The organism is uncultured Bacteroides sp., from assembly GCF_902491285.1.
Taxonomy (GTDB): Bacteria; Bacteroidota; Bacteroidia; order Bacteroidales; family Bacteroidaceae; genus Bacteroides.
Window position 1 is genome coordinate 1 of record NZ_CABUHK010000002.1, and the last position, 115,343, is coordinate 115,343.

Annotated in this window: 74 protein-coding genes, 1 tRNA gene and 2 pseudogenes (1 of these 77 running past the window's edge); 24 read left to right on the forward strand and 53 right to left on the reverse strand. The window is 43.5% G+C overall.

The window, feature by feature from the left end; translation table 11 throughout:
• Window positions 1-195: 195 nt before the first annotated feature.
• Window positions 196-741 carry an RNA polymerase sigma-70 factor gene (locus RDN93_RS00585; protein ID WP_005844272.1) on the forward strand — a complete coding sequence of 182 codons (546 nt, stop codon included), beginning with the start codon at window positions 196-198 and terminating at the stop codon, window positions 739-741.
• Here the strand turns inward: RDN93_RS00585 and purN are convergent.
• Window positions 713-1,291, reverse strand: coding sequence for a phosphoribosylglycinamide formyltransferase (purN, locus tag RDN93_RS00590; RefSeq protein WP_032938941.1), 579 nt, complete (start codon window positions 1,289-1,291; stop codon window positions 713-715). The genes RDN93_RS00585 and purN overlap by 29 nt on opposite strands.
• A gap of 152 nt (window positions 1,292-1,443) precedes the next feature.
• Between purN and RDN93_RS00595 the strand changes: the two genes are divergently transcribed.
• Genes RDN93_RS00595 through rnc form a run of 3 tightly spaced genes read left to right on the forward strand, consistent with a single transcriptional unit; the run spans window position 1,444 to window position 3,893 of the window.
• Entirely contained in the window at window positions 1,444-1,680 is a 237-nt protein-coding gene (locus RDN93_RS00595; RefSeq protein ID WP_005844276.1) for an acyl carrier protein, read from the forward strand.
• A gap of 18 nt (window positions 1,681-1,698) precedes the next feature.
• Window positions 1,699-2,964: a beta-ketoacyl-ACP synthase II gene (gene fabF / locus RDN93_RS00600; protein ID WP_005844278.1), complete on the forward strand. Its 1,266-nt coding sequence runs from the start codon at window positions 1,699-1,701 to the stop codon at window positions 2,962-2,964.
• Between the two features lie 2 nt (window positions 2,965-2,966).
• Window positions 2,967-3,893, forward strand: coding sequence for a ribonuclease III (gene rnc, locus RDN93_RS00605; RefSeq protein WP_005850138.1), 927 nt, complete (start codon window positions 2,967-2,969; stop codon window positions 3,891-3,893).
• A 144-nt stretch (window positions 3,894-4,037) separates the two neighbouring features.
• Here the strand turns inward: rnc and RDN93_RS00610 are convergent, their stop codons facing one another.
• From RDN93_RS00610 to RDN93_RS00635, 6 genes are all read right to left on the reverse strand, one after another.
• Window positions 4,038-5,591, reverse strand: a complete 1,554-nt coding sequence (locus RDN93_RS00610) for a sulfatase (protein WP_057098704.1) — start codon at window positions 5,589-5,591, stop codon at window positions 4,038-4,040.
• 18 nt (window positions 5,592-5,609) lie between these two features.
• The gene (locus tag RDN93_RS00615) at window positions 5,610-7,685 is read right to left on the reverse strand and encodes a Sip1-related alpha-galactosidase (protein WP_117814738.1); all 2,076 of its coding nucleotides are present in this window, start codon (window positions 7,683-7,685) and stop codon (window positions 5,610-5,612) included.
• A gap of 6 nt (window positions 7,686-7,691) precedes the next feature.
• A complete protein-coding gene (locus RDN93_RS00620; protein ID WP_022508150.1) occupies window positions 7,692-9,077 on the reverse strand; it encodes an alpha-L-fucosidase in 1,386 nt (461 codons plus the stop codon).
• Between the two features lie 3 nt (window positions 9,078-9,080).
• The gene (locus RDN93_RS00625) at window positions 9,081-10,517 is read right to left on the reverse strand and encodes a sulfatase-like hydrolase/transferase (protein WP_100262957.1); all 1,437 of its coding nucleotides are present in this window, start codon (window positions 10,515-10,517) and stop codon (window positions 9,081-9,083) included.
• 101 nt (window positions 10,518-10,618) lie between these two features.
• On the reverse strand, window positions 10,619-12,532 hold the full coding sequence (locus tag RDN93_RS00630) for a RagB/SusD family nutrient uptake outer membrane protein (RefSeq protein ID WP_005844290.1): 1,914 nt from the start codon (window positions 12,530-12,532) through the stop codon (window positions 10,619-10,621).
• A 20-nt stretch (window positions 12,533-12,552) separates the two neighbouring features.
• Entirely contained in the window at window positions 12,553-15,807 is a 3,255-nt protein-coding gene (locus tag RDN93_RS00635) for a TonB-dependent receptor (RefSeq protein ID WP_057280591.1), read from the reverse strand.
• 184 nt (window positions 15,808-15,991) lie between these two features.
• On the opposite strand from RDN93_RS00635, the gene RDN93_RS00640 reads away from it, so the two are divergent.
• Window positions 15,992-20,065 (forward strand): hybrid sensor histidine kinase/response regulator transcription factor, encoded by a 4,074-nt coding sequence (locus RDN93_RS00640; RefSeq protein WP_005844294.1) that lies wholly within the window; start codon window positions 15,992-15,994, stop codon window positions 20,063-20,065.
• Between the two features lie 9 nt (window positions 20,066-20,074).
• On the opposite strand, the gene RDN93_RS00645 is transcribed toward RDN93_RS00640, so the two are convergent.
• Entirely contained in the window at window positions 20,075-21,085 is a 1,011-nt protein-coding gene (locus RDN93_RS00645) for an ATP-dependent 6-phosphofructokinase (protein ID WP_005844296.1), read from the reverse strand.
• A gap of 147 nt (window positions 21,086-21,232) precedes the next feature.
• On the opposite strand from RDN93_RS00645, the gene RDN93_RS00650 reads away from it, so the two are divergent.
• The 3 genes from RDN93_RS00650 to RDN93_RS00660 are packed head-to-tail and all read left to right on the forward strand — an operon-like array spanning window position 21,233 to window position 25,471.
• Complete coding sequence (locus RDN93_RS00650) at window positions 21,233-22,738, forward strand: GH3 auxin-responsive promoter family protein (protein WP_008781347.1); 1,506 nt, start codon at window positions 21,233-21,235, stop codon at window positions 22,736-22,738.
• A 4-nt stretch (window positions 22,739-22,742) separates the two neighbouring features.
• Window positions 22,743-24,665 (forward strand): Ig-like domain-containing domain, encoded by a 1,923-nt coding sequence (locus RDN93_RS00655; protein ID WP_032952966.1) that lies wholly within the window; start codon window positions 22,743-22,745, stop codon window positions 24,663-24,665.
• Window positions 24,662-25,471 carry a DUF3108 domain-containing protein gene (locus tag RDN93_RS00660; RefSeq protein WP_005844302.1) on the forward strand — a complete coding sequence of 270 codons (810 nt, stop codon included), beginning with the start codon at window positions 24,662-24,664 and terminating at the stop codon, window positions 25,469-25,471. Before RDN93_RS00655 ends, RDN93_RS00660 begins: the two co-directional genes overlap by 4 nt.
• Before the next feature lie 88 nt (window positions 25,472-25,559).
• On the opposite strand, the gene RDN93_RS00665 is transcribed toward RDN93_RS00660, so the two are convergent.
• Window positions 25,560-26,381, reverse strand: coding sequence for a hypothetical protein (locus RDN93_RS00665; protein WP_008666620.1), 822 nt, complete (start codon window positions 26,379-26,381; stop codon window positions 25,560-25,562).
• A 198-nt stretch (window positions 26,382-26,579) separates the two neighbouring features.
• Here RDN93_RS00665 and RDN93_RS00670 point away from each other — a divergent pair, with 198 nt between their 5' ends.
• Window positions 26,580-29,003 carry an ATP-binding protein gene (locus RDN93_RS00670; RefSeq protein ID WP_005844306.1) on the forward strand — a complete coding sequence of 808 codons (2,424 nt, stop codon included), beginning with the start codon at window positions 26,580-26,582 and terminating at the stop codon, window positions 29,001-29,003.
• A gap of 117 nt (window positions 29,004-29,120) precedes the next feature.
• On the opposite strand, the gene RDN93_RS00675 is transcribed toward RDN93_RS00670, so the two are convergent.
• The 32 genes and pseudogenes from RDN93_RS00675 to RDN93_RS00835 all read right to left on the reverse strand — a co-directional run bounded on the left by RDN93_RS00675 (window position 29,121) and on the right by RDN93_RS00835 (window position 73,267).
• On the reverse strand, window positions 29,121-29,696 hold the full coding sequence (locus RDN93_RS00675) for a hypothetical protein (protein WP_005844307.1): 576 nt from the start codon (window positions 29,694-29,696) through the stop codon (window positions 29,121-29,123).
• Between the two features lie 50 nt (window positions 29,697-29,746).
• Window positions 29,747-31,042: a phenylacetate--CoA ligase family protein gene (locus RDN93_RS00680; RefSeq protein WP_005844309.1), complete on the reverse strand. Its 1,296-nt coding sequence runs from the start codon at window positions 31,040-31,042 to the stop codon at window positions 29,747-29,749.
• Window position 31,043: 1 nt separating this feature from the next.
• Window positions 31,044-32,708, reverse strand: a complete 1,665-nt coding sequence (locus tag RDN93_RS00685) for a C45 family peptidase (RefSeq protein WP_005844311.1) — start codon at window positions 32,706-32,708, stop codon at window positions 31,044-31,046.
• Window positions 32,701-34,191 carry an NAD(P)/FAD-dependent oxidoreductase gene (locus RDN93_RS00690; RefSeq protein WP_005844313.1) on the reverse strand — a complete coding sequence of 497 codons (1,491 nt, stop codon included), beginning with the start codon at window positions 34,189-34,191 and terminating at the stop codon, window positions 32,701-32,703. The genes RDN93_RS00685 and RDN93_RS00690 overlap by 8 nt, the downstream gene beginning before the upstream one ends.
• Window positions 34,184-38,038: a trifunctional MMPL family transporter/lysophospholipid acyltransferase/class I SAM-dependent methyltransferase gene (locus tag RDN93_RS00695; RefSeq protein WP_016271730.1), complete on the reverse strand. Its 3,855-nt coding sequence runs from the start codon at window positions 38,036-38,038 to the stop codon at window positions 34,184-34,186. Before RDN93_RS00695 ends, RDN93_RS00690 begins: the two co-directional genes overlap by 8 nt.
• Window positions 38,031-39,224 carry a DUF2062 domain-containing protein gene (locus RDN93_RS00700; RefSeq protein ID WP_005844317.1) on the reverse strand — a complete coding sequence of 398 codons (1,194 nt, stop codon included), beginning with the start codon at window positions 39,222-39,224 and terminating at the stop codon, window positions 38,031-38,033. The genes RDN93_RS00695 and RDN93_RS00700 overlap by 8 nt, the downstream gene beginning before the upstream one ends.
• A gap of 121 nt (window positions 39,225-39,345) precedes the next feature.
• Window positions 39,346-40,531, reverse strand: a pseudogene (locus RDN93_RS22050) (DUF4221 domain-containing protein).
• Window positions 40,532-40,603: 72 nt separating this feature from the next.
• Complete coding sequence (locus RDN93_RS00715) at window positions 40,604-40,888, reverse strand: hypothetical protein (protein WP_011965012.1); 285 nt, start codon at window positions 40,886-40,888, stop codon at window positions 40,604-40,606.
• Between the two features lie 108 nt (window positions 40,889-40,996).
• Complete coding sequence (locus RDN93_RS00720; RefSeq protein ID WP_005844323.1) at window positions 40,997-41,377, reverse strand: hydroxymyristoyl-ACP dehydratase; 381 nt, start codon at window positions 41,375-41,377, stop codon at window positions 40,997-40,999.
• Window position 41,378: 1 nt separating this feature from the next.
• Entirely contained in the window at window positions 41,379-41,921 is a 543-nt protein-coding gene (locus RDN93_RS00725; RefSeq protein ID WP_005844325.1) for a hypothetical protein, read from the reverse strand.
• On the reverse strand, window positions 41,896-42,531 hold the full coding sequence (locus tag RDN93_RS00730; protein ID WP_008781356.1) for an outer membrane lipoprotein carrier protein LolA: 636 nt from the start codon (window positions 42,529-42,531) through the stop codon (window positions 41,896-41,898). The genes RDN93_RS00725 and RDN93_RS00730 overlap by 26 nt, the downstream gene beginning before the upstream one ends.
• 743 nt (window positions 42,532-43,274) lie before the next feature.
• Window positions 43,275-43,967, reverse strand: a complete 693-nt coding sequence (locus RDN93_RS00735) for a polysaccharide deacetylase family protein (RefSeq protein ID WP_008781357.1) — start codon at window positions 43,965-43,967, stop codon at window positions 43,275-43,277.
• A 50-nt stretch (window positions 43,968-44,017) separates the two neighbouring features.
• The gene (locus RDN93_RS00740) at window positions 44,018-44,872 is read right to left on the reverse strand and encodes a KilA-N domain-containing protein (protein WP_005850183.1); all 855 of its coding nucleotides are present in this window, start codon (window positions 44,870-44,872) and stop codon (window positions 44,018-44,020) included.
• Window positions 44,873-44,985: 113 nt separating this feature from the next.
• Window positions 44,986-45,939, reverse strand: a complete 954-nt coding sequence (locus tag RDN93_RS00745) for a beta-ketoacyl synthase chain length factor (protein ID WP_008781358.1) — start codon at window positions 45,937-45,939, stop codon at window positions 44,986-44,988.
• A gap of 3 nt (window positions 45,940-45,942) precedes the next feature.
• Window positions 45,943-47,133: a beta-ketoacyl synthase gene (locus RDN93_RS00750; protein WP_005844334.1), complete on the reverse strand. Its 1,191-nt coding sequence runs from the start codon at window positions 47,131-47,133 to the stop codon at window positions 45,943-45,945.
• Complete coding sequence (locus tag RDN93_RS00755; RefSeq protein WP_005844336.1) at window positions 47,130-47,387, reverse strand: phosphopantetheine-binding protein; 258 nt, start codon at window positions 47,385-47,387, stop codon at window positions 47,130-47,132. Before RDN93_RS00755 ends, RDN93_RS00750 begins: the two co-directional genes overlap by 4 nt.
• Before the next feature lie 5 nt (window positions 47,388-47,392).
• Window positions 47,393-49,123 carry a beta-ketoacyl synthase N-terminal-like domain-containing protein gene (locus tag RDN93_RS00760; RefSeq protein ID WP_005844339.1) on the reverse strand — a complete coding sequence of 577 codons (1,731 nt, stop codon included), beginning with the start codon at window positions 49,121-49,123 and terminating at the stop codon, window positions 47,393-47,395.
• Complete coding sequence (locus RDN93_RS00765; protein WP_005850194.1) at window positions 49,108-49,551, reverse strand: thioesterase family protein; 444 nt, start codon at window positions 49,549-49,551, stop codon at window positions 49,108-49,110. The genes RDN93_RS00760 and RDN93_RS00765 overlap by 16 nt, the downstream gene beginning before the upstream one ends.
• Complete coding sequence (locus tag RDN93_RS00770) at window positions 49,548-49,985, reverse strand: hydroxymyristoyl-ACP dehydratase (RefSeq protein ID WP_005844343.1); 438 nt, start codon at window positions 49,983-49,985, stop codon at window positions 49,548-49,550. Before RDN93_RS00770 ends, RDN93_RS00765 begins: the two co-directional genes overlap by 4 nt.
• Window positions 49,982-51,052 carry a methyltransferase gene (locus RDN93_RS00775; RefSeq protein ID WP_005844345.1) on the reverse strand — a complete coding sequence of 357 codons (1,071 nt, stop codon included), beginning with the start codon at window positions 51,050-51,052 and terminating at the stop codon, window positions 49,982-49,984. The genes RDN93_RS00770 and RDN93_RS00775 overlap by 4 nt, the downstream gene beginning before the upstream one ends.
• Window positions 51,053-51,065: 13 nt before the next feature.
• Window positions 51,066-51,950 carry an acyltransferase gene (locus RDN93_RS00780; RefSeq protein WP_005844347.1) on the reverse strand — a complete coding sequence of 295 codons (885 nt, stop codon included), beginning with the start codon at window positions 51,948-51,950 and terminating at the stop codon, window positions 51,066-51,068.
• Window positions 51,950-52,201, reverse strand: a complete 252-nt coding sequence (locus RDN93_RS00785) for an acyl carrier protein (protein WP_005844349.1) — start codon at window positions 52,199-52,201, stop codon at window positions 51,950-51,952. Before RDN93_RS00785 ends, RDN93_RS00780 begins: the two co-directional genes overlap by 1 nt.
• Before the next feature lie 21 nt (window positions 52,202-52,222).
• Entirely contained in the window at window positions 52,223-53,452 is a 1,230-nt protein-coding gene (locus RDN93_RS00790) for a beta-ketoacyl synthase (RefSeq protein WP_005844351.1), read from the reverse strand.
• 7 nt (window positions 53,453-53,459) lie between these two features.
• Entirely contained in the window at window positions 53,460-54,188 is a 729-nt protein-coding gene (gene fabG, locus RDN93_RS00795) for a 3-oxoacyl-ACP reductase FabG (RefSeq protein WP_005844353.1), read from the reverse strand.
• A complete protein-coding gene (gene hutH, locus RDN93_RS00800) occupies window positions 54,185-55,717 on the reverse strand; it encodes a histidine ammonia-lyase (protein ID WP_008781360.1) in 1,533 nt (510 codons plus the stop codon). The genes fabG and hutH overlap by 4 nt, the downstream gene beginning before the upstream one ends.
• Window positions 55,718-55,943: 226 nt before the next feature.
• Window positions 55,944-57,425 carry a cysteine--tRNA ligase gene (cysS, locus tag RDN93_RS00805; RefSeq protein ID WP_005844357.1) on the reverse strand — a complete coding sequence of 494 codons (1,482 nt, stop codon included), beginning with the start codon at window positions 57,423-57,425 and terminating at the stop codon, window positions 55,944-55,946.
• A gap of 374 nt (window positions 57,426-57,799) precedes the next feature.
• Window positions 57,800-59,683 (reverse strand): arabinan endo-1,5-alpha-L-arabinosidase, encoded by a 1,884-nt coding sequence (locus RDN93_RS00810; protein WP_117814737.1) that lies wholly within the window; start codon window positions 59,681-59,683, stop codon window positions 57,800-57,802.
• Between the two features lie 73 nt (window positions 59,684-59,756).
• Window positions 59,757-61,535 carry a bacterial Ig-like domain-containing protein gene (locus RDN93_RS00815; RefSeq protein ID WP_005850209.1) on the reverse strand — a complete coding sequence of 593 codons (1,779 nt, stop codon included), beginning with the start codon at window positions 61,533-61,535 and terminating at the stop codon, window positions 59,757-59,759.
• 24 nt (window positions 61,536-61,559) lie between these two features.
• Window positions 61,560-63,311 carry a RagB/SusD family nutrient uptake outer membrane protein gene (locus RDN93_RS00820; RefSeq protein ID WP_005844363.1) on the reverse strand — a complete coding sequence of 584 codons (1,752 nt, stop codon included), beginning with the start codon at window positions 63,309-63,311 and terminating at the stop codon, window positions 61,560-61,562.
• A 19-nt stretch (window positions 63,312-63,330) separates the two neighbouring features.
• Window positions 63,331-66,540 carry a TonB-dependent receptor gene (locus tag RDN93_RS00825; protein ID WP_005850211.1) on the reverse strand — a complete coding sequence of 1,070 codons (3,210 nt, stop codon included), beginning with the start codon at window positions 66,538-66,540 and terminating at the stop codon, window positions 63,331-63,333.
• 439 nt (window positions 66,541-66,979) lie between these two features.
• On the reverse strand, window positions 66,980-68,908 hold the full coding sequence (locus RDN93_RS00830) for a glycoside hydrolase family 97 protein (protein WP_008666662.1): 1,929 nt from the start codon (window positions 68,906-68,908) through the stop codon (window positions 66,980-66,982).
• Window positions 68,909-69,040: 132 nt separating this feature from the next.
• Entirely contained in the window at window positions 69,041-73,267 is a 4,227-nt protein-coding gene (locus RDN93_RS00835; RefSeq protein ID WP_057279303.1) for a two-component regulator propeller domain-containing protein, read from the reverse strand.
• 287 nt (window positions 73,268-73,554) lie between these two features.
• Here RDN93_RS00835 and RDN93_RS00840 point away from each other — a divergent pair, with 287 nt between their 5' ends.
• Together RDN93_RS00840 and RDN93_RS00845 are read left to right on the forward strand one after the other, a co-directional pair.
• On the forward strand, window positions 73,555-75,090 hold the full coding sequence (locus tag RDN93_RS00840; protein WP_117695878.1) for an arabinan endo-1,5-alpha-L-arabinosidase: 1,536 nt from the start codon (window positions 73,555-73,557) through the stop codon (window positions 75,088-75,090).
• A gap of 23 nt (window positions 75,091-75,113) precedes the next feature.
• Entirely contained in the window at window positions 75,114-77,093 is a 1,980-nt protein-coding gene (locus RDN93_RS00845; RefSeq protein ID WP_005844374.1) for an alpha-L-arabinofuranosidase C-terminal domain-containing protein, read from the forward strand.
• An 801-nt stretch (window positions 77,094-77,894) separates the two neighbouring features.
• Here RDN93_RS00845 and RDN93_RS00850 read toward each other — a convergent pair.
• The 5 genes and pseudogenes from RDN93_RS00850 to RDN93_RS00870 all read right to left on the reverse strand — a co-directional run bounded on the left by RDN93_RS00850 (window position 77,895) and on the right by RDN93_RS00870 (window position 84,999).
• A complete protein-coding gene (locus RDN93_RS00850; RefSeq protein WP_117814736.1) occupies window positions 77,895-79,457 on the reverse strand; it encodes an arylsulfatase in 1,563 nt (520 codons plus the stop codon).
• Window positions 79,458-79,604: 147 nt separating this feature from the next.
• A complete protein-coding gene (gene mnmA / locus RDN93_RS00855; protein ID WP_008781368.1) occupies window positions 79,605-80,660 on the reverse strand; it encodes a tRNA 2-thiouridine(34) synthase MnmA in 1,056 nt (351 codons plus the stop codon).
• Between the two features lie 2 nt (window positions 80,661-80,662).
• On the reverse strand, window positions 80,663-81,133 hold the full coding sequence (locus tag RDN93_RS00860; protein ID WP_008666667.1) for a virulence RhuM family protein: 471 nt from the start codon (window positions 81,131-81,133) through the stop codon (window positions 80,663-80,665).
• Between the two features lie 171 nt (window positions 81,134-81,304).
• Window positions 81,305-84,553: pseudogene (locus RDN93_RS00865) on the reverse strand (glycoside hydrolase family 2 TIM barrel-domain containing protein); the annotation flags it as partial.
• A 173-nt stretch (window positions 84,554-84,726) separates the two neighbouring features.
• The gene (locus tag RDN93_RS00870) at window positions 84,727-84,999 is read right to left on the reverse strand and encodes an HU family DNA-binding protein (RefSeq protein WP_005844385.1); all 273 of its coding nucleotides are present in this window, start codon (window positions 84,997-84,999) and stop codon (window positions 84,727-84,729) included.
• Between the two features lie 210 nt (window positions 85,000-85,209).
• Here RDN93_RS00870 and RDN93_RS00875 point away from each other — a divergent pair, with 210 nt between their 5' ends.
• From RDN93_RS00875 to secDF, 5 genes are all read left to right on the forward strand, one after another.
• A complete protein-coding gene (locus tag RDN93_RS00875) occupies window positions 85,210-85,887 on the forward strand; it encodes a rhomboid family intramembrane serine protease (RefSeq protein ID WP_005850228.1) in 678 nt (225 codons plus the stop codon).
• Entirely contained in the window at window positions 85,868-86,761 is an 894-nt protein-coding gene (locus tag RDN93_RS00880) for a rhomboid family intramembrane serine protease (RefSeq protein WP_007833752.1), read from the forward strand. Before RDN93_RS00875 ends, RDN93_RS00880 begins: the two co-directional genes overlap by 20 nt.
• 3 nt (window positions 86,762-86,764) lie before the next feature.
• Window positions 86,765-87,844 carry an endonuclease/exonuclease/phosphatase family protein gene (locus RDN93_RS00885; protein WP_008666671.1) on the forward strand — a complete coding sequence of 360 codons (1,080 nt, stop codon included), beginning with the start codon at window positions 86,765-86,767 and terminating at the stop codon, window positions 87,842-87,844.
• Between the two features lie 26 nt (window positions 87,845-87,870).
• Window positions 87,871-89,958: a M3 family metallopeptidase gene (locus RDN93_RS00890; protein ID WP_008666673.1), complete on the forward strand. Its 2,088-nt coding sequence runs from the start codon at window positions 87,871-87,873 to the stop codon at window positions 89,956-89,958.
• Window positions 89,959-90,136: 178 nt separating this feature from the next.
• Window positions 90,137-93,124, forward strand: coding sequence for a protein translocase subunit SecDF (gene secDF / locus RDN93_RS00895; protein ID WP_005844398.1), 2,988 nt, complete (start codon window positions 90,137-90,139; stop codon window positions 93,122-93,124).
• A 265-nt stretch (window positions 93,125-93,389) separates the two neighbouring features.
• Here the strand turns inward: secDF and RDN93_RS00900 are convergent, their stop codons facing one another.
• Window positions 93,390-94,454, reverse strand: a complete 1,065-nt coding sequence (locus RDN93_RS00900; RefSeq protein WP_117814735.1) for a sugar kinase — start codon at window positions 94,452-94,454, stop codon at window positions 93,390-93,392.
• Window positions 94,455-94,601: 147 nt separating this feature from the next.
• On the reverse strand, window positions 94,602-95,555 hold the full coding sequence (locus RDN93_RS00905) for an NAD-dependent epimerase/dehydratase family protein (RefSeq protein WP_117814734.1): 954 nt from the start codon (window positions 95,553-95,555) through the stop codon (window positions 94,602-94,604).
• Window positions 95,556-95,725: 170 nt separating this feature from the next.
• On the opposite strand from RDN93_RS00905, the gene kbl reads away from it, so the two are divergent.
• Window positions 95,726-96,916 (forward strand): glycine C-acetyltransferase, encoded by a 1,191-nt coding sequence (kbl, locus tag RDN93_RS00910; RefSeq protein WP_005844404.1) that lies wholly within the window; start codon window positions 95,726-95,728, stop codon window positions 96,914-96,916.
• Window positions 96,917-96,986: 70 nt separating this feature from the next.
• Here kbl and RDN93_RS00915 read toward each other — a convergent pair.
• Window positions 96,987-97,058: transfer RNA gene (locus RDN93_RS00915), tRNA-Arg, on the reverse strand.
• Between the two features lie 410 nt (window positions 97,059-97,468).
• Between RDN93_RS00915 and RDN93_RS00920 the strand changes: the two genes are divergently transcribed.
• Both RDN93_RS00920 and RDN93_RS00925 read left to right on the forward strand, forming a co-directional pair.
• On the forward strand, window positions 97,469-99,316 hold the full coding sequence (locus RDN93_RS00920) for a 2-oxoacid:acceptor oxidoreductase subunit alpha (protein WP_005844406.1): 1,848 nt from the start codon (window positions 97,469-97,471) through the stop codon (window positions 99,314-99,316).
• A 23-nt stretch (window positions 99,317-99,339) separates the two neighbouring features.
• Window positions 99,340-100,344 (forward strand): 2-oxoacid:ferredoxin oxidoreductase subunit beta, encoded by a 1,005-nt coding sequence (locus tag RDN93_RS00925; RefSeq protein ID WP_117814733.1) that lies wholly within the window; start codon window positions 99,340-99,342, stop codon window positions 100,342-100,344.
• A gap of 157 nt (window positions 100,345-100,501) precedes the next feature.
• On the opposite strand, the gene upp is transcribed toward RDN93_RS00925, so the two are convergent.
• Window positions 100,502-101,161 carry a uracil phosphoribosyltransferase gene (gene upp / locus RDN93_RS00930; RefSeq protein ID WP_005850404.1) on the reverse strand — a complete coding sequence of 220 codons (660 nt, stop codon included), beginning with the start codon at window positions 101,159-101,161 and terminating at the stop codon, window positions 100,502-100,504.
• Between the two features lie 260 nt (window positions 101,162-101,421).
• Here upp and pckA point away from each other — a divergent pair, with 260 nt between their 5' ends.
• Both pckA and RDN93_RS00940 read left to right on the forward strand, forming a co-directional pair.
• Window positions 101,422-103,029, forward strand: coding sequence for a phosphoenolpyruvate carboxykinase (ATP) (gene pckA, locus RDN93_RS00935; protein ID WP_308743852.1), 1,608 nt, complete (start codon window positions 101,422-101,424; stop codon window positions 103,027-103,029).
• Window positions 103,030-103,134: 105 nt separating this feature from the next.
• Window positions 103,135-103,785, forward strand: a complete 651-nt coding sequence (locus RDN93_RS00940; RefSeq protein WP_032934986.1) for a nitroreductase family protein — start codon at window positions 103,135-103,137, stop codon at window positions 103,783-103,785.
• Window positions 103,786-103,845: 60 nt separating this feature from the next.
• Here RDN93_RS00940 and typA read toward each other — a convergent pair whose 3' ends face one another.
• The 3 genes from typA to RDN93_RS00955 form a co-directional block, all read right to left on the reverse strand.
• Complete coding sequence (typA, locus tag RDN93_RS00945) at window positions 103,846-105,648, reverse strand: translational GTPase TypA (RefSeq protein ID WP_005844415.1); 1,803 nt, start codon at window positions 105,646-105,648, stop codon at window positions 103,846-103,848.
• 66 nt (window positions 105,649-105,714) lie between these two features.
• Window positions 105,715-109,836 (reverse strand): two-component regulator propeller domain-containing protein, encoded by a 4,122-nt coding sequence (locus tag RDN93_RS00950; protein WP_117814744.1) that lies wholly within the window; start codon window positions 109,834-109,836, stop codon window positions 105,715-105,717.
• 352 nt (window positions 109,837-110,188) lie between these two features.
• Window positions 110,189-110,794: a DUF5033 domain-containing protein gene (locus tag RDN93_RS00955; RefSeq protein ID WP_117814743.1), complete on the reverse strand. Its 606-nt coding sequence runs from the start codon at window positions 110,792-110,794 to the stop codon at window positions 110,189-110,191.
• Window positions 110,795-111,232: 438 nt separating this feature from the next.
• On the opposite strand from RDN93_RS00955, the gene RDN93_RS00960 reads away from it, so the two are divergent.
• From RDN93_RS00960 to RDN93_RS00970, 3 genes are all read left to right on the forward strand, one after another.
• Window positions 111,233-111,802, forward strand: a complete 570-nt coding sequence (locus RDN93_RS00960; protein ID WP_005844422.1) for a DUF3575 domain-containing protein — start codon at window positions 111,233-111,235, stop codon at window positions 111,800-111,802.
• A 12-nt stretch (window positions 111,803-111,814) separates the two neighbouring features.
• Window positions 111,815-113,275, forward strand: a complete 1,461-nt coding sequence (locus tag RDN93_RS00965) for a DUF3868 domain-containing protein (protein WP_005844424.1) — start codon at window positions 111,815-111,817, stop codon at window positions 113,273-113,275.
• 823 nt (window positions 113,276-114,098) lie between these two features.
• Window positions 114,099-115,343, forward strand: partial view of an Mfa1 family fimbria major subunit gene (locus tag RDN93_RS00970; RefSeq protein ID WP_117814731.1) — the 5' portion only. The gene runs 453 nt beyond the window's last position; only the first 1,245 of its 1,698 coding nucleotides appear in the window; its start codon is at window positions 114,099-114,101; the stop codon falls past the right edge of the window.

The following is a 115,343-nucleotide window of genomic DNA, read 5'->3' on the forward strand; positions in this document are numbered from 1 at the left end:
TGAAAATCGAACGCTTCGTTTCGGATTCTGCGGAAATTTGGATTTGCGGATTATAAGTCGGTCAACATTATTAATACAAATATCATAACTGGGTTACTAAACAAAAACTTATATTTTTTGTATTTTATCTCATTCTTGTTTTCTTATTTTGAAATAAATACTTATGTTTGTGTAACCTTAAATTAAAAATGACCTATGAACCTTAATGATAACCGCTTAATTATTAAAACCTTGAAGTCGGGAGATCAAAAAGTATTTTCCCTGGTTTATGCTTCTTATTACAAGCCGCTATGTTTGTTTTGTTCCTCGTATGTTTCTCTTGAAGAGGCTGAAGAGATAGTGCAGGATTTGATGATGTATGTGTGGGAAAAACGTGAGTTGCTGGTAGAGGACTTGTCGCTGAAATCTTTCTTATTTACCAGTGTCAGGAACAGGGCTTTGAATTCAATCACCCGTTCCCATATTACCCGTCAGGTATATGAAGAATATCAGAGCCAACAGTTGAAATCTCTGCCGGCATTGGATTCTTGTTATGGCACGGAGTTGTTTAATACCTATATGGAAGCCCTTCATTCTCTTCCTAAAGAACTGCAAAGAGTATATGTTATGAGTCGGTATAAACAACTGACCCATAAAGAAATTGCTGACAAGCTGGAGGTGTCGGTGCAGACTGTCAATTATCGGATAGGCAAAGCTCTTCAGTTTTTTCGTATTAGATTGAAAGATTTTTGCCTAGAATAGTCGCTTCAATCACCCGAGGGAAATATTCGTATTCCAACTGGTGCACCCGTATTGCCAATGTATCTGGCGTGTCAGTGGGCAATACCGGACAGGTGGCTTGGAAAATGGTATTTCCTTCATCATATTGTTCATTTATATAATGGATGGTGATGCCGCTTTCCTTTTCATGGGAAGCTATGACAGCTTGGTGCACGCGGGAACCGTACATACCTTTACCACCGAACTTGGGAAGGAGGGCCGGATGAATATTTACTATTTTATTCGGATAATCATGCAAAATGGCATCAGGTACTTTCAAGAGGAAGCCTGCCAGTACAATAAAGTCAATATGATATTGGTGCAGTATTTCCAGTGCTTTCCCGTCGGCAAAGTCTTGGGCTGTGAGGATAAGTGACGGAACACTCAGTCTTTCAGCTCGCTTGAGTACACCGGCCTGTGCTTTGTTGACGATAACCAATGCTACTTCAGCTGTTCTTTTCTCTAAAAAATACCGAATAATTCTTTCAGCATTCGTGCCTTCTCCTGAAGCTAAAATTGCGATTTTCTTCATGATGTTCTCTATTTTGGTGCACATAAAACAAAAAAATGTGCAAAATTCTGCATTTATTTGCCTGAATATTTGCTCAGCCCAAGAAATATTTATTCCTTTGCAACCGCAAAGAAAATAAAATAATTCAATTTATTAACTAAAAAATTAAAGTTATGTCTGAAATTGCATCAAGAGTAAAAGCTATTATCGTTGATAAATTAGGTGTAGAAGAATCAGAAGTTACAACAGAAGCAAGCTTCACTAACGATCTGGGCGCAGATTCACTGGATACTGTAGAGCTGATTATGGAATTCGAAAAAGAATTCGGTATTTCTATTCCTGATGATCAGGCTGAGAAAATTGGTACAGTAGGTGACGCCGTTTCTTATATCGAAGCTAACGCTAAGTAATTATCCTTATTTTATAATATGGAATTAAAAAGAGTAGTAGTAACAGGTCTTGGTGCTCTTACTCCTGTAGGTAACAATGTTGCAGAAACATGGGACAACCTGGTGAAGGGGGTAAGCGGGGCAGGACCTATTACTCATTTCGATGCGTCTAAATTCAAGACTCATTTTGCATGCGAAGTGAAAAATTTCAATGGAACTGATTACATTGACCGTAAAGAACTTCGCAAAATGGATCTGTATACACAGTATGCCATTGCAGCTGCTAAAGAAGCGGTGGAGGATTCTGGAATGGACCTCGAAAAAGAAGATTTGAATAGAATAGGTGTAATTTACGGTGTAGGTATCGGAGGTATTCATACTTTTGAAGAGGAAGTAGCTAATTATACACTGAATAAAGATACTGTCGGACCGAAATTCAACCCATTCTTCATCCCCAAAATGATAGCTGATATTGCATCGGGACAGATCTCTATCATGTATGGTTTCCACGGTCCTAACTTCACAACAACTTCTGCCTGTGCATCTTCATCAAATGCTATTGCCGATGCATTTAACTATATCCGTTTGGGTAAAGCAAATGTAATTGTGGCAGGTGGTGCGGAAGCTGCTATTTTTGAAGCCGGTTTGGGCGGTTTTAACGCTATGCATGCTTTGTCTACCCGTAATGATGATCCGGAACGTGCATCCCGCCCGTTTAGTGCAAGCCGTGATGGCTTTGTGATGGGTGAAGGCGCAGGCTGTCTGATTTTGGAAGAATTGGAACATGCAAAAGCACGTGGTGCCAAGATTTATGCGGAACTTGCCGGTGTAGGCGCTTCTGCCGACGCTTATCACTTGACAGCTTCTCATCCGGAAGGATTAGGCGCTAAACTGGTGATGTTGAACGCATTGGAAGATGCGGAATTGAAACCGGAAGATATTGATTATATCAATGTACATGGAACTTCAACTCCTGTAGGTGATGTTTCAGAAGTGAAAGCTATCAAGGATGTATTTGGAGATCACGCTTATAAACTGAATATCAGCTCTACTAAGTCTATGACAGGACACTTGTTGGGTGCTGCCGGTGCGGTAGAAGCTATTGCCAGCGTATTGGCTGTGAAGAATGACATTGTTCCGCCCACTATCAACCATGAGGAAGGTGATAATGATGAAAACATTGATTATAACTTGAACTTCACGTTCAACGAAGCTCAGAAACGTACAGTAAACGCTGCATTGAGCAATACCTTCGGTTTTGGTGGACATAATGCATGTGTAATCGTAAAAAAATATGCTGAATAATCGTGTTTAGCAATATAAAGGATAGGATAAGACTTCTTTTTCGTAAGGATAGGGAGTCTTATCTTCGTTTTTATAAGATGCTTGGATTCTATCCCAAAGACATTAGCATCTACGAACAGGCTTTGCTTCACAAATCTTTATCAGTGAAGTCTGAAAAGGGGCGTTTGCTTAATAATGAGCGTTTGGAATTCTTGGGGGATGCTATTCTGGATGCTGTGGTGGCAGATATTGTTTACAAAAGGTTTGAAGGAAAGCGTGAGGGTTTTCTCACGAATACCCGCTCTAAAATAGTGCAGCGTGAAACATTGAATCGTTTGGCTATAGAGATTGGTTTGGATAAGCTGATCAAGTATACGGCCCGCCAGTCTTCTCATAACAGCTATATGTGCGGCAATGCATTCGAAGCATTGGTAGGTGCTATTTATCTAGACAGGGGATATCGTGCCTGTAAATATTTCATGGAGCATCGTATTATTGGGCCTTATATAAATTTGGAGAAGATTTCCCGTAAGGAGGTAAACTTTAAATCCAAGTTGATAGAATGGAGCCAGAAAAATCGTTTTGAGGTTACCTTTGAGCTGATAACCCAATCACACGATCAGGGATATAATCCGACTTTCGAGAGTGAAGTTCTGGTGGAAGGTATTTCGGGAGGAAAAGGAACCGGTTATTCTAAAAAAGAGTCTCAGCAAATGGCTGCGCGTGTGGCTTTGGGAAAAATAAAGAATGATTCCGGCTTTATTGAATGTATTTTTGCGGCTAAGACTGCCCGTGAGTTGCCTCAGGAGGAGGTAACGGTTTCTGATAGTAAGCCTTCAGACAGTGGGGCCGTTACTCCGGATCTTTCTTTGGAGGAGATTAAGAAAACGGATGTGGTCGAGCAGATAATCAGTGAAGCGGAAGAAAAGGCTTTTAAGGAAAACGCTTAGCGGATTTTATCGATATTGTTTATAATTTATTAATTGGCTATTCCGGTGGTTTTGGGTATGTCCGGCAGGAATACATAATACATTGAAATATGCCCGATTACATCAAGAAAATGTAGTCGGGCATATTTCATATACTGACGGGAATTAGATTTCATCAGGCCATGGGCAGGGTTTTCCTGTGGCTTTGAATGTGGGACGTTGTCCTCCTGTTGCTCGCAAATAGTTCCCTAATTCCTTGGAGAGCCGTTTTACGATGCCGGGATGTTGCTTTGCTACATCATTTTTTTCACTGATATCATTTGGTATGTTGAAAAGTTCTTTTTTACCGGTTTCATAATAATAGACCAGTTTCCATTCGTCTTTGCGGATAGAGCAGTCCAGATTGATGCCTGGTCCGTCATTACCCCAGATATTAGGGAAATTCCATACCAGTGCGCGTCCTTTGGACGGGTCTCCTGTACCTTTCAGCAGGGGCATAAAGCTGATACCGTCTATAGGGTTGACTGTCTTATAGTTTGTGATACCCGCCATTTCAAGTATGGTAGGATAAAAATCTTCAATTATAAGATATTTGTCACAACGAGTATTCGGGGTGACTACTCCGGGCCAGCTTACAATCATTGGTTCGCGTATTCCTCCTTCATATAAGGAGCCTTTGCCACTATTGAGAGGAGCGTTTTGAGTGTGAATTTGTCCGTCGCGCCATCCGGGTTCGGCAGCTAGCCCTCCGTTGTCACTCATAAAAATAATAACAGTATTATCTGCTTCATCATTTTTTTCCAACCAGTTCATCAAATCCCCCAGACTTTTATCCATTCCTTCAATTAAGGATGCATATGCGGCTTCTTTGTCACTAAGTCCTTTTTTAATATACTTGGGGAAGAAGCGCATATCTTTGTCAACAGGAATGTGGATGGCATAATGTGCCATATATAGATAAAAAGGTTGATTGTACTTTTTTGCTTTGTCCAATGCTTTGATGGCTTCTTGTGTCAGGGCTTCTGTTGCAAATATACCTGTTCCCCAATAATCTTCCAAGCCGGGGATGGCCATTAGTGAATAGGGCTTTCCATCGCGGGTGTGCCCGTAGTTCTGTTCGCTCAGATAAGTAGCCAGACCACCGGCGGCATGTCCGGCTATATTTACTTCAAACCCCCAATGGGTAGGGTTCTCTCCCGGTGTGTCAATAGAACCGAAATGAGCTTTTCCGCAGTGGATGGTATGATAACCGTTCTGTCTGAGTAACTCAACGAAAGAAGTGCCGACAAAGGTATTGGGCGTTCCTGTTACTTGGCTGACTCCGTTGTAGTTCCAGTCTGGCAATTCTATTGTATTGCTTGGTCTGTCGGTAGCTTTGTTTTTTTCAAGTGTCCAGTTTGTTACACGATGTCGGGTGTTGTTAGCACCCGTTATCAGACTGCAACGGGTAGCGGAACTGATATTGCAGGCGTATGCTTGTGTGAACATCATCCCTTTCTTAGCCAGACGTTCCATATTGGGAGTTTCGTAGGCTTCATTATAATGTGTTTTCTGTGTCCAGAAAGGTAAGGATGTATCTTGCCAACCCATGTCGTCCACCATAAATAAGATGATATTGGGACGTTGTTGGGTTGTTTCTGAAGACATTTTTTCTTTTGCTTGCGTCGAGATTCCTGTTAAGGAAGCGAGAGCGAAAGATACAAGTAGTTTTTTATTCATATCGGCTAGTTTTATAAGTTATTTTTCGATTACAATTTTTTTGGGGGTATCTATGGAAATACTTCTCAGTTCTTGCTTGCCGGAATTTTCTATCCATACTTTTAGTGTACCTGTACATAGTACGTTCAGCACCAAGCGGTTCTCTGTTAAAGAGATAGTTTGGACGGTGGCCGGGGACAGATATTTTTCCTGTATGCCAATGACTGCCCATCCTTTCCGTATGGGGCAGAGATGAAACAGTTTGTCTGTAAATCCGATGAGTTCGAATGTACTGCTGTCTGATAGTTCTTCTGCCTTTTGTGATTTCCAATTATAAAGCAGCACGCGTTCTTCGGGGGTGGCAGACATTTTCTCAAAACTGTTCCGAAGAGAATAATCTTCTTTTTTTATAGTGGCCTGGACTTGCTGATGCCGGGGGGAAACATTCAGGTTGTAACAGATTAATGTCATAGCTCCGTTGCCTGAGGGAGCTGCTACTCGATATGCTTTTCCACTCCATAATGGATTGGTCAGTATAGATTCCGGCATAGGTACGGCAGGAGCTTCGGGGCGGAACAGTTTGCCTTGTTTGTCAATTAAAGGAAAGATGTTTTCCTTGATAAAGTCCCCGGGGGCGTCCGACAGGTAGACCGGACCTCCGGAAATGGCCTTGGAACGTGCCATCAAAGTGCCGCAAACGGTATCGCAGGAATGAAACATATCATGGTCGGGCCATACGGTTTGTCCTAGTAGCAGGGTATTGGTATAAGACTGGAATAGATGTGATTTTGCCATATCCTCATCATATTTCTTATAGTCTATGCTGACACGGGTGCTGTTGCTGTATGACGTATGGTCGGTATTGATGACGTTCTGTGCCATACAGTTCATTAGTCCCATATTTTGCCGGTGGATCTCGGCTTCCAGGCTTCGGTTACAGTCGGTTGCCTGGCGGATACTTTCATGCCCTCCCATGTAGAGTGGCAGCGTAAAAGCTTGGTTATCTACTTTCAGAAAATCGAATCCTTGTTCTTTTAAGGTGCTGACGTAGTAGCGATAGAAGGAACGGATGCGGGTGCTGTCCGTTCCTGGCAGAAGGCTGCCGGCGTGTGGGTATAGGGCTTGTCGGACGACTTGTGGAAATCCGTTTTCGGGGGATAATCCCATCCAGTATCCCGAAAGGCTGTACCACAGTCCGATCCATTTGATTTTATTTTCTTTTTTGTATGACATGATTTTTTTCCATCCCGACGGGAAACGTTGTTTATCTGGTATGAAACCGGTCAGTTGCCTGTTCTTGTGGGCGAGATGACCGTCGTCAATCAGTACATACCGGATAGGAATGCCGGATGCCTCTATCGTTTTCATATCGTTTATTATCTTGGATTCGTTTATATCATCATGATAATGTTCCCATGTACACCAACCGAGATAGCGGAAAGCTTCGAAATATTCCTTGGCTGTGCGGCTTTTTAAGTCGGCGGCTTCTGTATTTTTCATCAGCGCTTGATAGGCTTGCCGAATGGTTGAATAAATATCTTTTCCTTGTCGGATGAGTAGAAGAGGGACTTCCGGTTTCAGATAGTCTTTTCCTAAGGTGGATACATATAGGGTGACAGAGCCGTTATCGTTTACTTGCAGCCAGCTTAAACTGTTACGGCCGGCAACAGCTTTGGCAAACAAGTATTCTCCGTTTGTCAGTTCCAGCAGTAATGCATCTCCCAACGTAGATGGGGTTGCATTGGAAGGTATTCCCGGATAGCGGGTGTCGGTTAATTCTTTTAAATCGTTGAACACCCAAGGTAGGAGCCGGTTGGTATTGTTGGGCCATTCAAAATCTCCCGGACGGGAGTCTCGGCTGAAGAAAATACCTCGGACGTACCCGGGTAACCGTACCGGACAGGCAATAGTTTGGGTTTGTCCGGGTATGGATTTCTTATAGGGTATGGGAGAAGAAATGGAAGTTAAATCAATCGTATCTGTCATTGACAAAGCGTTTGTGTTCTTGAAAGACTTTCCTTTTTCATATGTGTAATCTGTTTGCCCGAAGGATTTCGGACAAACAAATACATTGCAAATCAGGATACAAATGAATATTGCTTTATATTCTCTCATGATTTTTTATTTGAGAGTTACGTTATAGGCACTGAAATGTCTGATTTCGGGTACGGCAACGGATTGGGTTACGGTGAGGCGCAAGGCGGTGGTTTCTACCGGTTCGAAGTGTGCAATGCGTTTGTGTCCCACAGACTCGCCGGAGCACACTGTCTGCCATTTTCCGTTGACTTTCGCTTCTATCTTGTATTGGCGTATTCTTTCGCCTTTGGCAATGTCTTCTTGGATGATGCAGTAGTTGACCGGTTGTTTTTCATTCAGATTCAGCGTAAGCCGTTGCCTCCGGCCTTGGGTTTCCGCCAATGGTGTACCAAAGCGCCGGTTTATTTCTTCTCCCCATTCTTTTAAACGCTGTTCGTCACCTGCCGGCAATAGCCCATCGGGATCGGGGGTCAGCCCGATGATTAACGTAGCGTTGCGGCCCACTGATTTTTCGTACATATCCATCAACGTTGTCAATGGATAGATATTATTCTCGTCATCGGGTTCCCAAAACCATTCGTGGCGGCCGTTGGCACCACGCAGGGGGCTGTCTGCCATAGCTGGTACCCAGTATTTGCCTTCGGGATCACCTTGTTTTAATAAGGCTATTTGGTCTTTTTGGCTTTCAATACGTTTATGATGTGAACAGGGGGCCGGAAAAGTGGACCAGCAGGGGTATCCCACTGTGCCGGTTTCTGAACCTCCCCAGCGGAAATCAGCACGGTCTATGTTGTGGTAGAACAGGCAGTTGGGTTGGTATTTATTGACGATGGGTTCCACATCAGGACCGTCACCTCGTGGGTCATCGGCTCCGCCATCAAACCAAATCATATATAAATCTCCATAGCGGGTACAAAGTTCTTCCACCATTTTCTCGCAGAAGCGTTTATACCACGCCTGTCGGTTGGCGGCAAATTCTCCGTCACCGGCTACCTTGAAATTATGGATACCCAGAAGTGAATTCCACCGGATGCCTACATAGATGCCCGGCTGGATACCATACTTACGGCAGGAGTTGACAAAGTCGCGGACAATGTCTCCTTTGCCATCACGCCATTTTACAGCTTTCAGGCAGTATGGGTTTACGTCACTTTGCCACAATCCGAAGCCGGTTTCATGCGTGGCTGTGAGTACGGCGAATTTGCAGCCTGCGGCTTTAGCTGCCTGAATCCATTGGTCAGTATCCAGTTGGGTAGGATTAAATATATTATAATCTTCAATGGGGCTGATACGGTTATTGCCTTGTCCGTAGCGGATGCCGTCGAATACGTGGAGGTCATAATGAAATACGGCTCCCATTTCCGCTTCATGCCATTTCAATTGATGCGGTTTGGGTACAATGATTTCCGGTTGTGCAACACTCAGTACACAGTTCATAAGGAAGAGAAGGGATGTATATAGTATCTTCATAGGTTATAAATAATTAAAAAATGGATCTTCTGTTTTTTGCAGCCATGTTTTTAATTGGCTTTTCAATCGGTTTACCAGTTTGGGATGCTGCATAGCTATATTATTCATTTGGTAAGGGTCTGATCTCCTGTCGAATAGAATAATCTTATCTACCTTACCATCGGTTGCATGGATAGTAAACGTATGTGTAGCGGTGCGTAATCCCCGGTAGCCTGTTGCCGGATTGGATGACTGTATGTAATAATAGGGTTGGACAATGCGGTTGTTTTCTTTTCCGTAGAGGAGAACGGAAGCAAGGTCGAATGTTTGTACTTCTTCCGGTATTTGTTGCTGAAAGCCCATGATGGAAAGCAGGGTCGGATACAAGTCGGCAAAAGCTATCATGGTTGTTCGGTCGGTTTTCGGCTTTATTTTTTCCGGCCATGAGATAAGGACTGGAATTCGCATGGATTCCTCATAAAAGATATCTTTTCCGGCTTGTTCATGAGCCCCCATGCAGATGCCGTGGTCAGAAGTGAATACTACAATAGTATTTTTAAATAAACCCAAACGTTTCAATTCGTTGATTATCCGACCTATATTTTCATCGACTCCGGTCATGCAGGCATAGTAATTGCGGATATTGTTGCGGAAATAGTCGCCCATTTCAGTGCCTTTGGCGGGAATGTCGGGACGGTTGGCACATAATGCCTCTACATTCAGGTTTTTATACATCTCCTTGTATCGGTCGGGCACCAACTCGTAACCGGTGTGTGGAGGGTTCATGGATACGACTAAGGCAAATGGCTGCGTTTTATCTATATGCCCGTTGAGGTACTCAATCGCTTTGTCGGCTTCATACTCCGGTCCCCATTGATTGACATAATAAAAACTGTCCCGGGGAGCGTCAGTGTCCCAGTACATGGGTTTTAAATGGTAGTCGTAAGTGCCATAAGCGGTCCAATAGTCAAAACCGTGCCGGCGTTCTTTTGGACACCATTCGTTCCAAGCAACTGCACCATGGTTGTTGTAAGTATCTATGTATGGTTCATGAGGAGCATCCAGATGCCATTTGCCGATATATCCTGTTTGGTATCCATTGGCTTTAAGTATATCACTCCAGCAGCGTGCATCTTGTGGAAGTTCTACTCCATAAGGAGCGTTGGCAGAATTGCAATTGCCTGTTACTTTGTTCTTATGCGGATACATGCCTGTCATCAACATGCCTCGTGCCGGTGAAGATACGGGATAGCTGCTGACAGCATTGGTGAAATTCACACCTTCACGGGCCAGTTGGTCCAGGCAAGGTGTTTTGACAGGTTCTTTTCCGAGACAACCTAAAGCATCTCCTCTCCATTGATCTGCCATGATGAAGACCAGGTTAGGTTTTTCTTGAGCTTGTAAATAGATAGAAGTCAAGAACGGAAAGATGAAAAATGTTTTTTTAGAGAAAAATTTCATATTAATTCGGTATGATATTGGTAAAGGGTGTGTTCAAAGGTACAATAAGAATACATTGTAACGAATTAAACTACACCCTTTTTGAGTTATTTTATCTAAACCTATTGCAGAGCATATTGATTGGCACCGACAGGCCAGCCTGGATTTTGATAAACAACGGAAGTGGAAATATCGCCTCCTTTCTCAGGGGTTGAAAGACGGAATACGTCATAAGAGATAGGGGTCAGGTAATTCGCTTCTTCAAAGTTGTAGCCATTGTTGGTAATGATCAGTTCGTTGGCAAAATGCGGACGTAAATATTTAGAATTACTAACCACTAAGCCGGCAGCCAATTGTTTCACATAGTAAGGCTCTTTTTGATACTCTTGCCAATTGAATCCTTCTGTTTGATAGTTTTTCATTTTATCTAGTGAACGCCAGCGTAAAAGATCATCTTTACGCATGCCTTCTGCTATAAATTCGCAACGTCGTTCACGGCGGATATTATATAAAGTTTTGTCTATCATCTGACTTCCGGACCAAACAGCCAGATCGTTTTCTTTACTTAGATCTGTTGCATCGATAGTTTTTTGGAAGTTTTCTGATACGCCGGCACGCTTTCTCAAAGCTCTCCAGTATTTTTTGCTATAATCATCTAGATTTTTGTTTTTCATATAGTCAGCTTCCATATAGTTGAGATATGCTTCGCTGGCGCGGAATATCATATAAGCCAAAGGTGAATTATCCGCTGGAGCTACATTGCTGTCTCTCCATCCTTTACGAACTAAATATCCTGTAGCTGTTCTGCTTAAGTTTTGATAAGCTTGTAGTAGATTTGCATAGACCATTCTTCCGTCTTGGTCCATATTACCACCTCTCCAAACCATATCACCCGGTTTGAAAGTTGATTCTACAAGGCGTAAATCACGATTCTCCATTACATCGGGGATACTTTTGTCGCCTTTGTATTCTGTATTTTCTGGTGCATAAATAGGCAGGCCATTGGTAGTTAGGAAAGTTTCAACCATGGATCGTGTATAACCTCCACCTTGTCCCACACAGCCTTCACCGTTTTCATTGTATATGCTATGATAATTGCCTTCTACTAAGCTATTCACTTTGGCATCCGCACTATACATACGCCATAATAATACCTCTTTGTTGGAAGAAAGATCATATTGATTGAACATATTCATATAATCTTCTATTTTATCAGAGATTTGTATTGCTTCTGCCACTTCTTTGGCAGATGCCATCGCTTCAGTCAGGAAGAAATCTATTTCAGTATTAAGGTTGCCATTGAAAGTACCGCCCGGCCAGCCCGGACCACCTGGTACTCGTGCGGTTCCTTGATGGTAGGTTTCCCAACTTGCTTCATACAGGGCTACACGTGATTTAAATAGATAGGCACACTCTCTGTTCAGACGGTGATTGGTCAGATTATTACTGCGCGGTAATAATCGGGCAATGGCTTCGTTCAGGTCTTCTAGAATAAATCGGGCCACTTCATTACGTGGCTTACGTTTGTTTGCTTCCACATTGGCGGCATAATCATCTGCGCTAAGTTCTGATTTGATAATGGGAAAATCTCCGAATTTCCTCAAATATTCGAAATAGATGTAAGCTCTGAAGAAGTAAATCTCACCGATATATTGCTGAGTTTCGCGGGTATCTTCCAGTTCCCCTTTTTGGATATTTTCCAAAGCGTAATATAACAATCGGTTACAGTCGCGCAAATGTCCTTGCCGATTATAACTTCCTGTGGCGGCAACTTTGATACGTTGCGGTAGAAAGAAATCTACAGGATCTGTTCCTGCTTGGTTATCACTGGTTTGATCGTTGGTAAAAAGATTGGTGTCTTTGAAATCGGGCAATAGTTCGTATTTCTTGTTACAATAAGCCTGCAATTGGCTTGGTTCTGTGAAAAAACCTTCATTCACATTGTCTGTCAATGGTTCTCTATCTAGAAAATCGTTACATGAGCTTATAGCGAATGAAGTTGCTATTATAGGGAGTATGATGTATTTTAATTTCATGATTATGATTTATTTAAAGTTTATAATGTAATATTAATTCCACATGATAGAGTATAGCTTAACGGATAACTCATACCGTTTTGGTAAATTAGTTCTGGATCAAAATTTTTACTCATCTTGGTACCAGTCCATAAATTATCTCCGGAGAAGAATAGTCGTACTTTCTCCAGGTTAGCTTTTTGTATCCATGCTTTAGGCAACGTGTAACCTATTTGTATGTTTTTCAAGCGGATGTAAGCTGCATTCTGCAAGTAACGACTTTGTACCTGCTGGTTTTGTTTACTTCCAATAATGGGGCGCGGATAATAAGCATTGAGATTTGCTCCCATTTCATCTCCTTCAGGACGGAAGTAATCCATGTGTTCTTCGTATCCGGTGGAATCCCATTGCCCCCCGTTGATACCCCAGAAAATCATACCTTTAGAATAAGCGGTTCTGTCGTCGCCTCCTACCCAAACGTCACGTTTGGCTACGCCCTGGAACATTAGATTGATATCAAATCCTTTATAGTCAGCTCCTAATGAGAAGCCAAAACGAAAGCGGGGTGTGTAATTTCCAATAATGGTTAAATCTTTCGGATCAGTGGCAGACGTACCTTTTTCTATGGCAGGATTGTCATCCAGGTTAGCGTACATGATATCACCGGCTTTCCAAATATTGTTTCCTACATTGGGTAATTTGCTTTGGTCATGTTGGGCTATCCATGATTGCATTTCTTCATCGGTTTTTGCTATGCCTACTGTTTTGAATCCCCATATTTCGCCTAATTTTTTCCCTTTCCAATAATTTTCAATGGTGTTTCCGTCTTCATCTTTGGTGTAAAATGTTTTATCAGGATTGGGATATTCTGTTACTTCTGTTTGAGCATCAGATAGATTGAAAGAAGCATGATACCCTACTTTACCAATTCTGTCCTGCCAAGTTAGTTGTAATTCCCAGCCTTTGGTTCGTAAAGAGGTATTATTCATTTTGGGAGCTGATGCTCCTACTAATGGAGTTATTTCTTCGGCAGGTCCTACCATGTCTTTGGTATCACGAATGTAGTATTCAACGTATCCGTTCAGACGATTGTTAAATGCACCAAAGTCAAGTCCTGCATTATAGCTGGTGACACGTTCCCATGTGAGCAAGGAACTGACGAGACCGGGGGAAGATGCTATATTGGACTTGTTGGCTAAGTCAAGCAGCCAGCGTCCGCCGGCATCTACGCTACCTACAGTTATATTTTGAATAGAATAAGTAGGATAATAATTATCTGTATTCTGATTGCCTAGGCTACCGTAAGAAAAACGTAGTTTTAACAGGTTGACATATGCTTCTGCCGGACTCCAGAATGCTTCGCGGGCGATGTTCCAACCTATAGAAACAGAGGGAAATGTGCCCCATCGTTGGTTACCGCGGAAGCGTGAAGTCCCATCGCGACGAATGTTTCCTTCTAATAGGTATCGTCCTTCGTAGTCATAATTTAAACGGGCAAAATATCCCATTGTAGCCCATTCTTTTGAGGAGCCTTTCAAATCACTTGTACCAGTGGCCGTATTGATACTGGGGACATTTTCGTTGATGACATCATAGCGTTTGCCGATTAATTCGTTGATGTAATAATATTCGGTATTCATACCTGCTGTAACTTTGAAATTGTGCTTGTTCCAGGAATATTCATAATCTGCATATAGTGAAGTTGTCATCATGGAAGTTTGCTGTGTTTGACTTTGCACAAATGTCTTTCCTGCTGCTAAATCGGGGTCTCCTCCTAACCATGCTTCTTCCACGGGTTGGTTGTCACGGGTATAGAGATAGACTTTATTTACATTATATTGGTGGCGGTAGCTTTCTGTCCGTAGAGTCGCCTGTCCGTGAATACCTAATCCTTTTAATGGAGTCAGATGGAAACCTCCGGAAGTGAAGTAGGTGTCTTTACTGCTGTTTGAACGCCCTCCAGAAGTTAATTGCATTAATTTAGGATTACGTGTATAGTGTCCGTTGTTGTCATAGAGAGGCATCATGGGATATAATTTGGTCGTTTCTGCAAAGAAACGATCGCCATAGAGTTTCACAAAAGTTGGCATTTCTATATCTGAACGTATAAAACGAGCGTTAAAATCTAAACTTAGCCATTTGGTGACTTGTCCTGTTACCTTTCCACTGATGTTATAACGTTTTTTGTTTTCGTCAGAGTAATTCATCTGTCCGTTTTGAGAAAGGAAAGCTCCCGATAGATAGTATTTAACTTTCTCACCTCCTCCGGAGATACTTAGATTATGTTCTTGTCCGAAAGATGTTTTGTCAATGAAGTTTCTTGGCCAGTTTTGATTATCATTGGAAGCGACGTTGAAAGGGAAAAAATTGTTTCCTTGTGAACCATTGGGGTCTGAGGTGTATGGGTATTCACTCGCCATGTATTTCTGAATGCGGTCTATCGTATCATCAGTGAAAATAAAAGTGGTGCCGCTTCCTGAATTTTTTTGTGCTGCATTGAAATACTTGGCAAAGCGGTAGGAGTCGAGCATGTCAGGAATGTTGGTGGGGCGTGACCATCTGAAATTGTTTGAATACTGAATGGTGGCTTTTCCTGCTTCTCCTGATTTGGTTGTAACCAAGATTACGCCAAATGGAGCGCGTGAACCGTAAATGGCAGATGCGGCAGCATCTTTTAACACGGAAATGTTAGCGATATCCTGCGGATTTAACGAGTTTATGTCTCCTTCGGCTCCATCAATTAAAACTAAAGGTGAGGCACTGGATCCGGTATTCAAATTTCCTGTTCCACGAATATTCATGGTGGGATTATAGTCTAATCGTCCACCTTTGTCATTCATGTCAATGTTCAATCCTGGCATCACTCCTTGAAGAGCTTGTGAAACTGAAGTGACAGGACGTGATTCCAGTGTTTTTTTATCCACGGTAGCAACTGCTCCTGTTAAGTTCACTTTCTTTTGCGTACCAAAGCCTACTACCACAACTTCGTCCAGCGTTTGCGTATCTTCCGCTAAAGAGATTTGATAAAAAGTTTGGTTGCCATTGATTGTAAATTCTTGGGGGGTATACCCGATAAAGGAAACAATTAGCACACTGCTTTTTGAGGCTTGGATTGTGAATTTTCCATCCAGATCAGTAACCGTTCCGTTGGTAGTACCTTTGACAACTACACTAGCACCGATAATGGGCTCATTGAGCTTTTTATCCGTGACTACACCGGTGATGCTGAATTGCTGGGCGTACAGGAATGTACAGTTGCAAAGCAATATCAAAAATAGAATTGAGATTTTTTTCATGCTTCTCTGTTTTTTAATTAGACATTAGGTTAATACATTGCAAATGTATGTTAATCAGTGATGTGGCTTAATACACGTTCATTTCATTCAGCATGCATGTTTAATGCATCTCTATATTTTTTGGTGAATCTTTGTTGTTATCTCTTTTTTATTTTATTCCTTTGCTACAGGTAATGAATTAAATATGAACCTTAAAATCTTATCACTGGTTATAATTGGAGTATGTATATTGCTGCCGGATGTGTGCTATGCTTTTTTAAGCAAAGATGTGCATCTGCTCAATATGCAAAACGGATTGGCCGACAATACCGTATCTGCTGTTTATAAGGATAAAGAAGGCTTCATTTGGTTTGGAACCCGAAACGGGTTGAGCCGTTATGACGGTAGGCGGATTACAAATTTTGAAAGGAGTAGGAGTTATCCTAGTATTTCAAACTTAAAGGAGGTTTTTGACGGGGTGCTGGCATTTGTGGATAATGGTGTCTTTTCTGCATTTGATTTGAAAAAAGAACGGTTTTTGTCTGTGGTTTCTTCTTCGGGACAGGGTATTCCATCTCGAGGGATGTTGCAGAGGAATGATTCGTTGGTTTGGGTGATTTCCGGGAGTGAGCTGCATTTAATGAAGCGGTGCGCATCAAAAGAGGGTGAGCTTCGGCTCCGGGTTCAAGAAAAATATACAGGCTGGAATAACCAGGATAATCTTTTGGTTGCCATCACTTATTCTTCGGATAAAAAAAGTATCTGTCTGATTGATGAAAAAGGTAGAATTATCTTGCTGGATGCGACAAACCTGAATTCCTTTCGGGTGATTGACCTGGGGCGTACCGGTAGTCTGTCTGTAAATTCTGTTTTGTATGATGATGGTCGGATATGGATTTCTACAATTGCTCATGGGGTTATTTATTACAATGAACGAACCGGGAAAATCAAGCAGTTGACTTATCATGTGGCTCCGGTATCCGACAGACTTTCTCATACAGATGTTTTCGGTGTTATCAGATTAAATGAGAATAAATATCTGGCCGTAACGTGGAATGGATATACGGTGATGACAATAGATAAAAATAATCAGGACGAGATATTGACAGAAGTTTATAGTAACACTTCTTCTTTGATGTACCGCAATCTTGAAACGAGGATGATTGCGGCTTATTACGATTCACATGGTATTCTGTGGATTGGTACGGATGGTGGAGGAGTTATCTGGTCGGATTTGCGTATGCAGTTTTATAATTGTTTTTATCAGGACAGGCATAATGAGATTTGTTCTATTGTAGCGGATGACGATCATTATCTTTGGTTGGCAACATACCATAAAGGAATTATGCGGAGCCGGACAGCGTTTGGTACTTCGGAAAAAACAGACTTCTTTCAAGTAGGAGATCAAGATGTGAAAAAACAACAGACAGTGTTGTGCAGTCTGAAAGATGAGAAAGGGAATTTATGGTTTGGGAATTCAGATGGTTCATTGACCTGTTATTATAAAAAAGAACGCTCATTCAAGATATTGCGATTGATCACGGAAGATGGTGACCTTAACAAATCATCTGTCTGGGCCTTATTTCTTGATAGCAAAGGCCGTTTTTGGATTGGTACACATAAAGGACTTTGGTTATTCGACCGTGAAACGAACAGGGGTAAGAAGATACATTTCAAAGTATCCGGATTACAGAACTTGTCTCCTCTTTATATTCGTGCTATGGCTGAAACCGACGATCATACGCTTTGGCTGGGCACTGCGAATTATGGTATATGTAAAGTGATAAATGAAAAAGAACTGCAGACCGGCTATGAAAAGAAGTATGGTATGGCTGAGAATTCCGTTCGTTCATTATTAGCTTCGTCTGATGGTAATCTGTATGTCGGATACATGGCCGGTCTGGCAGTTTTCTCTCCCGGACAGGATGCGATAACTCATGTATATACTACCCGGGATGGATTGTGCAGTAACTTTATTGGTTGCATGACTGAGGATGCGGACGGGCAAATCTGGTTGGGCTCTAATTCAGGTATTTCCCGTTATAGCCGTCATCAGCATTTGTTTTATAATTATTACATTGCAGGCAGTAACCGTTCTGTCCTGCATTGGGAGGATGTCCTGTTTTGGGGAAATAATAAAAATCTTACTTATTTTAACCCCGATGACATTAAAGCGTTTACCACTTCCGAATCTGTCGTGATTACCGGATTGGAGGTAAATAATAAACCTGTAGAGATAGGAAGAGAGGTCAATGGGCAGACCATTCTTTCACAAAGTATTTTCTATACGCCTTTTGTCCGGTTGAATCATGCGAATCGTGACTTTGCGCTGACGTTCAATAACCTTTCTTATTCTGAAAGCCAGCAGAAGTATAGTTACAGGCTTCGTCCTTATCAGCCTGGTTGGCTTGTGGCCAACGGAGGGGAAAAAGTTTCGTATGCTAACCTTCCTGCCGGGGAATATGTTTTTGAGGTGAAAAATATTTATCCGGATGAAAGAGACAGTAAAATAACCTCGTTGAGAGTAGAGATTTTGCCTCATTGGAGTGAAACTTTCTTTTTCCGCTTCTGTATGATGGTGCTGGGAGGGATAATAGTTTATATGGTTATGCAGCGTATTAAATTACGGCAAAAGAGGTTGGAGCACGAGTTGCGCTTGGAACATGAGATATTTGCTGCTACTGTAGAGCGTGACAAGGAGAAGCAGATTCGGATGGAACGCGAGAATTTCTTTACGAATGCAGCTCACGAGTTGCGTACACCTTTAACTTTAATCTTATCTCCCCTGCAGGAATTGTTAGGAACCGTCCGCCCTTCAGACACCGTCTATACTAAACTGGCTGCCATGTATCGCAATGGAACCTCTTTGCAGACATTGGTCGATCATTTGCTTTATGTGCAGAAGATTGAAGCAGGTATGATTAAACTCCGGATTTCGAAAGTCGATATAGTGGTATTGGCAAAGCAGATAACCGATCCTTTTCATGAACTGGCAGAAACAGAAGGGATTAACTTTACGGTTGAATCGCTGAATGAGCCACTTTTGCTATGGATAGACGTGGAAAAAATAAGTTCGGCTATCCGTAATTTATTATCTAATGCGTTTAAGTATACATCTCCGAATGGAAAGGTGATTTTTAAGATGAACCGTATCGAGATAGATGGATATTCATTTTGCAGTATAATCATATCGGATACAGGTAAAGGAATACCGGAAGAGTTACGGGGGAGGATTTTTGAATCATTTATTACCGGAGAAAATACACCTTTGTTTTCTAATAAGGTAGGTATAGGCTTGCGTATTGTTAAAAATACGATGGATCTTCATCATGGCACGGTGAATTTGGACAGTACTCTCGGAAAGGGTAGCACTTTCACATTATTGATTCCTGAGGGAAATGCACATTTTGCAGAGGACCGGTATGAGATTGTTGGTGCTCCGGAGATGGAGGAATATGCTCTTCCGTTACCGGTAATGCAGGCGGAAGGGCAGGAAGACAAGCCTTCGAATAAAAAAACATCTCTTCTTGTTATTGAGGACAATGAGGAAATCCGGCATTATGTCTGTTCTTTATTCTGTAAAGATTATGCCGTATATGAGGCGGCAAACGGTGAAGAGGGGGTTGATGTGGCAATGAGTAAAATTCCGGATTTGATTATTTCTGATATAATGATGCCTGTAAAAGATGGGTTTACCTGTTGCCGGGAATTGCGTGAGCAGCCTCGGACAGCACATATCCCTATTTTGATGCTGACGGCAAAGGCTGAGGATGCGGATGTGTTGCAGGCTTCAAAAATAGGTGTGGATGATTATATGATGAAACCCTTCAATCCGGAGGTATTGAAGGCAAAAGTCCGGAACCTGATACTCCAGCGGGAACGCCTGAAGAGGATATATACAAAGACGTTGATGTTGAAGCAGCAGGAAAGTGAACCGGAAGCGGATGGGAATAATGCTCCGGATGATTTTATACAGCAAATTATTCATGTCATAGAAGCTAATCTGGCGAATGAGAACTTTAATGTAAAAATGTTGGCGGAGCAATTGAATATGAGTCAGCCTACTCTTTATAGAAAAATAAAGCAACGTAGCGAACTGGCTGCTATTGATATGATTCGGAGTGTACGGATGAGCAAGGCTGCCTCCCTTATTATGGAGAACAGGTATTCCATTCAGGAAATAGCCGAAATGGTAGGATATAGTGATACACGTACGCTCCGAAAGCATTTTACCGAGCAATTCGGAGTGTCTCCATCCAAGTATATGGAAAAGGATTGAATCTGCTTCTTATCCGAAGCAGATTCCCATCCGTTTGCCTTGTACAATCAGGTCATGGTTCTCATTGACAAGTTTTAATTTACCAGCCACTTCATTCAGAGGGATGGAGCCAATTTCCGCACCTTGCAGAGAGACCATTCGTCCGAATTGTCCGGAAGCAATCAGTTCTGTGGCATGTCCACCCATACGAGTGGCCAGATTACGGTCGTAGGGAGTAGGAGAGCCGCCACGCTGGATATATCCCAGTACAGTTTCACGGGTCTCGAATCCGGTTTCATATTCTATTTCTTGGGCTATATATTCGGCGGCTTTTTTGCCGTCCATGGTTTTGATGCCTTCTGCGACAACAACAATGGAATAGGGCTTCCCTTTTTTCAAGCGTTCAATGATGGTATTGCCTATATTATGAATATCATAAGACAGTTCCGGAATAAGAATCACGTCACCGCCTCCCGCCATTCCGGAATAAAGTGCAATCCAGCCAGCTTTATGTCCCATCACTTCAATAACCATGACACGTTGGTGTGAACTGGCTGTAGAATGCAGCCGGTCAATGGCATCGGTAGCAATGGTCACGGCAGAATCGAATCCGAATGAAACGTCTGTTCCCCAAACATCGTTATCTATTGTTTTAGGTACAGAAACAACGTTCACACCTGCTTGGGCCAGTTTGGCTGCGGTCTTTTGGGTTCCGTTTCCGCCGATACATACGATACAGTCCAGACCTAGATCATGGATATTCTTTAACATCAAAGCCGGTTTGTCCTCCGAGGCTGCCGACAGGCGTTTCTTGAATGGCTTTTCTCTGGAAGTGCCTAGTATTGTCCCTCCCAGATTTAACAAGCCCGATAATGATTTTTCTGTCAATGGTTCTACGTCATTGTCCAGCAATCCCCGGAATCCGCTATGAATTCCATAAACTTCCATACCGTAATGATTTATCGCTGTTTTGCAAACTCCTCTAATTGTGGCGTTTATTCCTGGACAGTCTCCTCCTGATGTCAATATTCCTATCTTCATAGCCTTTGATGTTAAGTTGTAAGCGACCGTAAAGATAACAAAAAATAAAAGTAATGTAGAAAACTATAAAAAAAATAATGTTATCAGCCATTATAATATAGAAATAAGCTATTTTTGCAAGATATAACGAATCGTATACTAAGACAAATGAATTCTACCAGATTAATTAGTACGCTATTCAAGCCCAGACAAAAAGCGACAGCCTTGTATGCAACTCAGGCTGAGGCGCTCCAACATAAAGTGTTTTGCCGGCTGATGAAGGATGCGGCCCATACGGAGTGGGGATTGAAATATGGCTATAAAGACATAAAGAGATATCAAGACTTTCAACGTGTACCTATACAGACTTACGAAGAAATCAAGCCATACGTGGAACGGATGCGTCATGGAGAGAAAGATGTCCTGTGGCGTGGAGAAGTGCAGTGGTTTGCCAAATCTTCAGGAACAACTAATGACAAAAGTAAGTTTATTCCTGTCAGCAGGGAGGGACTTCATGATATTCATTATGCGGGTGGTATGGATGCAGTGGCGCTGTATCTCCAACAAAATCCTGAGAGTCGTTTTTTCTCTGGAAAAGGTCTGATTCTTGGAGGAAGCCATGCACCAAACTATAATGTGAAACGAAGTCTTGTAGGAGACCTTTCTGCCATATTGATTGAAAATGTGAATCCGTTGGTCAATCTGATTCGGGTGCCCGATAAAAAGATTGCGTTGCTGAGTGATTTCGAGGAAAAAGTAGAAAGGATTACTCGTGCCACAATGAATCAGAATGTGACCAATCTTTCAGGAGTGCCGTCATGGATGATGGCTGTACTGAAACATATTCTGGAAGTGAAGGGAACGGATAATTTGGCGGAAGTATGGCCTGATTTGGAAGTTTTTTTTCATGGAGGGGTTGCTTTTACTCCTTATCGCGAACAATATAAACAGCTTATTCGTAGCGACAAGATGCATTATATGGAAACATACAATGCCAGTGAAGGTTTTTTCGGATTACAAAATGATTTCAGTGATCCTTCCATGTTACTGATGATTGACTATGGGGTATTTTATGAATTTATTCCGATGGAAGATGTCGGTACTGAAAATCCTCATATTGTTCCGTTAACAGATGTGGAGTTGAATAAAAATTATGCGATGGTCATCAGTACTTCCTGCGGATTGTGGCGTTATATGATTGGTGATACCGTGAAGTTCACCAACAAACACCCCTATAAATTTGTTATAACAGGGCGTACCAAGCACTTTATTAATGCATTTGGTGAGGAGTTGATGGTGGATAATGCGGAACAAGGGTTGGCAAAAGCCTGCGAGGCGACCGGTGCACAGATTATTGATTATTCTGCTGCTCCTGTTTTCATGGATGCACATGCCAAGTGCCGTCATCAGTGGCTGATAGAATTTGCCGTTATGCCGGATTCTTTAGAGAATTTTAGTCGGGTTCTTGACACTTCTTTACAACAAATTAACTCCGATTACGAAGCTAAACGCCATAAAAACATTACCTTGCAGCCGTTGGAAATAATCGTGGCGAGACCTAATCTGTTCCACGATTGGCTGAAAGAAAAAGGCAAATTAGGCGGACAGCACAAAGTGCCGAGATTGAGCAATACGCGTGATTATATAGAAGAAATGCTAAGCTTGAACCAATAAGAACATGAATTGGAAAAAACATAAATTACCTGCTTTGTTGATGCTGATGATCGTGGTGTATTCCTGCGCAAGCATGGGAACACCGGATGGAGGTCCGTATGATGAGGAGCCGCCCAAGTTTATCAGAAGCTCTCCCAAGCCGTATGCAACAAACAATAAGAATAAGAAGATTGCCATTGAATTTGATGAGTTCATCAAATTAGAGAAAACATCGGAGAAGGTGGTAGTGTCTCCTCCTCAATTGGAACAACCTGATATTAAGGCAAGCGGCAGAAGAGTATTGGTTAACCTCATGGACTCATTGAAGCCCAATACCACTTATACCATTGATTTTTCGGATGCCATTGTGGATAACAATGAGGGTAATCCGCTAGGTAATTATGCTTTTTCTTTTTCTACGGGAGAAGCCATTGATACACTGGAAGTTTCCGGAAATGTATTGGCTGCTGCTGATTTGGAACCTGTCAAAGGTATGATGGTGGGATTGCATGCAGATCTGAGCGATAGCGCTTTTGTCAAGAAACCGTTTGACCGTGTATCCCGTACTGATAGCCGAGGGCGTTTTACCATCCGCGGTATCGCACCTGGTAAATATCATATCTTTGGTTTGATGGATGGTAACCAGAATTATTTGTATGACTCCAAGACCGAGATGATTGCTTTTTGTGATTCTATTATTATTCCTTCCATGGAGGCTGCTGTGCGTCAGGATACGTTGTGGAAGGATACAGCGACTATCGATACGATTAAAACAGTGGGGTATACCCGTTTTCTGCCGGATAATATTGTTCTAAGAGCATTTAAGGGAATAAATAACCGCCAGTATCTGTCCAAGAGCGAGCGTGATAAAGAGAATCATTTTATATTATCTTTCAGTGCGCCGGCCGATACGTTGCCTGTTTTGAAAGGATTGAACTTTGATGAGAAGGATGCGTTTATTATAGAAACGACTCCACGAAACGACTCAATTTGTTATTGGATCAAGGATTCGTTGGTTTATCAGATGGATACGCTGGAGGTTCAGTTGGATTATTTATATACGGATACACTAAACCGGTTGGTTCCCAAAACCGATACCATTTATCTGGCTAATAAACTGACAAGAGAGCAACGGGAAAAATTGCAGAAAAAAGCGAATGAGGAAAAGGAGAAGGAACGTAAAAAAAGGGAGAAAAAAGGAGATACCATCAGGGTGGAACCAACTAAATTCCTGACTATGAACGTCGATGCTCCGTCAGCATTCGATATATACAGGAATATCTATCTATCTTTTGAAGAACCTGTGGCAAGCATAGACACGGCGGCCATTCATATGGAAGTAAAGGTGGATAGTGTGTGGCAACCGGCTCCTTTCTTCTTTATGGCAGACTCGTTGATGCCACGTCAATATCAGATATTGGCAGATTGGCAACCGGAGCAGGAATATCAGTTGACTATTGATTCTTTGGCGTTTATTGGTATTTATGGGCTGCATACGGACAAAGTCCAGCAAACGGTGAAAGTGAAAAAAATGGACGAGTACGGAACTATCTTGTTGAATATAAAAGGAACTGCTCCCCATGCTGTTGCCGAGTTGTTGGATGCGAATGGAAATGTATTGCGCCAACAACCGGTAACGGAGGAAGGAACGGCGGACTTCTATTTCTTGAATCCGAGTACGAAATATTATATACGTTTGTTTAACGACCATAATAATAACGGAGTTTGGGATACGGGAGATTATGATAAGAAGATTCAGCCTGAAGAGGTTTTCTATTTCCCGAAAGTTTGGGAAATGAAAGCTAACTTTGAATTTGAAGAGAATTGGGATGTGAATGCTATTCCTATAGACAAGCAAAAGCTGGATGAAATAAAGAAACAAAAACCGGAAGAGACCAAAAAGGTGCAAGATAGAAATAAAGAAAGAGCTAGAAAACTAGGCCGATGAAAAAAACTATTCTCATATTATTGTGCGGCTGGTTTGCCATTATGGCAACCAGGGCGCAATGTGCGGCACAAAACGAAGCTATCCAGGCAGGTGAAGAATTAGTGTACGATTTAAAGTTTAACTGGAAATTCATTTGGGTTGCTGCCGGACAGGCAAAAATGGACATGCAGGCTATTACTTATCAGGGGAAACCTTGTTTTCGTAGTAACTTGATTTCTGTCAGTAACAGACAAGTTGATTTCTTTTTTAAGATGCGTGATACATTGACTTGTATTACCAGCAGTCGTCTGGAACCTGTTTATTTTCGTAAAGGAGCCGAAGAGGGCGACCGCTATACGGTGGACGAAGTATGGTTCAGTTATAAAAACGGGAAATGTATTGCCGATCAGCGTCGTATGAGGAGGGAACGGGATACGGTGAAATCGAAAGACCAAAGTGATGAGTGTATTTTTGATATGCTGAGCATATTGATGAGGGCACGTTCATTTGATGTAAGTGACTATAAAGTCGGCGATAAAATATTGTTTGATATGGCTACAGGTACTAAAGTAGAGCAGCAAACATTGATTTATCGTGGCCGGAAGAATTTTAAGGCGGAGAATGGTGTGAAATACCGTTGTTTGGTCTTTTCCTTGGTAGAGTATAAAAAAGGAAAAGAAAAAGAGGTAATAACCTTTTATGTAACTGATGATAAAAACCATTTGCCGGTGCGTTTGGATTTATATTTGAATTTTGGTTCGGCAAAAGCATTTCTGAGAGAGATAAAGGGGAACCGTCATCCTCTAACTTCCATTATAGAAAAGTAGCGGTTTGTCTTGATATAGTAATACCGCCGGGCCTTGGCAGATGCCGGGTCGGCGGTTGTGTTGTTGTATATTCATTATGAATGGTATGTTATTCATCGAACAGTTTGGCCTGTCTGGAAATAAGTTTCAAGGTCTTTCCTTCATTTAATGCAGTAAGAATAGTTTCACCCCCTTTGTTCACTTTGCATAAAGAGATTTTCGGTCCCATGATTTCGGTAATCCGTATTTCACCGATTTTGGTTTCTATATTATGTCCTTCCAGTATGCCATCTTCCACTACATCAAAGCGTAATCCTTCTTTGATAGGATCATCATATCCCAGGTTGATATAAATGGTTTTTGCCTTGTCTCTTTTGGTAGATACCACTTTCAGTATTGAACCGTATACTTTGAAGTGATTTTCTACAAAAAGTCCCATTTCGTATGGCACATTGATTAATGAATTCTCTAAAGCGCTATATTGGGTGGCATCTTTACCGGATGCTGAGCCTGTCTCTTCATAATTGCGTGTGCTGATAGTTACTCCGTCACTGGTCCGTATTAAATCAAGGCGCAGGGTGAATTTCTCTTTATAACTGTTCTCACGGCTGTGGTAACGTCTGTGAGAGCTTCCGTCATCGGTTGCTTCCCTTTGTATCAGGTTTCCTTTTAACAGGTACTCTGCTCTGAAGCGGCGTGCATCTTCCAGCGGGCTCAGACTGAGATCACTTCCAGCCGAAACGGCGTCCACTACATTGATGCGGTTGGTGTTGCGGATACCATCGATAAATGCGAGACGAATCAGGTTGATCGCCCTGTTGGGTATTTTGATCTCACTATTGAAGTCATCTACATAAATCGTATATTTTTGTCCGGATGCTTCTAAGGATATGACTGTCAAAATTATTAATAATAGGATATTACGTTTCATGGTTATACGAATTTGTAAGGTTTGTAATGTAGTTCTTTTACGAAAATACACAGTTCGCTGTTTATTTGCAAGTGAACTGCGTTAAAATAGATTTCGGGCATTGATTATTTATTGCCGGTGTTTATTTTTTCATGTTTAAGTATTTGGTATTGACAGATAATGATTATCTTGGTGCATAAATTAAAAGGTAGCTTGTATATGGGGAAGATTCAAGAGAATGATGCAAGGTTGCAGCAGCTTGTATCAATGGCACGCATAGGATGGTGGGAGGTGGACTTTGATGAAGGAGTTTACTATTGTTCTGAGTTTGTAGCCGATTTGTTAGGAATAGAAGGGAATAAGATTTCTGCTAAAGATTTCGCGAATCTGATTTGTGAGAATTATCGGGAGCGTATTTTGGAGGAATTTCGCTCTTTCCGGATGATGGAGATTTATGAGCAGGTTTTTCCGATACATTCCAAATATGGGATGATGTGGGTCAGTACCAAGGTCGGTGAGAAGCGTATTACCAAAGAAGGTCATGTCCGCGTCATGGGTATGTTGCAATGTATTTCCCGGCAACGGATGAATATGCAGGAGCAGACGGTAGACCGGTTGAACTCTTTATTATCTCGTTTGAACGGCATTTCCAAGTCATTGCTTGATTTTTTGCATTCTGATGATATTACCTTGGTTATCAATAAGATTTTAAAGGAGGTATTGCGCCAATTTCAAGCAGATCGTACTTATATTTTTGAATTGGACAGGAAATTGCATACGGAAGTCTGTACCTATGAAATAGCAGTGGAGGGTATAAAAGAACGTAAGGTTTTATTGTCGGAATCTTCTATTGATTATGCCTCCTGGTGGACAGGACAGATATTGGCTGGTGATCCAATCATTCTTTTTACATTAAATTTGCTTCCTGATTCAGCCGGGGCGGATAAGCGTAGATTAGAGGAATATGGAGTGAAATCTACTATGGTGGTGCCTTTGAACTCAAAAGACGGAGTGTGGGGGTATATAGGGGTGGATATGGTGCGTGAGCACCGGAATTGGTGCAATGAGGATTATCAATGGTTTGTCTCTTTGGGTAATATTATCAGTATTTGTATGGAATTGAGACGCTCTGAATCTGAAGCCCGGCTGGAAAAAGCTTATTTGCAGAATATTTATAAGAATCTTCCTGCTGGTATCGAGTTGTATGATAAGGATGGGTTTATGACAGATTTGAATGACAAGGAGATGGAAATCTTCGGTCTCCGGCATAAGGAGGATGTGATAGGATTGAATTTATTTGATAATCCTTTGCTGCCGCAGGGATTGAAAGATAAGTTGAAAGCAGGAGCACCTATTGATATGTCGTTTAATTATGATTTCGACCGTTTGGACGGCTATTATTCTACTTCTCGTACCGGTACTATCAGTTTGATCTCGAAATTCGCTCCACTTTATGATGCTTTGGGCAATCTGATAAATATATTGTTGATCAATATTGATAATACGGAAACAACAAATGCATATAGCAAAATACAGGACTTTGAGGAGTTTTTCACATTGATTGGTAACTATGCCAAAGTAGGATATGCCCATTTTAATGCCTTGAAATGTGATGGCTATGCTGTGAATAGCTGGTATCGGAATGTAGGTGAGAAAGAAGGAACTCCATTGAATGAGATTATCAAAGTGCATTCTCATTTTCATCCGGATGATCGCAGGATGATGCTTCGCTTCTTTGATCAGGTATTGATACGGGAAGCCAGCCATCTGAGGCGTGATGTGCGTATATTACGTGAAGATGGCACGTATACATGGACAAGAGTCAATGTAATGGTACGCGATTTTCGTCCGGAAGACGGGATTATTGATATGGTTTGTGTCAATTATGACATAACTGAACTGAAAGAAACGGAGCGGAAGTTGATAGCGGCAAGAGATAAAGCGGAAGAGCTGGATCGTTTGAAATCCGCTTTTCTAGCTAATATGAGTCATGAGATCCGCACTCCGCTGAATGCTATAGTGGGGTTTTCCAGCCTTTTAACGGAAACGGAAGATATGAAGGACCGCAAGCAGTATATGGCTATTGTACAGGAGAATACGGAGTTGCTTCTTCAGCTTATTTCAGATATTCTTGATTTATCGAAGATGGAGTCGGGAGCTTTTGAATTTGTCAAGAGTGATACGGATGTCAATCTGCTTTGCAGTGAGATTATCCGTTCTTTACGCATGAAAGTGCCGGCCGGTGTGGAGCTGGTGTTTGAAGAATGCTTGCCCGGATGTCATGTATGGGCAGACAAGAATCGTTTGAATCAAGTCATTTCCAATTTCATTAATAACGCTTTGAAGTTCACTTTTTCGGGCAGCATAACGTTAGGATATTATAGGCAGACAGATGGGTATCTGCGGTTTTATGTTCGTGATACAGGAATGGGAATCCCGAAGAATAAGATAAAAACAGTATTTGACCGTTTTGTGAAACTGAACAGTTTTGTTCATGGTACGGGACTTGGCTTGTCTATTTGTAAGAGTCTGGTGGAACAGATGGGTGGAACTATCGGTGTGGAGTCAGAAGAAGGAGAAGGCTCTTGCTTTTGGTTTACTTATCCTTATCAGGAAATGGCTGGTAGTATTCTGGTACCGTAGAGGGGTTTGATTAATAAAGGTTTATAGCTGTAGGGGTGAATTGAGTTCATCCGGATACATTGATTTTGTGGTATCGGGTGGGAGCATTTCACCCCTACAGTGAACCGGGATTATATGTTAGTCTAGTTTCTTCATGGCGCTGTGTACGGAACCTGCCCAATAATTGCGTAGTCCGAAACCGCGTGCTTTGCCGTTAGTCGGTGCACTATACAGAATCTCACGGGTTTTCGTGTTGAAGAATACAATTTGATAGGTCGCTCTTGCATCTGCCTTGTTTAAAAGCATGGCAATCATAATCAATCCTGTTTTTTCTTCTTGAGAGAGGATAGGAAGTGTCTTGATGACTTCTTCTATCTGTTTTTCATCCAGGGTGTATCCGCTGTTGGTCGTCATGATCTCATCGGGATTGATGGTCTTGTTAGCATCGTTTACTGCCTCTAATGAGGTCACTTCTACATTGACACCCAATCTTTTGCCAATATCATACTTCTTCGGTTCAGTGATGAAAAGCTTGTTGATGTCATCAAAAGTATATTTGAACTGCATGGGGCCTTCTTTCGCTCCGTACACTTTGGCACGGGTAAAGTCTATGCCATAAAATGTCACAGAAGAGATGTCTTTCAATGCGTCTTTGTTTTGCCCGAAGCAAGCCATGCTGCTTACAAGGAATAATAAAACGAGTAACTGTTTCATATTAGTTCTTTTTTAAGTGTTGTTTTGTTGCTGCCAAAGGTAGAAAAATATTATCTCAAATCAATAAATTTAACTATTTTTCGACTCATGGGCGGCATTTGTATTTTCGCGATATACTCTGCCGATTCAAAATTGATACTCGGAGCCACCCGTACTTTGGAACGGAACAGGTCTTTGATTTCTTTAGCGAAGGCTTCGCTGCGGTTTTCACTTCCGATGCGGATCAGTATTTCATCCGTTCCCAGTTCATTGGTATAAACCTCTACAATGTAATTCTTGATATGGGGGATGTTATCCAGAATATCGAATAAAGCGGGTGGGTAAAGGGTCGTACCTTTATATTTTATCATTTGTCCTTTACGGCCCAGTATGGAGCTGAGACGGATGGTGTTACGTCCGCAGGCACAAGGTTCGGTATAATGGTAACAGATATCTCCGGTCTTGAAGCGGAGCAGCGGCATTCCTCTTACTCCCAAAGTCGTAATGGTCACTTCGCCTGCTTCCCCTTCTTTTACAGGTTGGTTGTTATCATCCAGAAACTCTACGATAATCAGTTCCGGCTGGAGGTGGCCACCGTGAAATTCATTACATTCGGTAAACGAGGATTGCATTTCGGTAGATGCGTAGGTGGAGTAAAGTTGCAGGGAATCCCATTTCTCGTGTATCCGTTTACCCAGTGTGTTCAGGGTGAAATCGGGATTGCGGAGTGCTTCGCCTATGCATACACATTTCTGCATGGAGCAGTGATGGTAATCAATATGGTTCTTTTCGGCAAATTCAATCAGTTTGATCAGAAAGGAAGGGACTACCATGCCGCAAGTGGGATGGATGCGCCGGATAGTGTCCCATTGCAGTTCGGGAATGCCGTTTCCCACACGGGCTACCCCCATGCCCAGCTCACGGGCTCCCATATAGTAGGCTAGACCCGCCATGAAACGTCTGTCGATAGTGGTCATCAGTTGCAGTACGTCTTGTCTGCTGCATCCGGTGGTGGTGAATGACAGATATTCGTTGTAGGCCAGCCGGTCAAGGTCCTCGGAAGTCAATACGAAAGTGACGGGGTCGCCCAAGGTTCCCGAAGTGGTGACATAGTCAATAATTTCATCGCGGCTCACGCAAATAAAATCTTCATTATGAAGTTGCAGGTCTGTCTTGGTCGTGACAGGTATTTGTTGCAAGTCTTCTATGGTTTTTATCTGTTGTATATCGATGTGATGTGCTTGGAACAGACGTTGGTAGAATCGTGAATGATTCTGCAAATAAAGCAGTTCCTCAGCCAGCCGGCTTTCCTGATAGGCTTTGATTTCTTCAGGGGAGCGGAATTGTATTTCCGGATTCTTATTCATTTTAGTTGTTTATTTTATGTTCTATACGTTCTGATTCACTTCGCTTGGGGATAGGAAGCAAGAGGGCTTTCTTCCAATTGCGCAGGGCTTTGTCCTGCTGTCCTGTGGCATGATAGTAATCTCCCAGCAACTCGTACACATAAAAGAAATGAGGGTTGGCATGTTGGAAGGCATGCAGGGTCTGTTCGTCCAGCCGTTCTTTCTTTTTAATCTGCTTCCGTAGTACAGGAGCCAGTCTTTTGTAAGTCATCAGCTGTTGGTATTCCTGTTGTTGCAGGAAGGAGTCCGCAGGCACTGTCAGGTTTTCGGTATAGATTTCATGGTTGAAATCGATGGAGTCGCTGAAAATCCTGTTCAGGTCGTATGCCACGTACTTGCCGCATTGCCAGGGAGCGGTGGATACCCACATCCGTTTTTTCTCGGGTTGGAAAATGACGGAGTGATGGGCGATGAACTGGTTGATGGCCATTTCATTGGCAAGGCCCAGTTCCGCTTCTCCCACTCCTTTCCGGTTGCGCAGGATAGAGGCGGCTTTGGGGGCATCTATCGGTGCGTTTTCTTTCAGCAGTTCCTGCAAGCGGGCAAAGCGGTAGGGGCTGTCCGAAGTTTCTATGTTTTCCAGGTTCCGTTTGTCATGGCCGAAGGTTTCCGACTGGTAGTGGTTGGTACAGATGATCTGCTGCCCGTTTCCTGTGAATAAGGCTATTTTCTCCGGCGATTTCTCGATAATTGCGGCTCTGCCGTCCTTGGCCGAACCCACCAGTATGGACTCCGAGACAAATGTTTTCCGTTTCCGGGCGATAGCGTATGCTTCCTCAATGGTAGAAGCATATTGCAATATTTCCCTGGTCAGAATGGAAATAGGGGTGGCGGATGCGGCAGGCAGATCCGATTTGGCGGCATTGATGGTGACAGTCAGCCCCGTTTCATTCATGCCGGAAAGGACACCGGTCATTCCGGCCCATCCCACGGATGCGAAGCGATATCCGTTTTCGGGTTGGTAAAACGAAACGAGCTTGTTGCGTGCAAAGGCGTCACCCATGTAGAAATCGAAATTACGGCCGATGATAAGGGAAGAATCGGCACTGTTCTCACCCCAGCAGGCAAATGAACTGCATCCTACCAGCATATAGTCCTGCATGGCATGTCCCAAGTCGTGGGCGGAGTGGTAATTCAACTGACGCTCGTAGGGGGTGCCGATGAAATCATACTCATGGGTGCAGGAGAGGGAGATGCCATAAATCTCGTCCCGGTACTCTTCCGGCACATTTTTCCCCAGATTCCGGTTGAAAAGGACAATGAAGAAACGGAGGAATTTAAGATAACTTTCAGAGGGGACTATCTCTTTTATCTGATCCACAAATACTTTTTCCTGAAAATAAAGTAAGTCGGAAGTCAGTTGGCCGATGGCTTTGCCTCTTTCGTAGGCAGGTCCGCTGACTTTCAGTTCCCAAAGTCCGCTCTCACTGTGCCGCAGGTAGTTTCCGCCATACTGCCGGAGGCTGTCTTTCCGTATCACACGATCCGTTTCAGGGGTAGACGCAAATTGCGGAGTCATCATATCGGCAGATAGATAGAGATAACTCATGCCTATCATGATCGCCGCTATCAGAATCAACAGGGCCATCCCCCCGTACTTTATTGTTTTCTTCCAAATCTTATGCATTGCCTACTTTTTTTGCTAAATATTCCTGACCTACAAATTCCGAACAAGTGAGCATGGCTGTCAGCGTCACGCCCAAAGCGCCGTGTACATTCAGATTCTGCCCCGTGAGGAACAGATTCTTCAGTTTGGTGCGTGTGGAAACAAAACTGATTTGCGGATACTGGTAGTTTTTGACAATGCCGTATGCCGAACCGTCTATGGTTCCGGTATAGTCCCGATAGCTCAGCGGAGTCGTGGTATGGATCTTTTCAATGCAATGATTCCAGTGAAATCCGAACCGCCTCAGGAACTGCAAGATCTGTTCCGTCTTTTCTTCTTTGAACTGGCGGTATGCCTCGCCACGGTGTTCGGGGGTCGTATCCGTCCATTTGCTGACCTCATCCATATACATGGGGGTCAGTATGGAAACCACCTCTGTGAATTTGCTGTTGCCGCGGGGTACTTGCATGGAGATCATGCAACTGGGGGTATTCCCTTTGTGCATCTCTTTTTCATACCATACATCCTCATTGCCGTGCAGGTATATATTATGGTTCTGATAGGGGCAACAGTCTTTTTTCATCATCAGATTCAGCGTGAATATCCCGTAACTGTTTTCCAGTGACTTGATGCGAGACACAAAAGCCGGTTTGATGGAATGGTTCTTATCCAGCAGGGATAAGGTGAGTTGCGGATGCAGGTTGGATATGACGTAAGTACTTTCCAGTATCTCTTCATGGTTCACTTCCACTCCTTGTATGGCTTCATCCTTGACAAGGATACGGGTCACTTCTTTCCGGTTCAGCACCGTACCGCCGTTGGCACGTATGATATGGATTAATTCCAGACTGACTTGCATACTTCCTTCCGTGAAACGATAGGCGCTCTCCAGATAAGAGTTGTTAATCATGGCGTGTTCATAGAAGGTAGATTTATTTTTGATCCCGCCATAGAGCAGGGAGGTTGCGGCAAGTACATTCTGTAAATCCCTGTTCGTGGTAACGGATGCTATCATCCCGGCTGCTGAGGTGGCAAAGAAATCCATGCCTTCTTGGGACAGGCGGCCTTTTTTCAGGTGGTCTGTGCTGATCAGGTTTCCCACCGATCGGATAGCTGCCACATACCGTTTTAAGTTCTCCCGTTCATGGGGGAATGAGTGGCACAGGGTTTCCATGAACCGTTCATGCCCCATGGCGTAATCATAGATAGCGTCTTTATAATAAATCCGGTCGAACACTTCTTCATCCATCCGTTTGATGGATAACTTGTCCATGATACCGAAATAACGGAAATACTGATTCATGATTTGTCCTTCATCCAGACTGCCGATATAGTGAATGCCGGTATCCATCCGGTGCCCGCCGCGTTGATAAGTCTGGAAGCAGCCGCCAAACAGTTCATTCTTCTCCAGCACACAGACGTGGTAGCCCTCTTTGCTCAAGATGGCTCCGCATTCCAGACCGCCCAGTCCGCTGCCTATGATGATGATATCGTACTTACTCATGTTCCGGTTTGTTTTTTTGGAAGATATAAATCGTATTCGAGGTATATCTGTCATTAGGTAAAATCTCCAGCTGCATCCCACCTTCTTGCGCGATGCTCCTTATTTGCGCTTCGGATGTGAAACAAAGTTGTTCTGTCGTCTTGTTGAAACTGAAAATGCCGGTAGACAGCAGTTCCGTGAAACGGGTGAGGCGGTGTTTCCGGGTGTTGGCGGCATTGCCGTCCCGCACAATCAGCTTTCCTTCCGGGCGCAACTGCTCCATGCATCTGAGCAATAAGGTCCGCTGGTGCTCATAGTTCATATAATGCAGGATATCATTCAGTATGAATGCGTCACTTTCCGGCAAAGGGTATTCCAATGCATTGGCGTATACAAATTGCAGGTGGGGAGTGCGGAGCCAACCCTGTTGCGCTACTGCTATCTTGTCCTCATCATAATCAATCCCTGTAATCTCCCGTTCCTCGGAAAGTTGGGAAAGCATATAGCAAAGCGGTCCGAATCCGCAGCCGATATCTGTAATCTGTCCTTTGACAGGAACCAGTTGGTTGAATAACCTGTAGTTATCTTCCATTTTCACCTTGATGCGTATGTACCATTCCTCTACCGGTCCTTTATAGATATAGTTCTGTACCAGATTTTCGTAGAAGACGGGATTGTCCGTTGTGCTTTGTTCCCGACAGATACGGGCATATTCTTTTTTCATCCGCGCGGAGATGTTTTTGGTACGTTCCTGATAAGTGGTTCCGTACGTAGCATCGTTGGCTGGGATACGCGGTAGAATCTCTGTCAGCATGATGCCTTTCCGTACATTGAACGGCTGTGCCTTGGCTATGATCTTGCAGTTGCCGTAAAGGATGACCGGAATAATATCCAGTTGCAGTTTTTCCGACAGATAGAAAGCTCCTTTATGGAAACGCTTCATCCGTCCGTCGTAGGTACGTGTTCCTTCGGGGAAAATGGCGATGGAATATCCTTCTTTCACCTTTTGGCGCATCCGTTCCACGTAAAGCTCGTAACCGTCTCCTACGTAATAGAAATCGGCATAGCGGATAATGGCTCCGAAGAAAGGAGAGTGCCATACCCAGTGATTGGTAACCATGACCAGTTTGGGAGTCAGTGCCAATAATACCAGTATATCGATGAAAGACTGATGATTGGCTATCAGGATGGCAGGCTTTTTAAACGTTTCTCCTGTCCGGTTTATCCTTTCTTTATGTACAAATGTGGCTATATGGATCAGGCTTTTGCAGGTGACATGTATCAGTTGGCAAAGTACTTGTTTCTTATAGGCTTTGCGGATAGGAAGCAAGGTCATGACAGCTATCAGCAAGCGCAGGAACAGGCATCCGATAAAGAACAGCAGGAACAGGCCGCCGGTTCTTGCCAGTCCTGTCAATGTATAAGGAGGCAACCCTTTGGAAGCGGGTGCTGTGATGAAGAACCGGAAAAGAATGGGTTGCAGCGTGTAGGCTACCAGTACGACGGCAATCATTCCCAAAATGGAGATGAGGGAAATGGACTGCAATGCCGGATGGCGTGCGAAGACCAACGTACCCATACCTATCACGGTGGTGAAAGCGGAGAAGAAGATGGCTGTTTTGTGCGAGTTCAGCAACTGCCGTCCTGTGCGGTACTTATTCTGCAATCCGTCCATAATGAAGATGCTGAAATCATCCCCGATTCCAAAAATAAAGGTGGACAGAATGATGTTGATGATATTGAATTCAATACCCAGCATGCCCATTAACCCCACAATGATAATCCAGCTGACCAGCATCGGCAGGAAACTCATCAGAGTCAGTTCTATGCGTCCGTAGGAGATCCATAAGGCAAAGAAAATCAGAAAAGAGGAGATATAAAGAATCAGATAGAAATCCTGATTGACGGCTGATACCCATTGGCTGGCGAAATAGCCGCGGTCGAAGATAACCACCTTCTCTTTTGGTTGGAAAAGGGGGTACACCGCTTCCTTGTCGGTTTCGTTCATCCGTACCTGAGTAATCAGCATGGTCAGGGAATCGGCGGAAGTCTGCCATTCGTTCAGAAGCCGGGTAGTGATTTCATTCTGGTAGTCCAAAGGCTGGAACGGACGGTCGAGCCATTGGAAAAACGGCTCGAATGCATGTTCACGAAAATGATAACGGGCAGCCTCTGTCCGGATGGTTTCGCGTAACCGGGCTTTCTTTTCCGGAGTCCAGTAGTTGTGCCATTGTTTCAACCGTGCTTCCTGCACCTCTTCCGGTATCAGAAACTGTCCGGCAGAGGCGTAATCTTTTATTTTTCCTTCTTCTTTCAGTTGGGCGAGCAGCCGGTTCGTTTCGGCGTATTGTCCGGTAGCGTCTCCCATATCTTTGCCTGTACTGACAAAGAGAACAGTCTTTTCTTTCTTGTCAAAGAGTTCGGCCAGCTTGTTTTCCGATTGTTTCAAGTGGGCAGGCTCATAGTTCAGACTCATCATATCCTCGTTGAAACGCACGTTCTGCGAGGTGAATAAACATATTATGGTCAGCACGAGAATGCCCCCTACCAAGCCTTTGTTCTTTTCGTATGGATAAGCGTTCAGTTTCTCGATAAAGCGTAGCACCGCCCCTTGTTTTACATGCGCCTGCCCTTTCAGGAAATGCGGCAGATAGACCAGGCAAAACAGCGTGGTTCCTATCAAGGCAAGCGAGGCGAACAGACCGAAATCCCGTAACAGGTTGGAACTGGTAAAGAGGAGGCTGAAAAAGGCGCCGATGGTAGTAAAACTGCCTACGGTAAGCGGATAGGCGATTTCTCTGATTAATTGTTGTACCGATGATACATGATTCTGATGCGCCAGCATGTGTATGGAGTAGCTCAAGGCAATGCCCATTACGGCGGAGCCCGCACCTACGGCAATGGCTGAAATGCCGCCTTTGATAAAGTAGATGAGGCATAAGGCGAATAAAGCTCCGAACAGCACCGGGGTGATGATAAGCGGAATGGATTTCTTATGCTTGAATACCAGAGATATGAAGACAATGATGATAATCAGCGCGATGGAAGAAGTGACCAGCGTATCTTTCTTTATCTGTCGTGCATTGTACACTCCTACGGAAGGACCTCCGAAATATTCGGCAACCAATTGGGGATGTTCCTTTTCCGCTTTTTGCAGCTCATTTTCAATCAGCCGGATGAGTTTGTCATTTTTGCCCGTGCTTCCGGTGTTGAATACCGGGGTGATGAACATCAGCAGGGTGGAACCGTCCCGTGAGAAGATATGTTCATTAATCAGTTCGTAATTAGCTTCCAACTGGAAGTCTTGCAGATGTTTCAGCGTCTGGCTGCCCAGTCCCAACGGGTCCCGCATAATGTAGTTCTTCAAGGCGAATCCTGCCGGAGATATCAGGTTGGAATAGTTCTTCTGCATCAGGGCGGCAATGTTTCCGGCGGTAAGCAAGGTGTCCAGCCGTTGGTAGGCCTCGTCGGAAAGGAACAGGGGCAGGTTGTCGTAAACAAAATCTCCGACACTGTTGATCAGGTTTTCGTCGGCTTTTGAGAAGATCTCTTTAATCAGGGTTCCTTCCGCTTGTTGCTGTAAATCCTGTTTAATGGTTTCGGCAGCTTCAATCAGGGAATCCGCATCCGCCACACCGTCCTTGCCGGACAGCATGATCATAATTTTATCCTTTATCTTCAGATTTTCAAATACGTTGATGGCATTTTGGGAGTCCTTGGTATCCGGAAAGAAACTGGTTACGTTTTCCTCGAATCTGACTTGGGCGGCAAAAAGGGCCATAAAGAGGATGCATACGCTGAGGGACAGGTAAAACAAGACTTTATGCCTTTCAAAATAGTTATATAATCCAACAAAGAATTTAGTCATATCCGTTTTTTCTCCTACATATAGCCAGCAACACGGTGGAGATTACTCCAGACAGCAGACTGCAAGCCATTGCAAAGATAATGCTTCCTATTAAATATTGCTCTAAAACTGATTTGACATTTTCAAGAGAAAGGTCTCCGAGATGCAAATCGGGAGGATTACCCAGTACCATGCAGCCTGTCCGGTAACTGCCGTACAGCAATAGGGGAATCATGGGTGGAATACTGATATTGGCGGCGACAAGGGCAATCACTTTATTCAGTCTGAACAGATGCGCAAGAAAGAGGGTGATCAGCATCTGATAACCCCATAACGGAACGATACCCATAAAAATCCCCAGCATGATGGCGAGTACAATCTTCAGGTTGGATTCCCGTGTATTCAGCACATGGTCGGTGAAGAATCGCTTGCAGTTGCTCCATGACAGTTTGCGGAGCAGGTTACGGGGAACAATCCAAAGGCAGGTAATCAGCACCAGCACCGTGTTCAGCACACTGATACGGGTAAAATCCCGGAACGGCCGGAAATGGGATACCCGTTCTGCTTGCGGGGGATAATACACGTGGATGGGAATGTTCTTCACCGCTACATCTCCCCATGCGGCAAAGACGATGGCTTCCAACTCAAATTCGTATTTGGCGGTGTACCAGCAGCTTTGCACATTCATTTTGCGCAGAGGGTAAAGGCGGTATCCCGATTGTGTATCTTCCAGTTTCAGCCCGGTTTCCAGTCTGAACCAGAAATTAGAGAATTTATTGGCAAAGGTATTCTTGCCCGGCATATTGTCGGAGGCTAAGTTTCGGGCGCCTACCAGCAGCGTGTCGGGCTCTTTTTCAATGGCTTCGATAAAACAGGGAATATCGGAAGCGAAATGCTGTCCGTCCGAATCGATGGTGATGGCATAGCGGAAACCTTCTTTTTTTGCTTGGGAAAGACCGTGCTTTAAAGCGGTTCCTTTTCCTTTATTGACAGGATGGGTAATGGTGCGGATAGCCGGATATTGTTCCAGAATGTTGGCCGTATCATCCGTAGAGCCGTCATTGACGACAATGATATCGTCTGCATACCTGCATACCTCCTCAATGACTGCCGCCAGTGTCTTCCCGTTGTTGTAGGTGGGAATAACGACGACAATCTCCAGTTCCTTTAGTTTCTTCCGCCAAACCGATGTTGTGTTTGTACTCATCTTGTTTTTCAGTCAAACTATTCAGATACGTTTGGGATGAATGTTTTCGTACCTGAACTTATGTGGTTTCTAATGGGTGACAAAGATAGTATATTTTCGGATGCGGGCATTCTGGCGTTAATTATTTATTTGGAGATGCATTTTTAATTTTAAAGCAGGTAAACACCAACTTGTTCTCGTCGAATTGCGGATTTTCCAGATTGTTCTCGGATATATACAGTCCTTCCCTTCCCACAAAACTCTTTTTATAGAAATATTTCTTTCCGGGGAATTTTGTTTCTCCGATGATTTCAAAATCCGCGTTCAGTACAATGACGGAGAACTCCTTTCCTTTGGGTTCGTCATAGGGGCTTTCGTTGGAAGCCAGTTTGTAAGGCATTTCAGCAAAACGGTAGTACACATTGCGGTATTTGTCATACATGATATGCCAATATCTAGGATTTTCATTGAGTTTTATAATAGCATTAATGCCTTCCATAGAATTACCCAGTTTGGGCTTCATGCTTTTCAGATATCTGCTTTTGGCGTTATACCATCGGATATGTTTCAAGTCATCTGTAACCATCAGGCTGTCATATCCGAAAAATCCACAGACCAAACGGCTCTCTTTGTAGTTGTAATCATAACTAAAACCGTATCCTCCTGCGATATTGTCATATTCCTCTTTAAAGATGGGTGGATAGAAAATAGGAATCCATTTAACTTCTCCTGTTCTCAGATCCTGTGAGGCGAACATATGGGTTCTAGGCCAGTCTTCCTTTTTCATATCGGGTTTTAAAATTTCTTGGCGTAGAAATATGCATGAGTCTTTGATAAAAGCAGGTGCATTGTAGTAACTGCCAAAAGACAAGGGTGTAAATCTGCCTTCAGGAAGTTTGGAAATTATAGTTTCGTATTATTTCCCCTTGAGAGTTTATGGAACTGAGCAGACTGATATTATTCTGTGCAACTAATATATATTGAGAATCGGGGGAAGGTCTACTGCCGAATACAGCTGGTAGCCCGTTGGGACCTGTCTTGTGAAGAGGTATCCGTTTGGCTATCTGTTGATTCTCTATATCAAAAATGACAATGTCATATAATGATTTTTGTGTATTCTCAAAGTGAAGGTATTCTTTCCCGTTTTCTTCGAATTGGAACATGGATTTGCTTAAGTAATAGGTCTGTTCGTCTAAAGGGAAAGCCAGCTGTTTTTCTGCTACCAGTTCTACTTCGTTCTGTTTGCCAGCTTCGTTTTTTGGGGAGGACTGGCAAGATACGAGGATAAATATAGAAAAGAGTGATATAAAAAGGAGTGTTCGATTCATAATATTTTCGGTTTTATGATGTATGTAATTTATGTGACCGGATTTCTAACCGGCCACATAAATTGTTGGTTGTTAATTGGTAGGAGCACCATGATTCCCACCTTCTCCTGAACCTTCACCGGGGGCACCTACCTCTACTCCGGTGCCGCATTTACCATCTTCACTGATACACACAGTGCCTGTAGCAGCCATTTTGCAATTTTCCCATTCAGCTTCGAAAGCACAGTACTTTGGACCCCCTCGTGGCATTTGCACGGCAGGTGCTCCAAACACTACTTCCTCATTAGAAGAGTGGAGGTTCAAGCTTATTGCAAATGTTGCAATAACAGCCATAATCATTGTGAATTTTGTTTTCATAGGTGTCATATTTATAATTGTCTGAATATAAGATGTTTAATGGGTGTTGACAACTATAAATGGACTTATTGTTCTTGCTATTATGGATATTTAACAGAAGGACTTGCTTCATTGATACTTACTTGCCATCAGTACCGCTTTCAACTTGATAAATTCTTTTCCATTACAAATGCCTTCTGCCTGCAACTTGAAAAGATGCTCTTCCGTTTTTTCTAATCGGATAAACAGCTGTAGTAGCGGAGTTTCCAGCGGGTTGATGGCAGACAGGAATTTGGAAGAAGCAATCTGTACATACTGCAAAGGTTGGTTGGCGATCTGTTCGGCACTTTCTTTTATTATCTGTAAGGTACAGACGCCCGGAACCACCGGCTGTCCGGGGAAATGACCTTGATAGAGCACATGGCCGGGATTCAGCTCTATCTCTATTGCCTGTTTTCCGTCTTCTCTTTCCTTTATATGAATGATTTTATAAAAGTTCTCCAGCAGCATTTCAAGGGTTGTTTATGTTCAGTTTGTCCAATTGGATTCTTAACCGTATCAGCGGATGCTTGATTTGTACTTTCTCCGCCTGTCCGTTTACAAAGCCGGACAAGGTGAATACCGTCTTTCCAAATCCTTTGCCACTGATTCTTTGCTCAAAAGTACTACTTTTCTTTTTAATACGTGCTTTTTCACTCTTTAGAAATAGATTTTTGAAATCAGTTTCCAGTATTTTCAGCATCTTTTTCTTCCTCATCGGTTCAATGCAACTGTTTACTATGAAGGTGTCGCAGTGCAGGGAGAAGTCAAAAAGGCTGAGGCCAAAGTAAGTGGATCCCAGGATACGGATTTCGTTATCAGGCATTTGGCGGACAATGAGCATTCCGCTGAAATGATGTTTCATGAAATCCAGTTGCAAGTTGTACTTTTGCGACTGTGCTTCTGCCTGCAGGATGGGAGGCAGTGCCGTAGCTTCCCCTGTCACCCGGTGTGAGCAGGAGAGCAGGATAAACAGCAACAGCAGCCAGCTAGCGTATCGTAAACTTTGCCTCATCTTTCAAAGAATTGAATTTCTTGTCCGAGAATTCGTATTCGGTATAGTTGGTTGCGGTTTCCGATAAACGTAGTTTGTGGACAGACATGTCTTTTTTGTCTAAATAAATTTGAATCTGGTTGATATATGCCTGTATCGCTTTGCTGACGGGCTTGATTTGAATGAGATAGTAATGGGCGTCTTCAAAATATTCCAAAGCATAGCCGGGCGACATGTTGGACAGGTCGCCCACCATGCAGGCGGTAAGCATATCCTGCATTTGGTTCATCATCTTATTGGAGTGAAGGTCCATGATGCTTTTCTTTCCGTCCGATACTATTTTCAGTTGGTTGTTGTTGATCACGATAAGGTAGTTCATGGGCTGTGCGTAGTCCATGCATATCTTATTGCTCTTTTTATAATAGAACTTTCCTTTCGAGGTTATTTTCTCATCGAATACATCCAGATATTTTATCTGAGTGAAATTACTTTCGATGGACTCTATATTTTTAGCCTCTTGCAGCAGACGGGCTTCAAAATCTTTCAGATCAGTAAGTTTCTTCATCTGTTGGGCTTGCATCGGCAGGACTGTACAGAACATCAAGAGCAAAAGTATTTTCATGTAGGTCATACTTTATAGAGGTTTATCCGTTTGTAATGGGAAGCAAAGATAGTATATTTTGAGAAACCATTCATACCTTTATCGCTTATTTACGATTTTTACCTGTTTCTACAATCGTTCACATGGGCAATTATAATGAATAAAAAAGTTATATTTCTGCGTTGCAATATTTTTTTGTTTTATCACGGCATGTTATTGTTAATCAATAATTTATAGTGACGAATCCTCCTGTATCCCCCTCGAAACGGTTTATCCGTTTTCCCTGTCGGAGTCAGTTTGGCAGAAAGCGTCATTATGCAGGATGAAGGTCTGTTGGAATTCTTGTAAGGAGAACGGTAGGATATGATTTTCACTTAGGTGAAGATGGGTTTTCACCTGTGTGAAGAGCTGTTGTCACCAGTGTGAAACCACCGTTTCAAACTGGTGAAGCAACAGTATATATCGGAAGTTTACACACTGACATCCTATTAAGTTGAACGAAAGTACAGCATATCCTGTCAGATTTAATCTGATATCTGCGCTTCTCTTGCAAATAACGGGTGAATGTTCCACTCCATCGCTTACATACCGGTTTGGGGGTATTACAGACTTTTTTACACGGCAAGTTGTTGGTAATGAGTGGAATGAAGTGGCGGAAGAATTTTATGTTTTACGTAAGACGAAGTTATCTTTTTATCGGTTTGATCATGAAGGGTGAACCAGGTCTCGTTTCTGGAACTTGGTGATGTTGCTGTTGAAAATATAGAAGAAATTTATTTTGTCATGTCCTTTATCAGCCTATCTAACGCTACTACCGTATACCCCTCTTTTTCTATAAAGTCCAGAACTTGTACCAGCAGCCTGTCACTATCGGGCATCCGGTCATGTAGCAGAAGGATGGAGCCCGGAACGAGCCGTTTCTTGATGTGTTTGATAATTTTTTCAGGAGTGGGTTGCTGAGTGTCCAGTGTGCGGATGTTCCAACCAATGGGGATGTATCCCAGCCTGCGCACTGCTTTAGCCAGGGTAGGATTGGTCACTCCGAAAGGCGGCCGGAACCATCGGACCGGTTGGCCGGTCACTTTTTCCAATTCTTGCTGGCAGGTAATTAAATCATGGCACATCCGTTTGAAGGTATAGAGAGGAAAATAGCCGGAATGGGAGAAGGAATGATTCCCGATACGATGTCCTTCTTTGATGATTTGCCGGAGCAGTTCTTCATTGCCTTTTATCTTGTTTCCGATGCAAAAAAAGCAGGCCGGTATGTGTTTTTCTCTTAACACTTTCAGCACTTTGGGGGTCTGTATCGGATCGGGCCCGTCATCAAAAGTGATGGCTATGATTTTCTCTTCGGTTTTCTTGCAACAGAAGACACGCATGTAAATACAGGCACGGATGCTGTAAGAAGCGTAAAAGAAATAGGCCATGACGCTTACTATGATGACTACAGAAACTAGGATGTGCATTGCTTGATTAAGATGATTGAGTGATACTTTAATAAATGATCTTGTAGAGATTATTCTAATTGTTTGTCATTATCTGTCAGTATTCTGAACTTTTTTTCGGTATCAATCGTATTCAAGTGTGCTAATTGCTCTTTGGCCATCTGCCGAAGATGAGTAAACCTTTTAGACTTGTCCACCTTACGCTTGATTAACTCTGCATTGAAGGATTCCATATTCGATAATACGACTAATTCATTTATGCTTGCTACATCTCTGATATTGATATTCTTATCTGCGTATTGTGGATTTGCTTCACGCCATTGTCTTGCGGTACATCCCCATAATGCGAGATTTAACAAATCAGCTTCATCGGCATAAACAAGTTTTTGATTGAAATCTTCTACTTTAGGTATAATAAAGTCTTTGATTGCATCCGTATGTATGGAATAATTTACTTTACTAAGTATTCTTTTTACGTTCCATTCACTTAATAAAGGGTGTGATTCTGCTTCTTTAAGTCTTTGGTATTCTTTGATGAGATATAGTTTAAATTCAGGGCTGAGCCAAGTCCCGAATTCAAAAGCTATGTCTTTATGGGCAAAAGTTCCCCCATATCGCCCGGGCTTGGATATAATCCCTATTGCTTTAGTTTTTTCTATCCATTGTTTGGGGGTTAGGGTGAAACTGTTTGTTCCACTCTCCATTTTAAAAGCATCGAATTCGATGCCTTTAAAATTTGGATTATTTAGTTTTTCCCATAACCCTAGAAAATCAATCGTACTACGTAGACGCATCCAGTTTTGTATAATGTAGTTAGTACGTTCTCTGTCTTTGAAATGTGCCATGTCTGTCAGGCAGATATAATCATTATTATCAGGTCTTACAGATATGGATATATCAATATTCGTAACAGTTATTTTCTTCATTATTTCTACTACTTTTATTTTATGAGGGATAAAGTTAAGCATTATTCCTGTTTTCAGTATCTTAAAAGCATCTTTTTAATAGGCCATGACGCTTACTATGATGACTACAGAAACTAGGATGTGCATCGCTTGATTAAGATGATTGAGTGATTGATACCTTGATATTGGTTATAAATCAATGCGTAACGGGATGAAGCTTCTTCTTTCAAGGCTTTTGCCGCCATCCAGAGAGCATAGGATGAAGCAGTCTGATATTCTCCGCATTGTTCTTTAAAACTGCTATGCAGGGCATGAGGGAACAGACTGTGTTCCAGATCCGTATAAACGGCATCTGTTGCTTCCTGCCCGTTCTTGCCACTGATAAACCAGTCAATGTCTTCGGGTGCAAGCCCGTGAGATTTTAGAAAATGATGCATCCTGTTACTGATTTCCGGAGCACTCATCCGGGTGATAAAAGTATCTACCCCTTTCAGTTCGGCAAAAGTCTGTTCCTCTTTTTGTGCGCTTAACAGGAAAAATTGTGCTCCCTCACCGGCTGTCGTTCCTTTCAACAGTCCTAAACGCTGCTGAATGATATGGCTGGTAGGGGTTATTTCATCCATAGCACCTGCCAGTACATGCTGTTTGCCTTCGGCAATGCTTATGATGCCATCTATCAGAGCACTTTCAAAACTTAAACCACGGTGTACATACGTAACATTATAAGCATGTATTTTGAGTAGCAAAGCTAGCTGTGCACCCACCGTATTAAAGGTGGACTGAATGAAAGCGGTGGGATTGAGCATCTGTTCCCGGTTGTCCATCAAGGCGTTCATAAACTTTTCCGTATCGGCCAGACAACCCAGTCCTGTAGCGGTGATAATGGCATCTACCTTTTCCGACGGGATATCTTTCAGACATTCCAGTCCGCAGGCTACTCCCATCTTGATCATGCGGCTCATGCGCCTCCGCAGATTGGCGTTGGTGATCATTTCTTTATAATCAGGTTCCTGTGCGGAGAAATAAGGCTTTTCATTTCTGCTTTCCGCATGGATAGAGGCGATACGGTTGATATATACTGGGCACATACGCTATTGGGTTAGAGTGGAAAATACGAGAGATGAGTTGTTGCCGCCGAATCCGAAGGAGTTGGATAATACATGCCGTATGGGAAGTCCCGACCGGAAAACCGTTTCAGGAATGAGGCCGCTTTCTTCATCGGACAGATGGAAGTTCAGATTAGGGTAAATCAGTCCGTGACGGATGGAGAGTACGGAATATACGGCTTCTATTCCTTCCGAGGCTCCCAGGGTGTGCCCGATGAAAGCCTTGACCGAACTGAAAGGAGGAATACGGGTATCGAAGATACGCCGGATGGCTTTCCCTTCGGAAGCGTCGTTGCTGGGAGTGCCTGTACCATGTACATTGATATAGTCTATGGCTCCGGCTGTCAGCCCGGCAGAGGCTATGGCCTGACTCATGGAAAGGAAAGGCCCGTCTCCGTCGGGGGAACTTCCTGTCTGGTGGTAGGCTTCATTGGCATTGGCGTAACCGCTGAGTTCGCAATAAGGAGCTTTAGTAAGGGATTTATCAGATTGAAGAACAAGGTATCCGGCTCCTTCTCCCAGGTTTAGTCCGGCACGTGTGCGGTCGAAAGGACGGCAGTGCTCTTTGTCCAGTATCATCAATGAATTGAAACCGTTGAGCGTGAAACGGCATAAGGCATCCGTTCCGCCTACAAGGACAGCGTCCAGCAGACCATGCCGGATGAGGCGTGCCCCTAACATAATGGCATTTGCGGCGGAAGAACAGGCGGTGCTGAGGGTGGTCACCGTTCCTTTCACTCCCAAATAAGCGGCTATCATTTCGGTACTGGACCCACAGTCATGGGAGATAATGTCACGTAATCTCCCTTTTCGGTTATCTTCCCGGAAAGAGGCATAAAACCGCTCGCTTGCATCCATTCCTCCGATGGAAGTGGAAGAAATGAGCCCGATACGGGGAGAAGTGAAATCGAGTTCCGCATCACGGGCCGCTCCTTGGGCTGCCCACAAGCCCAGCAAGGCTGTACGTGAATACGTCTTGCCGGATGGAAGGGACAGGAGTTTCTTTAATTCTTCATTGCTCTGTTTTACTTCGGACACGGGTACGTCAAGTGCGGTGGGGAAAAGGGTGATTTTCCCCATACCGTGTTTCCCGGCTTTTAAGGAATCCAGGTTTTCTTCCACTCCTTTCCCTATGCCCGAAATCACTCCCAGACCGGTGACATAGATCTTCCTCATTTCTGATGGGCGGTGATGTAGTCTGCCAGGGTACGTACCGAATAGAATATTTCCTTGCCTTTGGCAGGATTCTCTATCTTGATTCCATAATTCCTTTCCAGAATCAGGATAATCTCTAATGCGTCAATCGAGTCAAGGCCCAGACCGTCATCTCCGAATAAAGGTGCTTCACTGTCAATGTCCTCCGGAGTGATTTCTTCCAGATTCAATGCTTCTATTAATTCAACTTTCAGTTTATCAATCAATTCTTCCATATTCTTTATTGTTTTTCAATCAGTTTAAATACTGCTTTATAGGTGTTCTTCCATAATTCACACCACCCGATGATACAATAGTTCAGTTTCCCTTTTTGCATGACTATACGTGCGTATCTTTCCAGTTTTTCCGGCTGATAGGCTTCAGTGATGAAAAAGGTGTTTTCCCCTTGTATCTTGTGGCGGATGCAAATCTCGCCGGACACTACATTGGGTAGTGTGTAAACAAATACAGCCGGACTGGCTGCCTGGTCTCCTTCCCGGTCTATCAGTTGCTGGTGTCTGATGTCCGTATGCAGAGAGGAAGCGGCATTGGCAAGTAACATCCCCATTTCCAGTGGAGCGAATGTCTTACCTTCCAGCAAGTATTCGGCGGCCACATATCCCAATTTGCAAAGGTCATCCATTTTATAGAATTTCAGGTTGTTTCCGCCTGTTTTTTTATAGGTATCACGTATAAATGTGCCGAAATCCGGTTCTTCGGAATGAAAAATAAGTTCGTTGTTTATGAAGACAGAACTGTTTTCAATACGAACCTCCCGTGTACATCGGATTTCGGGCAAGGTGTTGTCCTCATCTTTGAACGGAGTATATTCCGGTAAAGATAAGACAATGGCTGCGTTGCATCCGCCGAATCCCGAAGCGGTTTTTACGCAATGTTTCATCGGGATGCTCCGGTGGGTGGCATAGACCGGTATCGGCATAGGAACTCCCGGCGTTTCGTAACCCGGAGTGCCGAACAGGATGCCTTGTTTCAGTTCGTGCATACAGACAATGCTTTCAATGATTCCCGATGCTCCCAAGGTATGGCCGAAATAGGGCTTCAAACTATGGACGGGCACTTGTTCCAGATGAGCCAGTGTGAGGGCTTTGGATTCCATTTCGTCATTGTATACGGTAGCAGTGCCGTGAGCATTCACAAAACTGATATCCTGAGGGGCTGTCCCTGCTTCCTGCATGGCTTGGCGGATGGCGAAATAGAGTCCGTCTCCCGTGCGGGAAGGACCGGAGATGTGGTTGGCATCGTTACTGACGGCTCCTCCCGAAAGGATAACATGTTCTTCTGTTCCTTCTGAACTGAGCAATACGGCTCCGCAGGCCTCTCCCAAGTTCAATCCGTCACGGCTGCTGTCATACGGACGGCATGGGCGGGAGCTGAGAGACCGGAAAGACCCGAAACCGCTGGTGATGAAATGAGAGAGAAGGTCACCTCCCGCTACGATTACCCGGCGGTAGATACCGTTCTCTATCATGCGTTTTCCTGCTATGAGGGCTGACACTCCTGAAATGCAGGCATTGGAAATGACATGCACCCGTTCCTCGGCATGGAAATAACCGGCAATGTTTTCTGCCATTTTCCAAAGAAAGACCGCTTCATCGGGATGTTCCGTATGACGGGCCAGTAAATCGATGTTCCCTTTGGTGGTGGAGAGGATGAGTCCGCAGGTTTTGTCTTCCAAAGTTTGTCCGGACTGACGGATGAGTTCGTTGATAGTCAGTATGAACAGTTGTTCCATCCGGGGATAGCCACTTACTCCTATGGCTTCCGCCTGTTGTTGCAATCTCTCTTGCGAGAGAGTGGCTGCCAATAGGGGAGTGTCCGCAATCCGTTTGTCCGTCTGCAGGGTGATACCGCTGTGATAGCTCCGGATGGCTTCCAGATTTTCCTGTGTGCCGAAACCCAGCGCGCTGATCAGGGTATCATGGGTGATATAGGTAGTCAGATGATGTTCCATTTCTTTTTCCACTCTATGTAAAAGGCAGGATTAACCAGTTCCAGTTCTCTATTTGTATTCAGGAATACCTGTGTAGTGGTTCCTGTTGCCACAATGTTTTGGTCCGATGCCCGGTAGATGGTGTATTCAAAAAGAATTTTGGCGGCATCACTGTGGATAAACCGTGTCTCGACAATCGCTTCCTCGCCAAAAGACAGCGGTTGTTTGAACTGGCAGGTCAGGTCTACGATAGGAACTACATATCCTTCCCGGTAGATGCTCATATAGTCCAGACCGTATCGCTTTCCGAAAGCTTCGCGTCCGTCTTCGAAATAACGCACATATTCTCCATGCCATACTATCTGCATGGAATCTATCTCACTGAAGCGGACTTTGATGGTGGTCCGGTCCGTCAGTGCCGCCTGATGTGGACTTGTTTTTCGTTTCATTCTTTCTTCAGATATATTTTCATCCGGCATTCGGCCAGCAATTCATCGTTTTCTTTTACCTCGGCGGTAATCAGGGTGATATCAAATACTTCCTGAACGATGGTTATACCGGTATATAGTTCTGCTCCGGCAGAAGGAAGACGGAATAGTTTCATCTTTTCTACCGAACCGATAAAACCTAATGGTACAGGTTCTTTCCGCAGCATATAGATATAACCTACACGTGCCGCCGCCGACTGGGCGATGTGCTCTATGATTCCCGTTTCCTGTAATACACCGTCCCGGCAGAACAGGTTGTCGGTAGTGACGGTCAGCCCTGACCAGGATGTATTTTCTTCTATCCCATAGAAGCGGTCTATCATTACCATGGGCGGGCGTTGGGGAATCAGCCGGAACAGCTCTTCTCCCTGACAGATGATTTCTTTGCTGCTCATTTCAGTCTGCATTGCAGGATACTGTGTCCCAGTCCTATGTTATCTTGAATTTCTTCCACTTCCAATCCGGCATTTTCAATGCAGCGGATCAGGTCATCCGAATGGAACATCTTACTGTTGCCGTTGGCCATTGCTGTAAAGTAGAGGCTGATTTGTGTCAGGCAATAAGATGCTGTTTCATACCGTTGGCGATCCCATAATGTTTCCATAATATAGACTTTGCTGTCTTTGCCGATGGATTGTGCCACACGGGTCAGGATGCTGATGACTTCTTCTTCCGAGAAGCAGTCCAGAAACTGGCTCATCCATACAGCGTCAAAACCCGTGGGAAAGGGCACGTCCCGATCCAGCAGATTGGCGCCGTGACCGTGTATGCGTTCACTACCGGACAAACCGGCCGTTTGCTTTCTCATCATTTCCAGTTGTTGAGGCAGGTCCACGATGGTTACTTCCACTTCCTTATTATATTGTACGCATTGTGTGGCCCATCTGCCGGTATTCCCGCCAATATCGAGCAAGCGTTTCGGGTGATGGCTGAACACGATTTCCAACGCTTTGCCGAATGACTGGTCCGAATAGAAATGATCAAAGCCGAACCAGCTTTTCTGTACCTGTTCCGGCAATTGGGACAGACCTTCGTAAATGGTAGGCCATTCTCCGAATACTTTCAATCCTTCCGGACGCCCGTTTAAAAGAGCTTCTTCCAAATGGAACAAGCCTTGATAGTTCACATCGTGATTGAATTCCATATTGACACGAGCCATTTTATCGTTCAGCAGAAACCAGCCTGCCTTGGCCAGTACATAACGGTCTTCTTCCAACAGGATGGTTCCGATGGTCAGCGATGCTTCCAGTAATACTTGTGCCGCATAGCGTGTCAGTCCGGTCTGCCCGCTGATTTCTTGCAGCGTATATCCTTCCCGTTTGCCGGACAATAATTGGAAAATTCCGAATTTCAACATCAGGCGCGATACTTGGAATACCACAGGACCGAAAGCTATCTCTTGTGCCAGTCTTTGCGCTTCGGCAGCCGTACATTGTTCTTTTGTATATCTTTTATGCATCATACCAGATTTATTTTTATGTCCAGAACGGGTAGTAATTGAACCATTGTTCCGGATACTGCCGGACAATCTTTTCCAGCGTTTGTGTATATTGCTCCAATAATGCCTGTTCGGCCCGTTTCTCTTTCGTCCGTACTACTGTCTCGGCTATAAAGAAATGGAAACGATACGTTCTTTGGGCTTCACGCATGGCAAAATAGAATACGACGGGTACTTTTAACTTCGAAGCCAGCAGGAAAGGGCCCATCGGAAATTTGGCTTCTTTTCCCATGAAAGAAGTCGTGAGTAATTTCTCTTTATTCAGATAGCGGTCTCCCTGAAAGCAGACATACTCCCGGCGGTCCAGCGCTTCCGTGATGCGGAATACATGTGTCAGGCTGTCTTCATTCACCGGAATTATTTTGTAGTCTCGCGTAGAGGCGTTCTTTTCCAAAATCTCCTTTATCCGTTCGTGTTCGGCGTCAAACATGACGATATTGATCTTTTTGCCATATTCATCGAAGAAAGGAGCGCCTATTTCCCAGTTGCCCACATGGGCGCCAATCATAATTACTCCGGTGTTTCCGTTTAGTACGTCTAAAAATGCCTGATAGTTCTCAAACTTGAAATGATACTTGCCGGTCATTCCGTTGCCGATGGCCACTTTGTCAATCAATATTTGTCCCAGCCGGTAATAGTTTTTCAGGAGCAGTGCGACGGATTTCAGCCGTCCGTATTTCAGCCTGTTCCGTGCGTAACTCCAAGTATTGCCCGTTGCTTTCGGTGCGAAAGGTATGAAGTAGAGGACGACCAATGCCAGGAAGCCGTAGGCCGCAGTTATCCCCAGACAGCGGATCATGTAGATAAAGAACATGTATCCGAATATGCCTCCTCTTGTCTTACCTTTCCATGTTTCGGACATCAGTCTTCTTTTTGCATATGTGAAATTACCAGATTATAGAAATCCTGGAAGGTTTTGATACCGGCAAAATCTTTGGCTGTAACGGTGAAACCGAAATTCTTGTCAATCAGTACTACCATATCCACCAGGTCAAGGCTATCCAATTCCAAGGTTTGCATCAAAGGTGCGTCCGGTTGGATCTGTTCTACATCAATCTCAAATTCTTCGGCCAGGGTGGTTCTGATCTTTTCGATGATTTCTTCGTTGGTCATAAATTTATATATTGGTTTGAATTAATTGTTTTCTTTAAATTTACGGATAATCAGTGAGGAATTGGTTCCTCCGAATCCGAATGAGTTGGACAAGAAGGTGTCAAATTCCGTTTCTATCCTCCGGGAGGGGATGTTCAGCAGAGCAGAGGCTTCATCGGGTTCTTCAAAATTGAGATTAGGAGCGATAAATCCGTTATTCATCATCAAGATGGAATAAATGACTTCACTGGCGCCTGCCATCCACATCTCATGTCCGGTTTGTGACTTGGTGGATGTGACATAGGGCCGATGGTTTCCGAACACTTCCGCTATGGCTTTTGCCTCATTCAAATCTCCCACGGGGGTGGAAGTGGCGTGTGCATTGATATATTGGATTTCTTCCAAGGGAATGCCCGCATCGTTGATTGCCATCTGTAAAGAGCGTCTGGGACCGTCCACATTCGGTACGGAAATATGATCTCCGTTTGATGAGAAACCGTATCCTATGACTTCTGCCAGAATAGTAGCTCCGCGCCTTACGGCTGATTCATAACTTTCGAGTACCAGGCTGGCGCCTCCTCCGCTGGGTACCAAACCGTCCCGTCCCTTGTCAAAGGGGCGCGATGCCTTTTCCGGTTCGTCCTCACGGGTGGAGAACGCGCCCAATCCGTCGAAACTACCCACGGAGTAAGGATTTACCTCTTGTGCTCCTCCGCACAGAATGCAGTCCTGAAGTCCTGATTTGATGAGCATATACGCCATGCCGATGGCGTGTGAACCGCTGGCACAAGCTCCCGATATGGTAAAATTAATTCCCTTCAAATGGAAAATAACCGAAAGGTTCATGGTAATCGTAGAGTTCATGGACTGGAAGATAGAACCGGAGCCTACCATAGCCGTATTCTTCTTGGCACGAATGACATCAATGGCCTCGATTACCGGAGCGGCGCTACTGTCATTTCCATACAATATGCCTACTTCATGATCCAATAAAAACTCCTCGTCTATTTGTGCCTGACGGAATGCCTCCAAGGTAGCCATATAGGCATATTCTCCCTGTTCGGCGAGGCTATGCCGCTTTTTGCGGTCCAATAACTTCTTTAAATCAGGACGTTCGACAAGTCCTGTCAATGCGGAAAAATACCCCATCTCTTTACGTGCCGGATCGATGCCGATGCCTGAACGCCCTTGGAACAAAGAGTCTTTCACCTCATCTTGGTTCTTGCCTATGCACGAATAAATACCCATGCCTGTAATCACTACTCTTCTCATCTTCTGCTTATGTATAGATTCCTCCATTGATGGAAATTACCTCTCCGGTGATATAGGAGGCTTGTTCCGATGCCAGGAAGCCTACCAGTGCGGCTACTTCTCCGGGTTCGCCGAACCGTCCTGCCGGTATCTGTTTTTTCCATTCATTTTCATCAATGCCGTTGGTCATATCCGTGCGGATAAATCCCGGTGCTACGGCGTTCACCGTCACGTGTTTTCTGGCCACTTCCTGTGCCAGTGCTTTGGTGGCGGCTATCATTCCGCCTTTGGCTGCCGAATAGTTGGTTTGTCCCGGCATTCCTTTGATACCCGACAGGGAAACGATGTTGATGATACGTCCGAATCGCTTTACCAGCATATTTTTCAGCAAGGGTTGGGTGACGTTAAAGAAACCGTTCAGGCTGATATCCAACACCCGGCTCCATTCATCCTGTTCCATCCACAGCATCAGGTTGTCACGGCGTATACCGGCATTGTTCACCAGTACCTCAATGTAGGTATCGGGATGCTTCTCCATCCAGCCGTTCAGTGCGGCGTGTGTGGCTACTGCGTCTGTCACGTCAAATTTCATCAGTTCGCCGTCCGAGCCTTGTTCCCGTATCTGTTGCAGGGTGGCTTCGGCTTCCGTATCGTTGCTTTGGTAGTTTATCAGTATATGATATCCCATTTCGGCCAGTTTCAGACATACAGCCTGTCCGATGCCCCGGCTTCCTCCTGTTACTAGTGCGTATTTCATTTTTCTTGCAACCTCCCTTTTTTAAGATATACCATCATTCTTTCTATCTCTTTATATTTAGGCGTATCTTCCCGGAACACAGGAAAAAATGCTCGTATCTCTTTATATACTTGTTGTGACCGGGGGCTTAGCCGACCGGCTATTTCCAAACAGTCTACAGCTTGTACAATACCCATCATCAGGATAGCCATCACCTGATAAGCATTTTCTATGACTGTTTTTGCCAGTAGTGCGGAATTGGTTCCCATGCTTACAATATCCTGATTGTCATTGTTGTTGGGGATGCTATGCACATACATCGGATTGGACAAAGTCTGGCACTCCGCTGTGGTAGAAGTCGCGGTAAATTGTGACGCCTGCAAACCATAGTTCAATCCCAGCACTCCCATATTGACAAAGGGGGGCAGAATGCCGTTGATGCGGTCGTGAAACAAGTAATTGATCTGCCGTTCGGCAAGCATGGCCAGTTTGGTGACCGCTATTTTCAGTTTATCCATTTCAAAAGAAACGTAATCTCCGTGAAAGTTACCGCCATGATACACGTTTTGCGTGTCGGGGTCCACTATCGGGTTGTCACAGGCTGAATTTATTTCGTTTATCAATACTTTTTCGGCATTGAGCAATTCATCATAAACCGGTCCTAGAATCTGTGGGATGCAGCGCAACGAATAATAGGGTTGAACCTTATGGGTGAAGATTTTCTCTTCGTGTTTTCCGTTGTAAAGTTCATTCTCTCTTTTGCGTACACATTGGCTGCCTTCCACCCATTGGCGCATCATGCGGGCTATCTCTTGCTGTCCTTCATGCCGTTTGGCTTCGTTCAGCGGTTCGGACATGAAATCATCGTACGAGGCGGCAATTTCATTCATCATGACCGATGCGCCTACTGCCCAATGCATCAGTTGGCGGGCATAAATCAGGTTGACAATGCCTATACCTGTCATTACCGAAGTGCCGTTGGTCACTGAAAGCCCTTCGCGGATATGCATTTTGAAGGGTTGCAATCCGTTTTCCGCCAAAACGGATGCCGTATCTCTTTTCTTGCCTTGGTAAAAGACCTCTCCTTCTCCAATCAGGGTGAGGGCGATATGGGCAAGCTGTACCAAATCGCCACTGGCCCCTACACTGCCGTGTTCGGGTACGTATGGAGTAATCCCCCGGTTGATAAACTCGGTAATGAGCAATGCCAGTTCTTTATGTACGCCGGATTTTCCTTGCAGAAAAGTATAGAGACGCGCTATCATGGCAGCTTTGACATAGAGTTCCGGAAGGGGTTGCCCTGCTCCGGTGGCATGGCTGCGGATGATATTATACTGTAATTGTGACAAGGATTCATCTTCAATACGGTATTGGGCCATCGGTCCAAAGCCGGTATTGATGCCATAGATGATCTTGTCGTTGGAGAATGTTTTCAGAAAATGGAAACTCTCTTCCAATTTTTGCATACATTGGTCGGAGAGTGTCAGTGGCTCTTCTTCAAACAAAATCTTATACAGGGACGCTAAAGTTATCTTATTCTCAGCTAGCATTGGATTGGTGTGATAAGCAGTTTTGTATAATTTCCGCAAAAATAGTTATTTAAAAATAAGTATTACCATCCGAAGGGAGATTTTTCAGTTTTGATGGTTATCTGAAAGGTTCACCACAGATTATACAAACAAACGCAGATGTTTCTTAAATCATTGATTGTCAGGTGGATAATCTGTGTGAATCTGTATGGTCTGTGGTGAAAAATATAGTGTCGCTCTATGTATTCTATTTATTCAGTTTCCATGTGAAACCGTCTTTGGTATCTTTCACTTCAAAGCCAAGAGCAGCCAGCTCATCACGGATTTTATCGCTTGTAGCCCAGTCTTTATTGGCTTTGGCTTTCATACGTTGTTCCAGCAGCATATCTACTACTTTGCCGTATGCCTCTTCACGTGCCTCGTTATTGGCGGCTTCTTCTTTCAGGCCCAGGATTTCGTACATAAAGAGATGGAACACACTTTTCAGTTCTTCCAGATCTTCTGCGGAAATAGTGGCTTTCTTGTCCAGAACCGTATTAATCATACGGGCGCCGTCAAACAGATGGGCAATGACAATCGGTGAGTTCAAGTCATCATTCATGGCTGTATAACACTTTTCACGCAAGTCTTTTACCCCCTCTATGCCGGTGGTTTGTGTTGCCGGAGTGATGCGTTCAAGACCTTTCACAGCTTCTGTCAGCCGTTCCAATCCTTTTTCGGCTGCTTGTAATGCTTCGTTACTGAAGTCCACTGTACTGCGGTAATGTGCCTGAAGGATGAAGAAACGGATGGTCATGGGGCTGTAGGCTTGGGTCAGTAACTTGTGGGTACCGTGGAAGAACTCATCCAAGTTAATGAAGTTGCCGTATGATTTTCCCATCTTCTGTCCATTAATGGTAATCATGTTGTTGTGCATCCAATAGTGAACCATGTCATCGCCTTGTGAAGCCACGCTTTGTGCGATCTCACATTCGTGGTGTGGGAAAATTAAGTCCATTCCCCCTCCGTGAATATCGAAATGCTCGCCCAGGTATTTCTTACCCATTGCGGTACATTCACAATGCCAACCGGGGAATCCGTTACTCCACGGGCTGGGCCAGCGCATGATATGTTCGGGTTGTGCACATTTCCACAGGGCGAAATCGGCAGGATTGCGCTTCTCGCTTTGACCGTCCAGCTCGCGGGTGGTGTTCAGCACATCGTCCAGGTTGCGGCCGGACAGTTTGCCGTAATGATGGTCTTTGTTGTATTTTGCTACATCGAAATAAACGGAACCTTCACTTTCATAAGCATAGCCGTTTTTCAGAATTTCTTCTACCAGTTCTATCTGTTCAATGATATGGCCTGATGCATGTGGCTCGATACTGGGTGGAAGTACATTCAAGGCTTCCATTGCCTTGTGGTAGCGATTGAGGTAATATTGCACTACTTCCATGGGTTCTAGTTGCTCCAGACGGGCCTTTTTGGCGATTTTATCTTCGCCTTCGTCTGCATCGTGTTCCAGATGACCGACATCGGTAATGTTACGGACATAACGTACCTTGTATCCCAGATGGGTAAGATAACGGAGCAGGATATCGAACGTGATGGCGGGGCGTGCGTGTCCTAAATGGGCATCGCCATATACGGTAGGACCGCATACATACATACCTACATGAGGGGCATGCAAGGGAACGAAAAGTTCCTTTTGACGGCTTAATGTATTGTAAATGGTTAGTTTATTTTCCATAATTCATTCTATTAGAATTGCAAAGTTATAAATTAAAGTGTGTATTTGGCTAATAATTAACAAAAAATCTGATGCTGATGTCCTCTGCTTGTCTACAAATGGTGTTTGTTGGTTTAAAGGATAGAGATTTATGGTAATAAATAAAAGTAGGTTGTCTTTGAATGTAAAAGAACAGAATGATGATTTTTTGTATGGAGATTAGGGAACCTAACTCTTTTTCCTTTTCATGAAATAGGTTTCTCTTGTTTCTGTTTATGATCTTTAATCTCTGCTATTGATTTGTAAAACAGGACCACTGCCTCATAAACCTTGGTGTTGTTTTACGGGGCAGTGGTGGTGTTTCTATATGAAGTTTGCGTGCGGAGCGGGAATGTTTATTTGGACTTCTTTCCCCAATACGTCTTGTTGTTGGCATAGCCGGCATAGACGATGGTATGGGTGCGCGGACTGGCTTCCCAGTCGGTTTCGCGTTGCAGATAAAGTTCCACTCCGTTGACAGTCAGAATCTGTTGGGCGGCATCATAGCTCCACGTACTGCCTTTCCAGATACCTTCGGTGATAGTGTGGTCGGCGGCGAGAGTCATTGTTGCTGAAGTTCTCTGCTCTCCATATTTGTATGTAAGGTCGATGTGTTCCCAATTGCCGGGCAATTCTTCTTCGGTGATGGCTACCTTGGGAACGGCTCCGTAGCGTTCAGGCATTACGAGAGGCCAACCGTCTTTCGTCCAGCGGATGCTGCGTACGTGCCCCATCATGATGGCGTTGCTGGCGTTGATGCCCGGAACATCCTTAGGCAGACGGCCTTGTGAGGCGTAGAACCAGTTGTCTTTGCCATCGTCGAAGATAGCGCAGTGGGCGATGCCTACCCAGCCGTAGCCTTTGCTGAACTTATAGGGATGAGTCACTATGGGCAGTGCATCGGCACCGGCGGTCACGTCTTTGCCGTCAATGCCCACGTAGGGACCGGTGATGCTTTTCGAGCGGACCACACGGGTGTTATAGGGCACGTCGAGAGCGTCGTAGGCCAGGAAGAGGTAGTAGTAGCCATCGCGGTAAATGACTTCGGGACCTTCACTGGCTTGCCAGCGGTTACCTGTCTGGCGGGTGGCGATCAACTGACCATACTCGGCAGGTGCTTGGCCTGTAACCCAAGGTTGGCCCAAAGTTTCGGCAGGCTTGCCTGTTTCGCTATTGAGCTTGAGAGCGGCTATGCCGCTATGCCATGAACCGTAGACCAACCAGTGCTCGCCTTCGGGCGTGATGACATAAGAGGGGTCGATGGCATTCCATTTATAATAGCAATTGGCCCAATCATCCGGCTTCACGTTGAAGTTAAGTCCTTTGTCGGAAGCATTGGTGATGACGTAGCCTTTGTCTACCCATCCGTCGTTGTTGGAGGGATCGTTGTTTTCCATCAGGCCGATAAAGGCGCGCTCCGACCAGGTGTTGGCACCGTTGAGTGTGCCGGGGCAGACAATGGAATAGTACATGCGATAGAGGCCGTTCTTTACCTTGCGTACTACGGGAGCCCAATAGCCGAAGTCATTAACATTAGGATTGATTTCGGCAAGTCCCATTTCTTTTCGTATTTCATTGAGCTTGGGCACTACCCATTCGGGCAGGTTCTTCATTGTACCGCCGAGGTATTCCCAGTTGACAAGGTCCTTGGAGCGACGACCGTGGAAGTGGCCGCCTGCGGTGTGGACGTTGCCGTATGAAGCATCCGTCTGATACATGTAATAATAACCATCTTCGGCCAATACAACCGAGGGGTCGTGTATGTTGGCAAGATTCCATTGAGAGCGTTTGCTCCAGTCACTTATCGAGGTATAGTCATCGGAGTAGGTGGGGGCCACGTAATTCTTGAGTTCATCGTCTAAGCTTAAGCTTTCTGTGGTGGCCGTGACCACCTCTGAATAGACATAACGGCTGTCACAGTAGACGTATGCACGGATATAGTAGGAGGTACCGGAGGTCAAGGTTGAGAGGGAAGCACTGAAATTCTCATCGGCATCCACCACGTGGTCTTTGATAGTCGGTACGGAAGCTGCTGCACTGTAACAGAAGCCTTTCTTGACTATTTGGTTCAGATCACCTGTAACCGATGCGGTGACGGTCAACGAGGTGGGTGTGGTTGTAGTTACTTTCGGAGTACTTACAGTTGCATAATAGCGGTCTATATCTTCGCTGTTGTCAGAACAAGCGGCTAAAACAAGGAATATTGGTAAGAACATCCACAATGGTAATAGTTTTTTCATCTGTTGATAGTTTAAAGACCATGCCGCTTCTTCCTGAGGAAAACGGCATGGCTTGTGTGATTACTGATTCGGATTAGAAGACGAGATGGCCGCCTTCAATCGTTAAAGCGAAGTTCAAGTCGTTCATATCCAATTTGTTGATCCCTAAATAGTATTGGGCATAGGAAGTACCTGAAGTGCCTTTCATTACTGCTTGAATGTCGGCTGTACCATTGCCGCAATTGGTCACGTAGACGGTGACTTTGGCTCCGTTCATATCGGCAAGCCAAGCAGCCCAGTCGCCTTGTGTACCGTTGTGAACGAGGCTGGCATTTCCATCGTATCCTGCACCCCATCCATAGTTATCGGCGCGTACCACTGCATATTCGGCAAGATCGGCTTTGCGGAGAACGATAGCGAAGTTGCTCCAGTTATTAGCTTGGCTGGTGTAATTGGTGAAGCTGATGGATCTGGTTTCACCTGCCGGCACGTTGAAATTGTCAGAAAAGACAGTCCACCAACCCGTTGAATTGTCTTCGGCTCCTATGATACCGGCTGAGTTGCTCACAGCGGCAACCACAGATTCGGCAACTTTGACTTCTACGGTAGCGGTAACTTCTTCGGCAGTAATGGTTACGGTCTGCGTACCGGCTTTGGCAGGAATGGCAGAGAAATGGAGTTTGGCGTTGTCTACTACTCTTGTGCTTCCGTCGGCATAAGTAGCCGTTACTTCCAATCCTTCGGGAAGGAATGCCAGCGTACGGTCGGTCATCGTTTCCGTTGCTGCCGAAGTATAATAGTAATACTGCGTGTGCGCAGGTTGAGCCGTCACTTGGATGGATACAATCTTTTCCACTACTTCAAACGTAGCATTGGCCACCACCGGCTGGTTGCAATTCTCGCCCTTGAAGGTCTTGTTGTAGATGACTACCAGTGTCTTCGTGCCCAGTTCGTTCATATTGGGGATGGCAGTGAACTGGAGTTCTTCTGCAGTTACGGTCTTAGTCACCCCTTCTTCGAAGCTGACGATGGCAGTAATCCCGGCCACGGCTTCTTCGAGTGAGGTGCCGGCATTGACCTGATCGGGTACATTTTGCAGTACCATCGAGAGCGGATTCTTGTCTTCGGCAGAAGTAAGGCCGCCGATAGGAACGATGTTCGATTGCAAGAAGTTGATGTAAGAGCCTTCGGGTACCAGGAAGCAGCGGATGTTGGTATTGCTCGCGTCTGCATTCAGATTGGGTAACTTGTACGGCTGTTTGTAGGTTTTGGTTGCCGAGGCGTTCTGGATTTTGATAGAGAAGGCATTTTCATTGGTGCGGTCTACGGTGAGTGTTACTTTGCCGCCCAATTTCTGTACAGTTTCGTCCAGATTGTCAACGGGTGACAGCATCAGTGTGCTGGAGGTGTATTTGAAGAAGAGATGGGAACCCCATTGGGAGTTATAGGCCAAAGTATCGTTTGTGGTATCAAAACGATAAGCGCCATATTCCGTGTATCCTTCACCTCCGCGGTCTGCGTCATTGGTTATGACTAGGGCGAAGTTTTTATAATAGGTATTGTCGGCAGGGTTGATGTTGAGGTTGAACACTCCATGCCACTTCTGACCATCGGGCACGACGTAATACTTGGAGAAAGCTGTCCAAAAACCGGAGGTGTAGTCCGTATTACCGAAGGAGTAGACATCTTCCTGCATGCCCTCCAGCACTTCTTCTTCCGGATCTTTCTTTGAATTTGCTATGGAGTCCACTTTCTCGGAAATCCAGTCGGGGGCGTTAACATCATACAGCTCGCCACCCTCGCAGCTTGGCAATGCCATCAACCCGAAGGCGATGGAACAGCAAGCGTATACTAATTTATTGAGTATTCTCATTGTCTTACATTTTAATAGGTTTGTTTATTTGCTTAAGTCAACCACCGGATGAACAGTCCATCCGTTCTCACTGAAATAAGTAGAGTTGTCCGTGCTAAAGTTGGCAGAGTTACCACTTAGGTTAGGGTTCTTGTTCAACAACTGTTGTACGATGGGCAGAAATTCGTGCCCGGGTAAGTAGGTGTCAAAAGAACTTTTTAGTTCGGAGTCGGTTGCGATATCGTTGTAGTCTACAGGATCTTTGGTTCCGGTTACAGAACGGCGTACGACACTGTGCTCCTTAAGTTGTTGCAAACGATCATTCTTATAGAAGAATCCCCAGCGGATAAGATCGAATCCGCGTCCGAACTCACAACCAAATTCTTTCGGACGCTCCACATTGGCAATCTGCTCGAAGAGTTTGTCGGCTGTAGGGAAGTCAGCCAGTTCCAGATCGGGCAAGTCAGCGCGGTTGCGTACTTCGTTAATCCAGTCGATGGCCTGTTGTGTGGGGCCGTTGACTTCGTTTTCACATTCGGCAGCACGGAGCAGCACGTCGGAGTAGCGCATCAGACGCAAGTTGATTCCATCGTGTAAACCTGTAATAACGGTGCTATAGAGTCCGGTACGGAGGTTTGTGAACTTGGCGATGGGTAGACCACCGTATGTGTTGTTGGTTACGATGTTGTCGGTGGCTGTAAGTTTGCTCGTATAAGCTACATTGCCATATTCAAAGTCTTCCCAATCGGATTCGTAAGTACCGATGGTCCAGTACAGACGCGGGTCGAGTTTGCCGTCAGTAGTACGTTCTGCTTTGAAGAGATGGTAGAGCCAGGGGGAAGCCGAAATGTCGGCCCAACCGCCATAATTGCCGGGAGCGAAGTTACTCTCGATGGCCGAACCTTGGGTGGCATTCGGGCTGGTGTTCACCGGAGTCCACTCGTCGTCGGTTCCTTGTGATTCTAAGTCAAGGAATTGCACTTCGAAAAGGCTTTCCTTGTTGTTCTCATAGGCAGGACCTTCACGAAAGTTGTCGCCATAGTTATCCATCAGTTCATAAGTACCATATTTTTTGCCGATAATGTCTTTCAGTACAGTAAGGGCGTCTTTGAATTTATGGCGTACCATGAGCGCACGGGCATAGTAACCGGCTGCGGCACCACAGGTGGCACGTCCTTTTTCCCATTCGCCACCTTGATCTCGTGAGGGTAACAATTCCATGGCTTCTTTGAAATCACTTTCCACTTGGTCCAGCACGGCATCATAGGTGCTGTTGCCGGTATAAAGTCCATCCAATGAAGAGTAGGTGGCATAATCTGTGATGAGGGGCGGGTTCTGGTAATAACCAACCAGATTGTAGTATGACAGACCGCGCAGGAAGAGCACTTGTCCTTTGATGCGTTTCATTTTTTCGGAAAGCTGGCTGTTGTCTTCATCGCAACGGGAAATGGCAAAATTACATACATTAACGGTGTAGTACCATTCGCGCCAGGGCCACCACGTGATGTCCGAGGTTACTTCCGCATTCAGGTCATCGAAAGGCAGATACCATACTTGTGATGAATTCCAGGCTTCATCGCCACGACACACATCAATGGTGTAGCCTACACGGGCGTAAGAACCTTCCATACGGATATGGTTATAGGCGGCAATAACGCTCTCTTCCAAATCATCGGCATTGAAACCGAATGTGTTTGAGGTTTGCTGGTTGGGATTTAACAGCTCCAAATTATCATTGCAAGAAGTCAATGTGCCTAATCCCAAAAAGAGAACCAATGCATATTTATTGAGTTTCATATTGTTATGTTTTTAGTGATTAGAAAGTGAAATGAACGCCACACATGAAGGTACGTGCGGTAGGATAAGAACAGAAGTTATATCCCGGTGTGAAGGTACCTCCTGCATAGTCCACATTGTAACCTTTGTAGCCGGTAAAGGTGTGCAGGTTCTGTGCCGACACGTAGAAACGTACATCCGATACGTATTTGCCAAACCATTCGTTGGGGAAGTTGTAGCCCAGTTCTATATTGGCAATTTTCCAATAAGCTGCGTTCTGAATTTTGCGGTCGCTGAAGAGATCGTTCCAGGCCAGGCTGGCACTGTTGGTGACATAGGTACGTGGTACGCTGGAAAGATAGGTGCTGCCGTCTTCGCTGAAGCGATTGGCGTCGAGCATGGCTACGTCTTTGTTGCCCCAGCCATAGCAAGAGTTCAGAGAGTTGTGGATGTCGTCGCTAACATGATAGTTGAGTGCACCGAACGTAGCGATGCTCAGGTCGAAACGTTTGTATTCGAAGCGGGCGTTCAAACCGAAATTGATCTTAGGCATACCGCTGCCCAATACTACCTGGTCATTGGCATCTACCTTTCCGTCAGGCTTTCCGTCGGGACCGCTTACGTCCTTATAGAGGCAGTCACCAATTTGGGCGCCTTCTTGTGTGGCATGGTTGTCCAAGTCAGCTTGTGTGCGGGCGATGCCATCATAAACCCATCCGTAGAATTTGCCGATCTCTTCACCTACGTTGGTGATGTAGGCGCCGGAGATGTATGAATCGGTACCGAAGCCCAATGAGGTTACGCGGTTACGGACAGTACTTAAGTTAGCCGACACTTCATACTTGAAGTCGTGGTCTCGGTTGCGGTAAGTAGCTGCAAATTCGAAACCTGAATTGTTCATCGAAGCGGCGTTCATTGTTACGGTGGTATTGGATACACCGGCTTGTTCGGGAACGGGAACAGCATAAAGCAGGTCTTCACTGGTGTTCTTGTACCATTCGGCAGTGAATTCCAGACGGTTGTTGAACAAGGCGAGGTCGATACCCACGTTGTAGCTTTTCTTCTTTTCCCAAGAAAGGTTGTTGTCTACGAAAGTGGAAATGGCAGAACCGGTGATGGGCGTGTTGCCAAAGCTATAAGTCATGTTATTACGTGCCATTACAGCCTGATACATGTATTCACCAATGTTTTCGTTACCGAGCTCGCCATAGCTGGCACGTACCTTGAACATGTTGACAATGTTTCTGTTGAAGGGGAAGAAAGACTCCTTGTCGAAACGCCATCCCACAGAAACAGAAGGGAAGGTGCCCCAACGGATATTTTGGGACAAGCGGGAACTGCCGTCGCGGCGCACGGTTGCCGAGAACAGATAACGCTCGTCGTAGTTGTAGTTGATACGCCCGATGTAGGATAGGAGGGTGTGTTTGTATTCGAAGCTTTCAGCGTAAGTGTTGGCGGCATTCTGGAGTTGCAGGAAGTAAGGCTCGGTGAAGTTGACGCCCCAGCCTGTCAGCAAGTCGGTGTTTTCTTCTTCGTAAGTCTGGCCGGCTACCAGGTTAAAATGGTGTTTGCCGACGGTGGCATCATAAGTCAGCACGTTTTCAATCAAAGCATCGGCATAAGAGCGGGTAGCTTTGGTGAGACGTTCGTTGCTTTTGGCCAGATAGACACGGTTGCTCTGTACCCATGCAGGAATCCAGGTGAAGTCCTTGCAATGGGTTTTGCTGTAAGAGAGATTGACTTTATAGTTGAGCTTGTGGTTTTTGCTGTCAATACCGATCATTTTCAGGAGATCCACATCGGCAGAGGCTGTTCCTACAAAGCGGTCTACACGGGTATTGCGCTTTAACAGGTTATTGACCAGCAAGGGGTTGGAAGCTGAAATGTCACCATGTACGGTGTCGTAGTAAACACCATAACCATAAGAGTCATAGTTGAAGTTATTGGCGATCCCTACCAGATTGTCAAGTACCCAAGTAGAGTTGTCGTAGGCTTTGATGGTGGGTTGCATCAGCAAAGTACCACGCAGTATGTTGGTTACGTCTCCATACAGACCTTGAACGTATTCGGAAGCGTTTGACAAACCCATGTTGTCTTGATCGGAGTGAGAGTAAACCAGGCTGGTATGGAACTTGATGAATTTGGTGTCCATCGTGTTGTTGACACGCGCCGTGTAACGTTCGTAGTTGGGACCGGCGCCTTCCAGTGTACCTTTTTGGTTGTAGTAATCTAATGAAACGTTATAAGTATTGTGGGCACCGCCACCGGAGAGGTTCACATTGTGATTTTGACGGATACCTGTTTTGAACACTTCTTTAAACCAGTTGGTATTGGTGTTATCCTGGAAATGATATTTTCCGGTGGTACTGTCCAGCTTGTAACCGCCGGGCAGCGGAGTGTTGGAGTTGGCGCATGCCTGACCGATGTACTGGCTGTATTGGTCGGCATCCATTACGTCATAGACACTACTGGGAATGTAGTCCATACCTACGTACCCATTGTAGTCTACTTTCAGCGGTTGGTCTTTCTGACCGCGTTTGGTAGTGATGATGACCACACCGTTGGCTGCACGCGAACCGTAAATGGCAGCAGCCGATGCATCCTTCAGAATTTGGATGGTTTCAATATCGTTTGAAGAGAAATCGCGGATGGAAGTACCCATGGGGACACCATCGATAACATAAAGAGGAGAAGTGTCACCAAAAGATCCGACGCCACGGATACGGACGGTAGGGTCGGCACCGGGCTGCCCGTCGGAAGTGACTTGTACGCCTGATACTTTACCTTCGAGCATGGTGGAGATATTGGAATGGGATGTCTGTTTCAAGGCTTCCGTGTCTACTACAGCTACAGAACCGGTCAAATCGGATTTCTTTTGTGTGCCATAACCTATGACAACAACTTGTTCCAGCATCTGGTTGTCGGGTTGCAATTGGATGGCTTCAATGATAGCGCGGTTACGAACGGCTACTTCGCGTTCCTTGTAGCCTACATAGCTTATCGAAAGGATAGCGTTTCCGGCAACCTCCAGTTGGAAGTTTCCGTCCACATCGGTAATGGTTCCACCTTGTCCTCCTTTAATTCTGACAGTAGCTCCTGTCAAGGGCTCACCTTGTTCATCGATAACTTGACCGCGAACCTTGATAGCCGGAGATTGTGCCACGGTAGCTATAGCAGGTGTGGGATACACCATCATGCCACCCATAGCACACAGACTAAGCATTACGGAAAATAATAAATGTTTCCTCATTTTTTTAAGTATTAAATTAGTAGATTAAATTGTTGCTGATGTATTGAATTGAGATGTTGGATTATTGTACAATCTAATGTTGAATACTCTAGGTAGACAAACCACAGAGTTTATAAATATGCTGGAGCTATTCTTCATAATATTTAAGATTAGGATTAGACTTTAAAAGCAGGGTTCTCTTCCGAAAGATTGAGCACCGATTGCATGACAAAAGTATAATTTACACCGTAAACAGGGGTGGACAAACGGTTTTATAGGGTGGACGAATGGATAATGGAAAAAAATGTATTTATTCCGCTTATAGTTTGCGTCTTTTGGAGGTGGTGAGATAGGCTTAGGAGAAGGCTTTTTTTATATAAAGTCATGTAGCCGGACAACCTGGTGAAGGACTGTCCGGCTACATGAGGGATAAAATACAAATAAAATTCTCTGAAAGGAATTATTTCACAAGTAAAAATCCTCCTTCCGCCTGCATCGTAATGCTGACTTCATCATTCTTTTTTAATGTTATCTCTTCAGCGTGAGGATTTAGTTTTTTATCGTCCTGATAAAGCATCACTTTATCTCCTTTAGTACACATGGGAAGGTTCAACTTTAATTTCAGCGGTTCTTTTTGTGCATTGATTCCGGCTATGTACCATTTATCGGCATGCCGACGTGCCAGTACTACGTATTTGCCCGGATAGCCGTCAATGAATCTTGTTTCGTCCCATGTGGTGGGAACTTGCTTCATGAAATCCAAACAAACTTGGGGGGCATCGGTCAGGTTATTAGGCGCCAACGCAAAATTCTGAATAGGATTTTGGAATAAAACGGCTGTTGCCAGTTGGAATACATCAGTGGTCTTGCGTATGCTTCCGCCGTCATTGTTGCGGTTGAGGCGTTTGTTGAGGAATGTGCCGCCAAACTCCATGCAACCGATGGTGTTGCGGATAAATGGATGCAGACAGGCATTAAATGCTTCTTCATCGCAAAAATGTTGTTGGAAAATCAGGTTTTCCGATGCGAGCACGGCTTCGCTTCCTACATAATTAGGATACATACGCTCCCATCCCCGAGGAAGGGTACAGCCGTGGAAAATGACCATCAGTCCATTATCATCCGCATCGCTCAGGATGGCTTCGTACAGACGCATGGTTTCCTGCTTGTCACCTCCGAAGAAGTCTACTTTGATTCCTTTTACTCCTATATTATGCAGCCATTTCATTTCCTTTTTACGGATAATGGGATTGTCCATGTAATTGGTAGGACCTTGTACTATATCATTCCAGTAGCCGCTGGAACTATACCATAAAAATACATCTACATTTTTACTGTGTGCATAGTCTATGAAGTCTTTCATACGTTCACGGCCGATGTTGGTATCCCACCAGTTGTCTATCAATACATATTCATATCCCATGGCGGCAGCAAGATCTACATATTTTTTCTGATCGTCGAAATTGATGCTGCCATCTTGCCAAAGTATCCAGCTCCAGGTTCCGCGTCCCATTTTGTATGTATGCTCCGTTGGGTAAAGAGGTTCCACGACATCCCATGGAATCGTTGTTTCTACAATGGGCTTCAGGTTTTCGCCTACAGTAATAGTACGCCAAGGAGTGGAACCGGGCAATGCAAGACCGGGAGATGCCGTACCGTTACCGTTGTTTTCTTCGGGCATGGGGAAAGCGAGGGTATAAAGTCCGTCGGCGGTGGCATCGCTCAGGTGTGAACCACAGTATTTGCTGTCTACTCCGGTTTCACTGATAAGTGCCCAGCCATTTTCTCCTACATGGAACAGACAAGGAAATGTGTAACCGTGCCCATATTGTGAACGTACATTCATAGGAGCGTCAGCCTTATATTCTTCCTCATAACTGGGCTTGGTACGTTTCCAACCTATCATGGCGTCACTTTGCGGGCACAGGAAAGTAGTGGTGAAGGAGGGGAAGTCAAAACCGGTAGTTTCTTTTTCTATCACGATGCTTCCCGTATCGCCATATTTGGGCATTTCGTAGCGGAAAGCAATATCGTTGTTGCTTACGCGGAATATTATATTTATATTTTTCTTTTCTTTATTGGTAAAGGTGCATGTAAGTTCATTGGCTTGATAATGAATTTGTGATTGTTTGATACGGTCTTGTGTATAGGTCTTATCTATTTTATTCTCTTTTTGTCCGGTGAAAGTCATATCTCGGCTGAAGTCCCCCACATTGGCAATGAAACCTAAAGGTGAATCTTCCAGGATGGTCTTGTCCTTATAGGTAACGGAATAAACGGGGATACCCTGTTTTACGGATACATTTACTTTCAAAAAGGAATCGGGTCCTGTAACTGTAGCTTGTTGGGCAAAAGCTGACATTGTAGTGATGGCAAGCAGCCAAGTCATAAATTGTTTTTTCATGGGTATTAAATATGCTATTATAATGTAGAGCAAAGATAATTTATTTAGCGAGACGAGAGCGTAGAAAAACGGAGCATTTATGGTATACAATCCGTTCATTTTACGCTCTGGAATAAGTCAGTCGGTTCCATTCTCCATCATCGAACTGGGTGTTGTTCCGAAATGTTTTGTAAAGCAGCGTGTGAAGTATTTGGGATCATTGAATCCTACTTCGTATGCTATCTCAGATATATTCATATTGTGCGTCAGCCGGTTACGGATAATAAGTTCCCGCGCAAGATTCAGCCGGTAGTTACGCATGAATTGTCCGGCAGACTGTCCCGTCAGATTTTGCATTTTTTTGTTCATCAAACTTTTGCTTACCCCCATTGCTTCGATGAAATCGCTTATTTCGTAATAGGAGTTCTTATAGTTTTCTTTCACAATCTGCATCGCCTTGTCCAGGAATTTCTTGTCACTGGATTCTTTTTCGATATTCAGTGCATCCACGTCCATACTGTATGAGAACTTTTGTTGGAAACGTTTGCGGTTTTCCAGTATATTGGATATCCGGGCCAGCAGCAAAGTATCATCAAATGGTTTCAGCAGGTATTCGTCTACACCTATACGGAAGCTTTCGATGCGCGATTCGTTGGATGTTTTGGCTGTGAGCATCAGGAAGGGGATATGTGAGATGGCGAAATTGGATTTTACCCGGCGGGACAGTTCCATACCATCCATGACAGGCATCATCAAGTCACTGACTATGAAATCCACGTTCTGGGATTGGAGCACAGTCAATGCTTCTTCACCTTGGGATGCTTCGAGCACGTTATAATATTCGGCCAGAATGGAACGGATATAGGCGCGCATATCTTTGTTGTCTTCTACTACCAGAATCGTCAGTTTTCCATTGGTGGCAGGTTGCAAGGCCAGCGGAGATTCTACCGGTTCTTTAACTTGCTCTGTTGGTGCGGGCAGACTGTTTGCATCGGCATATTGCAAAGGAAGTAAAATACGGAAAGAACATCCTTTGCTCTGATTATTCTTGGCACAAATTGAACCTCCATGCAACTGGACAATTCGTTTGCATAGATAGAGGCCGATTCCGGTCCCGCTTTGTCCGTTGATAGAGGAATGCGTCTTGTTTTGTGATTGGTAGAAGCGGTTGAATACTTTGTCTATCTCTTCTTCGGGCAGTCCTGGCCCCGTATCCCGGATACAGATGAACAACTTTTCCTGCTCTTCCTGGCGGAAGGGGGTGGCATAGATGGTAATTTGTCCTCCTTTGGGGGTAAATTTCAAAGCATTTCCTATCAAATTGACAATCACTTTATGCATGGCATCCTCATCGTACATGATTTCACATGAAGGAAGGCGGAAACGACGTTCGATGGTTATTCCTCTTTCGGATGCATATGCGTCGAAGGGAACCAGCAGTTCATTGAGTAACTTGGCAAAGTTGCCCGGGTTGCGGACAATTTCCATTTTCCCTGATTCTACTTTGCGGAAGTCCATTAATTGGTTGACCAGTGAGAGCAGATATTTTGAGTTGCGCTCCACAAAATGTAATTGTTCAATGACTTGAGGATTGTAGCTTAGTTTCAATGCCCTTTCTATAGGTCCTACGATTAATGTCAACGGAGTACGGAATTCATGGGTGATATTGGTGAAGAAGGCGAGTTTGTCAACCGTCAATTCCTGTACTTTCTTTGACATTTGTATCAGTTGCCCTTTTTGTTTGGTTATTTTTTCGTTTTGCTGTTTCAATAGTTGGTTTTGACGATAGAGCTCGCTTGCCTGAGTGGAAAGCAGTTTTTTTTGTTCTTCCAGTTCACGGGTACGTTCCTCTACTTTGATGTGGAGCATTTCTTGTTGTTCTTTTAACGAACGAAGCCTCCATGATAATACCTTATATATAAGGAAAGATAGAAGAACCAATATGGACAGAATGAACCAGATGGTTTTATAGAAATAAGGTGATACGGCAATGTGGAGTTCTGCCATTTCTTCCAGCCATTGTTTGCCGTCGGGGGCATAACGCAGTTCGAAAGTATAGTTGCCGGGACGCAGGTTGGTATAGGCGGCTTGTCGCCTGTTGGCCGGCACTTTTATCCATTTGTCGTCAAATCCTTTCAAGCGGTAATAATAATTGGCGAATGTCGATGCATCATAATCCAGTGCGGCAAATTCAATATAGAGAGATTTGTCGCGTTCGTGTAACTGTAGGGTGCCGTTTGTGTACAATCGTTCTTCATTGGCCACACGAACATGGGTGAATGCCAGAGGAACAGCCTCCTTGGGATTTGTGTCTATGACTGGTTTGACTACAGACAGCCCTTTAGTACTTCCTACATACAAATCTCCATTGGCGGCACGGCATATTGCGTTCCAATAGAACTGGTTGGATAATAGTCCGTCTTTCCGGGTATAGTTGAAGAAGCTGTTGTTGTTAGGATTGAAGCGGGAGAGTCCGTTGGTGGTGGTAATCCAAAGATACCCTTCTTTATCTTCCGATATGCAGCGGACACTGTTGTTTATCAGTCCGTCTTCGGTGGTGAAGGAGCGGAAGGTATATTCTCCGTTTTCTGTTGGTGAGGATTTGTAGAAACCATATCCGTTGCTGCCTATCCATAGGGTTCCGTCTTTAGACTGGGTGATGTAGGTTACCCTTTCCTTCAACTTTGATTCCGGTTCGTCCAGCTTGATCCTCCAGAGTTGATAAATCAGTCTGGGGGCTTTCAAACTGCTTAGATCTATTCGGCAAAGTCCTTCTGTAAGTCCCAGCCACAGGTGGTTATCCTTATCTATATAGTATCCTGTACAGCCTTCAATTCCACCTAGGTTCATACCCTTGAATGGTTCGGTGAGCGTTTGTGTTTTCAAGTCGTAAACATAGATATTGGTACTGGTTCCCACCCAGATGGCATTATTCAAGTGGTCATAGCAGATACTTCCGGCCCATCCCCATGAGAAGTCTCCGTATTCGGGTATTTCTATGTGGTGGAATTGTTTGTTCTGCGGATTTTTCATGTCTATCCATCCTATGCCTCCTCCCCAGGTTCCTATCCAGAGTCTTCCATCGTTATCGCTGGTAAAACAACTGACGGTATTATGGCTTAGGTGGGCGGGTGCATCAGTGGTATAGTGTTCAAAAGTGTTGCTGCCGGGAGCCCGCCGGTTTAAACCTCCTTCTACGGTTCCTACCCATAAAACACCCGACGGGTCTTCATAAATGGCATTGACGGGATTTTGGGAAAGACTTCCGGGAATGGTGGGAATATGATAATAGTTTTGTACCAACAGCATCCGGCGGCTCATCTTGTTCAGCCCTCCCACTTCGGTTCCTACCCAGATAATGTCACCATCGGTCAGCAGACAGTTTACGAAGTCACAGTTCAATGTGTTTTGTACAATTTCTCCTTCTCCGGTATCTTTATTTATCCGCTCAAAATTGTCTGTCAACGCATTATAAAGGTTTATACCTTTTAGGGTGGCAACCAGCATGGTATGTTCTCCTGTTTCTGCTATGTCTGTGATAAAGTTTTGGGAAAGCGAGTTGTTGTCATTCGGATCGTACATATAATGCTTCATCAGTTCCGTATCCATATTGTATCGGAAAAGGCCTTGTGCGCTGCCAATCCAAATTTCATTTTCTTTCCGGCAGATTACTTGTATGGACACACCGGGTAATTGCAGGGCAGATGAAATGAATGTGGGTTCCTGTACTTCCATAGCCGATTCTTTGATGCGGTAGATACCGTCTTTGTAGTTTATCCAAAGATAGTCTTCCACCTCACAAATAGTCCGGATGGATTCTCCTGCCGGCACTTCGCATATTTTAATGATCTGTCTTATATTTCCTTGTTTGTCAAAGGTAATTTTGAATAAATTGTTTTCCGAACAAACCCAAATATTTCCCGCTTTGCTATGGAGAATGAGATGGGAGGGGCGGTTGCACAGTGAAATAAGTTTGTCTTTCGTATCAGCGACTTGTACAGTCTGCATGGTTTGTATATCCAATATGTCAATACCCATTTCACTGACAGCCCAAATACGCTTGAAGTTATCCTCACACAGTTTGTTTATGAAGTTGCTTCGTAGTTTGGTGTGGGTGCTTCCCATATTGAAGGCGGTAAATTCATAACCGTCATAACGGGCGATTCCTTCCCCACGGGTGGCAATCCATAAAAAGCCCTGACTGTCTTTCAATATATCGTCCACGAAGTTGTGAGGCAGTCCTTCATCCATCGTAATAGCGGTGACGTTATAGCGTTCAGACCATTTTCCGGCGGTCTCTTCAGCTTGCATAGACAGGCTCGACAGAAAGATGAACAGGGCAAATAGCAAAGAATGTCTTTTCATAGTGTGTAGTTCATTAATGACGTAAGAATATACCATTATGGAAACAAAGATATACCTTTTCGTTTTTCCTTAAAAACAAACAAATCATTTTTATCCCTCTGCTGTACAAATGTCCACCCTTTAAGCGATATTGTCCACCTGGCGAGCTTTTGGTTGCAGCTATATTTGCATTAATAATAATTAGTCAATGTGTCAATATGCCAATGTGCCAATTGGCTGCGCTATATGCCACATGGCCATTGACAAATTAGTACATTAGCAAATGGTCATATAATAAACAAAATACTATGAAACAGCAATTTTTTCCTCAAAGATTATTCATGGACATGAAGAGGTTAATAATAAATAGGTTGGTTGGTTTAGGCCTGTTGGTCGTAGGGGCATTGGTATCATGCAATGCACCTACGGCTTTCGTGCCTGTTCCTTCACCGAATCCTTGGGTGGATGATTATACCGCCCTTTCGTCTATGGAAAATTACAAGCAGTGGGGAACGTATAATGTACACGATCCGGCCTGTAAAAAAATAGGGGATACCTATTATATGTATTCCACTGATGCTATCTTTGCCGAGAACCGGAAAGAGGCGGAAGAGAAGAATGTACCGTTAGGTTTTATCCAGGTACGCAAATCAAAAGATCTGGTACATTGGGATTTTGTGGGATGGGCCTTTCCCGAAATACCTGCTCCGGCTATAGAATGGGTCCATAGTCAGGCGGAAGGAAAAGGGGCGACTAACATTTGGGCTCCCTTCCTGATGCCTTATCAGGGTATTTATCGTTTGTATTATTGTGTATCGGCATTCGGCAGGAATACATCCTATATCGGTATGGCCGAGTCGGATTCTCCCGAAGGTCCCTGGATACAGAAAGGGTGTGTGGTCAAGACAGGGGAAGGGGATGCGATGAATGCCATAGACCCTTCTGTTATTGAGGACCCGGAAACCGGAAAGTGGTGGATGCATTATGGCTCTTATTTCGGCGGTCTGTACTGTGTGGAACTGAATCCCGGAACAGGAATGACTATGCAGCCGGAGGATCATGGGCACTTGATAGCACGTCGGGCCAATTACCGGAAAGACAATCTGGAAGCACCGGAAATCATGTATCAGCCGGAACTTGGCAAATATTATCTGTTTACATCCTACGATCCGCTGATGACTACCTATAATGTACGTGTCGCTTATTCCGATTCTCCCGAAGGGCCTTTTGTGGATTTCTATGGAGAGGATATAAAAGATACAACGAATAATGTTCCCATTTTGACAGCTCCTTACCGCTTCGAAAATCATCCGGGATGGGCGGGAACGGCTCATTGCGGTCTTATTGACGCCGGTGACGGCCGTTATTTTATGACTCATCAGGGACGGCTCTCTCCTCAGAACCAGTTGATGGATCTGCATGTACGTGAAGTGTTCTTTACTGTAAACGGATGGCCTGTGGTTTCTCCCGAACGCTATGCAGGTACTGCTCCGCGCTCTTTCACTAAAGAAGATTTGGCAGGTGAGTGGGAAATTATCCGTCTTCAGGAGCCGCCTCTGGAACGTAGCTTGGAGGCCGGTCAGATAATGTGGGGCGAGGGAGACTTGCGAAATGGGGAGCAGGCATTGTCTGCCCGTGTCGTTTTGGAAGCAGATGGCAGTGTTGGAGATGCAACTTGGGATTTTAATGTTAAAAAACAACTTCTTACTATAAAAACAGCCACAGAAGATATTAACAATTTGATTATCTTTGCCGGACACGATTGGGAAAATGAAACAGAAACCATTCTCTTTACCGGCCTGGATGCTCAAGGGCATTCGGTATGGGGAAAGAGAATTAACTAATAAAAATTAATAATATTACTATCATGAAATTACACCGAACTCTATTCACAGCATGGGTATTTGCTGCCGGAGTAGCGCTACATGCACAGAATGCGCACAACATGGTCGTGCAGACCAATAAACTTGGTGCGGAAATACAACCAACCATGTATGGTTTGTTTTTTGAGGACATTAATTATGGAGCCGACGGAGGATTGTATGCCGAACTGGTAAAGAACCGTTCATTCGAATTCCCGCAACGTTTTATGGGGTGGAATGTTTTCGGTAACGTGACCTTGATGGATGACGGGCCGTTTGAACGAAATCCGCATTATGTCCGTCTGGGTAATTCCGGGCACAGGGAAAAACATACAGGGATTGAAAACGAAGGTTTCTTCGGTATAGGTGTCAAGGAAGGAGCCGAGTACCGTTTTTCCGTATGGGCACGTGGTGAGAACCAGAAACTTCGCATTGAATTGATCAAGAATGATACGATGGAGGAACGTCAGGCTTTTGAGTCAAAAGAACTGACAGTGAACTCGAAGGATTGGAAACAATATGAGGTGATATTGAAATCGCCGAGAACGGAACCCAAGGCTCATCTCCGTATTTTCCTTGAAAGTGCGGGAACGGTGGATCTGGAACATGTTTCTCTTTTCCCTGTGGATACTTGGAAAGAACGTAAGAACGGGCTTCGCAAGGACTTGGTGCAGGCTTTATATGATATCAAACCCGGTGTTTTCCGTTTTCCCGGCGGCTGTATTGTGGAAGGTACGGATGAGGCTACCCGTTACGAATGGAAAAAAACAGTAGGTGCGGTAGAGAATCGTCCGTTGAATGAAAACCGCTGGCATTATACGTTCAAGCATCGTTTCTTCCCCGATTATTTCCAGACTTACGGACTGGGCTTCTTTGAGTATTTCCAGTTGTCGGAGGATATAGGCGCCGAACCGTTGCCTATTCTGAACTGCGGACTGGTATGCCAGTATCAGAATGACCCCGACCAGCAGGTCAGCTTGTCCAAACTTGATTCGTATATACAGGATGCATTGGATCTGATTGAATTTGCCAATGGTGATGTTACGACTACTTGGGGAAAAGTTCGTGCGGATATGGGACATCCTGCTCCCTTCAACTTGAAGTTCTTGGGTATTGGCAACGAACAATGGGGACCGGAATATCCGGAACGTCTGAAACAGTTTGTCGAGGTGCTTCGTAAGGCGCATCCCGAAATCAAGATTGTCGGCAGTTCGGGACCTCAGTCTGAAGGTAAAGACTTTGATTACTTATGGCCGGAAATGAAAAATCTGAAAGTGGATTTGGTGGATGAGCATTTCTATCGTCCCGAAAGCTGGTTCCTGGCACAAGGTAACCGTTATGACAATTACGACCGCAAAGGTCCGAAGGTCTTTGCCGGAGAATATGCTTGTCATGGAAAAGGCAAGAAATGGAACCATTTTAATGCTGCTTTAATGGAAGCTGCGTTCATGACCGGACTGGAACGCAATGCCGATGTGGTACACATGGCTACTTATGCGCCTTTGTTTGCTCATGTGGAAGGGTGGCAGTGGCGTCCGGATTTGATTTGGTTTGATAATCTGAATTCCGTCCGTACTTGCAGTTACTATGTACAACAGTTGTACAGTCATAATAAAGGCACGCATGTATTGCCGTTGACAATGGATAAAAAAGCTGTGAGCGGTCAGGAAGGACAGGATGGTCTGTTTGCCAGTGCCGTATGGGATAAGGATGAAAAGGCTTGTATCGTGAAAATTGCCAATACTTCGGATAAGGCACAACCGGTATCAGTGACTTTCAACGGATTGAAGAAGAGTGATAAACTTGTGGAAGGTAAATGCATCACGCTCCAGTCTGCCGATTTGGATAAAGATAACACGGTAGAGCATCCGAATGTCATCACTCCGAAAGAAAGTGATGTTACGATTGAGGGTAATGTACTGAATGTAGAGATGGCGCCCAAGACTTTCGTGCTTTATAAGTTTGTTAAGGCAAGTAATAAGTAAAAGATGAATCATTCCTTTAAATGCTAACACAGAGGATAGAGAAACATAAAGCAGCCGAAGGGCTGCTTTATAATCCCAACTGCATCCGGAACTTTTAAAGGAAATGTATACCTGTCTCCCTTGGTTGTACCAAGGGAGTTTTTTTGATTATACGTATATTGTCATCTTGGATTTTTCACGTTGTTTTGCTGTAAATCAGTAATGTACCGTGAAAATACATTCTAAATCCCCCCGAAACGGTTTGCCATTCTCCGCTGCCAAATTTGGTTTGACGGATATCGGTTGTTCTGATTCCTGTGTCATAGCTACGGTTGTTCCATTGCAGGGGAGCGTCATAAGGCGTATTTTTGTTCGGGTGCGTTCATTGCTTCACTAAGGTGAAGAGGCAGCTTCGCTTAGGTGAACAGCCGCTTTCACCCAAGTGGAATAACTGCTTCACCTGGGTGAAATATCAAATGGAGTGAGGTGAAGGTATGATGAGAATAGGTTCTTCTGATGCCTACGAGCTACCGGGAGGTAACGAGGGGCTGATTTTACATTCTGTCCGAGAGCATCCCCGAAGCAGATGTATTTCGCCACCGGCATACCGATTGAGGAGGTTTTGAAAGACTGTCGCACGGGAAGCTCTTGGTAATGAGTGAGTTGTTGTGATGGAATGCTTTTATGTTTTATGTAAATGAGTCAAAAGTGATTTTTGTTGTCGTTATGTTGTATGGGCGGGCTCATGGGCCTGCCCATACGGTGGAACATTTGATGGTTATTTCGGATTTTTGAAATATCCTCTTATTGGATGAGTCCTGTTTACATCTTTATTCTCTTATTGCGTACTTGCCTCAGAATGGTCTGCAACTCAAATACTTTCTCAGGATACTTTTCTGCTACATTCTCTTGTTCGCTCACCTTTTCCATTTCATATAACTGGGGAACGTTCAGGTTTCCGGTTTCTATTTTTTCTGCTTTCATGAAAGTGGTCGGGTCATCATTCGGTTCAATGTATTTCCAGTCTTTGGTACGGACGGACAACGTGTGGTTCATGGATTGTTCCACAATCCAGGGGCGGTCTGTCTTGTCGGTTCCTATCAGATTCCCTAAACGGTCATAACTGTCCGGAGCGCTGCCTTTAGGTAATCTGGCGTTGATCAAAGCTCCTAAGGAGGCTAGCCAGTCAATCTGTGACATTAATACGTCCGAGTCTCCTGTCTTTTTTATCTTCTGTGGCCAGCGGACAATGACCGGGACGGCTGTTCCACCCTCGAAAGCGCTGTATTTGTTTCCTCTCCACGGACCGGAAGGTGTATGTCCGTTCAACAGCTCTTCTGCCTTGTCCTTATATCCGTCGTCTACAACCGGACCATTGTCGCTGGATAGAATAATCAGCGTGTTTTCAGTTAGTCCAAGTTGGTCCAATGTTTCCATCAGCTGGCCTACCGTCCAGTCGAATTGGGCGATTGCGTCTCCGCGTAGTCCCATAGGATTCTTTCCACGGAAGCGGTCATGGGGAAAACGAGGAACGTGTACATCATTGGTTGCAAAATACATAAAGAAAGGCTCGTCTTTATGCTGTTTGATAAAGTCGATGGCATGAACGGTGATGGAATCGGCAATGTTCTCGTCTTTCCAAAGTGCTTTTCCGCCCCCTTTCATAAATCCGATGCGGCTGATGCCATTGACGATGGACATGTCATGTCCGTTGCTGGGATGTAGGTTATACAGTAATTCGGGATTATCTTTGCCGGTCGGTTCTCCCAGAAAGTTCTTGGTGTAACTCACTTCTATGGGATCGGACGGATCATAGTTGGCTACCTTGCCGTTTTCTATAAATACACAAGGTACACGGTCGGCTGTAGCGGCCATGATATAGTGATAGTCAAAGCCTAAGTCACCTAAAGCGGCTGGTAAAGGAGCATTCCAATCCTGCCCGCCTGTCTTGTCTCCCAGGCCCAGATGCCATTTGCCGATGGCGGCTGTAGCATATCCGGCACTTTTAAACATGTCTGCCATGGTGTATTGTTCGGGACGGATAATCATTTTTACATCTCCTGCGGCAATATCCGTGTCCGGTCTGCGCCATGCATATTCTCCTGTCAGCAAGGAGTAGCGGGATGGGGTGCTGGTAGCGGCTACGGTATGTGCATTAGTAAAACGAATGCCTTCCGATGCCAGTTTGTCAACATGGGGAGTTTCTATATTCTTGGCTCCGTAACATTTTAAATCTCCATATCCCAGGTCATCTGCCAGAATAACGATAACATTGGGCTTTTGGGGGTCCTGCGTACTGTTTTTTTGAACGGTTTCTGCTGTTGCAGAGTTACAGGCGGCTAATGAGGCAAGTAAGGATATGCCTGCATAATTTCTACTTTTCATCTCTATTTATTTAAGGTTTGATCCGGATACATGTCTATTTTCACTTTCCGGTTTCTCGACCTGAAGGTGAAGAACGACGGAAAGTTATCAAGAAAATCTTGAAGCAGCAAAAAAGAGGACTGAAATATGATTTGAAAGTGTCTGGAATTAGATGATAATGCCCCCACCCAGTACTACATCATCCCTATAGAAAGCGGCTGCCTGTCCCGGAGCAATGGCTGTCAGCGGCTCGTGCAGTTGTACATGCAGGGTGTTATCCGGTTGCAGGGTTACTGTGCAGCGGTTGGCTTGTTTCCGATAGCGTATTTTGACGATGATGTCGTCCTTGTTTAGTAATAAAGCGGGATTGGTGATGTGCCATTCTTTCAGTCTCATTTCTGTTTTTTCCAGTGCTTTCAAGTCGCTCAGTATGACTTTGTTTTCTGCCGGAATGATTTCTTTGACAAAGACAGCCCGATTAAGATCTATGCCCAATCCTCTCCGCTGGCCGATGGTATAGAAAGGATAACCTTTGTGCCGTGCGATAAAATTCCCCATTTCATCGAAGAATTTACCCGGTAGGATACTTCCTTCAGGTAATTCCTTATGTAGGAATGTGCGGTAGTCCATGGGGCAGAAGCAGACTCCCAGACTGTCCCGTTTATGGGCGGCTTTCAGAAAACCACGCTCTGCCGCGATTTCACGGACACGGGCTTTAGTCAGGTTGCCCATAGGGAGAAGCATACGTTGCAGGATTTCTTGTGGCAGCCCCCATAGGAAAAAGGATTGGTCTTTATCCGAGTCGGCACCGGTAGTGATGTGATAGCATCCATTGATGAAGCGCCGGCGTACATAATGTCCTGTAGCGAAGTGATAAATTCCCATTTCATCGGATATTTTCTTTAAAAGAGGCCATTTCAGGTAGTTGTTGCACAAGGTACAGGGAACCGGGGTATGACCTGCCATATATTCGTTGATGAAATAGTCAATGATGGTTTTCCGGAAGGTGTCACGAACATCGTATGTGAGATGGGGGATGTTCAGACGTTCACATAAAGCGCGGGCGTCCTCCAGATACTCAGTATCATTTTCTTTTTCATAAAAGCGGAAGGTGATGCCGGTTACTTCGTATCCTGCATCCTGCAATAGAAGGGCGGCTACGGAACTGTCTGTTCCTCCGCTCATGCCTAGTAGGACTTTATTATTGGACTCTGTTTCTCTCATCTTTATAGCAGTTTTGTGACGATAGATGCCGGAATATCCATTTTGGAGAAGGCAAACAGTTTCTTTCCCAAATCTTTCAAAGAGGCTCCGATGTGATATATGTCGGATTGGTCTATAATAAGAAAACGGTCATGTGCCTGGCTATTAGCCCATTGGCGGAATTGGATTCCTCGTTTCGTATTTACACGGTATCCTACTGATATAATCACATCTAAATTATAATATTCTAAGTTACGCGTAATCTGTCTGTTGCCTTCTTGGCGAACTGTTCGGAAATTCCGAACGGTTGAACTTTGGATTAGTTCTTCTGATTTATAAATGTTCTTTAGATGCTCGCTTATATTGGCTTTGCTGGATTGGAATAGTTCTACTATTTGTGCCTGGGTCAGCCACACTGTTTCATCTTCAATGCGCACTTCCATCCTCACTGATTCATCCGGTTGGTAGAGTATGATTTCTCCTTGTTGTTCCATGTGTTCGATTTTTTGAGTACAAAGCTAGCAAATATAAATCAGACTGATCTTGTTTTCAGGTTATAATTGAAATGTAGGATGGGAAATGAAACTCCGATGACAATCTATATGATAGTGCCATCGGAGTTCTGACATACTCTTCTTATTAAGGAAGGAATGCTTGCTATGTTTTTATTTTACCGGCATCAATGTGAATCCCCAATGATATTCCTTATTGGCGGGTAGGGTATGTTCCGGCAGAGGGCGGTCTCCCCAGCTGTCATAACCGGCTATACCTTGTTGCTTCATATCAATACATACTTCCACAAAATTACGTGGGGTGATATCATTGACATGTGTCATGCGGCGTATTACATTTTTAGCTTTTTCCTCATTATGGTTAGCAACTTCTTCGGGAGTGAAGTTAGTCCACTGACGGGGACGGCTGATAGCTTCTTCCGAGTCAAAGTCCTCTACGGAGTTGCGCAGGGCATTGAATCCGATAGTGCTGTCGGCACGTATTAACAATCCTTTTCCGCCTTTGCGGGTCAGTTCTACCCAACGGGTGTCGGTGCGGTGTCCGTTTTCTTGCGGACGGACATAGTTGTTGGTGTACATCTGGTCGGCTGTAGTGCGGTAGAGATCAACGAAGCTGCTTGCATTACGGTCGATGTAGTTTTCACCCGGTCCGCGTCCGAAGTATTCTACCTGGTTCATATCGGATGGCAAATGGAAACGTACACCGATACGTGGTACGTTCAGTTTGGAAGAGGCAAGGCGTTGAGCATCCTGTCCCGGTGTGAAAGTGGCCATTAAGGTAGCTTCTGATACTTCCGTGTCGGCAGCCTTCATATCGGTAGAAGTAAAGGTGATGCCTGCATGAACCACACCGTCGGGATAGATGGTATATTTCATGATGTACAGATTGCCTGCCGCCAGTAGGTAATTGACTGTTAATACGGTCTTGTTGCCGTCTGTTGTTGTGGTAACATCTGCTACATTGAAATTCTTGCTGGACTGTTTCCATATTTGCTCGCGCTTAGGCCCACCGTTACCATAATCATTGTCCGTCGGTGCGCGCCAGAAGTTAGGCTGAATACCAAAACCTTCAGCGAAATATTCTGTACCGTTTACTTTGTATGAAGTCACGAGTCCGCTTCTCTTGTTGAAAACGAACTGCATACGTGGTGATAATACGGTGATGATGTCACCATCCGTGCTGACGGTAGTCTTGCCGCTTGCTTTATGTCCGGTCATAGCCAATGGTTCTATGGGCAGGCGGAATTGTTCGGAAGCAATATCGTGTCCTGCAGGAATCAAGGGCTCCGGTTCTGTGGTGGTAACTACAAAATCTACAAAATATTCTGTGCCGGCCTTGGGTTTCAATCCGTTGAGGTTGATGTTCAGTTCTTTGGAACCTTGCGGTTCGATATCTAATGATACTTTTCCGCCTTTGATTGTTTTTCCGTTTGCCTTTACGGTATAACTGATCATATACTTTTTCAAGTTGGTGAAGTAGAAACGGTTTTTTACCAGGAATTTGCCGGCAGCCGGGTCGATGGCTTCGAAACCTACATTCTGATGTGCATATTTCACTTCTGTCATGGCCGGATGCGGAGTGCGGTCCGGAGCTACGATTCCATTGCATAGGAAGTTTCCGTCGCTGGGTGCATTGGTTCCGTAATTACCTCCGTAGGCCCAGTAGGTACGTCCATTTTCGTCTGTTTCCAGAATACCTTGGTCTACCCAGTCCCAAATGTAACCGCCTTGCAGGTTCGGGTACTTGTAGATTGCTCTCCATTGTGCTGCCAGATTACCATTGGAATTGCCCATAGCGTGTGAATATTCGGATGGTGCGATGGGACGGTCGCTGCCTTTCTTGCCTATTTCTTCCAGCCAGGCGGCACTGGGGTATTGGGGTACATACATATCTGTGTTCCATTCCCAAAGGGCGCGTTCATAATTTACAGGACGGTTCATCCCTTTTACTTCGCGTTCTTTCAGCCATAAATAGGTCTGATAGAAATTATAACCGTTTCCGGCTTCGTTTCCTAATGACCAGATGGCTACAGAGGGATGGTTTTTGTTACGCTCGTACATATTAATGGTACGGTCCATGTGCGGCTTCAGCCATTCGGGATGGTTGCCCAATGTTCCGCCCCGGCTTAAGTTATAATACATACCGTGGCTTTCTATGTTGGCTTCATCATATACATAGATACCATATTCATCACACAATTCATAGAACTTGCGGTCTTGCGGATAGTGGCAGAGGCGCACGCTGTTGATGTTGTTCTGTTTCATCAGGGTGAAGTCCTTGCGCATCAGCTCTTCGGGAACATAATGTCCTGTTTCGGGATTATGTTCGTGTATGTTTACACCTTTCAGCTTGATGGGTTGGCCGTTGACGAACAAGCAAACGTATGGTTTGCCGTTTTCGGCTATCTGATCGGTTGGTTTGATCTCGAAACGGCGGAAACCTACCGTATAAGGAATGATTTCGCTTGTTTTTTCTCCGTCTTTCAGAGATATCAGTAACCGATACAGGTTAGGGTGTTCTGATGTCCAGGTCTTGACGTTGCTGAGGGCGGCTTCAAAAGAGATGCTCTTCTGCCCGTCTGCTGTAACAGGACAGGGGGTGTTACCTTCTGCAACCACTTTCTTTGCGGCATCCAGCAATTCGTATGCTACGGTTACCTCTTTGTTGGCTGCTGTATGGTTGGTTACGTCCACATTCAGTTTGAAGATACCATTCTTATAAGTGTCGTCCAGTGTAGACACCACATTGAAATCTTTGATGTGGGTTTTGGGCTGTGAGAACAGGAATACATCACGTTCAATACCGCTCATGCGCCAGAAGTCCTGGCATTCCAGATAAGAACCGGTACTCCAGCGGAATATTTTGATGACCAGCGAGTTTTTGCCGGGTTTCAGGTAGTTGTTGATTAAGAATTCTGCCGGATTCTTGGAGTCTTCGCTGTATCCCACTTCCTGTCCGTTGACATACACGTATACACCGGATTTTGCTCCTTCCAAACGGAGGAATATGTCGCGTCCATCCCAATCGGCGGGAATTTCGATATCACGCTGATACACACCGACCGGATTGGTTTCGGGTAACTGCGGCGGTTGTGGATTTCTGGGTTTGAATTCGTATCCATGATTGGTGTAGATGGCCACTCCGTAGCCCTGTACTTCCCAGTTGCCGGGTACTTTAATCTCCTTCCAGGCTATGTTGGCATCCGGTTGCTCAATGTTGGCAGGCAGATCTTTGTATGCATCTGCATAATAAAAGTTCCATGTACCGTTTAGTAGTTTGTAATAAGGGCTGTTCTCATACTCGCCGGTCAGTGCCTGGTTCCGGTTGTCGTAAGTCATGAAAGCTGTGCGTGGATATTCCTTGTTGACGGCTACGGTCTGAATATCTTTCCAATAAGGTAGTTTTGTATCTTCCGCATGAAGAACTTGTGTTGAATATGCGCATACAGCAGCGCTGATCAGGAATTTAAATAAGGTTGTCATTTTAGGTTTCATAGGTTCAAATAGAAAAATGAAGAAGAAAGGGCGCTAGTACCGGCGCCCCTTTCCTTAAGTCCTTTTATGTAAAATAGCAATTATTTAATTGCGTCTGCCAGTTCAGCACCTGGTTTGAACTTGGTTACTTTTTTAGCAGGAATAGTAATCGTTGCTTTTGTGGATGGGTTGATACCTGTTCTTGCACTTCTTTCAGCAACAGAGAATGTTCCGAATCCGATTAATGATACTTTGTCCCCTTCTTGGAGGGCTTTTGTTACAGTTGAAACGAAAGCTTCAACTGCTTTTTTTGCGTCGACTTTGCTCAAGCCGGCTTCAGCGGCGACTGCGCTGATAAGATCTGCCTTATTCATAACGAAAATGATTAATTATTAAATGTAACACAAAAGTTTTACCAAAATCAGTGACAAATATATGCTTTCAAAATTAGAAATCAAACAGATAGCCTAAAAAAGATGCTCCAAAAATCAAAAAAACGTAAGAGAACTCTTGTTTTCTGTTATATAACAGAATAAAATTGTAAATTTGCGCGCAATCAATGTTTTATAAGACGAAGAATATTTATGAACAGTATACCTACAGTAACCAAGAATTTATTGATAATAAATGTGTTGTGTTTCTTTGGCGGCGTGGTAGCCATGAAGTATGGAATTGACTTGAACGACCTGCTGGGACTGCACTTTTTTATGGCATCTGATTTTAATCCTGCCCAGTTGATTACTTATATGTTTATGCATGGCGGTTTCCAGCATATCTTTTTTAACATGTTTGCTTTGTGGATGTTTGGCCGTACGCTTGAACAGGTCTGGGGACCGAAACGTTTCTTATCCTATTATATGGTATGTGGTATAGGTGCGGGACTGGTGCAGGAGCTGGTGCAATATATACAATATGTGACTGAATTATCGCAGTATGACAGTGTGAATACGGGGATTGCCGTGATCCCGATGGCGGAGTACTTGAATCTGATGACTACAGTTGGCGCTTCGGGAGCGATATATGGTATTTTGTTGGCATTCGGTATGCTGTTCCCCAATAGTCAGATGTTTGTATTCCCTATCCCATTTCCTGTCAAGGCTAAATATTTTGTGATGGGATATGCTGCTTTGGAGATATTTTTGGGCTTGGGTGCTTCGACCGATGGCGTTGCCCACTTTGCACACTTGGGAGGTATGATTTTTGGCTTTATATTGATAATGTATTGGAGAAAAAAGAATAACAATGGGCAGTTTTATTACTGATTTGAAAAATAGTTTCAACAAAGGGAACATATATATCCAGTTTATATATATTAATGTAGGGGTATTCATTGTAACTTCCTTATTGGGAATTTTATGGATGCTGTTCAACCGGAATGGAGCATTTGTGCTTCAATATTTGGAACTGCCGGCCTGGACGTTGCAGTTTGTCAAGCAGCCTTGGTCTTTGCTGACTTATATGTTCATGCACGCAGGTATTTTGCATTTGCTGTTTAATATGCTGTGGCTTTATTGGTTCGGGCAGATGTTTCTGTCTCTTTTCTCGGCAAAGCATTTCCGCGGGCTCTATCTGTTGGGAGGTATTTGTGGCGGTTTGTTGTATATGATCGCTTACAATGTTTTCCCTTATTTCAGTGATTCTTTGTATTATTCTTATTTGTTGGGAGCATCAGCTTCCGTACTTGCTATTGTTGTGGCCACTGCGGTACGTGCACCGGAATATAGAGTAAACTTTATGTTTATTGGGACTGTTAGGTTGAAGTATGTGGCTCTGTTTATGGTTGTGACCGATTTGCTGTTTATGACATCGGGCAATGCCGGTGGCCATATCGCTCATTTAGGAGGTGCTTTGGCCGGATGGTGGTTTGCTTCCGGATTGTCCCGCGGACATGATGCTACGTCATGGATAAACCGATGCTTGGATTGCTTCTCGGAAGGTCTTTCGTTTCGTCGTCAATCGAAAAAACCGAAGATGAAAGTTCATTATGGTGATAAGGCAAAAGATTACGATTATAATGCCCGTAAAAAACAGCAAAGCGAGGAGATAGACCGTATATTGGATAAATTAAAGAAATCCGGTTATAACAGTCTGACTACCGAAGAGAAGAAAAGCTTGTTTGATGCGAGCAAGAAGTGATATATGAAATATATTGGTCGTTTTTTGGGATGGATACTACTGGGCATAAACTTGTGTATGGTGGTATTGTTACTGGTATGTGCTTACAGCCCTTATATTGATCCTGTGGCTCATCCGGTATGGTCATGTGCCGGTTTGGCTTTTCCCGCTTTTTTGATTGTTAATCTTTTGTTTCTGGTCTTCTGGTTAGTGATTTATCGTAAATATGCGTTGCTTTCATTTTTAGGCCTGGTATGTTCCATTGGTGCTATCCGTACTTATTTCCCAGTCAATGTATTTGTATCTGATGTACCGGAAGGGGCAATCAAATTCTTATCCTACAATACGATGGCCTTTGAAAAGAACCGTGCGAACACCAAGGATAATCCGAACCCTGTGCTGGAATATTTAAGAAACAGCAATGCGGATATAATCTGCCTGCAGGAATATATTGTAGGCGGACGCTTAACCAAGAAAGAGGTGGATTATGCTTTAAGAGATTATCCTTATAAAAATTATCATAAGATATCGGGGGCCAACGGTTTGGGTTGTTATTCCCGTTTTCCTATTTTGTCGGCACATCCGGTGAAATATGCCAGCCTTAACAATGGTTCCATTGCTTATAAAATCAAAGTGAATGGTGATACCTTGCTGGTTGTTAATAATCATCTGGAATCCAATAAGCTGACTGAGAAGGATAAAGAAGTCTATCGCGAAATGATGAAGGATCCTGATAAGCAAAAGGTATCGCAAGGGTCTCGTTTGCTGATCGGAAAACTGGCGGAAGCATCGGCTATACGTGCCGTTCAGGCTGATTCCATAGCTCGTTTGGTGGCCGGTTACAAAGGGGGAGGCATAATTGTATGCGGTGACTTCAATGATTCTCCTATATCATACACTCACAGGGTGGTAGGGGAAGGTCTGAATGATGCTTTTGTGGAGTCGGGAAACGGCTTTGGCATATCTTATAATCAAAATCATTTTTATTTCAGAATAGACAATATTTTATTGAGCAAGAATTTAAAATCTTACCGTTGTACGGTGGATAATACGATAAAGAGTTCGGATCATTACCCCATTTGGTGTTATGTGGCGGAGAAGTGATTTTACATACCTTTAATTGACAGATTATGAAAAGACTATTATTTACGTTAGCGACGTGTTGTGTAATGTGTGCATGTGAACAGAAAACAGAAATGAATCCGTTCTTTACGGAATTCCAGACCGAGTACGGTGCTCCCGATTTTACTAAGATCAGACTGGAGCATTATGAACCTGCTTTCTTGAAAGGAATAGAGGAGCAGAATGCGGAAATTAAGGCAATAGTTGATAATCCCGAGGAACCTACTTTTGAAAATACCATTGTGGCGCTGGATAAAAGTGGCGGGATTCTGGCGAGAGTAAGTGGGGTGTTTTTTGCATTGACCGAAGCGGATACAAATGATTCGTTGACGGCCTTGAATGAAAAGATGGCTCCTGTACTTTCAGAACATAGTGATAATATTTATTTGAATCAGGATTTGTATAAACGGGTGGCTGATGTGCATCAACAGGAACAGGAAGGTAAGATAACTCTTACGACTGAGCAACACCGGCTGTTGGACAAGTATTATAAAGCTTTTGTCCGTTCGGGTGCCGGACTGGATGCCGGAAAACAATCCCGTTTGAGGGAGATCAATAAAGAATTGTCGACTTTGGGGATTGCTTTCGACAATCATATCTTAAATGAGAATAACGCTTATCAGTTGGTTATCGAGAATGAGGCTGATTTGGCCGGGTTACCCGAATGGGTGAAAGCGGGGGCCGCAGAGGAAGCGAAAGCTGCTGGAAAAGAAGGGAAATGGCTATTCACTTTGCAAAACTCCAGTCGCTTGCCTTTTTTGCAATATGCTGAAAACCGTGAGCTAAGAAAAAATATTTATGAAGCTTATATCAACCGGGGGAATCATGATGATGCGAATGACAATAAAGAGATATTGGGAAAGATCATGGCATTGCGTTTGGAACAGGCAAAATTATTAGGATTCGATTGTTATTCCAATTTTGTACTGGATGAGAACATGGCTAAGAATTCGCAGACAGTCATGGATTTCTTGAACAACCTGTGGGGATACTCACTGGAAAATGCAAAGAAAGAGGCCGCCGAGTTGCAGAAAATAATGGATAAGGAAGGTAAGGGAGAGAAGCTGGCTGCATGGGACTGGTGGTATTATGCCGAAAAATTGCGTCAGGAAAAGTATGATTTGAATGAAGATGAAATCAAGCCCTATTTCAGTTTGGAAGATGTGCGTAGCGGATTGTATACCGTGGCCAACAAGCTGTATGGCATTACATTGACCGAACTGAATGATGTGCCCGTATATGAGCCGGATGTGAAAGTGTATGAAGTAAAGGATGCCGATGGCTCATTTTTGGGATTGTTCTATGCGGATTACTTTCCACGCGCAGGTAAGCGTGGTGGCGCATGGATGAGTAATTTTCGTGAACAGGCCGGTGAAGTACGTCCTTTAATTTATAATGTGGCAAGTTTTACTAAACCTGCAGGAAATATGCCTTCTTTACTGACTTTGGATGAGGTGGAAACCATGTTTCATGAGTTTGGACATGCATTGCACGGTATGCTGACCAAGTGTAACTACAAAGGAGTGTCCGGTACCAGTGTGGCGCAGGATTTTGTAGAACTTCCTTCACAGATTATGGAACACTGGGCTGTAGAACCTGAAGTGCTGAAACTCTATGCCAAGCATTATGAAACAAGAGAAGTGATTCCGGATGAGCTGATTACGAAAATCCAAAATCAGGGTACTTTTAATCAAGGTTTTATGACTACGGAATTATTGGCAGCCGCTTTGCTTGATATGGAACTGCATAACCTGACTGATACAGACAATCTGAATGTCGTTGCTTTTGAAAAAGAAACGATGGACAAGCTGGGGCTGATTCCTGAAATAGCTCCTCGGTATCGCGCCACTTATTTTAGTCATATTATAGGTGGATATGCTGCTGGGTATTACAGCTATCTATGGGCAGAAGTTCTTGACACGGATGCTTTTGAAGCGTTTAAAGAACATGGAGTGTTCGATAAAAATACCGCAGACTCTTTTCGTAAAAATATTCTAGAGAAAGGTGGAACGGAAGATCCTATGACCCTTTACAGAGGTTTTCGTGGGGCTGATCCCAGCTTGGAACCCTTGCTTAAAAACAGGGGTTTGAAATAAAATAGTCTGTGAGATAGAATAATTTAGGCTGCAAAAAATGCTTTTGCAGCCTTTTTTCTCTTTTGGAATCTAAATATTTGTGTTTGATACCGTGGGAATGTGAAAAAAAAACTATATTTGCAACCTTGTATAAACTAAGAATTAATCAAAAAGTAAAAATAATAAATTTCAAAGTAACATGCAAAACAAAGGATTTGTAAAGGTTTTTGCGGTATTACTCACCCTTGTATGTGTGTTTTATCTTTCTTTCTCTTTTGTGACCCGCTATCACATGGACAAAGCGGCACAAGACCCGAAAGGTGAAGCACATTACCTTGATTCTATGCAGAATGAAAAAGTTTATTTGGGTAGTTATACGCTGAAACAGTGTCGCGAGATGGAGATTGGTCTGGGTCTGGACCTGAAAGGTGGTATGAACGTTATTCTTGAAGTTTCTGTACCGGATGTAGTGAAGGCTTTGGCTGACAACAAGACTGATGAAGCTTTTAACAAAGCGGTTGCAGAAGCATCAAAACAATCTATCACTAGTCAGGATGACTTTATCACTCTTTTTGTAAAAGAGTATAAGAAACAAGCTCCCAATGGCAAATTGGCTGAATTATTTGCTACTCAGCAGTTGAAAGACAAAGTAACCACCCGCAGTTCCGACAGTGAAGTTGAAAAAGTATTGCGCGAAGAGGTAAAGGCTGCTATCGACAACTCTTATAATGTATTACGTACACGTATTGACCGTTTTGGTGTGGCACAGCCTAACATTCAGGCATTGGAAGGAAAGATGGGCCGTATCATGGTGGAACTGCCGGGTATCAAAGAACCGGAACGTGTCAGAAAACTGTTGCAGGGATCTGCTAACTTGGAATTCTGGGAAACTTTCGACGCAAAAGAAATAGTTCCTTATCTTTCTTCTGTAGATAACAGACTGCGTGATATTCTTGCCGTTGAAAGTGGTGCTGCTTCTGCTGATTCTGTAGCTACTGATACTGTTGCTGTAGCACAGGCTTCTGCAATTTCTGCTGCCGACAGTCTTGCAGCCGCATTGAAAGGCGAAACGGCAAGTAACTCTGCCGCAATGGAGCAGATGAAGAAAGAACATCCGTTGGCTTCTGTTCTCCAATTAAATCCGAATGGTTACGGGTCGGTGGTAGGTTATGCCGATTATAAAGATACTGCTCAGGTAAACCAGTACCTTGCTATGAAAGAAGTGAAAGAAATGTTGCCGAAAGATCTTCGTTTGAAATGGGGTGTAAAGGCTGCTGACTTTGACAAGCAGGGACGTATCTTTGAATTGTATGCTATCAAGTCTACTGAACGTAACGGACGTGCTCCGTTGGAAGGTGATGTGATCACTGATGCTAAAGATGAATATGACCAGTTCAACAAGCCTTGTGTCAGTATGTCTATGAACACTGACGGCGCACGCCGCTGGGCTGTTCTGACAAAGAACAATGTAGGCAAGGCTATCGCTATTGTACTGGATGGTTACGTATACAGCGCTCCGAATGTAAACGGTGAAATTACGGGGGGACACTCTCAGATTACCGGTAACTTTACCCCGGAGGTGACAAAAGACTTGGCTAACGTATTGAAGTCTGGTAAGATGCCTGCTCCTGCACGTATCGTTCAGGAGGATATTGTTGGTCCGTCATTGGGTCAGGAATCTATCAATCAAGGTATTATTTCATTTGTTGTTGCGTTGATTCTGTTGATGATCTATATGTGCGCTATGTACGGATTGATTCCGGGTATGGTTGCCAACTGCGCATTGGTTGTTAACTTCTTCTTCACATTAGGAATCCTTACCTCGTTCCAAGCTGCACTGACCATGTCTGGTATTGCCGGTATGGTGTTGTCATTGGGTATGGCTGTAGATGCTAACGTGTTGATTTATGAACGTACAAAAGAAGAATTGAGAGCCGGTAAAACTGTTAAGGCTGCTTTAGCAGACGGTTATTCTAACGCATTCTCTGCTATTTTTGACTCAAACTTGACATCAATTATCACTGGTATCATTCTGTTCTATTTCGGTACGGGTCCGATTCGTGGTTTTGCCACTACGTTGATTATCGGTATCCTCTGCTCATTCTTTACAGCAGTATTCTTGACCCGTATTGTTTATGAGCACTTCATGAATAAAGACAAGTGGTTGAACTTGACATTCACTACAGGGATCTCCAAGAATCTGATGCAGAACGTGAATTACAACTTTATGGGAATGATGAAACGTTCATTCACGGTATTCGGAGCGATTATCGTTATCTGTATCATTTCATTCTTTATCCGTGGTTTGGCGCAGAGTATTGACTTTACCGGTGGACGTAACTTCGTAGTTCAGTTTGAACAGCAGGTTGAACCTGAAACAGTGCGTGACCTGTTGAAGAAGAAAATCACAGAAGATAATGTACAGGCTATTGCTTTGGGTACAGACAAGAAGACAATCCGTATTACAACCAATTACCGTATTAATGAAGATTCTCCTACTATCGACTCTGAAATTGAAGAGTTCTTGTATCAGTCTTTGAAAGATGGTAACTTGCTGGGCGAAGGTACTACATTGGAAATCTTTATTGACCGTGATAATCGTGTCGGTGGTTCTATCATCAGTTCTCAGAAAGTAGGTCCTAGTATCGCTGATGATATCAAGACTTCGGCTGTCTGGTCTGTATTGTTTGCATTGGTGGCTATCGGTTTGTATATCTTGCTGCGTTTCCGCAATGTAGCTTATAGTGTGGGTGCGACTGTTGCATTGGCTGTCGATACTATTTTGATCATCGGTGCATACTCGTTATGTTATGGATGGGTTCCGTTCTCATTGGAAATTGACCAGACTTTTATTGGCGCTATTTTGACCGCTATCGGTTATTCTATCAATGACAAGGTGGTTATCTTTGACCGTATCCGTGAGTTCTTCGGTCTGTATCCGAAACGTAACCGTATGCAGTTGTTTAATGATTCATTGAATACTACTTTGGCTCGTACCATCAATACTTCATTAAGTACATTGATCGTATTGTTGTGTATCTTCGTGCTGGGTGGTGACAGTATCCGCAGCTTCGCCTTTGCAATGATTTTGGGCGTTGTGATCGGTACATTGTCTTCTATCTTCATTGCTGCTCCTATCGCTTACCTGACTATGGGTAACAAGATGCCGGAAGAAACAAAGGCATAAGAAAGTTTCTTTTAAGAAATAAATAAAAAGAGGAGGATGCTCATATCATGAGCATCCTCCTCTTTTTATAATGGTCGATTGGAATTGGTTTGTGGAAAAAGGGTAGATGAATCTTCTGTGGCTTCAAAAATTAACTTAAGTACATTGGGTAAGTAACTTAACTTGCTTGGCATTTCAACTTAACTTGCTTGTCCCATGAAGTTAACTTGCTTTTTTACGTTGTATCTTGCAGATCAATTCTGTTTGGCTATAATCATGAAAATAGTTATCTGACTACTCTTCCTGAAGTGTTTCCTTGCATTAACTCTTCCACTTCTTCTACTGTTACTTGATTGAAATCTCCATATATGGTATTTTTCAATGCAGATGCGGCAAGGGCGAATTCCAATGTTTTTTGGTCATTGTCGGGGTAGGTCAGCAAACCATAAATCATGCCGCCTACAAATGCATCTCCTGCACCCACACGGTCTACTTCATGGACAATATCGTAAATGCCGGTATGCCTTAATGTCCCTTTAGAATAAAGTATGGCTGCCAGCAGATTGTGATTGGAAGTGATGGTATTACGCAACTCCAGAAATATTTTCTGGCATCGGGGAGCTTGTTCTGATACTTTTTGACCGAATACTTTGAAACCGGACAAATCTAATGGATATGAGGTGTCTACAGCTTTAAAACCTACCGGGGGAATGCCGAAAATTTCTTTGTATTCGGGTTCTGCACCAAAAATGACATCACTATATTGAACAAGGGGGAGCATTACCTCTGATGCGGATTTACCGTAATTCCATAATTTTTTGCGGAAATTTAAGTCGCATGAGATTGTTAATCCCAGGCGGTCTGCTGTTTGCAGTGCTTCCAGGCAGGCATCTGCTCCTTCCTGTGACAGGGACGCTGCTATACCCGACCAGTGGAACCAGCCTGCATCGGAAAGAATCTTTTCCCAGTCTATCATGCCGGGACGTAAAGTGGCAAAGGAAGAGCCTTCACGGTCATATACTACATTGGAGTTACGAAATGCTGCACCGCTTTCCAGAAAGTATAATCCCATGCGTTTCCCACCATAAATAATGCCGTCTGTACCTAATCCGTAAGCTTGGAGTGAGTTTACGCAGGCTTGTGCCATTGCATTCTCGGGAAGTCTGGTAACGAATTCTGTGGGGATGCCGAAGTTGACCAGTGATATGGCTACATTCGCTTCACTTCCTCCATAAGTAGCAATAAACTCGTTTGTTTGGGAAAAGCGCTGGAAATTGGGGGCGGTCAGCCTTAGCATTACTTCTCCGAATGTAACGACTTTCTTGTTCTGGGTAATAGCTCTTGTATTCATAGTATGTTTTTAATCAGTATGTTAATTTGCACGAAGATACGATCAAAATTTTATATAAGTGCAAGAAATGTATAAAAATAGCCTTCTCTATTCTATATGGAACAGATAGAATAGAGAAGGCTATTTTATTTATTCAATATTAGTGGTTTATTTATTGAATCGTATTTTTAGTTTGGCAAGCATATCCTGTGTCATGCTGTCTAGATCATATTCCGGTTTCCATCCCCATTCCTCACGGGCACAAGTGTCGTCCAGTGAGTTCGGCCATGATTCGGCGATAGCTTGACGTAGCGGATCTACTTTGTACTCCATATGGAAGTCGAGCATATACTTCTTTATATTGTTATAAATAATTTCCGGATCAAAACTCATTGAAGCAATGTTGAACGAATTGCGATGAATTAGTTTGTCGGGATTCGCTTCCATGATTTCAATGGCTGCACGTAAACCGTCAGGCATATACATCATATCCATGAATGTACCGGCTGCAATAGGACATTCAAATTTTTCACCTTTTACAGCCGAATAATAGATGTCTACAGCATAATCAGTGGTCCCGCCACCCGGAGGTGTGACATACGAAATTAATCCGGGGAAACGAACGGAGCGGGTATCTACGCCAAAACGGATATGGTAATAATCGCTCAGTAATTCTCCTGATACTTTTGTAACGCCATACATGGTACGCGGATTACGGATAGTGTCTTGCGGGGTCTTGTCTTTAGGGGTGTTGTTGCCGAAGACACCGATAGAACTTGGGGTAAATACGGCGCAACCCATTTCGCGTGCTACTTCCAATACGTTGAACAGGCCTCCCATGCCTATTTTCCATGCTAGTTGAGGTTTGGCTTCTGCTACAGCCGATAGTAAGGCTGCCAGGTTGTAAATGGTGTCGATGTTGTACTTTGATACAGTTTCGGCAATTTGTTGTTCGTTGGTGATATCTACGATGGCAGAAGGGCCTGATTCTTTTAATTCCCCTTTAGGCTCAGCACCGGGAATATATCCGGCTACGATATTACCATTGTAAATACTTCTCAATTTCATGGTTAGTTCCGAACCGATCTGACCGGTGGAGCCGATAATTAATACATTTTTCATAGTTTGCTATTTGCTTTAAGTTTTCTTTTGGAAGCAAAGATAGATAGAAAACTGCATATTTTATCAAAATTTTCTCTATAATTTAATCGGATATCAAAAAAAAATAAGAACTTTGTCAAGTCAGACTGATTTTTAAACTTAAACTATATACTTAATAAAAAAACAAAGCTATGTATGGTAAAATGAAGGAGTTCCTTGCGAAGGAACTGGCTGATATTAAGGCAGCCGGATTGTATAAAAATGAACGTATAATTACCACACCTCAGCGTGCGGACATCAAGGTGAATGACGGAGAAGATGTGTTGAACTTTTGTGCCAACAATTATTTAGGTTTGTCAGATAATCAACGCTTGATCAATGCTGCCAAAGAGGCGATGGACACACATGGCTTCGGTATGTCTTCCGTACGCTTTATCTGTGGAACTCAGGATTTGCACAAACAGCTGGAAGCTGCCATTTCTGATTATTTTAAAACAGAAGATACTATACTTTATGCAGCTTGTTTTGATGCTAACGGTGGTTTGTTCGAACCGCTGTTTACAGAAGAAGATGCTATTATTTCAGATGCGTTGAATCATGCATCTATTATAGATGGTGTACGCTTGTGTAAGGCAAAACGCTATCGTTATGCCAATGCTGATATGGCTGACTTGGAACGTTGTTTGCAGGAAGCGCAGGCACAGCGTCATCGTATTATTGCTACAGATGGTGTATTCTCGATGGATGGTAATGTGGCTCCATTGGATAAGATTTGTGAACTGGCGGAAAAATATGACGCGTTGGTAATGGTGGATGAATCTCATTCGGCCGGTGTGGTAGGTCCTACAGGGCATGGCGTGGCCGAACAGTTTAATGCATACGGGCGTGTGGATATCTTTACTGGTACATTAGGTAAAGCATTTGGTGGGGCAATGGGAGGATTTACCACCGGTAAGAAAGAAATTATTGATATGTTGCGCCAGCGTTCCCGTCCTTATTTATTCTCTAATTCTGTAGCTCCTGCCATTATCGGTGCTAGTCTGGAAATGTTTAAGATATTGAAAGAAAGTGATGCTTTGCATACTAAGCTGATGGATAATGTGAATTATTTCCGTGACAGGATGCTGGCTGCCGGTTTTGACATCAAACCAACTCAGAGCGCGATTTGTGCTGTGATGCTTTATGATGCGAAACTGTCTCAGGATTTTGCCGCCAAGATGCAGAAAGAGGGCATATATGTAACCGGTTTCTATTATCCGGTTGTTCCGAAAGGACAGGCACGTATCCGTGTCCAGTTGTCTGCCGGGCATGAAAAGGCACATTTGGATAAGGCAATTGCTGCATTTATTAAAGTGGGCAAAGAACTTGGGGTGATTAAATAATCAGATTTGAAAGCTATCCAGTAAAATAAGAGCAGTAAACGGTTGTATAACAATTGTTTACTGCTCTTTGTAGCCCCGAGGGGAATCGAACCCCTATCTAAAGTTTAGGAAACTTCTATTCTATCCGTTGAACTACAAGGCCCCTTTATGGGTACAAAGGTACTTCTTTTTGTTAAAATGGCAATATGAAAGATTGAAAAATGTCTTAAGTGGGAAGAAAATAATCCTTTCTTTGTTGTTTTGTTGTTTTTTGTCTGTTTTTTATAATCTAATAATGTTGTTATTCTGCTATAAACTTTCATGTTGTTCATAAAACATGGATAAAAATAATAAATTGTAAAAATGAATCGTTTTTGATGCTGTCATAATGATAGGAATTTATGCTTTTAAACAGGTAATTATCTCTGCTTTTTCTTAGCTTGGAAACAAATAAACCTTTAATTTTGTACATTTTGATATTCAAACGTAGTTTGATAGCGGAATATTTTGTCCTTTGACAGAACTTTCCGAACTTTGCAAACAGTGAAATTTTGTAACCCTAAATAATAAGTTATGGCAGATGAAATGATAGTCAAGGAGTTGGACCAAGTGGTGGTCCGTTTCTCAGGCGACTCAGGCGATGGTATGCAGCTGGCCGGAAATATCTTTTCTAATATTTCGGCTACAGTGGGAAATGATATCAGTACATTCCCCGATTACCCGGCGGATATACGTGCCCCGCAAGGTTCGTTGACCGGTGTGTCAGGTTTCCAGGTGCATATCGGTGCGGGTAAAGTTTTTACCCCTGGTGACAAATGCGACGTGCTGGTCGCAATGAATGCCGCTGCATTGAAAACACAATACAAATTTGCGAAGTCCACAGCTTGTATCATTATTGATACAGATTGTTTTCAGAAATCAGACCTGGACAAGGCGGCTTTCAAAACAGACAATCCGATTGAAGAAATGGGTATTAAGCAGGATGTAATTGCTGCTCCTATTTCGCAGATGGTGAAAGATTGTCTGGCAGATACAGGCATGGACAACAAGTCAATGTTGAAATGTCGTAATATGTTTGCTTTGGGATTGGTCTGCTGGTTGTTTAATCGTGACCTGGCGGTTGCTGAAAATTTCTTGCGCGAGAAATTTGCAAAGAAGCCGCAAATAGCTGAAGCGAATATTAAAGTGATACACGCCGGATATGATTATGGGCACAATACGCATGCGTCTGTGGATCATACTTATAAGGTGGAAACTAAGTCTAAAGTACCTGGAAAGTACATGGATATCAGCGGAAACAAGGCTACGGCTTATGGCTTAATTGCTGCTGCCGAGAAAGCAGGTCTGCGTTTGTTCCTGGGATCTTATCCCATTACTCCGGCAACAGATATCTTGCATGAACTTTCTAAACATAAATCATTGGGAGTGACTACGGTTCAATGTGAAGATGAAATTTCAGGTTGCGCTACGGCTATCGGTGCCTCGTTTGCAGGTGCGTTGGCAGCTACTTCTACTTCGGGACCGGGTGTTTGTCTGAAATCAGAGGCTATGAATCTGGCTGTTATTACAGAATTACCATTGGTGGTTATTAATGTACAGCGCGGCGGTCCTTCTACTGGTTTGCCTACTAAGTCTGAGCAAACAGATTTATTGCAGGCTTTGTTTGGCCGTAACGGTGAATCTCCTATGCCGGTCATTGCCGCAGCTTCTCCAACTCATTGTTTTGATGCTGCTTATGATGCTTGTAAGATTGCCTTGGAACACATGACCCCGGTGGTGTTGCTGACTGATGGTTTTGTAGCAAATGGTTCCGGTGCATGGAAGTTGCCTGATCTGGCGAACTATCCGGCTATTAACCCACCCTATGTTACTCCGGAAATGAAGGATAATTATACTCCTTACAAGCGTAACGCCGAAACAGGTGTCCGTTATTGGGCATTGCCGGGACAGGAAGGTTATATGCATATTTTGGGAGGCTTGGAAAAAGACAGTGATACAGGTGCTATTTCTACCGAGCCTGAAAACCATAATTTGATGTGCCGTTTGCGTGCCGAGAAGGTTGCTAAAATTCCAGTGCCTGATGTTAAGGTGCAAGGCTGCGTAGAGGATGCAGATTTGCTGATAGTAGGTTTCGGTGGAACTTACGGTCATTTATATTCAGCAATGGAGGAAATGAACCATGCGGGCAAGAAGGTTGCTTTGGCACATTTTGTTCATTTGAACCCGCTGCCTCACAATACGGCAGAAGTGCTGAAGAAATATAAGAAGGTAGTCGTGGCTGAGCAGAATCTTGGTCAGTTTGCCGGATATCTCCGTATGAAAGTGGACGGATTTGTTCCTTATCAGTTTAATGAGGTAAAAGGCCAGCCGTTCGTAGTCAGCGAGTTAGTTGATGCTTTCACTGAGATTTTAAATAAATAATAACCGTAAAGAAAGTAAAGACTATGAACGAATATACAGCAAAAGATTTCAAAAAGGGACAACCTCGCTGGTGTCCGGGTTGCGGTGACCATTTTTTCTTGGCTTCGCTGCACAAAGCGATGGCTGAATTGGGAGTGGCTCCTCATGATACTGCCGTTATTTCGGGTATCGGATGTTCCAGCCGTCTGCCTTATTACATGAATACATATGCCATGCAGACTGTGCACGGTCGTGCGGCTGCTATTTCTACAGGCTGCAAGGTGGCTAATCCGAAGATTACTGTCTGGCAGATTTCAGGGGATGGTGATGGGCTGGCTATTGGTGGAAATCATTTTATACACGCCGTTCGTCGTAATATCGACTTGAATATGATTTTGTTGAACAACCGTATATATGGTTTGACCAAAGGACAGTATTCTCCGACCTCTCCCCGTGGATTTGTTAGCAAATCATCTCCTTACGGCACTGTGGAAGATCCGTTTCATCCGGCTGAATTATGTTTTGGTGCGCGTGGGCGTTTCTTTGCCCGTGCGGTAGCTACGGATGGTCCTGGTACAGTGGAGATTCTGAAAGCTGCTGCCAATCATAAAGGTGCGGCTGTATGTGAAATTCTTCAGAACTGCGTCATTTTTAATGATGGAACACACGAATCAGTATATACGAAAGAAGGTCGTTCAAAGAATGCCATTTATTTGGAACACGGTAAACCGATGTTGTTTGGGGTAGATAAAGAATACGGGCTGATGCAGGAAGGTTTCGGGCTGAAAGTGGTAAAGATTGGCGAGAATGGTGTGACGGAAAAAGACATTTTAGTGCACGATGCTCATTGTCTGGATAATACTTTGCAGTTGAAACTGGCATTGATGGAAGGACCGGATTTTCCGGTTGCATTAGGTGTGATCCGTGATGTGGAAGCGCCTACTTATGATGACGCCGTTAATGCACAGATTGAAGAAGTGGCCGCAAAGAAAAAATATCATAATTTCCAGGAATTACTGATGACAAATGATATTTGGGAAGTGAAATAATATTTTTCATCTTCCCTGTAGGAACCGGATCTACAGAGTTGTTCTAAAAATTAAATGGTTAGTAATAGGCAGTGAATAATTGCCGGTTACTAACCATTTAATTTAGAATTTTAGTGTGTAAGAGAACACACCTGAAACTGTCCTTATAGTTTGAGCTTTAGAGTTTCTCGCCGAATGATAAATCACCGGCATCCCCTAACCCCGGAACAATGTATTTGTGCTCGTCCAAGACAGGGTCTATGGCGGCACACCATAATGTGACATCATCGCCGGGAAAAAGTTCTGCCATATGCGCTACCCCTTGTTGGCTGGCAATGACACAGGCCATCTGCAATTTAGCTGGTTTGCCTTTGGTAAGGAACGCTTTCCAGGCAAGTTCCATGCTTTCACCGGTGGCAAGCATGGGATCAACGAGAAGCAAGGTTCTGTCATTCAATGAAGGAGCGGCGATGTATTCAATGTGTACATCTACAATACGGTGTTCATCATCTTTGTAAAAACGGAATGCGGAAACGAAAGCGTTGTCGGCATGGTCGAACATGTTCAGAAAACCGGTGTGCAGCGGCAGTCCGGCACGGAATACCGTTGCGATCACTATTTTGTCATCGTGTGTGCTGGCCGTGGCAGTTCCCAAGGGTGTCTGTACTTGCTTTACGGAATAGGTTAGTGCTTTACTCATCTCGTATGCCATGATTTCTCCTATTCTTTCAATATTTCTGCGGAAACGCATACGATCATTTTGAACATGTACATCGCGCAATTCCGCTACATATTGGTTTAGGAGAGAATTGCCTTCACTGAGATTGATGATTTTCATATCTATGCTTTTGTTATATTGTTGACTTTGACCTGCAAAGAAACAAATAATTTCTAGATTTGTAAAGTACGAATTGCATTTTTGTTACACAAATATAAATATTTGATTATTACGGAAATTTTTCTCTAATAACTTCTTTTTTTTAAAATAAAGCACTAATTTTGTAGCGCCTTAGACAAGGGGGTGTTGAAAAACATCTTCTTTCAGAAAATAAAGAGTAAAAATAACATTATACAATAACCAAATTAAATCATTAAAAAATGGCAAATTTAGATTTAAGCAAGTACGGTATTACCGACGTGAAGGAAGTTCTCCACAATCCTTCTTATGATGTGCTTTTCGCTGAAGAAACTAAACCGGGATTGGAAGGTTTCGAAAAAGGACAGGTTACTGAACTGGGTGCTGTAAACGTAATGACTGGTGTTTACACAGGTCGTTCTCCTAAAGATAAATTCTTCGTTAAGAATGAAGCTTCTGAAAATTCAGTATGGTGGACTTCTGACGAATATAAAAACGATAACAAACCTTGTACTGAAGAAGCTTGGGCTGACTTGAAGTCTAAAGCTGTAAAACAATTGAGCGGCAAGCGTTTGTTCGTTGTTGATACATTCTGCGGTGCTAATGCTGCAACTCGTATGAAAGTACGTTTCATCATGGAAGTAGCTTGGCAGGCTCATTTCGTAACTAACATGTTCATCCGCCCGACTGCTGAAGAACTGGAAGCTTACGGAGAACCTGATTTTGTATGTTTCAATGCATCTAAAGCAAAAGTTGACAACTATAAAGAACTGGGCTTGAACTCTGAAACAGCTACTGTTTTCAACTTGAAGACTAAAGAACAAGTTATCCTGAACACTTGGTACGGTGGTGAAATGAAGAAAGGTATGTTCTCTATCATGAACTACATGAACCCGCTTCGTGGTATCGCTTCTATGCACTGCTCTGCTAACACGGATATGGAAGGAACTAGCTCTGCTATCTTCTTCGGTCTGTCAGGTACAGGTAAGACTACTTTGTCTACTGACCCGAAACGTAAGTTGATCGGTGACGACGAACACGGATGGGATGACGAAGGTGTATTCAACTACGAAGGTGGTTGCTATGCTAAGGTTATCAACCTGGATAAAGACAGCGAACCGGATATCTACAACGCCATCAAACGCGATGCTTTGCTTGAAAACGTAACTGTTGACGCTAACGGTAAGATTGACTTCACTGACAAGAGCGTAACAGAAAACACTCGTGTTTCTTATCCTATCTACCACATCGAAAACATCGTTAAGCCTGTTTCTAAAGGTCCTCACGCTAAACAAGTTATCTTCTTGTCCGCTGACGCATTCGGTGTATTGCCTCCGGTATCTATCCTGAACCCGGAACAAGCTCAGTACTACTTCCTGTCTGGATTTACAGCTAAATTGGCTGGTACAGAACGTGGTATCACTGAACCGACTCCGACATTCTCTGCTTGCTTCGGTGCTGCTTTCTTGTCATTGCATCCTACTAAGTATGCTGAAGAATTGGTTAAGAAGATGGAAAAGACTGGTGCTAAAGCATATTTGGTTAACACTGGTTGGAACGGTACTGGTAAACGTATCTCTATCCGCGATACTCGTGGTATCATCGATGCTATTTTGGATGGCTCTATTGATAAGGCTCCTACTAAGGTTATTCCTTACTTCGATTTCGTTGTTCCTACAGAATTGCCGGGTGTTGATCCGAAGATCCTTGATCCTCGTGACACTTACGCTGACGCTGCTCAGTGGGATGAAAAAGCAAAAGACTTGGCTGGTCGTTTCATCAAGAACTTCGCTAAGTTCACTGGTAACGAAGCAGGTAAGAAATTGGTTGCTGCCGGTCCGAAATTGTAATCTGAATTTTACAGATTTAACATATAAAAAGTGGTTCCTATCGGGAACCACTTTTTTTTATGCTTGAAAATGCCTAGATTTGTTGCAAACCAAATATGATAGCAAATGAAATTATTTAGATTAATGTTAGTTGGTGCAGGTATGTTCGTATTATGCAGCTGTACATCGCAAGGTTCTCAACAGAAGGAAGTTGTTACGGATAGTGTTTCCGTGAGTCAGGTAGACCCTGTAATAGAAACTATTATGAGCCGCCGTAGTATACGGAAGTATAAGCCCGAGGCTGTGGAACGTGAAAAAATGCAGACTATAGTGGAATGTGGAATCAATGCACCTAATGGAATGAATAAACAGTCATGGGAGGTTCGTGTAGTAGATAATCCGGAATTTATCAATGGTTTGACTGAAATTTTCAAAAAAGAAAATCCCAAAGCGGCAGAACGTCCGGGATTTCAGAATATGTTCAATAATGCTCCTACAGTAGTGTTTATTGCTAACGATCCTGCATATGATATGTCACAGATAGATTGTGGTCTGTTGGGTGAGAATATGATTTTGTCTGCTTGGTCAATGGGAATAGGTTCCTGCTGTTTGGGAGGGCCTGTGCGTTTCATGAAATCACCTGCAGCTGCCGAATATATGAAACAGTTGGGATTCAGTGAAGGGTATGAGTTGCTTTATGCGATTGCTTTCGGTTATCCCGATGAAATGCCGGCTGCTAAACCTAGAGAAGTTAGTAAAGTAAAGTTTGTAGATTAAATATAAAAAATCCCGAAGGTAATATGGTCTCCGGGATTTTTTATATTAAAGGTAGATTGATTAGCTTTTGTTAGCTCTCTTACGTTCTGTTTCGTCAAGAATCACTTTACGCATACGCATACTCTTTGGAGTAACTTCTACATATTCATCTTCCTTAATGTATTCCAATGCTTCTTCCAACGAAAATACTACCGGAGGAATGATGCGTGCCTTGTCATCAGAACCTGATGCGCGCATATTGGTAAGCTTCTTCGATTTAGTTACATTGATAACCAAGTCGTTTTCATGAACATGTTCACCTACTACTTGGCCGGCATATACTTCGTCTTGCGGATAAATGAAAAATTTGCCACGATCCTGTAATTTGTCAATAGCGTATGCAAAAGCTGTTCCGCTTTCCATAGCAATCATAGAACCGTTGCTGCGACGTTCTATCTCGCCCTTGTATGGTTGGTAGCATTTAAAACGGTGAGCCATGATCGCTTCTCCGGCCGATGCTGTCAGTACATTGGTACGAAGACCGATAATACCGCGCGAAGGCATATCAAACTCAATGTTTACACGGTCACCCTGTGTTTCCATAGAAACTAAATCACCTTTACGGCGGGTTACCATATCGATCATTTTACTGGAATATTCTTCGGGTACGCTGATCGTTAATTCTTCGATAGGTTCGCATTTTACTCCGTCTATTTCTTTGAAGATAACCTGAGGCTGGCCCACTTGTAATTCGTATCCTTCGCGGCGCATGGTTTCAATCAGGACAGAAAGATGAAGCACACCACGTCCTGAAACAATCCATTTACCGTCCTCCAGTTCGCTTTTGCGTACACGCAATGCCAGGTTCTTATCCAATTCTTTGGTCAAGCGGTCTTGGATGTGGCGTGAAGTCACAAACTTACCTTCTTTGCCGAAGAAAGGAGAATCGTTGATAGTGAATAACATACTCATGGTCGGTTCGTCAATGGCGATGGGGGGCAATGGTTCCGGATTTTCGAAATCGCAGATAGTATCACCAATTTCGAAGCCTTCTACACCTACTACAGCACAGATGTCTCCCGATGAAACGGCATTTGTCTTTTTACGTCCTAAGCCTTCAAAAGTATGTAGCTCTTTGATTTTAGACTTTATCAGACTACCATCACGCTTTGCTAGTGTAATATTCATACCTTCTTTCAGCGTACCACGATGTACACGTCCTACAGCAATACGACCTGTATATGCTGAATAGTCTAAAGAGGTGATTAACATTTGAGGAGTTCCCTCCAACTGCTTCGGTGCCGGAATATGCTCAATAATAGCGTCCAACAACGGAACCAGGTTTTCTGTCGGGGTCTTCCAATCAGTACTCATCCAATTATTTTTGGCAGAACCATAGATAACGGGGAAATCCAACTGATCTTCTGTAGCATTCAGGCTGAACATCAAGTCGAATACCATTTCGTATACTTCTTCCGGACGGCAGTTGGGTTTATCCACCTTGTTCACTACAACTACAGGTTTCAATCCGATCTGTAATGCCTTTTGCAATACGAAGCGTGTCTGCGGCATCGGGCCTTCGAATGCGTCTACCAATAAGATACATCCATCAGCCATATTGAGTACACGTTCTACTTCGCCACCGAAGTCGGCGTGTCCCGGAGTATCAATAATATTGATTTTTGTTCCTTTGTAGTTAATTGAAACGTTCTTTGAAAGGATAGTTATCCCTCTTTCGCGTTCCAAGTCATTATTATCCAATACCAGTTCACCATTTGTCTGGTCGTTGCGGAACAAATGTCCCGCCAGCATCATCTTGTCCACCAAAGTCGTTTTTCCGTGGTCTACGTGGGCGATGATCGCAATGTTTCTAATGTCTTGCATACTATACCTATATATTTGGCTGCAAAGGTACGATTTTTAATTCAAAAAATATTTGGCTGTTAACGATTATTTTTTATCTTCCGTATCTTCTTTACTATTAAATGTAGAGGGAGTGGTGCCATAGAAATCGACAAAATGCTTTCTGAAGGTGGGGATGTCATTATAACCAACCATTTCGGCTACCTCCTGAACATTGTATTTGCGGCTTCTCAGTAATTCGGCAGAACGTTTTAACCGGACTCCTCTTACTAATTCTATGATAGTGAAATTAGTGAGTTGTTTTACTTTTCTGTAAAGGGTAGGTTGACTCATGTTCAGCATTTCGGCCAGTTTTTTCACATTGAATTCCGGGTTTTGCAGGTTCTCATTTACAATATTCAGAATTTGTGTGATGAACGGGTCTTCTATGATGATTGTTTCCGTATTCTCTTCTTGCGAGCCGTTGACGGTGATGGAAGGCATTAGTAGTTTGGTATAAATCCGTTTCAGTTCAGTCCGGCTTTTTATTAAACGTTTTACTTTAGTGCGGAGAATCTCCGGATTGAACGGCTTCAGAATATAGTCATCAGCTCCTAATTCTATTCCTTTCACTATATTTTCATCATCTGTCAAAGCTGTCAGCAGAATAATAGGGATATGGCAAGTTTTTAGATCTTCTTTCAGGATACGGCAACATTCAAAACCGTTCATGACAGGCATCATGACATCCGTTATTACAAGATCCGGTATTTCTTTACGTGCCATTCTTACTCCTTCTTCCCCATTTTCCGCCATAATAATATTATAGGTGGCAGAAAATAATACTCTCAGATAGAGGCGGATATCTGCATGGTCCTCAACAACCAGTAGTTTGTATTTGGTTTCGGGGTTGTCAATAGGTTTGGCGGTTATACTGTTTGCTATTTCCTGTTGTCTTTTATCCTCTGCAGTAATCATTGCTTTATCTGAATCTTCCATTATTGTTTCGGGTTCGATGAAACATACGTTTTCATCATTGTTCAAATGTTGTTTACCTAGAGGGATATAAAGAACAACTCGGGTTCCTTTGTTTTTTTCTTGAGTGATTTGGATATCGCCGTGGTGGGCTAGTATTGTCGTTTTCATAATTTCAATGCCTAATTCGGGATGTAGCCGGTTGCTTGGAGGATTGTAATTGTCCGATCCAAGGAAGATGACAGAGGACTCTTCTATCATTTCTTTCCCGTCATCCTCTATAGTAAAAAGGCAGAAATCTTTTCCGTTGATAGTACTGGTGTTTACAGTAAAGTGGATGGAACCGGAATACGAGATATGCCGGTAGGCATTGGATAATATATTGCTTAGAATAAAGATTATCTTTTTCCGGTCAATCCATATTTCCGTATTTATTTTGTTGTCTTTGTCATAATGCAGGTTAATGGGACTGACGTTCAGTAGTTCGTGAGATGCACGGACTACAGTGTCGGCTATCACGCTGGCAGGATAAGGGGCCACATTCAATTTAGGACTGTAACTTTCTTGCTGATGAATATTCAATAGCTGGTTACAAATGTCTTGCAGGCTGATTGAATTCCGATAGGCCATTTTTGCTTTTTGCAGGAATGATTCCGGGAAGGCCGTATTAGTAATCATTTCTTTTAACGGAGCGGTGATGAGTGATAACGGGGTGCGTAATTCCTGTGCCAGCATATATCTGATTTGGTCACGCAATTGATGGTTTTTCTCTTCTTCTTTTCTTATTTCCGTTTCTTCTTCCAGCTTTTCTTTCAGTTTCACTTCTTTGGCCTTGTAAACTTGCCGTTTCTGTAATTTCCGGTTAAAGTACATCCATGTAAGCAAAGAAATAATGATAATAGCCAGGATGTATGCGGCGATGGCCCATCCGGTTGCAGCCCAATATCTATTTACATTGATAGATAACCGGGTTATTTGTTTATTTTCTTCCAACGGATAAGACGAGCGTATTTCCAGTACATATTTCCCAGGAGGGATATTGCTGAGTTTTATATGATCGTCATAATTCGTATTCCATTTTTCTTCTGTGGGTAACAGGCGATATTTCACTGTGTTGGGCGAGGTTCCGTATTTCAGATCACTTAAATAGAGAATCAGGTTGTTGTTATTGTAGTCTAAAGATAAATGTTCTATCAGGTACGCAGGTTTGTCCAGAATGACTTGTCCGTTTATTTTTTCTCCTATTTCTACTTTATTGTAATTAATATCTATATCGGAGATATGGAATTGGCAGTTACTTGAACTTTCTTTTAAAGTGCGCGGTTCAAAATAGAGTAATCCTGTAGAGTTCGCCCATAGCAATTTCCCGTCATTCAGCCGACATACATCGTAATAACTTTCCGGTAATGCGTAGGTATATGATGCATTGTTCTTGTTATTCAATGTGATAAAACCAGCATTGCTTCCCAGCCAGGTATTTCCGTTCTTATCATCTATCATACAGCTTATGTGTCCGTTAGGCAAGTCTTTTTGTAAGATCATGATAGAGGATATGGTTTTCTCTTTTCCGTCTATTTGGATAATTTTATCAGTGTATGAGATAAGCAATTGGTTATAGTTATTCAGATAAAGTGCCAATACTTTTCCGGGTGTCAGGTTTCTTGCCTTTTCATAACCACCGGTGAATTTTATTTGTTTTCCTTTACGGTTGGCACGGTGTATTCCTTTTTCAGTACCTAGCCACATGGTTCCATCTCCATCTTCACATATAGCGGTTATTTTTTTGAATTCTTTCGTATAAGGTTGTGCTGCTATGCATTCGTGTGTCTGATGGTTATAGACCATTATTCCTTTTTCGGTGGCAATCCATAAATGGTTTTGTGAGTTTAGATATAGTTTCAAGATAGAAGCAGTTACAGCAGAGTCTGCTGTTTCGGGGTTTAGTTGGTGAATCACCGTTTCACCGGTAGCAGGATTTACCCAAAGGATGTTTCCTTTGTCATCGCCGAACCATAATCCTCCATTGCGATCTTTGTGCAGGCAATAATGATTATTCTTGTGACTTTTCTCCCATAAGGAAAAGTGCAGATTAGGAGAGATCTTATTTTCTGTACTTTTATATATGCCATCTTTTTCGGTGACCAGCCAGATGTATCCGTCGGCATCTTGTGCTATACTATTCACATATCTTATTTCATCGTTCAACGGGATACGGTTGATATCGTTTCCTTTGAGATTCAGTTTCAGCAATCCTCTGCCGAAAGTTCCTACCCAAAGCACATTGTTGGACTTGTCAAAATGAATGTCGGTAATTCTGTTTTTGAGGATGGGGGCATAGTAAGAATCATGTTGGGTCAGATCTACAATGTGGAATGGCGACTGGAGGTAGTTGTCCGTTTCAAATCTTATGGCTGACAGTGAACTCCATGTGGCTATAATGAATGTGGTCTTATCTATTTGGATTATATCGCGTATATCTTTTTGAATGAAGGATGACTGGCTGTTATCATTCAGTGTGCGTGATGTTTTAGTGTTTGTATTATAACAGATGATTCCTTCGGTTTGGTCACAAATCCACACATTATCATTATATATATGTATTTTTTCAATGTTGTCGGCTTTCACAATACCTAGATCGGTTCCATTTATATGCTCGCTACTTTTATCGGAAACGTTATAAAGCAAGATTTGATTCTCTGCTGTCAGTGCGCATAAAATATCTTCGTTATTATAAAGTCCTAGGACTTTTGTTTTTATATCTATAAGCAGTTGGGCAGTCAGTCTTATTTCATCTGCATTTTTCTCCATATTTAACTCTACTATGGCATTGGAGGTCAAGGCATATAATTTGTCTTGTAGTACACATATATCCTGTATATCTTGCAATACCTCAGGAGTAGGTGAGATAAGTGGCATATAGATTCCACGCATCTTGTCAAAACAGGCTATTTGGTTTAAATTGGCGATATGAGACCATAGCAGATTGTTTGATGTTTCATATAAATGAGTTAAGGCACGTGGCTCTTTATCAATCAGATTGTAATTATGAAAATGTATTCCGTCATAGCGGCTTAGTCCAACATCGGTTCCTAACCATAAAAAGCCGGCTTTATCCTGATAAATTCCAGTCAATGTATTGTTGCTCAATCCGTTTTGTTTGGTAAGTAGTTGGATACCACACTGGCGGAAATAACTTTGCGCATTAGTAGTTGATAGACAAAAACTACATAATAAGGTGATTATTAAAGATTTCATCATAATAAATTGTTTCACTTTTATTCCCCTGTAATCAGATTGGTCACGTACAATCTGCTTGATATTATTCCTTAATCTATTTTAGGAATTCCTACAAATATAGCAAACTATATTTTCATAACCAACTAAAAGTCATAGGAATATATTCTGTTTTTAGTATCAACAGGTTCGGTGAAAAGAAAGGATAGTAGGTATTCCGTTCACACAGTTTTGTCTTGTCTTGATTATTAGACGATTGTATTTGAATGAAATACACCCCCTGTCTCTTGCTATTTTATTAAGGTATGTATACCAAGCTAGAAACAAGGGGGGAATGATGGTATATATTATAAAGTGATTATTGTATTATATATCATAAATTGTAGGAAAATGCAGCATCATGGTTTCGGGGATTATAGTTGCCATTTATAGTGACAGGAATCTGCATATATTTGATTCCATTATCTATTACTTTCATATAAATATAGCTTTGGGATTCGAATTTATAATTTTTTGTGGCATTATCGGTAGCCAGGCTGAAACCTTTAAGATACCATTTTATCAAAGAAGAAGAACATTCCGCCTGATATCCGCCATAGTAGAGGCTTCCGTCATTGTAACAGTTCATATTTAACTGGATAGTGAAAGCATATTTATGATCTATTGTTTGCTTCATTACAATTCTAAGCCATGTTTGTTCTCCTTTGGTGGCAGTTTGAATATCAAGTTCTTCTTGAGCATCAGTATGTTTTCGTAGGACAGATAGAATATGGTCGGCTTCAGAAAGGCTGATAGCCGGTAACTCACTTAATTTTAACTTGTCAGAATTGTTTTCCTCGTATGTAACGCTTCTGGCTCCATACGTTTTTTTCAGGAGATACGTTGAAACTGAGTTTTCAACGGGGTCATTACCATCTGCAGAGCAGGATGCCAAACTCATCATAACGAGCATGGCAATTATTAAATGCATTGCCTTCATAGAACTATAATTTTTTATTGTTTTTTTGATTATGTGAATGATTGACCCATTATCATCCGATACAAAAGTAGGTATTCTTTTCATGTATCCAAATTATTTTCAAGCTTTTTTGATGAAAACACCCTCTTTTTGATGAAAATACCTGCTATGTTGGAAAGAAGGAGTTGTTTGGCTATATAAGGGGGCGTTTTTATCATGATGAAAGGATTTTCATTTATGGATGGAGAAAACTCCGTTGGTGTTCCATTTGATAGTTGGAATGTTTCTCATTGAATGGATGTTCTGTTTTTGACGGAAATAGGAACTAAGATTGTTTTTTGTTCATTCTGTATTTTGCCGAAACCACCTCTTAATAAAGATTAATTTGCCAATATCCTGTTAAAAGAATAGCCTCTACCTTTGTGATGTAAAAAATAACTTAGCTAGAGAGAATTGAATATGGTAATACGAAGATTTTTATTTTCATGGGTGTGTCTGCTGGCTTCTTCCTTATTTATGTATGGACAGGTGGCTGTTAAGACTAATGTGGCGATAGATGCCGTCGCCATACCAAACTTAGGAGTGGAAGTAGGGTTGAGCAAGAAGCTTACAGTGGATATTCCGTTTTATTATAATCCCTGGAAATACAGCGATAATAAAATGTTGAAACTGGTGATGGTACAGCCCGAGTTGCGTTATTGGCTTTGTGATAAGTTCAATGGTCATTTTTTCGGTTTCCATTTAATGGGAGGAGCATACAATACTACCGGTATTGATTTGCCGTTTTCTCCTTTCGATGATTTGAAAGACTTCCGTTATAAGGGACATTTTTATGGCGGCGGTGTCAGTTACGGTTATCAGTTTGTGCTGGGACGCCATTGGAATCTGGGCGCCACCATCGGTTTGGGTTATGCTTATGTGCGTTATAAGAAATATGAGTGTGAAGAATGTGGAGATATGTTGGAGAAATCCAACAAGAATTATTGGGGTCCTACTAAGGCTGCTCTGAATCTTATTTATATATTCTAAAAATTACGGATTATGAAACTTATATGTTATATACTTCTTATATTATTGATACCGGCTATTCCGGTAGGTGCACAGACATTATCAGGTGGTCAGGTACAAGTCAGCAATCAGTCAATCCTGATTAGTGATAATGGACAGGTGATGATAGGAATGGATATCACGTTGCCGGCTGCAATGGAGCTTTCTTCCAACTGTGTGGCAACTCTGACTCCGGTTTTGAAGACACAGGATAACAGTTATAACAGGATTTTGCCTGCTATTTGGGTATATGGGCGTATCCGTTCCATCGTGCAACAGCGTGAACGCAGTATTCCGTCGGATGCATATACCATTCTTCGTCGTAAGAATGGAACGGAACAGACTGTAAATTATTCAGCCCGTATTCCATACGAGAAATGGATGAATGGTGCAGAACTGGAACTGCAGGCTGCTATACGTGGCTGTGCCGATTGTCAGAAAGAAGAAAACAGTGCCTTTATAACTCGTGCCAATTTGGAACGCTATGTGGTAAAACCTGTCGTGGCATTCGTTTCTCCTGCTGTCGAGGCTGTGAAGAATCGTGCCGAGGAAGGACGTGCTTATTTGGATTTTCCGGTAAATCAGATGAATATTTATCCTGATTATCGTCGTAATCCATCCGAACTGGCTGCTATCAAACATACGGTGGATGTAGTGAAAAATGATGTCAATACTACCATTACTGAAATAGCTATTGTGGGTTATGCTTCTCCTGAGGGCAGATATGCGGCCAATGCGCGTTTGGCTCAGGGGCGTGCTGAGGCATTGAAGAGTTATGTAATGAATGAGTATGGCTTTAAAGCGGATTTGTTCAAGGTGAATTCTGTACCCGAGGACTGGGCCGGACTGCGTGCGTATGTGGCTAAGAATGATTTACCGCTGAAAGAAGAGATTTTGTCCATAATAGATAAGAATGAGAGCGATTTTGACGTGAAGGAGGAACGCATTAAGGCCTTGGATGGTGGAAAGGTATATGCCGCATTACTACAGGATTGTTATCCGGCTTTGCGTCACTCTGATTACACTGTACGTTATGTAGTTCGCGGATTTGATGTGGAAGAGGCAAAACAGATTATAAAGCTCCGTCCCCAGCAGTTGAGCTTGCAGGAAATGTTTCTGGTTGCCCAAACATACGAAAAGGGGAGTGACGAGTTTAACGAAGTGTTCGATGTGGCAGTGCGCATGTTTCCTGATGACCCAACAGCGAATATAAACGCTGCCGCTATCGAACTCCAACGGGGTGACTTGCAACAGGCGGTACGTTATTTGGACAAGGCCGATGCACAGGCGAGTGCGACGCTGAACAACAGAGGCGTACTGAAACTGTTGCAAGGGGACCTCGACTCTGCTGAGAATTATTTCAAACAGGCACAGGCCAAGGATTCCGTCGAAGCCGGAGCCAATTTGGAAGAAGTGACCAATAAACGTAAGGATGAAGCAATCTTTGTAAAATAAGACATATAGACAAACAGTACAATAAAAGATGTTAGAAGAAACTTGTTCTTTGCGAAAAGCGCAAGGTAAAATCCGGGGTAGTGGAGTCTATTCCCGGATTTTGAATTAAAGTTCAGCGCATTAGTGTCCTCACAGTGTTTTTAAGTTGAATTTTACATAATCTGTCGGTTGGGGGCTTTATGGAATATGTCGGAAGTCGAAGTTCCGGCAGTGGCAAAAAAGATCAAGACGTTTTTTAAAAAGCTCGCCATCTTTTTAAAAAAGCTCGCCGTCTTTTTTGAAAACGACTTGATCTTTTTAAGAAATACCCTTGTCTTTGAACATGTAGTATTTATATACGTACGCATAAGCCTATATAATTGTATAGGTCTATGGATATGTACGTATGTGAAGGAATGTGTACTTCTTGATGAGAGAAACACTTGCTCACTATATTTTTATGTTTTTACGGGTGATTCCCACTTTAGATTTGGCTTCCGCATATGTTGATGAGGGCGGCTTTTATGGAGGGATATTTTGCTGAAATGCCACACTGTCCGATCTGTTTGATGTAGTGAAAAAAAAGTACATGTTATCCTTGTTTTTTTCTCTTCTTTTTTAATGGAAAAATGTAAGAGGTGATTCTTTCAACGTGTAGGGTATTTCATTCACGTATGATGGAAATGCCCTGTAAAAGACGATATAAAGTCATTTTGTCAAAGATACCAATCTATTTTGTCGAAAATACCGATTAAGGTTTATACGATTAACCACTTACCTTTGCTGTGTTGACAAATAAGAATGGAAATTACAAAAATAGTTTATAATTTAAAAACTTAGGATTATGAAGATTAAGGGATTATTATTAGGAATGTTGGCATATGCTGCCATGGTAGCATGTACGAATGAGGACATTGTGAAAAACAATGTGAATCAACCAGAGAAAGTGAAGGGTAACCTTTCATTAGTGATAAGTTCTACATCAAACTCATCACGCGCTGCTGATAATGAAGAAAGCGGTGTAACGGATCCAGGTATCGAAGGTGAATCAACTGTAACAGATGCCGTTATAATTTTAAATAGACTAGATGAAAATGGAAATCTTACTAAAGAAGAATTCGGTGGTTATTTAACAAAGGCACAATTGAATGAAACTACGGCTAGTGGAGAGACCATTTACAATCCTTTCTTTACATTGGCAAATTCTGGATGGTATAAAGTGCTTGTTGTGTTAAATCCGACTGAGTCAATAGAAGCTATTGCCAACAGCCAACAATCGACTGATAAGTCTAAGTATGAACAAATTGCAGAAAGTTCTTATACAACAACTGGTGATATAACAATAGCTGCTGCCGGTCAATTTATGATGGTGAACAAAAAAGAGATAAAGGTAGACGTTTTATCCAACAACTATGAAGATCCAACAATAAAAGAGGTAGAGGTGGAACGTGTTGTTTCAAAGATAAATTATGTAATTGCTAAACCAAATAACTTATATCCTCTTACAGTACAAACTACTGATTATGCCATTGCGGAAACTACAAGTGGTTACTATATATATCCCGATAATAAAGCCGTTCGTTTGACAGGTTTGCATAAGGCAAAGAATTTGGATAATGATAATTCTGATGTTTGGATACATGAGGGAACAGATGGAACTGATAGAAGAGCTTTTATAAAGACAGAAAAAACTTATGGTCAGACAGGTGAACATATTTTTACTCTTCTTGAGCCGTTCCCCAAATTTGAATATTATACTACATCTACTGATGGTAAGCTTGACTGGACAGTGAAACTGGATAAATACGCGTTGGTGAATCTTTCAAATTCTGTGTATACGGCAAGACATTTGACGGATGCGAGCTGGGAAAACTTCAGGACTTTAGGCTTGTTAGGTGTAGACAATATGGCCTATATGGTTGATCCTAATTCAAAGAATAAGAATAATGTAACAGATTACGACCAAGCTTTTGGATCATATTTCTATAACGCATTGAAAAATGTAAATGCGGATAAAGTTGATGAGGCCAGCGATGATAGCCAAGTTTATTTCCAAGATCTTCCCACTGCTAATATTAACGATAATGAA

Excerpts from the sequence above, each read along its gene's own strand:
- RDN93_RS00585 (WP_005844272.1), top strand. The coding sequence starts at position 196 with ATGAACCTTAATGATAACCGCTTAATTATTAAAACCTTGAAGTCGGGA.
- purN (WP_032938941.1), bottom strand. The coding sequence starts at position 1,291 with ATGAAGAAAATCGCAATTTTAGCTTCAGGAGAAGGCACGAATGCTGAA.
- RDN93_RS00595 (WP_005844276.1), top strand. The coding sequence starts at position 1,444 with ATGTCTGAAATTGCATCAAGAGTAAAAGCTATTATCGTTGATAAATTA.
- fabF (WP_005844278.1), top strand. The coding sequence starts at position 1,699 with ATGGAATTAAAAAGAGTAGTAGTAACAGGTCTTGGTGCTCTTACTCCT.
- RDN93_RS00610 (WP_057098704.1), bottom strand. The coding sequence starts at position 5,591 with ATGAATAAAAAACTACTTGTATCTTTCGCTCTCGCTTCCTTAACAGGA.
- RDN93_RS00615 (WP_117814738.1), bottom strand. The coding sequence starts at position 7,685 with ATGAGAGAATATAAAGCAATATTCATTTGTATCCTGATTTGCAATGTA.
- RDN93_RS00620 (WP_022508150.1), bottom strand. The coding sequence starts at position 9,077 with ATGAAGATACTATATACATCCCTTCTCTTCCTTATGAACTGTGTACTG.
- RDN93_RS00625 (WP_100262957.1), bottom strand. The coding sequence starts at position 10,517 with ATGAAATTTTTCTCTAAAAAAACATTTTTCATCTTTCCGTTCTTGACT.
- RDN93_RS00630 (WP_005844290.1), bottom strand. The coding sequence starts at position 12,532 with ATGAAATTAAAATACATCATACTCCCTATAATAGCAACTTCATTCGCT.
- RDN93_RS00635 (WP_057280591.1), bottom strand. The coding sequence starts at position 15,807 with ATGAAAAAAATCTCAATTCTATTTTTGATATTGCTTTGCAACTGTACA.
- RDN93_RS00640 (WP_005844294.1), top strand. The coding sequence starts at position 15,992 with ATGAACCTTAAAATCTTATCACTGGTTATAATTGGAGTATGTATATTG.
- RDN93_RS00645 (WP_005844296.1), bottom strand. The coding sequence starts at position 21,085 with ATGAAGATAGGAATATTGACATCAGGAGGAGACTGTCCAGGAATAAAC.
- RDN93_RS00650 (WP_008781347.1), top strand. The coding sequence starts at position 21,233 with ATGAATTCTACCAGATTAATTAGTACGCTATTCAAGCCCAGACAAAAA.
- RDN93_RS00655 (WP_032952966.1), top strand. The coding sequence starts at position 22,743 with ATGAATTGGAAAAAACATAAATTACCTGCTTTGTTGATGCTGATGATC.
- RDN93_RS00660 (WP_005844302.1), top strand. The coding sequence starts at position 24,662 with ATGAAAAAAACTATTCTCATATTATTGTGCGGCTGGTTTGCCATTATG.
- RDN93_RS00665 (WP_008666620.1), bottom strand. The coding sequence starts at position 26,381 with ATGAAACGTAATATCCTATTATTAATAATTTTGACAGTCATATCCTTA.
- RDN93_RS00670 (WP_005844306.1), top strand. The coding sequence starts at position 26,580 with ATGGGGAAGATTCAAGAGAATGATGCAAGGTTGCAGCAGCTTGTATCA.
- RDN93_RS00675 (WP_005844307.1), bottom strand. The coding sequence starts at position 29,696 with ATGAAACAGTTACTCGTTTTATTATTCCTTGTAAGCAGCATGGCTTGC.
- RDN93_RS00680 (WP_005844309.1), bottom strand. The coding sequence starts at position 31,042 with ATGAATAAGAATCCGGAAATACAATTCCGCTCCCCTGAAGAAATCAAA.
- RDN93_RS00685 (WP_005844311.1), bottom strand. The coding sequence starts at position 32,708 with ATGCATAAGATTTGGAAGAAAACAATAAAGTACGGGGGGATGGCCCTG.
- RDN93_RS00690 (WP_005844313.1), bottom strand. The coding sequence starts at position 34,191 with ATGAGTAAGTACGATATCATCATCATAGGCAGCGGACTGGGCGGTCTG.
- RDN93_RS00695 (WP_016271730.1), bottom strand. The coding sequence starts at position 38,038 with ATGACTAAATTCTTTGTTGGATTATATAACTATTTTGAAAGGCATAAA.
- RDN93_RS00700 (WP_005844317.1), bottom strand. The coding sequence starts at position 39,224 with ATGAGTACAAACACAACATCGGTTTGGCGGAAGAAACTAAAGGAACTG.
- RDN93_RS00715 (WP_011965012.1), bottom strand. The coding sequence starts at position 40,888 with ATGAAAACAAAATTCACAATGATTATGGCTGTTATTGCAACATTTGCA.
- RDN93_RS00720 (WP_005844323.1), bottom strand. The coding sequence starts at position 41,377 with ATGCTGCTGGAGAACTTTTATAAAATCATTCATATAAAGGAAAGAGAA.
- RDN93_RS00725 (WP_005844325.1), bottom strand. The coding sequence starts at position 41,921 with ATGAGGCAAAGTTTACGATACGCTAGCTGGCTGCTGTTGCTGTTTATC.
- RDN93_RS00730 (WP_008781356.1), bottom strand. The coding sequence starts at position 42,531 with ATGACCTACATGAAAATACTTTTGCTCTTGATGTTCTGTACAGTCCTG.
- RDN93_RS00735 (WP_008781357.1), bottom strand. The coding sequence starts at position 43,967 with ATGCACATCCTAGTTTCTGTAGTCATCATAGTAAGCGTCATGGCCTAT.
- RDN93_RS00740 (WP_005850183.1), bottom strand. The coding sequence starts at position 44,872 with ATGAAGAAAATAACTGTTACGAATATTGATATATCCATATCTGTAAGA.
- RDN93_RS00745 (WP_008781358.1), bottom strand. The coding sequence starts at position 45,939 with ATGTGCCCAGTATATATCAACCGTATCGCCTCTATCCATGCGGAAAGC.
- RDN93_RS00750 (WP_005844334.1), bottom strand. The coding sequence starts at position 47,133 with ATGAGGAAGATCTATGTCACCGGTCTGGGAGTGATTTCGGGCATAGGG.
- RDN93_RS00755 (WP_005844336.1), bottom strand. The coding sequence starts at position 47,387 with ATGGAAGAATTGATTGATAAACTGAAAGTTGAATTAATAGAAGCATTG.
- RDN93_RS00760 (WP_005844339.1), bottom strand. The coding sequence starts at position 49,123 with ATGGAACATCATCTGACTACCTATATCACCCATGATACCCTGATCAGC.
- RDN93_RS00765 (WP_005850194.1), bottom strand. The coding sequence starts at position 49,551 with ATGAAACGAAAAACAAGTCCACATCAGGCGGCACTGACGGACCGGACC.
- RDN93_RS00770 (WP_005844343.1), bottom strand. The coding sequence starts at position 49,985 with ATGAGCAGCAAAGAAATCATCTGTCAGGGAGAAGAGCTGTTCCGGCTG.
- RDN93_RS00775 (WP_005844345.1), bottom strand. The coding sequence starts at position 51,052 with ATGATGCATAAAAGATATACAAAAGAACAATGTACGGCTGCCGAAGCG.
- RDN93_RS00780 (WP_005844347.1), bottom strand. The coding sequence starts at position 51,950 with ATGTCCGAAACATGGAAAGGTAAGACAAGAGGAGGCATATTCGGATAC.
- RDN93_RS00785 (WP_005844349.1), bottom strand. The coding sequence starts at position 52,201 with ATGACCAACGAAGAAATCATCGAAAAGATCAGAACCACCCTGGCCGAA.
- RDN93_RS00790 (WP_005844351.1), bottom strand. The coding sequence starts at position 53,452 with ATGAGAAGAGTAGTGATTACAGGCATGGGTATTTATTCGTGCATAGGC.
- fabG (WP_005844353.1), bottom strand. The coding sequence starts at position 54,188 with ATGAAATACGCACTAGTAACAGGAGGAAGCCGGGGCATCGGACAGGCT.
- hutH (WP_008781360.1), bottom strand. The coding sequence starts at position 55,717 with ATGCTAGCTGAGAATAAGATAACTTTAGCGTCCCTGTATAAGATTTTG.
- cysS (WP_005844357.1), bottom strand. The coding sequence starts at position 57,425 with ATGGAAAATAAACTAACCATTTACAATACATTAAGCCGTCAAAAGGAA.
- RDN93_RS00810 (WP_117814737.1), bottom strand. The coding sequence starts at position 59,683 with ATGAAAAAACTATTACCATTGTGGATGTTCTTACCAATATTCCTTGTT.
- RDN93_RS00815 (WP_005850209.1), bottom strand. The coding sequence starts at position 61,535 with ATGAGAATACTCAATAAATTAGTATACGCTTGCTGTTCCATCGCCTTC.
- RDN93_RS00820 (WP_005844363.1), bottom strand. The coding sequence starts at position 63,311 with ATGAAACTCAATAAATATGCATTGGTTCTCTTTTTGGGATTAGGCACA.
- RDN93_RS00825 (WP_005850211.1), bottom strand. The coding sequence starts at position 66,540 with ATGAGGAAACATTTATTATTTTCCGTAATGCTTAGTCTGTGTGCTATG.
- RDN93_RS00830 (WP_008666662.1), bottom strand. The coding sequence starts at position 68,908 with ATGACTTGGCTGCTTGCCATCACTACAATGTCAGCTTTTGCCCAACAA.
- RDN93_RS00835 (WP_057279303.1), bottom strand. The coding sequence starts at position 73,267 with ATGAAAAGACATTCTTTGCTATTTGCCCTGTTCATCTTTCTGTCGAGC.
- RDN93_RS00840 (WP_117695878.1), top strand. The coding sequence starts at position 73,555 with ATGAAACAGCAATTTTTTCCTCAAAGATTATTCATGGACATGAAGAGG.
- RDN93_RS00845 (WP_005844374.1), top strand. The coding sequence starts at position 75,114 with ATGAAATTACACCGAACTCTATTCACAGCATGGGTATTTGCTGCCGGA.
- RDN93_RS00850 (WP_117814736.1), bottom strand. The coding sequence starts at position 79,457 with ATGAAAAGTAGAAATTATGCAGGCATATCCTTACTTGCCTCATTAGCC.
- mnmA (WP_008781368.1), bottom strand. The coding sequence starts at position 80,660 with ATGAGAGAAACAGAGTCCAATAATAAAGTCCTACTAGGCATGAGCGGA.
- RDN93_RS00860 (WP_008666667.1), bottom strand. The coding sequence starts at position 81,133 with ATGGAACAACAAGGAGAAATCATACTCTACCAACCGGATGAATCAGTG.
- RDN93_RS00870 (WP_005844385.1), bottom strand. The coding sequence starts at position 84,999 with ATGAATAAGGCAGATCTTATCAGCGCAGTCGCCGCTGAAGCCGGCTTG.
- RDN93_RS00875 (WP_005850228.1), top strand. The coding sequence starts at position 85,210 with ATGAACAGTATACCTACAGTAACCAAGAATTTATTGATAATAAATGTG.
- RDN93_RS00880 (WP_007833752.1), top strand. The coding sequence starts at position 85,868 with ATGGGCAGTTTTATTACTGATTTGAAAAATAGTTTCAACAAAGGGAAC.
- RDN93_RS00885 (WP_008666671.1), top strand. The coding sequence starts at position 86,765 with ATGAAATATATTGGTCGTTTTTTGGGATGGATACTACTGGGCATAAAC.
- RDN93_RS00890 (WP_008666673.1), top strand. The coding sequence starts at position 87,871 with ATGAAAAGACTATTATTTACGTTAGCGACGTGTTGTGTAATGTGTGCA.
- secDF (WP_005844398.1), top strand. The coding sequence starts at position 90,137 with ATGCAAAACAAAGGATTTGTAAAGGTTTTTGCGGTATTACTCACCCTT.
- RDN93_RS00900 (WP_117814735.1), bottom strand. The coding sequence starts at position 94,454 with ATGAATACAAGAGCTATTACCCAGAACAAGAAAGTCGTTACATTCGGA.
- RDN93_RS00905 (WP_117814734.1), bottom strand. The coding sequence starts at position 95,555 with ATGAAAAATGTATTAATTATCGGCTCCACCGGTCAGATCGGTTCGGAA.
- kbl (WP_005844404.1), top strand. The coding sequence starts at position 95,726 with ATGTATGGTAAAATGAAGGAGTTCCTTGCGAAGGAACTGGCTGATATT.
- RDN93_RS00920 (WP_005844406.1), top strand. The coding sequence starts at position 97,469 with ATGGCAGATGAAATGATAGTCAAGGAGTTGGACCAAGTGGTGGTCCGT.
- RDN93_RS00925 (WP_117814733.1), top strand. The coding sequence starts at position 99,340 with ATGAACGAATATACAGCAAAAGATTTCAAAAAGGGACAACCTCGCTGG.
- upp (WP_005850404.1), bottom strand. The coding sequence starts at position 101,161 with ATGAAAATCATCAATCTCAGTGAAGGCAATTCTCTCCTAAACCAATAT.
- pckA (WP_308743852.1), top strand. The coding sequence starts at position 101,422 with ATGGCAAATTTAGATTTAAGCAAGTACGGTATTACCGACGTGAAGGAA.
- RDN93_RS00940 (WP_032934986.1), top strand. The coding sequence starts at position 103,135 with ATGAAATTATTTAGATTAATGTTAGTTGGTGCAGGTATGTTCGTATTA.
- typA (WP_005844415.1), bottom strand. The coding sequence starts at position 105,648 with ATGCAAGACATTAGAAACATTGCGATCATCGCCCACGTAGACCACGGA.
- RDN93_RS00950 (WP_117814744.1), bottom strand. The coding sequence starts at position 109,836 with ATGAAATCTTTAATAATCACCTTATTATGTAGTTTTTGTCTATCAACT.
- RDN93_RS00955 (WP_117814743.1), bottom strand. The coding sequence starts at position 110,794 with ATGAAGGCAATGCATTTAATAATTGCCATGCTCGTTATGATGAGTTTG.
- RDN93_RS00960 (WP_005844422.1), top strand. The coding sequence starts at position 111,233 with ATGGTAATACGAAGATTTTTATTTTCATGGGTGTGTCTGCTGGCTTCT.
- RDN93_RS00965 (WP_005844424.1), top strand. The coding sequence starts at position 111,815 with ATGAAACTTATATGTTATATACTTCTTATATTATTGATACCGGCTATT.